This is a genomic window from Ferdinandcohnia jepli, assembly GCF_047246645.1.
GTDB lineage: Bacteria > Bacillota > Bacilli > Bacillales > Bacillaceae_L > Ferdinandcohnia.
The window spans coordinates 1-104024 of record NZ_JBFOKR010000018.1 but is presented as its reverse complement, the minus strand read 5'-3'; the positions used below and the strand labels follow the sequence as shown (position 1 = coordinate 104024).

At 35.2% G+C, this 104024-nt stretch carries 111 protein-coding genes and 3 riboswitches; of the genes, 85 read left to right on the top strand and 26 right to left on the bottom strand.

The window, feature by feature from the left end; translation table 11 throughout:
- Positions 1-247 precede the first annotated feature (247 nt).
- The 4 genes from AB3M96_RS18780 to AB3M96_RS18765 all read left to right on the top strand — a co-directional run bounded on the left by AB3M96_RS18780 (position 248) and on the right by AB3M96_RS18765 (position 3299).
- Positions 248-1018 carry a serine hydrolase gene (locus AB3M96_RS18780; protein WP_412969145.1) on the top strand — a complete coding sequence of 257 codons (771 nt, stop codon included), beginning with the start codon at positions 248-250 and terminating at the stop codon, positions 1016-1018.
- A gap of 341 nt (positions 1019-1359) precedes the next feature.
- Positions 1360-1845: a DinB family protein gene (locus AB3M96_RS18775; RefSeq protein WP_412969144.1), complete on the top strand. Its 486-nt coding sequence runs from the start codon at positions 1360-1362 to the stop codon at positions 1843-1845.
- Positions 1846-2155: 310 nt separating this feature from the next.
- Positions 2156-2632, top strand: coding sequence for a GyrI-like domain-containing protein (locus AB3M96_RS18770; RefSeq protein ID WP_412969143.1), 477 nt, complete (start codon positions 2156-2158; stop codon positions 2630-2632).
- Positions 2633-2924: 292 nt separating this feature from the next.
- Positions 2925-3299, top strand: a complete 375-nt coding sequence (locus AB3M96_RS18765) for a hypothetical protein (protein WP_412969142.1) — start codon at positions 2925-2927, stop codon at positions 3297-3299.
- Between the two features lie 264 nt (positions 3300-3563).
- On the opposite strand, the gene AB3M96_RS18760 is transcribed toward AB3M96_RS18765, so the two are convergent.
- On the bottom strand, positions 3564-4178 hold the full coding sequence (locus AB3M96_RS18760; protein ID WP_412969141.1) for a PH domain-containing protein: 615 nt from the start codon (positions 4176-4178) through the stop codon (positions 3564-3566).
- Between the two features lie 492 nt (positions 4179-4670).
- On the opposite strand from AB3M96_RS18760, the gene AB3M96_RS18755 reads away from it, so the two are divergent.
- From AB3M96_RS18755 to AB3M96_RS18730, 6 genes are all read left to right on the top strand, one after another.
- The gene (locus AB3M96_RS18755) at positions 4671-5129 is read left to right on the top strand and encodes an HIT family protein (protein WP_412969148.1); all 459 of its coding nucleotides are present in this window, start codon (positions 4671-4673) and stop codon (positions 5127-5129) included.
- Positions 5122-5943: a PP2C family serine/threonine-protein phosphatase gene (locus AB3M96_RS18750; RefSeq protein ID WP_412969140.1), complete on the top strand. Its 822-nt coding sequence runs from the start codon at positions 5122-5124 to the stop codon at positions 5941-5943. Before AB3M96_RS18755 ends, AB3M96_RS18750 begins: the two co-directional genes overlap by 8 nt.
- A 62-nt stretch (positions 5944-6005) precedes the next feature.
- Positions 6006-6581: a nucleotidyltransferase family protein gene (locus AB3M96_RS18745; protein ID WP_412969139.1), complete on the top strand. Its 576-nt coding sequence runs from the start codon at positions 6006-6008 to the stop codon at positions 6579-6581.
- 107 nt (positions 6582-6688) lie between these two features.
- Positions 6689-7210: a GNAT family N-acetyltransferase gene (locus AB3M96_RS18740; RefSeq protein ID WP_412969138.1), complete on the top strand. Its 522-nt coding sequence runs from the start codon at positions 6689-6691 to the stop codon at positions 7208-7210.
- Positions 7211-7242: 32 nt separating this feature from the next.
- Positions 7243-7644 carry a VOC family protein gene (locus AB3M96_RS18735; RefSeq protein WP_412969137.1) on the top strand — a complete coding sequence of 134 codons (402 nt, stop codon included), beginning with the start codon at positions 7243-7245 and terminating at the stop codon, positions 7642-7644.
- A 161-nt stretch (positions 7645-7805) separates the two neighbouring features.
- Positions 7806-8099, top strand: a complete 294-nt coding sequence (locus AB3M96_RS18730; RefSeq protein WP_412969136.1) for a hypothetical protein — start codon at positions 7806-7808, stop codon at positions 8097-8099.
- 116 nt (positions 8100-8215) lie between these two features.
- Here AB3M96_RS18730 and AB3M96_RS18725 read toward each other — a convergent pair whose 3' ends face one another.
- The gene (locus tag AB3M96_RS18725) at positions 8216-8713 is read right to left on the bottom strand and encodes a CBO0543 family protein (RefSeq protein WP_412969135.1); all 498 of its coding nucleotides are present in this window, start codon (positions 8711-8713) and stop codon (positions 8216-8218) included.
- 263 nt (positions 8714-8976) lie between these two features.
- Here AB3M96_RS18725 and AB3M96_RS18720 point away from each other — a divergent pair, with 263 nt between their 5' ends.
- From AB3M96_RS18720 to AB3M96_RS18615, 22 genes are all read left to right on the top strand, one after another.
- Positions 8977-10002 carry a serine hydrolase domain-containing protein gene (locus AB3M96_RS18720; protein WP_412969134.1) on the top strand — a complete coding sequence of 342 codons (1026 nt, stop codon included), beginning with the start codon at positions 8977-8979 and terminating at the stop codon, positions 10000-10002.
- 73 nt (positions 10003-10075) lie between these two features.
- On the top strand, positions 10076-10549 hold the full coding sequence (locus tag AB3M96_RS18715) for an AraC family transcriptional regulator (protein WP_412969133.1): 474 nt from the start codon (positions 10076-10078) through the stop codon (positions 10547-10549).
- Positions 10550-10709: 160 nt separating this feature from the next.
- A complete protein-coding gene (locus AB3M96_RS18710; protein ID WP_412969132.1) occupies positions 10710-11468 on the top strand; it encodes a GNAT family N-acetyltransferase in 759 nt (252 codons plus the stop codon).
- Between the two features lie 27 nt (positions 11469-11495).
- A complete protein-coding gene (locus tag AB3M96_RS18705) occupies positions 11496-12200 on the top strand; it encodes a DinB family protein (RefSeq protein WP_412969131.1) in 705 nt (234 codons plus the stop codon).
- Between the two features lie 45 nt (positions 12201-12245).
- Positions 12246-12623, top strand: coding sequence for a hypothetical protein (locus tag AB3M96_RS18700; RefSeq protein WP_412969130.1), 378 nt, complete (start codon positions 12246-12248; stop codon positions 12621-12623).
- A 17-nt stretch (positions 12624-12640) separates the two neighbouring features.
- Entirely contained in the window at positions 12641-13102 is a 462-nt protein-coding gene (locus AB3M96_RS18695) for a GNAT family N-acetyltransferase (RefSeq protein ID WP_412969129.1), read from the top strand.
- Positions 13103-13137: 35 nt separating this feature from the next.
- Positions 13138-13311 (top strand): hypothetical protein, encoded by a 174-nt coding sequence (locus tag AB3M96_RS18690; protein WP_412969128.1) that lies wholly within the window; start codon positions 13138-13140, stop codon positions 13309-13311.
- 43 nt (positions 13312-13354) lie between these two features.
- The gene (locus AB3M96_RS18685) at positions 13355-13504 is read left to right on the top strand and encodes a hypothetical protein (protein WP_412969127.1); all 150 of its coding nucleotides are present in this window, start codon (positions 13355-13357) and stop codon (positions 13502-13504) included.
- A gap of 24 nt (positions 13505-13528) precedes the next feature.
- Positions 13529-14005 (top strand): hypothetical protein, encoded by a 477-nt coding sequence (locus AB3M96_RS18680; RefSeq protein ID WP_412969126.1) that lies wholly within the window; start codon positions 13529-13531, stop codon positions 14003-14005.
- A 42-nt stretch (positions 14006-14047) separates the two neighbouring features.
- A complete protein-coding gene (locus AB3M96_RS18675; protein ID WP_412969125.1) occupies positions 14048-14326 on the top strand; it encodes a hypothetical protein in 279 nt (92 codons plus the stop codon).
- A 232-nt stretch (positions 14327-14558) separates the two neighbouring features.
- Positions 14559-15797 (top strand): serine/threonine transporter SstT, encoded by a 1239-nt coding sequence (sstT, locus tag AB3M96_RS18670; protein ID WP_412969124.1) that lies wholly within the window; start codon positions 14559-14561, stop codon positions 15795-15797.
- Positions 15798-15989: 192 nt separating this feature from the next.
- On the top strand, positions 15990-16358 hold the full coding sequence (locus AB3M96_RS18665) for a VOC family protein (RefSeq protein WP_412969123.1): 369 nt from the start codon (positions 15990-15992) through the stop codon (positions 16356-16358).
- A gap of 89 nt (positions 16359-16447) precedes the next feature.
- A complete protein-coding gene (locus AB3M96_RS18660) occupies positions 16448-16825 on the top strand; it encodes a VOC family protein (protein ID WP_412969122.1) in 378 nt (125 codons plus the stop codon).
- 154 nt (positions 16826-16979) lie between these two features.
- Positions 16980-17456 carry a DUF2975 domain-containing protein gene (locus AB3M96_RS18655; RefSeq protein WP_412969121.1) on the top strand — a complete coding sequence of 159 codons (477 nt, stop codon included), beginning with the start codon at positions 16980-16982 and terminating at the stop codon, positions 17454-17456.
- Between the two features lie 93 nt (positions 17457-17549).
- The gene (locus AB3M96_RS18650) at positions 17550-17702 is read left to right on the top strand and encodes a hypothetical protein (protein ID WP_412969120.1); all 153 of its coding nucleotides are present in this window, start codon (positions 17550-17552) and stop codon (positions 17700-17702) included.
- Positions 17703-17937: 235 nt separating this feature from the next.
- The gene (locus AB3M96_RS18645) at positions 17938-20427 is read left to right on the top strand and encodes a sensor domain-containing protein (RefSeq protein WP_412969119.1); all 2490 of its coding nucleotides are present in this window, start codon (positions 17938-17940) and stop codon (positions 20425-20427) included.
- 237 nt (positions 20428-20664) lie between these two features.
- Positions 20665-21336 carry an NUDIX hydrolase gene (locus tag AB3M96_RS18640; protein WP_412969118.1) on the top strand — a complete coding sequence of 224 codons (672 nt, stop codon included), beginning with the start codon at positions 20665-20667 and terminating at the stop codon, positions 21334-21336.
- Between the two features lie 51 nt (positions 21337-21387).
- Entirely contained in the window at positions 21388-21558 is a 171-nt protein-coding gene (locus tag AB3M96_RS18635; RefSeq protein ID WP_412969117.1) for a hypothetical protein, read from the top strand.
- Positions 21559-21597: 39 nt separating this feature from the next.
- Positions 21598-22257, top strand: coding sequence for a DUF4085 family protein (locus tag AB3M96_RS18630; protein ID WP_412969116.1), 660 nt, complete (start codon positions 21598-21600; stop codon positions 22255-22257).
- 372 nt (positions 22258-22629) lie between these two features.
- Positions 22630-23340, top strand: coding sequence for a class I SAM-dependent methyltransferase (locus AB3M96_RS18625; RefSeq protein ID WP_412969115.1), 711 nt, complete (start codon positions 22630-22632; stop codon positions 23338-23340).
- 213 nt (positions 23341-23553) lie between these two features.
- Complete coding sequence (locus AB3M96_RS18620; RefSeq protein ID WP_412969114.1) at positions 23554-25353, top strand: M3 family oligoendopeptidase; 1800 nt, start codon at positions 23554-23556, stop codon at positions 25351-25353.
- Between the two features lie 238 nt (positions 25354-25591).
- Complete coding sequence (locus AB3M96_RS18615; RefSeq protein WP_412969113.1) at positions 25592-26071, top strand: hypothetical protein; 480 nt, start codon at positions 25592-25594, stop codon at positions 26069-26071.
- A 72-nt stretch (positions 26072-26143) separates the two neighbouring features.
- Here the strand turns inward: AB3M96_RS18615 and AB3M96_RS18610 are convergent, their stop codons facing one another.
- Positions 26144-27796, bottom strand: coding sequence for an aspartate:alanine exchanger family transporter (locus AB3M96_RS18610; protein WP_412969112.1), 1653 nt, complete (start codon positions 27794-27796; stop codon positions 26144-26146).
- Between the two features lie 201 nt (positions 27797-27997).
- On the opposite strand from AB3M96_RS18610, the gene AB3M96_RS18605 reads away from it, so the two are divergent.
- From AB3M96_RS18605 to AB3M96_RS18595, 3 genes are all read left to right on the top strand, one after another.
- Complete coding sequence (locus AB3M96_RS18605; RefSeq protein ID WP_412969110.1) at positions 27998-28552, top strand: sigma-70 family RNA polymerase sigma factor; 555 nt, start codon at positions 27998-28000, stop codon at positions 28550-28552.
- Positions 28537-29649, top strand: coding sequence for a hypothetical protein (locus AB3M96_RS18600; protein WP_412969109.1), 1113 nt, complete (start codon positions 28537-28539; stop codon positions 29647-29649). The genes AB3M96_RS18605 and AB3M96_RS18600 overlap by 16 nt, the downstream gene beginning before the upstream one ends.
- Before the next feature lie 295 nt (positions 29650-29944).
- Positions 29945-31153 (top strand): MFS transporter, encoded by a 1209-nt coding sequence (locus AB3M96_RS18595; RefSeq protein ID WP_412969108.1) that lies wholly within the window; start codon positions 29945-29947, stop codon positions 31151-31153.
- Positions 31154-31215: 62 nt separating this feature from the next.
- Here the strand turns inward: AB3M96_RS18595 and hmpA (AB3M96_RS18590) are convergent, their stop codons facing one another.
- Positions 31216-32430, bottom strand: a complete 1215-nt coding sequence (gene hmpA / locus AB3M96_RS18590) for an NO-inducible flavohemoprotein (protein WP_412969107.1) — start codon at positions 32428-32430, stop codon at positions 31216-31218.
- 179 nt (positions 32431-32609) lie between these two features.
- Here hmpA (AB3M96_RS18590) and AB3M96_RS18585 point away from each other — a divergent pair, with 179 nt between their 5' ends.
- The gene (locus AB3M96_RS18585; RefSeq protein ID WP_412969106.1) at positions 32610-33041 is read left to right on the top strand and encodes an Rrf2 family transcriptional regulator; all 432 of its coding nucleotides are present in this window, start codon (positions 32610-32612) and stop codon (positions 33039-33041) included.
- Between the two features lie 369 nt (positions 33042-33410).
- Complete coding sequence (locus tag AB3M96_RS18580) at positions 33411-34889, top strand: protein adenylyltransferase SelO (protein ID WP_412969105.1); 1479 nt, start codon at positions 33411-33413, stop codon at positions 34887-34889.
- A gap of 41 nt (positions 34890-34930) precedes the next feature.
- Here AB3M96_RS18580 and AB3M96_RS18575 read toward each other — a convergent pair whose 3' ends face one another.
- On the bottom strand, positions 34931-35878 hold the full coding sequence (locus tag AB3M96_RS18575; RefSeq protein WP_412969104.1) for a glycoside hydrolase domain-containing protein: 948 nt from the start codon (positions 35876-35878) through the stop codon (positions 34931-34933).
- Positions 35879-36060: 182 nt separating this feature from the next.
- Complete coding sequence (locus AB3M96_RS18570) at positions 36061-36681, bottom strand: NAD(P)H-dependent oxidoreductase (RefSeq protein ID WP_412969103.1); 621 nt, start codon at positions 36679-36681, stop codon at positions 36061-36063.
- A gap of 625 nt (positions 36682-37306) precedes the next feature.
- On the opposite strand from AB3M96_RS18570, the gene AB3M96_RS18565 reads away from it, so the two are divergent.
- Positions 37307-37663: a hypothetical protein gene (locus AB3M96_RS18565; RefSeq protein ID WP_412969102.1), complete on the top strand. Its 357-nt coding sequence runs from the start codon at positions 37307-37309 to the stop codon at positions 37661-37663.
- 57 nt (positions 37664-37720) lie between these two features.
- Here the strand turns inward: AB3M96_RS18565 and AB3M96_RS18560 are convergent, their stop codons facing one another.
- Positions 37721-37894: a hypothetical protein gene (locus AB3M96_RS18560; RefSeq protein WP_412969101.1), complete on the bottom strand. Its 174-nt coding sequence runs from the start codon at positions 37892-37894 to the stop codon at positions 37721-37723.
- Between the two features lie 171 nt (positions 37895-38065).
- Here AB3M96_RS18560 and AB3M96_RS18555 point away from each other — a divergent pair, with 171 nt between their 5' ends.
- Positions 38066-40852 (top strand): EAL domain-containing protein, encoded by a 2787-nt coding sequence (locus tag AB3M96_RS18555; RefSeq protein ID WP_412969100.1) that lies wholly within the window; start codon positions 38066-38068, stop codon positions 40850-40852.
- A gap of 42 nt (positions 40853-40894) precedes the next feature.
- On the opposite strand, the gene AB3M96_RS18550 is transcribed toward AB3M96_RS18555, so the two are convergent.
- Positions 40895-41722 carry a formate/nitrite transporter family protein gene (locus AB3M96_RS18550; protein WP_412969099.1) on the bottom strand — a complete coding sequence of 276 codons (828 nt, stop codon included), beginning with the start codon at positions 41720-41722 and terminating at the stop codon, positions 40895-40897.
- Positions 41723-42135: 413 nt separating this feature from the next.
- On the opposite strand from AB3M96_RS18550, the gene AB3M96_RS18545 reads away from it, so the two are divergent.
- The 5 genes from AB3M96_RS18545 to AB3M96_RS18525 all read left to right on the top strand — a co-directional run bounded on the left by AB3M96_RS18545 (position 42136) and on the right by AB3M96_RS18525 (position 47651).
- Positions 42136-42738: a hypothetical protein gene (locus tag AB3M96_RS18545; RefSeq protein ID WP_412969098.1), complete on the top strand. Its 603-nt coding sequence runs from the start codon at positions 42136-42138 to the stop codon at positions 42736-42738.
- A gap of 75 nt (positions 42739-42813) precedes the next feature.
- Positions 42814-43416: a hypothetical protein gene (locus AB3M96_RS18540; protein ID WP_412969097.1), complete on the top strand. Its 603-nt coding sequence runs from the start codon at positions 42814-42816 to the stop codon at positions 43414-43416.
- Between the two features lie 117 nt (positions 43417-43533).
- Positions 43534-44481: an aldo/keto reductase family protein gene (locus AB3M96_RS18535; protein WP_412969096.1), complete on the top strand. Its 948-nt coding sequence runs from the start codon at positions 43534-43536 to the stop codon at positions 44479-44481.
- A 142-nt stretch (positions 44482-44623) separates the two neighbouring features.
- On the top strand, positions 44624-45280 hold the full coding sequence (locus AB3M96_RS18530) for a DNA alkylation repair protein (protein WP_412969095.1): 657 nt from the start codon (positions 44624-44626) through the stop codon (positions 45278-45280).
- Positions 45281-45713: 433 nt separating this feature from the next.
- Positions 45714-47651, top strand: a complete 1938-nt coding sequence (locus AB3M96_RS18525) for an endonuclease MutS2 (protein ID WP_412969094.1) — start codon at positions 45714-45716, stop codon at positions 47649-47651.
- Positions 47652-47656: 5 nt separating this feature from the next.
- On the opposite strand, the gene AB3M96_RS18520 is transcribed toward AB3M96_RS18525, so the two are convergent.
- A complete protein-coding gene (locus tag AB3M96_RS18520; protein ID WP_412969149.1) occupies positions 47657-47848 on the bottom strand; it encodes a hypothetical protein in 192 nt (63 codons plus the stop codon).
- Here AB3M96_RS18520 and AB3M96_RS18515 point away from each other — a divergent pair.
- Complete coding sequence (locus AB3M96_RS18515; protein ID WP_412969147.1) at positions 47772-48011, top strand: Parvovirus coat protein VP1-like protein; 240 nt, start codon at positions 47772-47774, stop codon at positions 48009-48011. The two genes, AB3M96_RS18520 and AB3M96_RS18515, sit on opposite strands and share 77 nt — an antisense overlap.
- On the opposite strand, the gene AB3M96_RS18510 is transcribed toward AB3M96_RS18515, so the two are convergent.
- Both AB3M96_RS18510 and AB3M96_RS18505 read right to left on the bottom strand, forming a co-directional pair.
- Positions 47998-48822 (bottom strand): S1C family serine protease, encoded by an 825-nt coding sequence (locus AB3M96_RS18510; protein ID WP_412969093.1) that lies wholly within the window; start codon positions 48820-48822, stop codon positions 47998-48000. The two genes, AB3M96_RS18515 and AB3M96_RS18510, sit on opposite strands and share 14 nt — an antisense overlap.
- 123 nt (positions 48823-48945) lie before the next feature.
- The gene (locus AB3M96_RS18505) at positions 48946-50022 is read right to left on the bottom strand and encodes a M42 family metallopeptidase (protein ID WP_412969092.1); all 1077 of its coding nucleotides are present in this window, start codon (positions 50020-50022) and stop codon (positions 48946-48948) included.
- Positions 50023-50263: 241 nt separating this feature from the next.
- A riboswitch (TPP riboswitch) is annotated at positions 50264-50370 on the top strand.
- Positions 50371-50460: 90 nt separating this feature from the next.
- Between AB3M96_RS18505 and AB3M96_RS18500 the strand changes: the two genes are divergently transcribed.
- The 5 genes from AB3M96_RS18500 (at position 50461) to AB3M96_RS18480 (ending at position 53909) form a co-directional block, all read left to right on the top strand.
- Positions 50461-51222, top strand: a complete 762-nt coding sequence (locus tag AB3M96_RS18500) for a 3-oxoacyl-ACP reductase (RefSeq protein WP_412969091.1) — start codon at positions 50461-50463, stop codon at positions 51220-51222.
- 14 nt (positions 51223-51236) lie between these two features.
- Complete coding sequence (gene thiW, locus AB3M96_RS18495) at positions 51237-51740, top strand: energy coupling factor transporter S component ThiW (RefSeq protein WP_412969090.1); 504 nt, start codon at positions 51237-51239, stop codon at positions 51738-51740.
- 331 nt (positions 51741-52071) lie between these two features.
- The gene (locus AB3M96_RS18490; protein ID WP_412969089.1) at positions 52072-52515 is read left to right on the top strand and encodes an RlpA-like double-psi beta-barrel domain-containing protein; all 444 of its coding nucleotides are present in this window, start codon (positions 52072-52074) and stop codon (positions 52513-52515) included.
- A gap of 156 nt (positions 52516-52671) precedes the next feature.
- The gene (locus AB3M96_RS18485) at positions 52672-53481 is read left to right on the top strand and encodes a glycerophosphodiester phosphodiesterase (RefSeq protein ID WP_412969088.1); all 810 of its coding nucleotides are present in this window, start codon (positions 52672-52674) and stop codon (positions 53479-53481) included.
- Between the two features lie 47 nt (positions 53482-53528).
- A complete protein-coding gene (locus tag AB3M96_RS18480) occupies positions 53529-53909 on the top strand; it encodes a DoxX family membrane protein (protein ID WP_412969087.1) in 381 nt (126 codons plus the stop codon).
- A gap of 21 nt (positions 53910-53930) precedes the next feature.
- On the opposite strand, the gene AB3M96_RS18475 is transcribed toward AB3M96_RS18480, so the two are convergent.
- Together AB3M96_RS18475 and AB3M96_RS18470 are read right to left on the bottom strand one after the other, a co-directional pair.
- A complete protein-coding gene (locus AB3M96_RS18475; protein WP_412969086.1) occupies positions 53931-54113 on the bottom strand; it encodes a hypothetical protein in 183 nt (60 codons plus the stop codon).
- Between the two features lie 50 nt (positions 54114-54163).
- A complete protein-coding gene (locus tag AB3M96_RS18470) occupies positions 54164-55582 on the bottom strand; it encodes a Na+/H+ antiporter NhaC family protein (RefSeq protein WP_412969146.1) in 1419 nt (472 codons plus the stop codon).
- Positions 55583-55730: 148 nt separating this feature from the next.
- Here AB3M96_RS18470 and AB3M96_RS18465 point away from each other — a divergent pair, with 148 nt between their 5' ends.
- Positions 55731-56600: a proline iminopeptidase-family hydrolase gene (locus tag AB3M96_RS18465; protein WP_412969085.1), complete on the top strand. Its 870-nt coding sequence runs from the start codon at positions 55731-55733 to the stop codon at positions 56598-56600.
- A 154-nt stretch (positions 56601-56754) separates the two neighbouring features.
- Here the strand turns inward: AB3M96_RS18465 and AB3M96_RS18460 are convergent, their stop codons facing one another.
- Positions 56755-58425: an aspartate:alanine exchanger family transporter gene (locus AB3M96_RS18460; protein ID WP_412969111.1), complete on the bottom strand. Its 1671-nt coding sequence runs from the start codon at positions 58423-58425 to the stop codon at positions 56755-56757.
- A 201-nt stretch (positions 58426-58626) separates the two neighbouring features.
- On the opposite strand from AB3M96_RS18460, the gene AB3M96_RS18455 reads away from it, so the two are divergent.
- From AB3M96_RS18455 to AB3M96_RS18445, 3 genes are all read left to right on the top strand, one after another.
- On the top strand, positions 58627-59181 hold the full coding sequence (locus AB3M96_RS18455) for a sigma-70 family RNA polymerase sigma factor (protein ID WP_412969110.1): 555 nt from the start codon (positions 58627-58629) through the stop codon (positions 59179-59181).
- Positions 59166-60278, top strand: coding sequence for a hypothetical protein (locus tag AB3M96_RS18450; protein ID WP_412969109.1), 1113 nt, complete (start codon positions 59166-59168; stop codon positions 60276-60278). The genes AB3M96_RS18455 and AB3M96_RS18450 overlap by 16 nt, the downstream gene beginning before the upstream one ends.
- Before the next feature lie 295 nt (positions 60279-60573).
- On the top strand, positions 60574-61782 hold the full coding sequence (locus AB3M96_RS18445) for an MFS transporter (protein WP_412969108.1): 1209 nt from the start codon (positions 60574-60576) through the stop codon (positions 61780-61782).
- Between the two features lie 62 nt (positions 61783-61844).
- Here AB3M96_RS18445 and hmpA (AB3M96_RS18440) read toward each other — a convergent pair whose 3' ends face one another.
- A complete protein-coding gene (gene hmpA, locus AB3M96_RS18440; RefSeq protein ID WP_412969107.1) occupies positions 61845-63059 on the bottom strand; it encodes an NO-inducible flavohemoprotein in 1215 nt (404 codons plus the stop codon).
- A 179-nt stretch (positions 63060-63238) separates the two neighbouring features.
- Here hmpA (AB3M96_RS18440) and AB3M96_RS18435 point away from each other — a divergent pair, with 179 nt between their 5' ends.
- On the top strand, positions 63239-63670 hold the full coding sequence (locus AB3M96_RS18435; protein WP_412969106.1) for an Rrf2 family transcriptional regulator: 432 nt from the start codon (positions 63239-63241) through the stop codon (positions 63668-63670).
- 369 nt (positions 63671-64039) lie between these two features.
- The gene (locus AB3M96_RS18430; protein WP_412969105.1) at positions 64040-65518 is read left to right on the top strand and encodes a protein adenylyltransferase SelO; all 1479 of its coding nucleotides are present in this window, start codon (positions 64040-64042) and stop codon (positions 65516-65518) included.
- A gap of 41 nt (positions 65519-65559) precedes the next feature.
- Here AB3M96_RS18430 and AB3M96_RS18425 read toward each other — a convergent pair whose 3' ends face one another.
- Positions 65560-66507, bottom strand: a complete 948-nt coding sequence (locus AB3M96_RS18425) for a glycoside hydrolase domain-containing protein (protein WP_412969104.1) — start codon at positions 66505-66507, stop codon at positions 65560-65562.
- A gap of 182 nt (positions 66508-66689) precedes the next feature.
- Positions 66690-67310: an NAD(P)H-dependent oxidoreductase gene (locus tag AB3M96_RS18420; RefSeq protein WP_412969103.1), complete on the bottom strand. Its 621-nt coding sequence runs from the start codon at positions 67308-67310 to the stop codon at positions 66690-66692.
- 625 nt (positions 67311-67935) lie between these two features.
- On the opposite strand from AB3M96_RS18420, the gene AB3M96_RS18415 reads away from it, so the two are divergent.
- Positions 67936-68292: a hypothetical protein gene (locus AB3M96_RS18415; RefSeq protein WP_412969102.1), complete on the top strand. Its 357-nt coding sequence runs from the start codon at positions 67936-67938 to the stop codon at positions 68290-68292.
- A gap of 57 nt (positions 68293-68349) precedes the next feature.
- On the opposite strand, the gene AB3M96_RS18410 is transcribed toward AB3M96_RS18415, so the two are convergent.
- A complete protein-coding gene (locus AB3M96_RS18410) occupies positions 68350-68523 on the bottom strand; it encodes a hypothetical protein (RefSeq protein WP_412969101.1) in 174 nt (57 codons plus the stop codon).
- Between the two features lie 171 nt (positions 68524-68694).
- On the opposite strand from AB3M96_RS18410, the gene AB3M96_RS18405 reads away from it, so the two are divergent.
- Entirely contained in the window at positions 68695-71481 is a 2787-nt protein-coding gene (locus AB3M96_RS18405; protein ID WP_412969100.1) for an EAL domain-containing protein, read from the top strand.
- 42 nt (positions 71482-71523) lie between these two features.
- Here AB3M96_RS18405 and AB3M96_RS18400 read toward each other — a convergent pair whose 3' ends face one another.
- Positions 71524-72351 (bottom strand): formate/nitrite transporter family protein, encoded by an 828-nt coding sequence (locus AB3M96_RS18400; protein ID WP_412969099.1) that lies wholly within the window; start codon positions 72349-72351, stop codon positions 71524-71526.
- Positions 72352-72764: 413 nt separating this feature from the next.
- Here AB3M96_RS18400 and AB3M96_RS18395 point away from each other — a divergent pair, with 413 nt between their 5' ends.
- From AB3M96_RS18395 to AB3M96_RS18375, 5 genes are all read left to right on the top strand, one after another.
- On the top strand, positions 72765-73367 hold the full coding sequence (locus AB3M96_RS18395; protein ID WP_412969098.1) for a hypothetical protein: 603 nt from the start codon (positions 72765-72767) through the stop codon (positions 73365-73367).
- 75 nt (positions 73368-73442) lie between these two features.
- The gene (locus AB3M96_RS18390) at positions 73443-74045 is read left to right on the top strand and encodes a hypothetical protein (RefSeq protein WP_412969097.1); all 603 of its coding nucleotides are present in this window, start codon (positions 73443-73445) and stop codon (positions 74043-74045) included.
- 117 nt (positions 74046-74162) lie between these two features.
- The gene (locus AB3M96_RS18385) at positions 74163-75110 is read left to right on the top strand and encodes an aldo/keto reductase family protein (protein WP_412969096.1); all 948 of its coding nucleotides are present in this window, start codon (positions 74163-74165) and stop codon (positions 75108-75110) included.
- A 142-nt stretch (positions 75111-75252) separates the two neighbouring features.
- A complete protein-coding gene (locus tag AB3M96_RS18380; protein ID WP_412969095.1) occupies positions 75253-75909 on the top strand; it encodes a DNA alkylation repair protein in 657 nt (218 codons plus the stop codon).
- 433 nt (positions 75910-76342) lie between these two features.
- Positions 76343-78280, top strand: coding sequence for an endonuclease MutS2 (locus AB3M96_RS18375; RefSeq protein ID WP_412969094.1), 1938 nt, complete (start codon positions 76343-76345; stop codon positions 78278-78280).
- A gap of 5 nt (positions 78281-78285) precedes the next feature.
- Here the strand turns inward: AB3M96_RS18375 and AB3M96_RS18370 are convergent, their stop codons facing one another.
- Complete coding sequence (locus tag AB3M96_RS18370) at positions 78286-78477, bottom strand: hypothetical protein (RefSeq protein WP_412969149.1); 192 nt, start codon at positions 78475-78477, stop codon at positions 78286-78288.
- Here AB3M96_RS18370 and AB3M96_RS18365 point away from each other — a divergent pair.
- The gene (locus AB3M96_RS18365) at positions 78401-78640 is read left to right on the top strand and encodes a Parvovirus coat protein VP1-like protein (protein WP_412969147.1); all 240 of its coding nucleotides are present in this window, start codon (positions 78401-78403) and stop codon (positions 78638-78640) included. The two genes, AB3M96_RS18370 and AB3M96_RS18365, sit on opposite strands and share 77 nt — an antisense overlap.
- Here the strand turns inward: AB3M96_RS18365 and AB3M96_RS18360 are convergent.
- Together AB3M96_RS18360 and AB3M96_RS18355 are read right to left on the bottom strand one after the other, a co-directional pair.
- Positions 78627-79451 carry a S1C family serine protease gene (locus tag AB3M96_RS18360; RefSeq protein WP_412969093.1) on the bottom strand — a complete coding sequence of 275 codons (825 nt, stop codon included), beginning with the start codon at positions 79449-79451 and terminating at the stop codon, positions 78627-78629. The genes AB3M96_RS18365 and AB3M96_RS18360 overlap by 14 nt on opposite strands.
- Before the next feature lie 123 nt (positions 79452-79574).
- Positions 79575-80651, bottom strand: a complete 1077-nt coding sequence (locus AB3M96_RS18355; protein ID WP_412969092.1) for a M42 family metallopeptidase — start codon at positions 80649-80651, stop codon at positions 79575-79577.
- A 241-nt stretch (positions 80652-80892) separates the two neighbouring features.
- A riboswitch (TPP riboswitch) is annotated at positions 80893-80999 on the top strand.
- A gap of 90 nt (positions 81000-81089) precedes the next feature.
- On the opposite strand from AB3M96_RS18355, the gene AB3M96_RS18350 reads away from it, so the two are divergent.
- The 5 genes from AB3M96_RS18350 (at position 81090) to AB3M96_RS18330 (ending at position 84538) form a co-directional block, all read left to right on the top strand.
- Positions 81090-81851, top strand: a complete 762-nt coding sequence (locus AB3M96_RS18350) for a 3-oxoacyl-ACP reductase (RefSeq protein WP_412969091.1) — start codon at positions 81090-81092, stop codon at positions 81849-81851.
- Positions 81852-81865: 14 nt separating this feature from the next.
- On the top strand, positions 81866-82369 hold the full coding sequence (gene thiW / locus AB3M96_RS18345) for an energy coupling factor transporter S component ThiW (RefSeq protein WP_412969090.1): 504 nt from the start codon (positions 81866-81868) through the stop codon (positions 82367-82369).
- A 331-nt stretch (positions 82370-82700) separates the two neighbouring features.
- On the top strand, positions 82701-83144 hold the full coding sequence (locus AB3M96_RS18340; RefSeq protein ID WP_412969089.1) for an RlpA-like double-psi beta-barrel domain-containing protein: 444 nt from the start codon (positions 82701-82703) through the stop codon (positions 83142-83144).
- A 156-nt stretch (positions 83145-83300) separates the two neighbouring features.
- Positions 83301-84110 carry a glycerophosphodiester phosphodiesterase gene (locus AB3M96_RS18335; RefSeq protein WP_412969088.1) on the top strand — a complete coding sequence of 270 codons (810 nt, stop codon included), beginning with the start codon at positions 83301-83303 and terminating at the stop codon, positions 84108-84110.
- 47 nt (positions 84111-84157) lie between these two features.
- On the top strand, positions 84158-84538 hold the full coding sequence (locus AB3M96_RS18330; protein WP_412969087.1) for a DoxX family membrane protein: 381 nt from the start codon (positions 84158-84160) through the stop codon (positions 84536-84538).
- Between the two features lie 21 nt (positions 84539-84559).
- Here the strand turns inward: AB3M96_RS18330 and AB3M96_RS18325 are convergent, their stop codons facing one another.
- A complete protein-coding gene (locus AB3M96_RS18325) occupies positions 84560-84742 on the bottom strand; it encodes a hypothetical protein (RefSeq protein WP_412969086.1) in 183 nt (60 codons plus the stop codon).
- A gap of 50 nt (positions 84743-84792) precedes the next feature.
- Positions 84793-86211, bottom strand: coding sequence for a Na+/H+ antiporter NhaC family protein (locus AB3M96_RS18320; protein ID WP_412969146.1), 1419 nt, complete (start codon positions 86209-86211; stop codon positions 84793-84795).
- Positions 86212-86359: 148 nt separating this feature from the next.
- Between AB3M96_RS18320 and AB3M96_RS18315 the strand changes: the two genes are divergently transcribed.
- A complete protein-coding gene (locus tag AB3M96_RS18315; RefSeq protein ID WP_412969085.1) occupies positions 86360-87229 on the top strand; it encodes a proline iminopeptidase-family hydrolase in 870 nt (289 codons plus the stop codon).
- 440 nt (positions 87230-87669) lie between these two features.
- The gene (locus AB3M96_RS18310; RefSeq protein WP_412969084.1) at positions 87670-88137 is read left to right on the top strand and encodes a GNAT family N-acetyltransferase; all 468 of its coding nucleotides are present in this window, start codon (positions 87670-87672) and stop codon (positions 88135-88137) included.
- Positions 88138-88192: 55 nt separating this feature from the next.
- Here AB3M96_RS18310 and AB3M96_RS18305 read toward each other — a convergent pair whose 3' ends face one another.
- Positions 88193-89257 (bottom strand): aromatic acid exporter family protein, encoded by a 1065-nt coding sequence (locus AB3M96_RS18305; protein WP_412969083.1) that lies wholly within the window; start codon positions 89255-89257, stop codon positions 88193-88195.
- 440 nt (positions 89258-89697) lie between these two features.
- Between AB3M96_RS18305 and AB3M96_RS18300 the strand changes: the two genes are divergently transcribed.
- From AB3M96_RS18300 to AB3M96_RS18265, 8 genes are all read left to right on the top strand, one after another.
- Positions 89698-90225 (top strand): hypothetical protein, encoded by a 528-nt coding sequence (locus AB3M96_RS18300; protein WP_412969082.1) that lies wholly within the window; start codon positions 89698-89700, stop codon positions 90223-90225.
- Between the two features lie 29 nt (positions 90226-90254).
- Entirely contained in the window at positions 90255-91466 is a 1212-nt protein-coding gene (locus AB3M96_RS18295; RefSeq protein ID WP_412969081.1) for an MFS transporter, read from the top strand.
- 233 nt (positions 91467-91699) lie between these two features.
- On the top strand, positions 91700-93955 hold the full coding sequence (locus tag AB3M96_RS18290; protein WP_412969080.1) for a sensor domain-containing protein: 2256 nt from the start codon (positions 91700-91702) through the stop codon (positions 93953-93955).
- Between the two features lie 228 nt (positions 93956-94183).
- Positions 94184-95377, top strand: a complete 1194-nt coding sequence (locus AB3M96_RS18285; RefSeq protein WP_412969079.1) for an MFS transporter — start codon at positions 94184-94186, stop codon at positions 95375-95377.
- A gap of 481 nt (positions 95378-95858) precedes the next feature.
- The gene (locus tag AB3M96_RS18280; RefSeq protein WP_412969078.1) at positions 95859-96860 is read left to right on the top strand and encodes an LLM class flavin-dependent oxidoreductase; all 1002 of its coding nucleotides are present in this window, start codon (positions 95859-95861) and stop codon (positions 96858-96860) included.
- 163 nt (positions 96861-97023) lie between these two features.
- Positions 97024-97153, top strand: a riboswitch (FMN riboswitch).
- Between the two features lie 161 nt (positions 97154-97314).
- Positions 97315-97890 (top strand): ECF transporter S component, encoded by a 576-nt coding sequence (locus tag AB3M96_RS18275; RefSeq protein ID WP_412969077.1) that lies wholly within the window; start codon positions 97315-97317, stop codon positions 97888-97890.
- A 152-nt stretch (positions 97891-98042) separates the two neighbouring features.
- Positions 98043-98246 (top strand): zinc ribbon domain-containing protein, encoded by a 204-nt coding sequence (locus AB3M96_RS18270; RefSeq protein ID WP_412969076.1) that lies wholly within the window; start codon positions 98043-98045, stop codon positions 98244-98246.
- 11 nt (positions 98247-98257) lie between these two features.
- Entirely contained in the window at positions 98258-98653 is a 396-nt protein-coding gene (locus tag AB3M96_RS18265) for a secondary thiamine-phosphate synthase enzyme YjbQ (protein ID WP_412969075.1), read from the top strand.
- Between the two features lie 90 nt (positions 98654-98743).
- Here the strand turns inward: AB3M96_RS18265 and AB3M96_RS18260 are convergent, their stop codons facing one another.
- Entirely contained in the window at positions 98744-99922 is a 1179-nt protein-coding gene (locus AB3M96_RS18260) for a TolB family protein (RefSeq protein ID WP_412969074.1), read from the bottom strand.
- Positions 99923-100064: 142 nt separating this feature from the next.
- On the opposite strand from AB3M96_RS18260, the gene AB3M96_RS18255 reads away from it, so the two are divergent.
- The 6 genes from AB3M96_RS18255 to ybaK all read left to right on the top strand — a co-directional run bounded on the left by AB3M96_RS18255 (position 100065) and on the right by ybaK (position 103729).
- A complete protein-coding gene (locus AB3M96_RS18255; protein WP_412969073.1) occupies positions 100065-100592 on the top strand; it encodes a GNAT family N-acetyltransferase in 528 nt (175 codons plus the stop codon).
- Between the two features lie 119 nt (positions 100593-100711).
- On the top strand, positions 100712-101728 hold the full coding sequence (locus AB3M96_RS18250; RefSeq protein ID WP_412969072.1) for a DUF3231 family protein: 1017 nt from the start codon (positions 100712-100714) through the stop codon (positions 101726-101728).
- 109 nt (positions 101729-101837) lie between these two features.
- A complete protein-coding gene (locus AB3M96_RS18245) occupies positions 101838-102362 on the top strand; it encodes a YfiT family bacillithiol transferase (protein WP_412969071.1) in 525 nt (174 codons plus the stop codon).
- Positions 102363-102379: 17 nt separating this feature from the next.
- Positions 102380-102829 (top strand): NUDIX domain-containing protein, encoded by a 450-nt coding sequence (locus AB3M96_RS18240; RefSeq protein WP_412969070.1) that lies wholly within the window; start codon positions 102380-102382, stop codon positions 102827-102829.
- Between the two features lie 18 nt (positions 102830-102847).
- Positions 102848-103225: a nuclear transport factor 2 family protein gene (locus tag AB3M96_RS18235; protein WP_412969069.1), complete on the top strand. Its 378-nt coding sequence runs from the start codon at positions 102848-102850 to the stop codon at positions 103223-103225.
- Positions 103226-103249: 24 nt separating this feature from the next.
- The gene (gene ybaK, locus AB3M96_RS18230) at positions 103250-103729 is read left to right on the top strand and encodes a Cys-tRNA(Pro) deacylase (RefSeq protein WP_412969068.1); all 480 of its coding nucleotides are present in this window, start codon (positions 103250-103252) and stop codon (positions 103727-103729) included.
- Positions 103730-104024: the final 295 nt, after the last annotated feature.

The following is a 104024-nucleotide window of genomic DNA, read 5'->3' as shown; positions in this document are numbered from 1 at the left end:
AATAGCGCAAGCACGGTTCTGTGAGGGGGGAGGAGTACAATTTACCGTAAGGTAGAAAGGCTCCCTTCTACTCGACTAGATCAATAAGAATTAGATGGATTAGATAAAAGTTAATGAGAGCATTGGTCCATGCAGGATTAATGCTCATTTTTGTTGAAGTTCTTAGGTACTATTAAATAAGGAAATCTATAAGTGTGAATTACTAATTGCGATAATGATTGACTAAAAATTGAAAGTAGGTGTTTCAGTGAACCACATAATTGAGAAATTAAAAGAAATAGAATCAGGAGAAGCAGGAATCCTTATTTATTCAATCCTAAATAGAGAAATAGAATGTTCTTACCAAAAAGACTTGTCCATACCACTTGCTTCTGCTGCAAAAGTGGTAATTGGTTACTGTGTTGCACGTCTTGTTGAAGAAAAATTATATAAATGGACTGATGAAATTAAGGATATAAGCTTTAATCCAAAAGAAGATAGCAAGGAATTGTACCCTCATTTTCAAAATAGACATAGTCTATCTTTAGAAGATGCGGTTGAGGTAATGATAGCGTGTCATGATAGTTATATTGCGAATCACATTGTTGAGTTTTGTGGTGGATGGGAAAATGTAAACCAAAGAATTAAGTCCCATTTTCCAAAAATCAATGTTACTAAGAATCCAAGAGACCTTAAAAATAAGGGTAAAGTTGATCAATTGCTCGAAGTTTTAAAGTTGATTTTCGAAGGATATGAGACCAAACCAGAGATATGGAATCCTATTATTAACGGATTAGTTAGACAGCGTGGAGAAGTAGAAGGGATACCACATTATCATTTGAACCATATGACTGGTGGATTGGATAATGTTTTAGTCGATATTGGTATTATGGGAGAGTTTTCACAAGACCCATTCTTATATGTATTAGGTGCTAAGGAATTACCCAATCGTTTTAGTGAACAGCATGCAGACGAAACAATCTTGGATGTGTTGAGGATATTATATGAAGAATACTGTAAACAGGGTTGGAGCAGTTGAAGGTTTTTAAGACTTATTATATTAGCTTATTTTGCTAATGATGTAGATTTGGTGAAGAAGGAATTATAAAAAACATAACGAACACTAATTGGTAAAAGGAGGTAATTTTATGAAACTTGAAATATTTATTTTCCTCGCTGGATTAGGTACTGTTGTTGTAATGTATACGCCCGTTATATATAAATTAAACAAACGAATATCGAACTTAGAAATGAGAATAGAACAAAATAAGGACATTTTTTCTTAATTTAGCGTTTCACTCTAAGTGGGACGCTTTTTACTAAAGGCGCTGGATAGTTGTATTTTTATAGTATTATATTAAGAAATTAGGAGGGGTATTTTTGCAAACTTTTTTTAGGTATAACTGGAAGGTAAGAGAAGACTGGTATTGTTGGTGTGAAGAGTTAAACGAAGAAGAACTACTGCGTCAAAGAACGGGTGGAATGGGAAGTATATTGCATACACTTTTCCATATTGTTGATGTCGAATGGAGCTGGATACGTCTCTTACAAGGTAAGACAGACTTTCAGGAGAGTTTCGATAGTTATAATAGCTTGAAAAAGGTTCGAAAATTGGACGCTGAATTTCATTTTGAAGTGGAAAACTTTGTGAATAATTGGGAAGCTAGTATGGAAAATCAATTGTTTTACGATACATTGCCAGATGGCAGAATTGTGACGGATACTTGGGGTGAAATCATGCGACATGCCATTGCACACGAAATTCACCATATAGGACAATTATCAATTTGGGCAAGGGAAATAGGGAAAAAACCTGTTTCTGCAAACCTTATAGGTCGTGGCTTTTCCTCTCATTCCAATAAATAACCTATTTATGTTTATTGTTTAGGAGTTAAATTTAATGAGAATAAAATTTCCTGGTTTTACTAGGGATTAAGTTTTGGAGAGCAATATGATTTTGTGAAAGGTTGTTCTTTAAGTTATGGGTGGTGTTGACTCATTCGTGGTTAACTCACATTTTTGTTGAGTTTTCTTATTAAGCGAACGGGTGAGTTTATCCAGGAAGTATTAACCGTCTTTTTGTTGAATTCCTTATTATGCTAAAGGTGCAGGTTAATGGAAAAAGAAGGCAAGTAAATATTTATGTAGAAATTGTAAGTTTAAAGGAGTAATTAAAATGCAAAAAACAACAAAAATAAAAAAGACTATTAAAGAACTTAATGAAATTAAATTAGTAGGTTTTAGAGTTTTGTGTTCTGGTGACAAATATATAGCAGAAATCCCAAAAGCCTCACTAAGTTTAAGTGAACGTATCAATGAAATTAAACAGGTGGTTAATCCGTTACTACAATATGGTGCATTTGTAGTCGAGAACCAAACTGCTGAAGAAGATGGCTATTGGGTTTGTGTTGAAGTAAAAGAGTATGAAGATATTCCATCTGATATGGTAACACTAACAGTCCCATCCCAAAGATATGCTGTATCAAGACATAAAGGGGCTAATTATCAGATTATGAACTGGTATGAAGAATTACATAAATGGATTCATGATAACAACTATTCAAGACTAAATGAAAAATGGCATTTAGAAAAATTTTATAGTTGGAATGATACTGAAAATTTAGATGTAGAGTTGTTTGATACGATTAAGTAATCAAGTAACTACTCAACTACCATTTAAGAAAGTGATTTTCTTACATTCCCTGTGATAAAAAACTGCTTCATGGATGGCTAACGGGGTGCTAGAGTTCAAGATTAGAAGCTGAAAAAGATGTTTTTTGCTCTGTTTAAGTATAATGGTGATTATTGATAACTCTTCGAAATCATACTTTCAGTTACTGTCAGAAGGTAAGAGATATAGGAATAGTAAATTACTGGATTAAATAATATTGAAACAGGAAGAATAATGAGGTGATTTTATTTTAGAAAAACTCAGGAAAATTAATATGAAAACTGCTGTATTTTTGGGAATTATTTTTTACTCTTTAACTCTCTTAATCCACTTTCTTATTATAAGCAAAAGTATTCCATTCACATGGGTTAATGGTGGAAGATCTGAGTCATTCGCTGAACAGCTACCAATATCTTTTTTAAATATCGTTATTGCTATTATTGGAGTAGTTTTTACGTTGATTGTTGGTAGAATTAAACTATATAAATACAAAAGAGGAATAACCGTTATATGTTGGTTTTTTGTTGTACTTTGGTCTTTTGGATTTATACAACAATTGTTTGGAACACCTTTTGAAAAAATGGTTTGTTCTTTAGTATTGCTTCTTGGAGTTATCTCGAACTTGCGTATGGCGATTGAAAAAAAATAGATATAACTATTTAATTAATTAGTTTGTGAACAATTACACTTAAACTAAAGGAGTGCGTTTTAACATACATTTTGCACATTTGGAGGTGTGATTTTTTATGTAGGTCTTGTGAATACAGAATTATCCAAGCTTGGTTTATTTAAACGGTTGACTATATATCAAAACTAAAAAAGCAGAGTAATTATGAAAATCACTCTGCTTTTCTTGCTTTCTAGTTTTGCTCAAAAGTGAAACTGGAACCAGGAAAACAATCCCTCTGTCCCATTAGTTATTTATATATTTCTCAAAGACAGCTCCGAAGTCTTTTGCATGGTATTGTTCGCGAGCGGATTGTAACCAAGAGAATCCGAATTCAGTTAGTTGTTTGTATTGATCAGATAGAGTTACGTCTGTTGGTCTAGAATTATGCAGGATGCTAGCTGCTTTTTCTAAGCTTTGGTTTGCCATGTCATACATTACGCTGTTTTCATGTGTAATTTCTGAGATATATACAAGAGCTTTATATAAATCATTTAATTTATCAATCTGCTTTTTGTCTACGTCAATACTGTATGCTTGGTTGCCTAGCGTAAACTTAATCTCAATGTCCAAGTCGACTCTTCCGGCAGTTTCAAGGAAAACATTTGATATTTTATATTGTGAATATGGATAACGTTTTAGTAAACGCTTAGAGGAAACAGCGCCTTCACCATCAACATGGATAAATGCAATATTAGTAAAGCAATATTCATCTGCTTTGGTTTTGATTAGGAAGTAGATCTTTTCATTATCCTCGTGTCTGATATAATCATCAGCGTCTGTTTTGTCGTAATCCTGAGGTCCTATAATCTTACCAATATCTGATAATCCCAATGCATCTGAAGCCAATTTTTTTAACATATGTATCCTCCCCGTATTTAAATAAATAAGTAACTCCTGAATAAGTATATCATTTGTAGATATTGAATATTACCCAAATTATGTATTTTATTAAACAATGGAAGTAACCTTACTCTATAAACAGGTAGTCCATTATGCATACACCTTACCTTCAGAATCTAAATTTCATATTTTCATTGACAGAAGGCAATCAGATTTGTATGATATTGTAAAAGTTTCCATATTGTTAAACACATAGAAAAGGAGTAGTAAGGAACCTCTATTGAAGAAGAGAGCTGCTGGTTGGTGAAAAGTGCCAATAGAATCCAGAACTCGCCTTGGAGTGGTTAGGCTAATTGTTTTAGGTCTAAACGGGTAACTCTCGTGATTGAGTCTAGAGATGTTTTTAGTGATGTTCGTAAAAACAAGAAGAGTGGTAACGTGATAGTCCAAGCCTATCGCCTCTTTATGAGGTGGTAGGCTTTTATTTTTTTACAAGAAAGGGAGATGAATATGGTGGAGGAAAATTGTTTTATCTGCAACAAGCATCAAAATAAAATTAGCACTTCAGGAGTAACTATTTATGAAGACGATTATGTATATGTAGGTCATATCGATAGTAACGGGGAACCAAATTATCTAGGCCATATTATGGTTGATGTCAAAAGACATATTCCAACATTGGCAGAAATGACTGTTCATGAAGCACAGGCTTTTGGAATGATTATCGCTAGAGTAAGTAAGGCACTTAAAGAAAGTGAAGGAGCCGAACATATCTATGCGGTTGTTTCTGGCAACTCCGTTCCACATCTTCATATGCATCTAGTAGCCAGATATCCGGACACTCCTGAGGAATTTTGGGGACCATTTGCGGTACATAATGCCCCGAATGCACGATACGGAGAAAACAATGATGTTATAGATGTTTGCAACAGAATCAAAACGCATCTTGAAATGAATCCCTATGGATAATTCTAAGAACAGTGGTGAATTCAGTTGGGTTGGCAGCCAGAAACACTTTATTGATAAACCGGATATTATCCAAATTAGGCACATCGTACTCGGTCGTTTCGGTGGCAATTCAAAAGCAGGACAATCTAAAAATGAAGATGGTTGTTTAATATGGGTTGATGAGGAAGACGATTTTGAATTTGTAATGATTCTAGACGCTCATAATACGGCAGAGAGTGCTGAGTTAATCATAGATACAATTGAAGATCAAAAAAATGCAATATACTCTATTTTACGAGATGCCGTTAATCCCGCATTTAAAAACTTACAAGAATACATTTTGTCTATCTTTCAAAATAGTAGTTTTAAAAATGCTTGTAAAAAAATTCAAGGTGAAACAGCTTGTCTTATTGCTGTAAGAAAGGCTAATTTCCTTTGGTGGTTCTCAATTGGTGACTGTCTTTTATATTTATATCATCCAGAATTAGTTGCGTTAAATGAATATCAGCAGAACCATCGAAGTTTCTATGAGTGGGTGGGACAGGTTAACACATTTGAATTACCAGTACCCTGTTACACTACTGGATGCAAGGAACTGAGAACAGGGAAAAACCATATTTTCCTTACGACTGATGGATTAGTCGAATGTCCAAATACAAATTTCGATAATCCGATAGAGATTTTCAGCTATTTTACCAGACAATCAAATGAAAATGCTGTGCAGGAGTTACTATCTTATATTCAACAAAAGGATGTTCGTGATAGCACTACCATACTTTCCTGGATCGTAGATAATAAGCTCCCTGCTTCTAAACCAAGTAATTCCTCAGATTAACCTGTATCTTACATTTCCTTCTTATATTATAATATAAGAAAATATGTTCGGTAGGTGGTTATATGTTAAAGAATGAGGAAGATGTAATAAAAATTATTCGTAACGACGATAAGATGATGGAAATCTTGAGGGTTGTAAATACCCTGAACTTACCAGATTGGTGGATTTGTGCAGGCTTTGTTCGAGCAAAAATTTGGGACACTCTTCACGGATATATAAATCGAACACAAACCCCGGATGTAGATGTTATTTATTTTGATGACAAAGAGATTGATGAATCTATAGAAAAGAGTTTAGAAGCTAGATTACATAGCGTTATGCCCGATATCCCTTGGTCTGTAAAAAACGAAGCAAGGATGCATGTTGTTAATCATATTGAGCCTTACTTTTCTTCAGTGGATGCAGTCTCTAAATTCCCGGAAACGGCAACAGCCCTTGGAGTCAAGATAGATGAAAATGATCAGCTAATTTTAACTGCTCCTTGTGGTATTGAAGATGTAATCAATATGGAAGTTAAACCAACAGGTTTCTTTACTGAAACAAAAGAGCGGGCAGCTATCTATGAAAAACGTTTAAAACAGAAAAATTGGAAGTCAATTTGGCCAAAAATTAAAGTTTATCATTTCGAGGATTTGTAAAGAGTTGCAGTTTGCAGCTCTCTTTTTTTACTTATTTTGTCATTTCCTGAAGGAGTACCCAAACATATATCGAATAGTAATAAAAACTAAGTAAAAGGGTGTACGAAATGGAACAATTGTACTTAATCAGACCATCAATTCACTATCAAAATGAATATCTTTCTTTTTATAAAGAGTGGAAAGAAAGTGGAGAAACGATGGTACCTTGGGTAATCAGTAAAGACCCATCAGATTTTCAAGCAATGCTTCAATCTTTGTTTGATTCGGAGAAAGGTGAAAATCTACCTGAAGGGTGGGTACCTGATTCAACGTATTGGTTAATAAATGAGAATAAAAAGGTGATTGGTGCTGTAAACATAAGACACAGTTTAACAGATAGCCTAACTAACAGTGGTGGGCATATCGGCTATGGTATTCGACCTTCTGAACGACGAAAAGGGTATGCAACAAAACTTTTATCTTTGTCGTTGGATAAGGCAAAGGAACTTGGTATTCGAAAAGTACTTGTGGTTTGTGATGCTGCGAATATAGGGTCTGAGAAAACAATTTTAAACAATGGTGGACTTCGAGATTCTGACTTTATCGAGGAAGACGGAAATGTTATTAAGAGATTTTGGATAGAATTATAGATTAATTAAATCTACTTTTAGGATGGGATAACATGATTTTCGAAATGACGATCCAAGTGCGTGTAAGAAACATGAAAGAGGGACAAAAGTGGTATACAGTTTTATTTAATCGAGAACCGGATATTGTGCCGCATGAAGGGTTTGCAGAATGGCAAATTATCCCTGGTTGCTGGGTACAAATTGCTGAAGGGATACCCGCAGAAAATAGCGGTTTTTTACGTTTAGGAGTGGTAGATATTGAAGCGGAAAAACTGAGGCTCATGAGAGAATTAGTAGTTGTTGACTTTGAGATACAATCGAGAGAGGAAGTACCTGTTAAATGGTGTACATTTTACGATCCTTGGGGAAATCGTATTGGATTCTTTGAATACTTCGATAAAGTTGAAGAGGAAAAAGTTGTTAAACGTATACTGGGAACGTCGTTTAGCGGTTGAAGTGAGAAATTGATATGAAAAAAATAATCTGTTTATGTATCGTATTACAGCTTATTTGTGTGTCTTCTATTAGCGCACTAACATGAGCATTCTTCTTTGTTGTACATGACGGGAAGGTTTATGAGGTAAAAGAAGAGATTACTATTGAGAAAAACGAGTTGGTGAAACAAATAGGAGAAGTTCAAACGAAAGCGGATGAATATTCCGGAGATTATTATGGAGAAGCCTCTAATGCTTACGATATAGGGACACCTTATTTTGAGATACAAGGTATTCCGATAAAGGAAGCGATTGCAGTAGAAATAAAAAAAAATCACTTTGTCAAGGCAGATTATGTTCACAAAGCGCAATTTGATATACGTAATGTTACAGGGAAAAGCACCATGTGGATTATTCTTAGTATTAGTTTTATTTTAGTAGTTGGAATGGTTGTTTATAAATCTAAACAAGCGTAGTGTATTACTCTTTCCGTTTATATAAATAAATCCACATAGCAATATATATTGCAAATAATAATAGTAAGAAAATCGGTGTTGATAATTGATTGGATGCCATTTCATCACCTGGAAGCTTATTTTAATTCTGAAAGTGAAGGGTGGAACAACAGTAATAGGACCACTATTAATGGTATTGATACGATTAAAGCTTTTAACGGACTTTTATAGTGTAGTCTTACCATAGTAAAAAGAATCAGATTAAATATTCCAGACCAAAAGAGATTCCAATTATTCTCGTATATAAAGAGCCCTTTTTTGTAGAATAGATACTCAATAATTGTAAAATATGCAATCCAAAGGGCTAGATATAAATATTGTTTTTTCCCTTTTGGGCAATACCTTAAAAAGATCATAATTACAACAGGAACAATAATAAATGAAAAAGCAATATCAATAAAAGTGTGGTTTAACCAATCTACTGTTACAGCCTTATATCTCCATAAGGTATGGTTATAAAAGATAAAATTATATAACAAATTACAAATAATAAAATACTGAATGGTAGGATAGTATGACTTCCAATTCTTCCAGTCAACAAAAAAGTAGGCAAATACCACGTAAACAACGATCACCAAAAGTAAGTACATAACGGTAGGCCTTTCCATTTTTTACTAAACAGTATGCTCTTATTCATAATCAGTTAAACACTCTACAATGTAAAACAGTATGTAAGCCCTAGTAAAATGATTTTTTAATCCGTTGGTAAAATCTATTAAGAACACATTAATAGTGTTAACCCCTAGCGCAATTTTTTAATGGGTTTAAAACACCTAAATATATTTAATAAAACATATGTCCTTGTTAAATTGTTACTTAAAAAAGTAAAGGGGAAAATATGAAAATAAGAAATATAGATATTCAAAAAAGTATGGAGGACTTTAATGTTCAAGGTTTAAGCGTTTCTGTTATTGAAGATAGACAAGTCATTTCAACCCAAAGTTTTGGAATACTTGAGAAAGATACTGAAAAAGGTGTTACGAATCAAACAATTTTCAGTGCATGTTCGATTAGCAAGTTTGTAACGGCAATGTTAGTAATGAAACTGACTGAGGAGGGAATTATTGATCTAGATGAGGACGTAAATAAGAGTTTATTTTCCTGGAAAGTGCCTGATAACCAGTTTACAAATCGTGTTACGTTACGACACTTGCTTAGTCACCAAGCGGGGATTATAGACCCTGAAGATAGTTTTGGTGAATGGAAGGTGAAAGATGGTGTACCTTCTATGATGGAAATACTAGGAGGAACAACACCTTATTGCAATTTACCTATCGAAGTAAAGTATGAACCAGGTAGTGAATTTCATTATTCAGATGCAGGATTTTGTATTATTCAACAAGTAATAGAAGATGTAATGAACACATCATTTCAACAAGTAATGTTTCAACATCTATTTAAGCCTTTAAAGATGGATAATAGTAGAGTTGATACAAAAATACCAGAACAGAAACTATTTTCCTCAGGTCATAACAAAAAGGGCCAAGTAGTAAAACCAAAATATCCAATCTATCCCTATCCAGCAGCATCTGGAGTATGGACAACTTCGTCTGATTTATCTCAAGTAGTCTTAGAGTTAATGAATGCTCTAAATGGTGAGAGTAAGTTAGGGATTTCTAAAACGTTAGCTAAGGATATGATTACTGGACAAGGTGGGAAAAGTTGGACAGGTCTTGGTCTATTTTTAGAAGGAGCTGGTAACGAACTTGAAATTACTTCACTTGGATGGGGAGTCGGTTTTCAAAGTATGCTGTTCGCAAATCCCTACATAGGAACGGGTGCTGTAATTATGACGAATACAGAATTAGGTGTACATCAAATGGATGGCATCATCGGGGATATATATGAATCTCTTACTTCTTAGAAATCTTACGTTAAATATAGATTCGAATCTTTAATCAATTACAAATAATTCCTAACACTAGGGGGCCATTGCAATGAAAATTGAAATTAAGGATTTACCTGAGTTTGAGGTTGCTTTTTTTAGAAGAATTGGAAGTTATTTTGAACCGCAAGACCATTGGGAAAAGCTGATGAAATGGGCTATTGGAAATAGCCTTTTCCCTCCGTATCATTCTTTTTTAGGTATATCCTTAGATAATCCTAATTTGGTTGAAGCACAGAATTGTCGACACGATGCTTGTGTTACACTTCCAGAGGGTTTTGATAAAGAGAAACACAATGATATTGGTTTCAAGAGGATTGAAGGTGGTTGTTATGCCGTATATCGATTCTATGATTCTCCCGATAAATTAAATCTTGTTTACCAATACGTGTTTGGTGAGTGGTTGCCTACTAGTAATTATGAGGCTGATTTCGATCGAGATAATCTTGAATTTAGCATGAATAACCCATCAGATGACCCAAAAGGAAAAGTAAAAGTTGATTTATACGTTCCCATTAAAAGGTAAATATCTTTAACAGTTATACGTTTTTTTGACAGATAGGAAAGAATAATATCCTTTCCTATCTGCATAAGTGCAACTACTACTCTGCTGTCGCCTTAAGGCTCGGCAATCGCAGAGTTTTCTAATTGAAATTATTAGTAATCAAACAATGCGAGGTGGAAATATGATAGAACAAGTCGAACTGGTAGAGTTACACGAGGAAAATGTCGAGGGTGGGTGTTATTGTCTTCGCAGTAAGCCAAAATCAGATGGCTATGTAAATAAAAATAACTGGCTTAAAACAAGGTTCAATGAAGGCTTAAAATATATAAACTTACTAGAGAATAACAAACCTGCGGGTTTTATTGAATACACGCCAATTGAAAGCTCTTCAAGGGTAGTCTATGGAGAAAATTATCTTGTGATTCATTGTCTTTGGGTACATATTACAGGAAAAGGATATGCATCAAAACTAATTGAAAAATGCATTCAAGACGCAAAAGAACAAAACAAGCCTGGCGTTATCGTTGTAACCAATCCGGATACTTCTTGGACACCTAGCAAAGACATATTTATTAAACATAATTTTATTGAAGTAGACCATGCACCTTACGGATTTGAATTACTCGTATACAAATTTGGAGATTCTCCAAATCCGTACTTTCCAAAGGATTGGGACACGCGCCTTACTAATTTTGATAATCTCACCATTCTCAGAACACAACAATGCCCATTTGTTGATATAGCTACTGAAAATGTCAAGGAAGCTGCAGCTAAATTAGGTATTCAAACTGAAATAATAGATATACAGAATAGAGATGAGTTAATGAGACTTTCACCAACTCCATACGGGATTTATGGCGTAATTTATAAGCATACATTAATTGCGTATCACAGACTAACAATTCACTCCGCGCATAAGCGATTAAAGCAATTAGTTTAAATTAGAATTTGAAATGAGTTGATTTCAATGGATATACACAAACGAAAGTTGTGGAATGAGAACCATAAGAAACTAACAAACATCATACATAAGACAGAAGAACACGAGCAAACATTACGTTTATTTCTCTCTCAACATGCACTACTACACTCATCATCTATCACGAATACAAATCAAATTACACTAGAAGATTCCGTATTTGATAATCTAGATGAATCTATTTTTAGAGCTTACCCTGTAGCCAATCCTGATACGAAAAACTCGATTGCTTGGCATATTTGGCACATTTCCCGAATTGAGGATATGACTATGAATATCTTGGTCGCCAATGGTCAACAAGTTCTGAATGAGGGAAGATGGCTTGAAAAGCTGCAGATTGATGTTCCGCACTCAGGTAATGATATGAGCGAATCAGAAATTGCTGATGTAAGTTCAAAAATCAGCTTTCATTCATTACTATCGTATCGTGCTGCTGTTGGAAGACAGACGAGACAAGTGATAACTTCACTAGAAGCTGGACAATTCAAAATGAAAGTTGATTCGATGAGAATCCAGAGGCTAATGGATGAAAATGCAGTATCACAAAGTTCTAAATGGTTGGCAGAATACTGGAGTAAAAAGACAGTCGGTGGCCTTATACTTATGCCGGCAACAAGACATAATTTTCTGCACTTAAATAAATGCAATCGTATAAAGGAAAGATTACATAAAAAAGCTTTTACAACTAAATGATTGTAGACAGATTTTACCATGCTAAAGAGAAATGGAGAATCAATATTGACTAAAAAAACACGAAATATTTTAGGACTATTTATACTAGTTCTTCTGCTTATTCTCGTAGCCTTATTTTGGGCATTCAATCACAGAATTATTGAGGGCAGTTATGATAAAGTAACGATTACAAAACTTGGAGAATCAAAGAGTGTAATAACAGATAAAACTGAGATTGAAAACATAATGAAAACTATTAATGATAGTCCAAGAACATATAACCCTCAGAATGGCTTTAGGTATGACTATGTTCCTCACGGCTTTTTACAATTTGAAAATGAAAATGAAGAAGTTATAGTGGAATTTATCATACCAAAAGGAAATGTCCTAACGAAGTATTGGGAGATCGAAACAGAGTTTGAATTTGGGAAAGACATGGAATAAAAAGGAGTAAACGAACGATGCAAATTAGACTTGCTGAAGTTAAGGACGTTAAGCAATTAACACAGATGAGATGGGATTTTACTGTTGAATTTGATGAAGAAAAAGGGAAGGCATCTTTTGATGAGTTTGAAAACAAACTTCAAACATTTTTAGAAAATGCACTTTCTGGTGATCAATGGTTTGTATGGGTAGCAGAGGAAGAACATAGAATTGTGTCTCATATATTTATAGAATTAATACAAAAAGTACCACGCCCAGGTAGAACGACATATCCATTTGCTTATATGACAAACGTATATACAATCCCGGAATATCGAAATAAAGGTGTTGGAGGAAAATTACTAGCTTCAGTAAATAATTGGATTAAAGAAAACAACTATGAATTTGTAATGGTTTGGCCAAGTGACGAAGCTGTAGACTTTTATAAGAAAAATGGGTACGTTCACAGTACAGAGCCAATGGAGTATTTTCCTTCATAAATAGGGCTAAACGAATATTTTTAGTAGGTGAGACTATGAAAAACGATTTAGTAAAAGCATTTTTTACTCTCTGGGGCTTACTTTTAGTTATTGAGATAGTGTGGTTAGGAATAATTGCCTCGAAGGTTACGTTTGTAATCACCTTAATTGCTGTAACTAGTGTATTTGGCTCAACTGGAATTTATTTATTTAAAAATACAAGTGAGTAAACATTTTGATAGAGGTGTGAAGTTTTAGGAGAAATCCCAAGTTATGGTTTATTTCAGACTATCCGCAGATGAATTTCCTATAGTAGATGTTACAGGATTATATTTAGATATTCCTGTCATTGAATTTGCGAACAGTATTAAAGCTGATTTTGATATAGACTATATGCTCATCCATATGTTGAAGAAGAGATAACTGTCTAAGGGGGTTCCTGTTCAGATGAAAAAAAGCACAGCAGTGCGTGTAACACTAGCTATCTTGATACTAGTGGGTATTTTCTTATTTCAGTTTCTAAGAACAACTACTTATCAAGAAGTTCTTTCAAATTTAATAGAAAAAGAGGAAACTGTCGAACAAATTACAGTTTATACTCAATTAGGTCTAACAAAGCAAACTGCTAAAGTTACTATAAAAAATGAAGAAATGATAAATAGTATTATAAATGAAAAAATAAAGCTCAAGAAGGAGATATCACTGTACAATCCACCACCACCTCCAATACTTGACAATACATTAGTAATAGAAACAACAACTAAGGACAAATATATAATAGGATTTGATGAGAATAGAATAAAAGTCAATAAAAAGCTATATTTTACCGAAAGTCCTGTAGTTAATCCTATTTATATGTTTATCTTAAAGAAAGACTTAAAATGGGAAATATCTCAATATTACGAACAACCAATAGATCATTAAGTAAAACGATAAACAAATAAATGGTTAGTATGGGGGACACCTATGAAAAAGTATTATATTGCAGTTACCTACGATGTTTGTGAACACAACAGTTTATATGAAGATATGAACTATTATCCCCTGGAATCATCAATAGGTATTGAAGATCAAATAAAGGTAATTGCCAAAAGTGATGTTGCTTCTTTGGTTAAAGTTTATGAATCTGATACAAGTGACTTTAAAGAAACAAGATTATTTCAGGAATATACATTTAAGGAATATGAGTGTAGTTGCAACAAAAGTAATTTACAGGAAACAGATTTGCCACATGAACTTTACTAGTACCGACTAAAATTGTATAGTAGCCATTTCCATAGTCCATTTAATCGGACTATTTTTTTATTCTCTAGATGAAGTGAAAACCCAAAGTGTATTTATAGAAAAAACAATTGTGTTTATAAGGCGGACACATTATAATCAAATAATAAATATATTGAACTTGCAGTTTACTAGAATAATTTAATTAACCAGGAACTAATTAATGTATTCAACATAAGTAGTGGAGGGAAGTCATATGAAAAGACTGCTGAGAAATTGGGGACAAGTAAGCTTAGTGAAACAAATATTTATTGGATTGTGTTTGGGAGTAATTCTTGCAATAACCATTCCTGATCTAGTAAAACCCATCGCACTATTAGGCTCACTATTTGTTGGTGCCTTAAAGGCTATTGCTCCTGTTTTAGTACTGGTATTGGTGATAGCGGCTATTGCTAAACACAAAAGCGGCCATAAAACAAACATGAAAACTGTCATTATTTTATATCTATTAGGCACTTTTTCAGCAGGTTTACTAGCAGTTTTAGCAAGCTTTGTGTTCCCTGTTACTTTAGTGCTTGGAACAGGAAATGAAGATTTATCAGCACCAGGTAGTATTGTAGAAGTACTACGAACATTGTTACTTAATATTGTAGATAACCCTGTAAAAGCGATTTATAATGCAAACTACATCGGAATATTAGCTTGGGCTGTACTTCTTGGTTTCGCATTAAAAAATGCTGCAGATACTACAAAAACAATGTTAACTAATCTCTCAGACGCCATTTCTAAAATTGTTACTTGGATCATTCGATTTGCTCCACTTGGAATCATGGGATTAGTCTTTGAATCTATTACGACAAATGGTCTTGAATCACTATTAGGCTATGGAAAGTTACTATTTGTTTTAATAGGTAGTATGCTATTTGTTGCACTTGTCGCTAATCCACTTATCGTTTACACAGCAATTCGTCAAAATCCCTATCCACTCGTTTTTAAATGTATTAGGGAAAGTGGTATTACAGCATTCTTTACTCGCAGCTCTGCGTCCAATATACCTGTAAACATGAAGCTGTGTGAAAATCTAGGATTGAATAAGGATACGTATTCCGTATCTATTCCGCTAGGTGCCACGATCAATATGGCAGGTGCCGCTGTAACAATAACTGTGTTAACACTTGCTGCTGTCCATACATTGGGTATTCAAGTAGACATACCTACTGCGTTACTTCTTTGTGTTGTAGCAACTTTAGCTGCTTGTGGCGCATCAGGTGTAGCTGGCGGTTCACTCTTACTAATTCCGCTAGCTTGTAGTTTGTTTGGAATTCCTGATGATGTTGCTATGCAAGTGGTTGGGGTTGGTTTTATCATAGGTGTTTTACAAGATTCATTTGAGACTGCACTAAACTCATCAACTGACGTACTCTTCACAGCTGCTGCTGAATATCATGAGTTACGAAAAGAAGGTAAGAAAATAGAAATAGAGAATGTCGTTTGAATTGACTAAGTGAAGCATTAATCCATGTAGGATTAATGCTTCTTTTTTTGAAAGGGAATGCAAAAGACTTATTCAACTAAGCTATATGAAAATGAGATAATATCTACTACTAATTTTCTGAGTTCTTTAAAAGGGTTTTACAGCTTTCTAGTGAATATATATAGTAAAAATCTTTTTAGGAGAGTGAATATAGTGGAAGAATCTTTAATTAATGATATTCATTATTTTAGGCTACCTGTTGTTGATCTAACTGAATCCGTAACTTGGTATACTGAGTGCTTAGGTTTTAAGTTGCGTCATAATAGAGGTGATTTGGCTGTAATAGAGTTACAATCAGGTCCCTTATTAGTTTTAGTTCAAGCAGATACACATTCCAGAGGCCATTTTACTATCAATGACCAACCTGAGTTTTCAGTAGGTTTCACCACTTCCAAAATTCAAGAATTACATAATTATTTGGCTGAGAAAGATGTAAAAGTAGATGAACTCCAAGAAGATAATGGGCATTATTTCTTTCATTTTTTTGATCCGAGTGGTAACAAACTTCAAGTTCATAATTAGCAATAAATGCTCAAATGTTAAATTATTACATAGTAGTGACTATACTAAATTTATGTAGGTAATTTTTCTTTTAAGGGAGTGGAAAATGTATGTTTAGTAAAGTTGGGCAAATTATGTTGTACGTGAATAACCAAGAAGCTTCAGTGAAATTTTGGACAGAAGAATTAGGATTTATCATTATATCTGAAGAAGATATGGGTCAAGGAATGAAATGGTATGAAATTGCTCCAAACGAGAGTGCGGAAACAAGCATTATACTACATAACAAGGAAATTGTTGCCAAAATGTCACCTGGTGTGAATCTTGATACACCGTCGCTAATGTTTTTTACAGAGGATCTTGATAAACTACACACTAACCTTAAAAATAAAAACATAACAGTTGGAGATATAGTAAATATGCCATCTGGCAGAGTATTTAACTTCGCAGATAACGAAGAGAATTATTTTGCGGTGATGGAGAAATAACAGTAAAATAATTCTTTAAATAACAAAGACTTGGAGACCAACAATCCTTCAAGTCTTTTTTTGATAAGATTAATCTAAAAAATAATATTTTTTTATTGATAAACAATAAATTTTGTATTAGAATTGATAAAAAAGTATATACGAGGTGTAATTCATGAAAAAAATCCCAACGCTGATTTTAAAATTTGCAATTATTATTTTTGGACTAACTGTTCTTGCTTTAAGTATTTATTGGTTGCCATGGCAGGCCAATGTCTTGGAACAGATGTATCCCGAATTTGCACATTTAAAATACCCACTGTTAATTGGGATATACCTGACTGCTCTTCCGTTTTTCTTCGCACTATATCAAGGATATAGACTGCTTCAGCTAATTGATAAAAACAGTGCCTTTTCTAACTTAGCTGTTCTTGCACTTAATCGAATTAATGTCTGTGCTATTTTAATTAGTTCATTGTATGTAGTAGGTTTTATCATCCTCAATATTGAAGGAGCTCAGAATCCCGGAATTTTACTTATCGGAATTATCATTACTTTTTTATCAATTGTAATCGCCACTTTTGCAATCGTTCTAAAGAACATTTGTAATAAAGCCATTGATATAAAAGCAGCAAATGATTTATTGGTTTAATCTGGGTAAAGCGCTCATTTACAATTATTTTTTTGAAATGATGCACAAACTAGAACTTCCTGCATATATTGATTCTTGTGTGAGGAAAAATGTATGGAAGGAAAGAGTAGAATGAATAACAACCAAGTGAATACAACAACTAAGATTAGTTCTTCAACAGTTGAAGGATATAAGGTTATTGAAGTGAACCTTAAAAACCAGTTCGAAAACACGTATGCAGTTGTCACGCCAGTAAAATTGAAATAACTTGATAATCAAAACCATCTCTTTTGTAAGTGTACATACAAGAGATGGTTTTTTTATATTTTATGAACCAATTGAACTTGTACATTAACTTCCAATCGGTTGATTGCGAGGACAACCCTTAGTGGAGTTGTTCTCTTTTTTTAGATAATTCATGATTTATATTGAGAAAACTGTATGTTATCGAGAATGCGGTAAAAAATAATGTAATCATATGTAGTTAATAGGGGGAAACGTTGTGCTTGATGATTCTACAAATCGAAACACAGATAATAACGAATTAAATATGTATTCCCACCTCTTTACTATTTATCCTGATGCCGTACTTATCGTTAACAAAGATGGGGCAATCATTAATGTAAATCAAAAGGCTGAAGAATTTATAGGCTTTCGACCAAAAACTGTAGAAGTAGCAATTAGAACGTTGGTACAAGAAGAAAATATTGAAAAAGTACTTTCTCATTTCAAACAGGCTATTGAAGGAGAAGAACAGAATTTCACATGTAAGTTTAAACAACATTCCGGAGGACCGGTTCATTTACGAATTAGAAACCTGCCTATTTTCTCAATTGGAAAAATAATCGGATGCTATATCATTGCTGAAAATTTAACAGAACATGATAACAAAGAAGCAGAACTATTAAGGATTACGAATAGTCTAAATCTGGCTCAAGAGGTAGCAAAAATTGGGAGCTGGGATTATGACATAACAACCGATAATGTGTATTGTTCAGATTCACTATTTACCCTGTTAGGATTAAAAAAGAATGAAAACTCTTTCGCTCGCTACAAAAACCTTATTGAAATGGTTCATCCTGATGACAGAATTAGAGTCGATGCTGCTTTTCAATTAGCAAAGACCACCGGAAATTTGATGGATATTGAATACCGTGTATATAAAGGAGATCATACAATTATTTCTGTTCATGTTCGAGCTGCCGCTCAAAAAAATACGGAGGGTAAGGTCATTCGATTAATAGGGGTACTTTATGATATTTCTGAACAAGTTATGACACTAAATAAGTTATATGAAAGTGAACGTAGATTTAAAACGATTGTAGAAAATGCAGAGGTAGGTTTGTATTCACTTAATTATGTTACAAATAGAGTTTTATATGGTTCCCCAGCCGTTGCGGATTTAATAGGCATTCATTTAGAGAAACTTTTTTCTGGTGAGCTGAAGTGGGTAGATTATATTCATCCTGATGATTTATCAACTTATAAAGCTAAATTCAAAGAAATTTTAAAAAGGGAAAAAGGGCAACTACAGTATCGAATCATAAATAACCATGGTGAGGTCAAATGGGTTGAGGATAAATTATTCCTTATCAAAAATTCAAATGGAGATATTGAACGGATTGATGGAATCATTCTTGATATTACCGAACGAGTGCACCGTGAAGAAGAAATCTATTTTAATGCATTCCATGATTATCTTACTGAACTGCCAAACAGAAGGCTATTCGATAAAAAACTCGACGAAATAATTTTAGATTATACAAATAAGGACAAGAAGTTTGCATTATTATATTTAGATATGGATCGGTTCAAATATATTAATGACACATTAGGACATGAGATTGGTGATTTATTACTATGTGAAGTTGCTAAAAGACTGTCTACGAAATCAGTACCTAATACTGTTTTTCGAATTGGCGGAGATGAATTCGCTATTTTGCAAATCGATATAGATGTAAATGATTCAAGTGAGTTTGGAAAGAAACTTATAAAAGAAATTGAACAACCATTCTATATTGATGGGTATGAATTGCATATCACAACAAGTATCGGTATTAGTATTTTCCCTGATGATGGACAAACGTTAAAAGAATTAAAAATGAAATCGGACATTGCCTTATTCCGTGCAAAAGAACTCGGAAAAAATAATGCACAGTATTTTACCAAGGCATTAAATAGTAATTCCTTTCAGAGATATACATTGGAGAACGAGTTAAGAAAAGCAATAAAAAACAAAGACTTTGTTCTACATTATCAACCAAGAGTTGATACATTTACAGGTGAAATTGTTGGTGCAGAAGCACTCATTCGTTGGAATCACAAACAATGGGGAATCGTTTCACCGAAAGAATTTATTCCCCTAGCCGAAGAAACTGGGTTAATCGATGATATAACCGAGTGGGTTTTTGAACAAGTATGTAGCCAACTAAGTGCATGGAAACAAACTGGATTAAAGCTTGTTCCAATATCCATAAATCTTTCAGCAAGTACGTTGATGAGGGCAGACTTAGTAAAAAATATAAGCGACAATTTAAATAAATATTCTATATCAGCAAGTCTCATTGAAATTGAAATCACTGAAAATGCGCTTTTCCAAAACGATGGCATCTGCCTACGATCTATAAACCAATTACGTAAAATAGGGGTATTAATTGCCATTGATGATTTCGGTACAGGTTATTCGTCAATTGGGTATTTAAAAAAATTCAAAGTGGATTTTATTAAGATTGACCGTTCTTTTATAAACCAAATTAATGAAAGCGAAAAAGACGCTGCGATAGTGAAATCAATTATCATGTTAGGAGAAGGCTTAGGTATCAAAATTGTTGCAGAGGGTGTTGAAACAGTCAAACAATGGGTTTGTTTAACATCATTAAAGTGCCATTATATACAAGGGTACTTGTTCAGCAAACCACTTCCAGAAGAAGAATATAGAAATCTTCTCCAAACAAACAATATGTTTCTTGATATGTTTTCGAATGAAAAGTAAACAAATAAGGGTTATAAAATATAGTGTGCATTAAAAGGCCAAATTCCCCAGTTAAAAGTGTGGAATTTGGCCATCTTTCTTGTGACTAAAATGCTTACTATCTAAAGTTTGTTTTTGTTTTTTAGTTAGAAGGAGAAACACCAATTAAAGAGAATTACATATTTATAGATTTTTAAATATAGATAAGATAAATAATACTAACTTTAGTTTTGATTTGTAGTCTTCTGCAATGACGTTATGAATAAGAAACAGGTAAATGACTATAATGGAGATGTTTGTGCAATGGGAGAACAAGAAACACTAAAAATTTTTGACGAAGCTAGAAATATGATCGGAGAAGCGACTCGCGCAGAGGTACACAAGTACGGATACTGGCATGAAACATTTCATTGCTGGTTTATAAGTAATGACCAGGGAATAGATTATATCTACTTTCAACTGAGAAGTGATGATAAAAAAGACTATCCTGGTTTACTAGATATTACATCCGCCGGACATTTAATGGCAGATGAAAATGTAAATGATGGTGTTAGAGAGATAAAAGAAGAAATCGGAATAGATGTAGCATTCGAGGAGTTAATTGTGTTGGGTATTATGGAATATTGCGCTGAGAAAGCAGATTTCATTGATAATGAATTGGCACATGTATTTTTATATAAGAGTGAAAATACATTCGACGACTTTACACTCCAAGCAGATGAAGTATCAGGTATTGTAAAAGCTAGATTTACAGATTTTACAGAGCTCTGGTTCGGTACAAAAGATAAAATTGAGGTGCAAGGCTTTGCGATAGATAAAAATAAAAATAAGCTAATGGTAGATCAAACGGTATCTAGGGAAAAATTTGTACCACATCAAGAAATTTTCTATCAAGAAGTGATTCGGAAAATTACGGAGTACATACGATAGCTTGGTATACTGTTATGAACTGGTTGTGATTAAGGCTAATGGAGAGTGTTTATGTATTTTAATTTCTTAGAACTACTGGGAGCCTTTACAGTATTTTATATATTTAGGTTTTTTTTAGATTCAAAATATGAGGTTCGGAAAAAGAAAATGATTGCTATTGACATACTTATAACTACTGTATTTGCATTTATCGTTCAATGGGTAATTGGTGTTATTTTTTAAGAATTGTCAACTAGATAGATACAGTTGGAGGAGATACAAATGAGGTTTTTTACAATCGATTGGTATAACGAGATGCAGGTAAATGGATTCATGGCATTTCCTGAAACAAGAGAAGAATGGGATGAGATGATTCAATATTATGAGGAAGAGGGTATTGATTATAAAGAGAATGCTAGACTAGACCTCGAATCACGAAAAAGTGACTTATTAAAGTACCTACCCGAATCACTTCATCCATACATACATGATGGAACAATTAATTCAGAATACCCAACACTAGAATTAAGGGAAAAGGTTAATCAATGGTTAAGAGAATATGATGAAAGAATGGAAAGAATCTATCAAGAATACAATAATCATTTTAAGTCGATTAAGAATAAACTTCCTAAAAATGTTGTTCAATTACATGAGAAATCACTACACGATGCATCTATAAAGTCAATAAAGTATGACTCTACTGATACATTGAGTATGATATTGGATTGTAGTGGAGGTTTTCACTATTTTACAGATATTCAACTAACCTTTACAGGTGTGAAGAAGGTAACAATGTCTCGTAATTTGGAGGGGGCATTTTGGCTTTATGATGAAGTATATGTTTGTGAAAACAAGCAATTTGAACTAGGCGTATTATTTGATAATCCACTTTCAGAGTTCTCAATAATTGCTGAAGATGTAATGATCAAACAATTGAAATAAGTAGTGATAACAGGATTAGAGGTGCTAACTATCATAATGGTGTAGCACCTTTTTTAATGTCTTGGTTAATTATTAGTCGATTTCCTTTGTAATAAAATTGAAATGTTTGTAATAATTAATTGCTAAAAATTAACAAGAGGATCTAATATTAACTGTTTTTCTGCTTCCTGAAACAATTTGTTATCTAAATAAGGTTGATACCCTCAAAAACTTTTTAAATGGTCAGATTCAATTATAAAGGCTATTTAAAAGCAAAAATTACCCCTTTTTACTTATATTTGAACAAACATAATTAATTTTCACTTAATGTTTCTGTTACAGAGTATTTTGTAATATTTTGTTAAAATTAGGTATAGGAAAGAGGGGATAATATTGAAGGAAATTATTTATAATTATGATGATTTATTAGAAATGTTGGATGAATTACTTCAAGAAGAATCTAGTTTTAATTGGGATGATTTTTATTCAGTTCGTGAACGGAAGGTACCTTTCTTTATAGATTCTCCAGATGAGAACTTAGTAAACTATTTTGATAAAAATCTCATCAACAAAGGAAAAGTCCTTGATCTTGGCTGTGGTCCGGGCAGAAACGCTATTTATTTTGCTGATAAAGGTTGCACAGTCGACGCAGTTGATATGTCACAAGAAGCACTTGATTGGGCGATTGAAAGGGCAAAGCAAAGGAACGTTATCGTGAATTTTATTACTAGAAATATCTTTAAGTTAGAAATTGCAGAAGGTACATATGACGTTGTTTATGACTCAGGCTGCTTTCATCATATAGCTCCCCATAGAAGGATGAGTTATATAGAGTTAGTATTGGAAGCTTTAAAACCTGGCGGCCACTTTGCTATTACTTGCTTCGTTGAAGGTGGAGAATTTGGGGGTGCTTCAATTTCTGACTTAGAAGTTTATAAGCTACGTAGTCTGAAAGGTGGTTTAGGGTTCACAGAAGAAAAATTGCGAAGCATTTTTCGTGATTTTGAAGTGATTGAAATAAGAAAAATGAAAGAACTAGAACCATCTAAAGGAGTTTTCGGTGTAAATGGATTATGGACTGCTCTATTTAAGAAAAATGAATAATAAGTGATTATTGACTTGAATAGTAAGATGTTAATAATTCATTGTAGTATATTTTGGGGAGTGTTTTATGGATTCAAAAATTAGTTCATTGTTAGATGTAAAATTATCGAGAGTTACAGTAAGATATATCGAAGAAAATACCCCAACTATTTCCATATTATGTTATTATAAGAATATACGTTCGATTGATAAAAAAGTACTCTGGGGGAACAAATGACTCAAACGCTATATTCAATGAACTGGAATCTTGATAATTTGTATCTAGAAGGAAGTAAGTCATCTCAATTTCATAGTCATATAAAACAACTTGAAACCTTGGTAATTGAATTAGAAGAAAAAGTGCATGATTTTCCTAATCTACTAGAAGAAAAGCATTCATTTACAGTTAAATCCATACTTAAACAGATAGGTGAGGTTTCTATTAGTCTATCTCAAGCCAACTCTTTTATAACCTGTCTTATTGCACAAAACCCAAAAGATCAAAAAGCTATTACTCTTCGAGGGCAAGTATCTTCAATTACTGCTCGATATGAGTCGACAGTAAAGAAATTGCAGAATGTTATTTTGAATACTAGTAAAAATGAATGGGATGAGGCATTAGAGACAAAGGCTTTAAGTAACTATAAGTTTTTACTTAAGGAATGGAGTAAAAAAGCAGATACATATCTACCTGGGGAAGAAGAAAGATTAATTTCAGTCCTGATGGTTGATGGTTACCATGCATGGGGACAACTTTATAACTCAACGGTAGGAAGTATAAAGGTTAAAGTAAATATAGAAGGAGAAACCAAAGAGTTATCCGTAGGTCAAACCATCCAATTGCGTTCTCATCCAAGCGAAGAAGTTCGTAAAACAGCTCATTTTGCATTAGAAGAAATATGGAAAGAGCAAGAAGAACTTTTTGCATTAATTTTAAATTCTATTGCGGGTTTTCGTTTACAAGTGTACAAAAAAAGAGGGTTGGAGAATGTATTAATCGAACCTTTACATGATAATCGTTTGACAGAGGAAACATTACATTCAATGTGGACTGCTGTAAGCAATTATAAAAAAACATTTATCAATTACTTGAATAAAAAAGCAGCGATGAATGGCGATAGTAAGATGCAGTCATACAATTTTTGGGCATCTATAGGAAAAGGTAATCAAAAAATAGAGTATCCAGAAGCGGTTGACTTTATTTTGAAGCATTATAGTTTTTTCGGAAATGAATTAGAAAGTTTCGCTAGACAGGCTTTTGAAAATGGCTGGATAGAGGCTGAAAATCGGCCGAATAAGTCTGCTGTTGCATTTTGTGCAAATTTTCCTCTTTCAGGGGAATCAAGAATATTTATGACCTACAGTGAGAGTATCACGAATGTTCTAACTTTAGCACATGAATTAGGTCATGCTTTTCACAATTACGCCATGAAACACGTTGATGGATTGAATAGGCAATATCCATTAAGTATTGCAGAAACTGCTTCTACTTTTTCAGAACAAATTATATTAGATGCAGCATTAAATGAGGCGAAATCCACCGAAGAGAAATTGTTTGTACTTGATGAAAAGATAAAGCGCAGTGTCATGAATTTTATGAATATGCATGCTAGATTCTTGTTTGAAAAGACCTTTTATAAAGAACGTAAATCGGGATTCGTACCTTCGAAACGTTTAAATGAACTTATGCAAGAATCTTTTGATACCGCCTATGAAGGGTCATTTGAAAACGCTTCTTTACACTCGTGGATTTGGACACCACATTACTATTTAACCAAATCGCCATTCTATAACTTTCCATATACTTTCGGATACCTATTTTCCCTAAGCCTTTATTCAAAATCAAAAGAAAGTGGCAAAGAGTTTGAAAAGAAATATATAGAATTGCTCCGGGATTCAGGCAGTATGTCCATAGAAGATTTAGTGAAGAAACATCTAAATGAGGACATTACTTCAGTAGATTTCTGGGAAAAAGGAATAAAGTTATGTGTAAAGGATATAGAAGAGTTTTTGACATTAACTTCTTCAGAATAAAGAGGTGCAGAGATGAAAAACGTAATAAAATGGATTATTTTAATCATAGCAGCAATATTTGGAGCTGTAGCGTGGAATACAAATAAAACTGATAACTAACCAATCGGAAGTGATAATCATAGAAGGATTATCGCTTTTTTGATGAAGAAGGGAATTGAAAAGTTTTCCAGAATATATGTATATATACTTTTGTTTTTAATAAGAATTATGGAAAGTCTGAAAAGGAGAAGTATCCAAATTGAAAAAGTCAATAATCGCTCTATTATTAGTTATCCTAGTAATCGTTACAACGCTATTCTATTTTTCTTTTCCCTTATCATCAAAAAGTGTACTACCACATTCGACTCAAATAGAACATATTTATTTTAGTAACTTTAATGGTGATTGGCCAAATTTTTACTTGATTGAATTTAACGACAAAGACATATCCCCTCAGCAAATGATTCAGATATTCGACTCTGTTTCGTATACAAGATCATTTGGAAGTAAAAACATTCGAAATGATGGAAATACTTTTAGCATGCATGTGTTCTATCGAAATCAAAACGGAGAAATACTTAATTATGATTTAGATATTAATGAAAAAGGATACATTGTAAGTGATAAGAAGAGATATAAAATGGTTGAAAATGAACAAGAAGTTTTTCAGCAACTGTCAGACTGGCTATTAGAAAAAGGTGTAGAACAACCAATCGAACAAGTACCCAATGGCAATTGATTAAGGAAATGAAAAAGCATTGCAATTCAGTTGTAACTAGAATTGCAATACTTTTTACTTTTTTACTAGACCTCAAAAGAAAAATATCAACAACTGCGACATGACCGCTACTAATATTAGTGCAAAAGGATAAGCTGCTGCATAAGCAATTGCCGGGTCCTCTGAGTCAATCAATTGGTTAACAGAACCAAGTCCTGGTGTACTTGTCATCCCGCCACATAGTGCTCCTAATGAATGAACAATACTCAGGTGGAAGAATTTACGCGCTATAAAAAATCCAACAATCATTGGAAGGAGCGTAATAATTGCGCCACCAAGTACCAATCGAAGTCCTTCTTCTTGAATGACATCTACTAAGCCTGAACCGGCAGTAGTTCCAGCTCCTGCTAAAAATAAGGCAAGCCCAATATCGCGTATTACTTGATTAGATGGCTGAAAATATCTTGCTTGAATAGGTCCTAATTTCCCAAAGTGACCAATGATTAGAGCAACAAAAAGCGGACCACCAGCAACGCCAAGAGTTATTGTTCCAAGTCCGGGAAGGTGGATCGGGACCATTCCTAATAAAATTCCAAGTAAAAGAATAATACTTAACGAAAAAATATGAACATTGGTAACCAATAGCTTTTTTCTTGTAAAAAGCTTTTCAACATCGTTTAAGCGATCCTCACTACTTACAATTGTTAGCACATCGCCACGTTCTAAACGCATTTTTGCATTTTGACTGAACTCGATACCGCTTCGTTCAATACGTGTAACGGTCACTCCGTACTCCTTACGTAAATTCAATTCCTTGATCGTTTTACCGATAACTTCCTCAGAATCAACAACTACCTTTCGAAGCTTTATATGATCAACGTTCTGAAGTGACGTGGGAACTTCAATTCCTACGAATTTACAAAACTTATTCAGTTCTAAGCGTTCGCCAACTGTTACAAGGCGATCTCCTTTTAAGATTACTGTATCATTTAACGCTATAATGCTCCTATGACCACGGATTACACGGCTTATTACGATTGAGTTCCGCTTTTGAAATTTAAGCTCACTTAATGTCTTTCTATTGATAGATTGATTCGTAACTTCTATCGTCATTACTTCCGGAGATTCTTCATTTCTCACCGGGTTGTTTTTCAGTTGTAAATCTTTCTCCAAATCAACGCGTAGTATTCTTGGCAGTAATTGTACAAAAAGAACGACTGCAACAACTCCAAATGGGTAGGCTATACCATAACCTACTGATGCGAGCGGGTCATTTGTAGCCTGAAGAGCCGCTGCAAGTCCTGGTGTACTTGTCAACGCTCCAGTCATGATACCAATACTAAGGGCTGCTGATAAATCGAATACCTTAGCTACAATAATCGTTGTTATAGCTGCAACGATCACGATGATGATTGATATGATTCCAAATATAATTCCACTAGAGCGAATCATTCGGAAAAAGCGTGGTCCGGCTTGCAAGCCTACTGCCACAATGAACAAACTAAGTCCAAAGTTCTGTACAATAGGGGATACTTGATAGCCAAAGTGTCCAAATGTCATTGCAATAAGAAGGATACCGGCTGAACCTAAACTCAATCCTTTAATCTTTGTTTGTCCAATCCACGACCCCAAAAATAATATTAAAAATAATAATAATAACGGCTGTTCTAGTAATTCTTCAATAAACCCCATTTTACTGTTGCCTCCGACATTCTGATGTTTCCAAGTTGTAAGTACAACAATCATAATATAACTTTTTGAAAAACAAAAATAGGGGGTTCACGATATTGGCACATCTGTAATAATGATACTTGAAATAAGATACATACCTAACGGAAAATAGTAAATGGACAAACTACTCGCTTACTAAATAGAAGAAAATTAAGTTGACTTAGGGGAACCTCTAATTAAGGTGTGTCGTCTATTGTAGTGAAAGGGGGGAATACAGTGGAGGATTACATAAATGAATTATCAATATCTGATGATAAAGTCCTTATCATTGAAAGGCTTTTAGATGATTATGGGACTGAGATTAAGAGATTAGCGTATCTCTATGTTAAGGACCATTCCTTAGCAGAAGACATTGTGCAAGAAGTGTTTATTTCATGTTATCGCAATCTGGAAGGATTCAGATATGAAAGCAGCTATAAAACGTGGCTTGTCAAAATAACAATTAATAAATGTAAAGATGCTTTGAAGAGATGGAGTTTTCGAAACCTAATTTATAAAGAGAAAATAGATGATAGTCAATATGAAATAGATACTCCCGAAGATAAAATGATTTCAAAATTAGAAGATATCTACATAAGTAAACAGGTCTTACAATTACCATTAAAATTTCGTGAGGTTATTATTCTATATTATTATCAAGAACTAAGTATTGAAGAGATAAGCCAAGTAATGAACATAAAGGTGAACACTGTAAAAACGAGATTATATAGGGCTCGCGTAAAATTAAAGGAGAGTATGGAAGGGAGTGAGTACGAATGGAAAGAGGATTAAAGGATCTGAAAAACACCTTTAATAAGACTGTACTTAAGAATATTCAAGTATCACAAACGGAAAAGGAAAAAATACTAGTATCATTGAATCAAGAAAGAAAACAAAAGACTCCTTATAAATACTATTTCTCATTCGTTGCTGCTGCAGTCGTAGTGCTCCTTTTATTTAGCCCAAAGTTAGTAGATTTTATGGGGAAACCACAGCAACATGGGTATGATCCGAGTATAGTTCAGGAGGAAGAACCGGTTGATGACCAATTCAAAGTCCCTTTAGATCCAGCAATAAGTGTTATAAATGAAAAAACGAAATCAATCTATGGTTATGAAGTGTTTTATCCTTCTTTTGCAGACTACACAATATCGGCTGTAACTTTGATGGAAGGACCAGGTGGCCATAAACGTGATATAAGCGTAGAGTATTCCAGAAATATTGGTGAATTAGTCGAAGAAAGTACTGAAGAAACTAATCTTGAATTGGTTTATGGTCGTTTTGATGGAAAAATAGACTTCCGTATAACCTATTCTAATTTTAGTAACCAAAACCAATTTAAAGACAATAAACTTATTAATGGAGTACCGGTCTGGTATTCAATTGTTGAAAATACGAATGGAAAGTACCTTCTAGCATCATTTGACTTTATAGATGGTGGTTATCTGTTCGAATTCTTTTTATCTAGTGAATTTACTGAAGAAACGGCTTTTCAAATTCTTGATACGATAACAAAGGAAGTTTATGAAATTAAAACCGCATTACGTTCAAATCCCAAGAGTGAAATGTATCAAATTTCTGTAACTGAATATGCAACACTAGAAGTTTATTTAAAAGAAACATATCGACATCTTCAACCTAATTCAGAATACTGTAAAACATTTGCGAATCAAACCGAATGTGTTTCCCATATCGCCTTTGCCAGCATTGGTTACATTAATTATTTTGAGGAAGCAATAGCCAAGTTAGGTATGTCAGAAGAATTTGATGAGTTGCAGAAAATAGCTTTTGACCTAAACATGAAATTCTTTGATGGGGAAGATATTAGTGAATTTTCTAATGAATTCGGGAAAAAATTTGAGTTGATTTACAACCAGATTGGATACTAGAGCTCAGCAGAAACATCGGAATTTTTAATAAAAGACATTCCACTAAGAGCATGGATTTTACAATTCCATGCTTTTAATTATGTAGAAAATTGTAAAAAAATCTAACTGTCAAAAATAATCTTATATGATAAAATTTGGTTATTAATTTAGAGGAGGAATAGAACATGTCAAAAAACAATAAAACATTTTTAGTCCAAATAGGAGGAGTGAACGTTTAACGTTCCTATAGAACAATTAATCGGTTACTCCTACTTTACTATATTTAAAAACTTTTTAAGAGTAGGAGATAATAAATATGAAAGAATTAAAAGGCACTCTCGCCGGACATAACATTAAAGTGATGTATTGGATTCATTTTTTTGGAGCGATAAGCTTTTTAGCGCCCGTTTTGACTTTATTTTATACATCGCGGGGGTTATCAGCATCAGAAATTCTCATTGTGCTAATGTTTTGGAGTGGTGCGGTTTTAATAGGGGAGGTTCCTACCGGTGTGTTTGCGGATCGGTACGGAGCAAAGATATCTTTCTTAGTTAGCACCGTAATTAAAATCGTAAGTATTTTATTATTAGTAGTGGCATATCAACCATGGATTTTCTTCTTGTATAGCTTTATCAATGGTTTTTCGGTAACTTTCTTTTCAGGTGCGGATGAAGCATTAATCTATGATTCATTGAAGGAAAGTGACAATGAAAACAAAATGGATAAAGCAATGGGGCACATCCAATCAGCCGGGTTTATCTCTATGGTTTTTGCTGTTTTATTTGGTGCTTACTTAGCGAAAGATTTAAAAAATGAACAGTTTATTATGTTAATAGTTTTGGGTGTATTGTTTTATCTGGTTGAGTTGATTCTGGTTTTACGTGTAAAACAACCACCAAATGCGTCTACATATCGAGAGAACCCTTTTACTCAAGTTAAAAATGGGTTACAAGTTATTCGAAGCGCTCCATATCTACTAATTATGTTCTTAAACGTTACTTTGGTATTTATTCCAGCTGGCGCGGTGTATGAATATTTTGATCAGCCATTAATGAAGAATGCTGGCCTTCCTGTTATGTACATAGGAATCATTTATGCATGTGCGTCGATACTAGGGTATTTTGCATCAAATTCAATTGGATGGTTAACGAATAAGTTCTCCAGGATATTTCTGATGAATGCTACTGGACTCTTGGCAGTAGCAGGACTATTTGTGTCTGCTATATTTGAGCAGTCACTTTTAACGATTTTAGGTGCATTCTTTGTGTTAAAACTTGTTAGAGCAATTCGGTACCCAATCTATTCACAATTAAGCAACGATATCATTCCTTCTGAGGTACGGGCTACCACGATATCATTGCTTTCGATTATTGATTCTGTCATGGATCTACTTGTTTTTGCTATGCTATCGACAGTAGCATTAACTGGTACTTCTAATGTATTATTGGTTGGTGCAGCCATTGCATTAATTGGAACTTTACTGCCGATTCGAAGGCCACATGTAGCTATTGAAGTTGCTAAATAAAAAAGGAAAACCTGACCGTTAACCAGTAAAAGTTTACTAAGTTGGCAGTCAGGTTTCTTTATTTATGCAGTTACAAGTTCTTCTTCGAGTTCACTAGCTGGTCCAAAGAATTCAAAGTGAATGTTTTCTATAGAAACACCTAATTCTGTGAGGTTACGGTACATCATCTTCATGAACGGCGTTGGTCCACAGAAGTAGAAGTCTGCTTGTTTATCATCAATAACTGATTTTAGAAGGTCTAGATCAATAAATCCTTCTTTATCAAAGTTTTTAGTTTCCTTATCGGAGTCAGTTGGATTTGAATATACTACCAGGTTCTTTACATTAGAATGTTCAGATGCCACTTGTGCAACATGGTCCTTCATTGCATGGACCTGACTATTAAGGGCACCGTGAATAAATACTACTTCACGAGCAGGCTGTTGTTCAATAATGGTATTTAACATGCTTACCATTGGAGTTAAACCAACTCCACCGCTAATTAATACTGCCGTATTTTCCTTTTGTTCAAGTACAAAGTCGCCAGCAGGAGCACTCAGAGTGATAATATCGCCTTCGTTTACATCTTGATGCAGGTATGTAGACACTACACCATATTCTTCACGCTTTACACTTATTCGATAATATTCTTTTCCAGGAGCATCAGATAAACTATAGTGACGCATATGTGTATACATTTGGTCATCTGGTTTTACTTTTACTGTAATATATTGACCTGCTTGATAAGATGCAATTTCTTTTCCATCTTCAGGTTTTAAATAGAAGGAAGTGATTACATCGCTTTCTTGTACTTTACGATCAACTACGAAGTTTCTAAATCCTTCCCAACCACCTGGCTGAGCTTTTGCTTCATCATACATTTCTTTTTCAATTCCAATGAATGCATCTGCGATAACTCCATAAGCTTCTGCCCATGCATTAATAATATCGTCAGATGCAGCATCGCCTAATACGTCTTTAATCGCTGCTAACAAGTTTTCACCAACAATTGGATAATGCTCAGCTTTAATACCGAGCGCACGGTGTTTTTGGCCAATTTGTTTTACAACTGGGATAATAGCCCCTAGGTTATCAATATTTGCAGCAGCTGCATATACAGTATTTGCTAGGGCAGTTTGCTGACGTCCTTGTCTTTGATTTGCATGATTAAAAATATTTAATAATTCAGGATGGTTACTAAACATAATTTTGTAAAAACGGCTTGTAATATCTGTTCCATGCTTTTCAAGTACTGGAACGGTACTCTTGATAATATCGATTGTCTTTTGATTTAACATGATGTCATCACCTTCACTTAAAGATATATTTAATTTACATGTTTAATAATATAACGATAGTGTTAATAAAAGAAACACTTCAAATACATCTTTTGAAAAGTTGTCACATTTTAAAAGAGAAATAGAATAATATGCTATAATACCTACAGATAATCGTAAAATAAGGAGTATTGTATAAGATGAGATTAACAAACTACACGGATTATTCTCTACGTGTATTAATTTACTTATCACTTAAAAGCCCGCAGGAATTGAGTACCATCCAAGAAATAGCGGATGCATATACTATTTCAAAAAACCATTTAATGAAAATTATTCATCACTTAGGACAACTTGGTTATATAGAAACGATTAGAGGCCGTAGTGGGGGAATAAGACTTGCCAAAAGCCCAGGAGAAATTAATATCGGAAAGGTCGTTTCTCAAACTGAAGAGGATTTTCAAATCGTCGATTGTTTTAAACATGGAGGCAGTTATTGTGCCATCTCGCCCACTTGTAAATTAAAACACGCTCTATATGAAGCATTGCAAGCTTTTATTGGAGTTTTAAATGGATATACGTTAGAAGACCTTGTAAATAACAAAGATGAATTGAGAGAACTACTAAAATAAAGCGCCTGTATTCGTTAACTTTGCGGAGACAGGTGTTTTTTTAATTAGGCTGTTTTTAACCTAGAGATTATATTTTTCAGAAGAGTGATTGGAACGGATGGCACGAGACTCCAGCGGGAAAAGCGTGGCCAGGTGAGACCCGCAGGAGCCTGCGACGAGGAGGCCCACGGACCGCCCGCGGAAAGCGAGTGCCAGGAGTGGAAATCACTTATCTTTGTAAACAATACAATGATAAATAATAAAGAAACAACCTTATAAAAAATATTTTTAACCACAAATGTTATATGTTCCTTTAAAAAACTATGGCAAAAATAACCACAAAACAACATACGTAGTGTTACTATAAAGATACATAATAAGTATATCTCTATGAATTTAAAGGAGTTTATAATGAATAAAACAGGTTGGAATTTTGATAATAGTTATATCCGCTTGCCGGATGCATTTTATAGTAAGATGAACCCCAATCCCGTACGTGATCCAAAGATCATTAAACTAAATAAGGAATTAACGCAACAGCTAGGTCTAAACGTGGAGGCACTTGAAAGTGATGAAGGAGTGGAGGTTCTTGCAGGGAACTCTTTTCCAGAAGGAGCTTCACCTCTTGCACAAGCTTATGCTGGTCATCAATTCGGACATTTTACAATGCTGGGGGATGGGCGTGCATTACTAATAGGTGAACAAATTACTCCAGATCTTGAGCGATTCGATATCCAATTGAAAGGCTCTGGCCGAACTCCTTATTCTCGCGGTGGAGATGGTCGTGCTGCACTTGGTCCTATGCTGCGTGAGTATATCATCAGTGAAGCGATGCATGGCCTCGGAATTCCTACCACTCGAAGTTTAGCCGTCGTTGAAACAGGTGAACCTGTCTACCGGGAAAATCAGTTACAAGGCGCTATTTTAACTCGAGTAGCAGCAAGTCATTTGCGAGTTGGAACATTTGAATATGCTGCTGGAAAGGGTAATGTAGAGGACCTTCGAGCTCTTGCAGATTATGCAATTGACCGTCATTATCCAGAGAGTAAAAACGATGAAAATCCGTATTTATCTCTTTTAATAGAAGTCATAAAACGTCAGGCATCACTTATTGCAAAGTGGCAATTGGTAGGCTTTATACATGGTGTTATGAACACTGATAACATGACAATTAGTGGCGAGACAATTGACTATGGTCCTTGTGCATTCATGGATACTTACGATCCAGGAACCGTATTTAGTTCGATTGATTCACAAGGACGCTATGCTTATGGCAACCAGCCCTATATTGGTTCATGGAATCTGGCTCGATTTGCTGAGAGTCTTTTACCGTTATTACATGATGAACAAGAACAAGCTGTTAAAATCGCTGAGACTGCGATTAATGATTATTCAAAGCAATATTTTAAAAATTGGTTTGCAGGGATGAGAGCAAAACTTGGAATCTTTACTGAGAATAGTGAAGATGAAACCCTTATTAAAGATTTACTTGAGATTATGAAAAATCATCAAGCAGATTATACAAATACATTCAGAGCACTTACATTTGATAATGCGCAGGAGACACCGATGTATGGAACACAGGAGTTTTCCAAATGGTATGAGCAATGGCAGGCAAGATTAAATCAACAAGATAAAACAAGAGAAGAGTCTTTTCAGCTAATGCAACAGTCTAACCCTGGTGTTATTCCTCGTAACCATAGAGTCGAAGAAGCAATTGAGGCAGCAGTAAATAGAGGGGATTACAGTGTAATAGATCAACTGCTTACCGTTCTTTCGTATCCATTTGCTCATACACCTGAACAAGAAGAGTATTGCAAATTACCCGATTCAACTAATAAGCCATATCGAACATTTTGCGGAACTTAATAGTAATGCCCAACACCATTTACGTGTTGGGCATTTTGCTATCAATTTTTAGGTCCCCAGAGAACGTTAACTAGCTCACTTTTAAATAAGTTTGTATCTATATTACAAGTGTCTGCGTCTAAACCATATTGCCATCCCCATGCAAGTGAACCTTCAGGAGCAGCTGGTTTAAATTCAGGTGCTTCACTTTCAACAGTAATGCCAACACTCGGTGCAGCAGTCCAAATATAATTATTTTCCAAAATGGATTTGTTACTTTCTACTGCAGCATTATACGCTTCAAATAAAGCGTGTTCAGGATCAAAAACGCCATAAATACCTGATTTGTACTGTGATTCACTAATGGTATCGAACCATCCCTTGATAAACTCTGAATCTACTGGATAATCAGGTTCGATGTCTGCAAATAATGCGACACCCTCAAGTATTCCCAGATCTGAAGCAATTTTGATGGCTTCTTTTGCATGTGCCACGCCGTTATCATAACCTGTAGCATCATTAAAGTGATTATAAATAGGAAGGATAAAATCACCTTCACCGTGAATAATCTCTATTTGCTCAGACGTTAACCCTTTGGAAATATCTTCACGATCCCCCAAATAACGTCCAATAATACCCGGGTCACCAAAGTTATCCTTTACACATGCATAAAAATCTCCCGATGTTTCACTGGCCGAATCAATTCCCCATACAATTTCCGGCATATCCTTACTTTTATCATTTTTGTTTTGACTTTTTTCTTCATTTTCATTGTTATTGTTTCCTTCAGGTTCTTCATTCTTCGGTTGGTTTTCGTTTTCATCAGAAGCAGGTGGACTGGTATCTTTATTATCCGTTGGGGTAGAAGGAGGAGGTGTTGAATCAATAACATTTTCAGGCTGAGATGCAACAGGTTTGGCTTTGTCTTCGGTCACATAAAAGAATACTGCGCAGCCTAACAGAAATGTGATAACTGAAGCTAAGATGATATTGAACATTCTTTCTGTCATTTTCTCACCTCTCTAATATACAATTAAGTAAAATACCCTTTATTTTATGAGAGGTTGGTAATCAATGTGTGGGATGCAGGTAGTACAAAGGTTGTGAGTATCGTAGTGCCATCGTATGGAAATGAATTATCAATATAGAAAAAGCACATGAATGTTGGTTCATGCGCCACATTTTCACTATTTTAAAAAGCTGTCGCTAGTTCTTTTGCTTTATCAATTGCTGCGCTAACAATTTCTGGTGCCTTGTCAGGGGCATGATCCATACCTTCAACAAACAGTTGATGATAATCTGTAATGCCTAAAAACATTAATAGGGTTTTTACATACTGGCTTGCTGGATCAGCACCATTATAAAAACCACCATTCGCTTGAATATGTAATGCTTTTTTCCCTTGAAGTAGGCCGACAGATCCAGTTTCTGTATAGCCAAATGTTTTTCCCGCAACAGTAATTGTATCGAACCATGCCTTTAATCGAGTAGGGATGCTTAAATTCCATAGCGGATTGGCGATAACAATTTTATCTTGTTGAAGGAATCCTTCTGTAAACGAATTAAACAAGGTAACTTTGTGCTGCTGTGATTCAGTTAGTGTATAGAAAGGTTTTCCTTTTCCTAAATCTGCCCAGGCATTTAATAAATCCTTATCAATTTCAGGTACATTCATTTCATACAGATTAATGTCTTCAATTAAATCTTCTGGATGGTGTAGTTTATATGCTTCAACAAAAGCATCTGTTACAAGCATCGATCTTGATACACTTTCATTTAAAGGGTGTGCACGTACTATTAAAATATTAGCCATTTTACATCACTACTTTCTGTTTTTATAGTAAGACTACATATACAGTGTTAAGTTTGTGAAATGAAGCACAAACTTTATATTTCTATTGTAGTTTAAAAGAATTGAAATTCAATAGATAAACAGAGTGTAAATGGTAAAAATATGTGTCTAAACTTCAGAGAAAAAGGGCGTTATTTATTTATTCCACATAAAAAAACATCTAACTTTTACTCTTCTCTTAAAAATTGTTCATTATATCCTATTTAAATCTCTCATTATGTGATGAAGTTCTACATATATTTATAACAAAAAGAAAGTTTTACAAATTGGGTGGTACTAGTGTCGGTTTTTTTGAGATGGAAGTGCTATGGGAATGAAGCAGGCTTGAGCGAAAAGTAGAAGAGCGTGTATGGCAAAAAGGTGGATTTGATACACGCTTGACTGAAAAGTAGAAAAGCGTGTATCGCAAAAGGTGGATTCGATACACGCTTGAACGAAAAGTAGAAGAGCGTGTATCGCAAGAGCCAGATTCAATACACGCTTAATCAAAAAGTAGAAGAGCGTGTATCGCAAGAACCAAATCCAATACACACCCAAAGAATACTCATATATATGAGTCTGTTTTTATTATTGAGGAGATGATAGCATGAATGTCGAGATGAAAATAGCGATAATGCTAGCAGAAAATATTGATAGTTTTATAAAATTTGTTCATTCAAATTATCAAAATAGAAATAAAAGCTATATTGAATCTCCCGATAAGTTATATCAATTAAAATTACTTGTAGAAGAATATAAGTTTCAGTTGATTGCTGACGAACTCTTAAGGATCAATCAATATAGATGGAATGAAAGATATACTTTTATATTGGTGGATAGGTTTGTCCAAGGGATGAATGTTATTTCTGAGTATGTAGACAGAAATTACAATGACTTATTTATTTTTACCGCTAGACTTCATACATTAAAAAGCCTTTGTTCATCTTTTGATGTGGAGTATTAAACTTAATATGAAACGCAAAAGTGCTTGGTCCTATGGATCAAGCACTTCCTTTTGTCATTATCTCTTATTTAAATCTGCCTTTAAGCTCTCATCTCTAGCTTCTTCTTCTAGAGTATTACCTGCATCTGTGTGATTATCTCCTGAGTGAAGTTCTTCGTATGCGGTATTTGTTATGTACATTACCTGATTTTTTAAGTGTCCATTTTCATCTTTCTCCATTATTGTGTCCATCCTTTCTATCAATTTATTTCTTACTATTTCTTCCCATAATGGAAATTATTCAATACAATAAAATAGGAGAACATTCCTATTGAATTAGTACTATACAGATTGTGATTTTTGATAGAAAATGTGGATTAGTAATTAAAAATGAAATTGGCACAACACTCACGGGGGATTTACATGCAAAAACACATAACACAGCCGGTAGAAAAACTTGAAGCTTTTATCGATTTATTTGAGAACATAAGTGATTCACTATTAGTTGTTAATATAATTGGCCAAATTATTTATCTTAATCCAAAAGCAAGGAATTTGTTTCAATACAAAAACAGTTCATTTGATGATAACCTTCAAACATTACTTCCTGGCTTTCAGTATAGAGATGGAGAGATTATGAGAACAATCCACGGGTTAAGATTTAACAATACTCTTATTCCTGTTGAGATCTCCACCAATATAATTCATGTAGATAATGAAGAATTCAATGTAATTCTTGTAAAAGAGATTCTAGAAGAGAAGAATCTGACTGAACAATTAAGAATGTTAAACCAGGAAGTAGCAGATATCAAATTTGCTCTTGATGAATCAACCATTATTGCGATAACTGATGCAAAAGGAACAATCACCCTTGTTAATCAAAAGTTTTGCGAATTGTCAAAGTACAGCGAAGAAGAACTCATTGGTCAAAATCATCGAATATTAAATTCGGGTTACCATTCAAAAGAATTTTTTCAAAATATGTGGAAAACTATTGGAAACGGCAAGATTTGGAAGGGTGAAATCCAAAACAAAGCGAAGGATGGCAGCTTATACTGGGTTGGGACAACGATCGTACCTTTCATGGGTGATAATGGAAAACCCTATCAATATGTTAGCGTCCGAACAGATATAACTGATAAAGTAAAAATGGAAGTAGAGCTTAAAGAAGCTATGAAAAATGATTTTATCAGTACAATAAAAAACCTCCAAAATGGTATTTTTAAAATGAGCAAAACAGAGGATGGTCGGATCGTTTATACGATAGCTGAAGGAAAATTAATGGATGAAATTGGTGCAAATACAATTTCGATGTTTAATAAGACCCCGCAGGAAATATTTCCTTGCGAAATGGCTAAAATTAAAAACTATCATTACACTCGTGCGTTTGAAGGAAATCGAGTTAACTATGAAATCGAGTTGCGCGGAAAGCTTGTATATGTTGATGTATCTCCGATTTTTGAAGGAGACGATGTAATTGAAATTGTAGGGTCTGTACATGACATTACAGAATTACGATCTACTCAAAATGAGCTTAAGCTTAACCTCCAACATTACCAATCACTATTTGAGCATAGTCAGGATACTGTTATTACCTATAATGCAAATGGTGAAATAGTTGACATGAATCCAAGAGCCTGTGAAATATTTGGTTATTCAATAGAAACGATTCCTAATGGAAGTACAGTTGATCTTATCGTCGAAAAATATGTAGAAAGTAGAAACGAGTATTTTGAAAAAGCTATAAAAGGTAATCCTCAAAATTTCGAAATTGAAATAATCAATCAACAAGGGGAGCGGTTATTCCTTAATATTACGTTTCTTCCGATCATAATTGAGAATGAGATTAACGGAGTCTATTCGATTGGTAAAGATATTACAAATCAGAAAAAGAACCAAGAACTAAATGCATATTTAGCTCACCATGATGAATTAACGAAACTTCCAAATAGAAGATGGATTGAACAAAAATTACAGGATTCATTGCTTTCAGCTGACGAAAATGACCAATTAGCTGTAATGTTTATTGATTTAGACCGCTTTAAAAAAATAAATGATACCCTAGGCCATTTAATCGGAGACAGACTTTTAGAATTAATTTCAAAACGACTAGAAAATAGCCTTCAAAAAGGCAAACAATTTGTAGCTCGTATGGGTGGGGATGAGTTTATGCTTGTATACCCGACAGTAACAAAACAGCAAGAAGTCATCAATCTGGCAAACATCATTTTACAAAATCTAACATCTCCATTTTATATTGAAGACCATGAACTTTTAGTCTCTGCTAGTATCGGAATCAGTTTTTACCCTTCAGCGGGAACTTCTGTTGTTGACCTGATGAAAAAAGCCGATATTGCTTTATACCGGGCAAAGGATTTAGGTCGAAATATGTACCAAATATATACAAACTCTATGGATGAAAGAAACTATCAGTCTTTCTTACTGGAACGAGATTTGCGTAAAGCTATATTAAACAAAGAGTTCGTAGCCTATTTTCAACCTCGAGTTAATACAGTTACGGGAGAAACTGTCGGTGCAGAAGCGTTAATTCGTTGGAACCATCCAAAATTCGGACTTATCTCTCCAGCCGAATTTATTCCATTAGCTGAGGAAACAGGTCTAATTGTACATTTAGGTAAATGGATGAAGAGGAAAGTGTGTGAGCAGCTAATAGCTTGGCGGGAAGAGGGCATTCCACTAATACCCATAAGCGTTAATATTAGCTCACAACGTTTTTTACAAACTGATTTTGCAAAAGATGTAAGAAATTTACTTGAAGAATATGAGTTAGAAGGTAAATGGCTAGAGCTTGAAATTACCGAAAACTCGTTAATGAAGAATGAAGAATATATACTTGAGACACTAGTAGAATTAAAAAACTTGGGGATTAAAATTTTTATTGATGATTTTGGGACAGGCTATTCGTCCTTCAATTACTTAAAAACATTTAATCTTGATGGAATTAAAATTGACCGGATGTTTATTCAAAACATTTCATCCCATTCTGAAAATGCTGGAATTACAATTGCCATGATAAAAATGGCACAACATCTAAAAATGGAAGTGATAGCAGAAGGTGTTGAAACAAAAGAAGAGCTTTCATTTTTGAGTGACCAGGATTGTCAATATGTCCAAGGATATTACTTTGGAAAGCCTTGTAGTATTGAAGAATTCGAAAAGAATTTTAAAAAGATAGAAGTAATTGTATAAGACGAACGAACTCCATGGATAATCCCATGGAGTTTTTCTATATTAAACACTCATTTTTTTCTCAACAAGTTCTGTCTGTTTTGTTCCTTCGATAACTCTATAATCCTGCTTCTTATATGCGTACCAGTATGCCGTTCCAATGAATAGTGCTCCACCAACGGCATTTCCTAAAAATACAGGAATGAAATTACCAATATAATCGGCCCAACTGAAGTGTCCAGCGAAGATTGCTGCCGGTATAACAAACATATTTGCAACAACGTGTTGAAAGCCAATCGCAACAAATGCCATTGTTGGGAACCATATTCCAGCAATTTTCCCTATCATATCGTTACTTCCATATGCCAACCAAACCGCAGCAGCAACAAGCCAGTTGCAGCCGATTCCTGATACAAATGCCTGCAGGAAGCTAGCATTTATTTTATGTTCGGCGATATGAACCGTACTTTCTAAATACGCGCCAGTTTCGGTTAAACCAACAACATGACCAAAGAAATATGCAACAAAAATCGCACCTAAAAAGTTACTAAGTGTAATCAAAAACCAATTATGGATGAGCTGTTTTGTTTGAATTTTTTGTGCCAAGCGTGCAAGGGGAACAACCATCATATTACCGGTTAATAGCTCTCCACCTGCAATTAATGTAAGAATAAGGCCAAGTGGAAAGACGGAAGCTCCAAGTATTGAACTAATACTAGCAAGACTCTCAGGTAAAGGGGCAGTCACCCTTATATAAAGTAAAAAGCCTAAGGAGATAAATGCTCCAGCTTGAAAGCCTAAAATAAGTGTAGTCCAAATGGGATAACTAGTCTTTTTAATTCCGTTCTTAACCGTAATATCTACGATCTGATCTGGTGTATGCAGAGACATGTTGGAATGGTCCTTTCTAAAGAAGTTTTTGTGAAAACCTTCACATTATTATGTTACCATTTTAACTTATTTTAGAAGGTATTGATGTGAACATTTCGTAAACGTTACTTCTCACGCCATTATCACTATATAAGAAGGAAAAACTCAATTTTTGTTGAATTATAGTAGAACACGTAACAATTTTCGTCTTGGAGCGTCTAATCATGTAGAACACAGAATAAATATATGACTGGATATATGACTGAAGTAACTATTAAATATGACATTTCTCCTATAATCTTTTCTTAGGGGAAAAGGACCTAACGTACATCGCAGGTCCTAGTTAAAAATATATCTCTAGCTTATTCAACTAGTTACCTGCTTTTACTATGATGGTATAAGAATAAGTCATATAAGATTGTTGGGGGATTAAAATGAAGGTTTATATAATACTTTCTGATACAGGTACATTATTTACTAGAATGATAAAAATGTTTACGAAAGAGCAATTAAATCATGCGTCTATTTCTTTTACAGATAATCTCGATACAACTTATAGTTTCGGGAGAAAAAGACCTCACAACCCATTTATTGGTGGGTTTGTGCAAGAAGATTTAAAGGGGAAGCTCTTCCAAAATGCAACTTGTGCTATTTATAGTTTCACTGTGTCAGAGGAAGAATATTCTAACATGATCGGTTTTATTAAGGAGATTGAAGAAACACGCGAGAAGTACAAATACAATCTGATTGGACTTTTTGGAATCTTGTTAAAAACAAAGATACAAAATAAAAATGCCTTTTTCTGCTCTCAGTTTGTAGCAACTGTATTAATGCGCGGAGGATTTTCCATAAATGATAAGCCGGCATGTTTTGCTCGTCCTAGCGATATCATAAATTATGAAACTATGAAGTTAGAATACGCTGGGCCAATTCAGGCGTATTTATCTGGAGAAGAAAAAGAAGTACCTACATCTAAAAAATCATATATTAATCGAAAGCTGCAATTAGCTTATAACTCTCTGCTTTCTTTATTATAATGATGTCTGGACTTGAAGTCTTACACGCAAGGGAATGAGTGCGCAATAAGATTCACAGTTTGAAAGGAGTATACTATGCATGAACTTATTAATAAAACCTTTTCATTTTTACTTGCAGTATTTTTGTTTGTGATTTACCTAAAAAATGAACACTATTTAGACTTTCTTTATTTCCACTACATTATTGATTACATTTTTCTAATTTTAGCAATTATCCTTATAGTTTTGGGAGTTAATAAAGTAAATAAGAGGATATCGACATTTCGCTTTACATTACATATTCAACTTATTTCCAGCTTTCTTCTTCTCCTTTTCTTTACACATGAGCTTTTCACACCTTATTTTTATACCGACAACTATTTAAAAAAAGTAGGGGTGGAAAAGATCGAGCTTTATCATCAACTTTCGGATACTGAAATAGACAGCGAAGAACGTGACAAGCTTGCGAAAGATGCTGTGGTAAAGGATATGGCCGCCTCGTATTCTATAATTAATCAATACCCAACTGTTGAACCGTTAGAAAAAATCGAAGTCCTTGAATTTAAAAGAAATTTTGACGAATATGAGATGACTATCAAAGGAAAACATCCTGAACAGGATTTAGTACATACATATGAATACACTTTTGAAAAAGAGGGTTTAGACTTTAAAATAATTGGATTTGCAAATCTAAATTAGATTTTATGTACTTTCTATGAATCTATTAAGTTTTTAATACTTTAAAAATGAGAAAAATTCCTTTAAGTGGTAAAATAAAAGATGATTTTAAATACATACATAAAGGAGCTCATGACTATGGAATATCGTCGTCTTGGAGATACTGGTCTTAAGGTAAGTGAAATTAGCCTTGGAAGCTGGTTAACATATGGTGGGTATGTTGAAGAGCAAAATGCAGCTTCATCTATTGATAAAGCATATGAACTAGGAATTAACTTCTTCGACACAGCAAACGTGTATATGCGCGGTGAGGCTGAAAAGGTTGTTGGTAAAGCATTAAGCAAATATGATAGAAGTTCTTATGTTCTGGCAACAAAGGTCTTTGGAAAGATGGGGGATGGACCAAATGATTCTGGGTTGTCTCGTAAGCATATCATGGAACAATGTCATGCAAGTTTAAAAAGACTTGGAACTGACTATATTGATATCTATTATTGTCATCGCTTCCATACAGAAACACCTCTTGAAGAAACATTACGTGCTCTTGATGACCTTGTACGACAAGGAAAAGTGTTGTATGTAGGTGTTAGTGAATGGACTCCGGAACAAATCTCGGAAGCAGTGCATCTTGCTGATAAAAAGCTATTAGATCGTATCGTCGTAAATCAGCCGAACTACAGTATGCTTCACCGTTATATTGAAAAAGAAATTATTCCTGTTAGTGAGAAGCATGGGATTGGACAAGTTGTATTTTCACCACTAGCACAAGGTGTGCTGACTGGAAAGTATAAAAAAGGTGAGGCAGTTCCTGCTGGTAGCCGTGCTTCACAAGAGAAGTTAGGTGACTTATTTGGTGTTCTAAATGATGCGAACCTCGATAAGGTTGAATTATTGAAGGGTATTGCAGAAAATGAGAATCTTTCTTTATCACAACTTGCGATAGCATGGATTCTACGTCAACCAAATGTAGCAAGTGCATTAGTAGGTGCAAGTCGACCAGAGCAATTGGAAGAAAACGTGAAAGCATCTGGTGTTGTTTTAAGTGAAGACACACTTCAACAAATTGAAGAAATTCTATCTGTATAACCAGTTATGGGACAGCTTGTCTGTCCCATTTTTTATACTTTAAGAAAGGTTAACTTCCTTGAAAGGATTAAATTATAAGAAAAGACATCGATTTCTGCCGTCATGGGCGGGAAATCGTGTTTTTCTAATAAGGAGTTTAAAAATGATTGACTTAATCGTTCGTTTATTTGAAGAACATCGTAATCAGGAAAACGCCATCCCTATGCAGAACTATATGAAAAACAAGTTCCTATTTCTTGGTATTAAGACGCCATTACGAAGAGAGTTAATGAAGAGGTTTTATACAGAAACTGGTGTCTTAAAACAGGATTTCCAACCCTCTTTTGTAGAGCTTTTATGGGAAAAAGATGAGCGAGAATATCAAAATGCAGCCCTCGATTATATGCAAAAATCGATAAAAAAGATTAATAAAGAACACTTACCATTTCTAGAAAACCTTATTACAACCAAATCTTGGTGGGATACAGTGGATGTGCTTGCACCACATTTAGTAGGTAAGGTTGCAAAAGAAACACCTGAAGTAATTGCGGAATATATTGAAGGGTGGGCATACGGTGACCATATATGGTTATCCCGTTCATCAATACTTTTTCAACTTAAGTATAAAGTACGTACAGACGCAGAGCTTTTATATCGTTACATACTTGCAAATGCAGCAAGTAAAGAATTCTTTATTCAAAAGGCCATTGGCTGGGCGTTAAGAGAGTATTCGAAAACTAATCCAGAATCAGTCCGCAGCTTCATTCAACTAAACAATTTACCGAAATTGAGTATAAGAGAAGGAAGTAAATACATTTAGAGTAAAAAAATAGAAAATTGTCTATATACATTTGATTTTTTGGTGCTATAATAATGGTATCTTCCAAGTAAAGGGGTTTATTTTATGAAGGGTGCAGTTCTTAACTAAAACGTAACTTTATACGTGCGAGTCTGAAAAAATTGCTTTATAGCAGATGTTTATTTGTTATACCCAATTTTCGGATCGTGAAATGTTAAGAACAAAGGTTTGCGCCGACTCCTTCTACGAATGAAGTATGTTTGTACGGATTTATCCTTACGAATGTTTCATTGTATATGATGACTTTTTGACCGCAACAGAACCAATGTGTTCTCTTGCGGTTTTTATTTTATACAAGGTTTTTAGAGAAACCTTCTTAAAAATGAGTATGTACTCCTGTTCTTACGTTTCCTCGCACGTGTGTAAAACCAAAAACACATTAGGAGGAATTCCATTGAATTCACAAACCATCGAAGTTCTACAATTTACTGATATTAAAGACGAAATCGCAACATATTGCATTTCAGAACTAGGAAAAGAAAAAATTGAATCTATAACACCTTCTCGTACGAAGAGGCAAATTGTTGCTTGGTTAAATGAGGTAAGTGAAGCGAAAAAGGTATTGGAAATTAGCACAAGTGTACCGATTCATACGTTAAAGGATATTAAATATCTATTAACTAGCATGCATAAAGCAGTGACATTACGGCCAGATCATTTAATGAATCTATGTGATTTCTTAGTTTGTATCGAAAGACTTAAAAGATTTATGAGTGATAAGGAATATGCAGCACCTATTATCTCAACCTATGTATATTCTCTTTTTGACTTAAAAGATTTGGCAGATGAGATTGCGCGTTGTATCCGCCATGGAAGAGTTGACGACTACGCAAGTAAAGAATTATTGAAAACGAGAAAACAAATCAGTATCCAAGAAGAACGATTAAAAGCAAAAATAGAGCAATTTGTTAAATCATCCAAGAACAGCAAGTATCTCCAAGACAATCTTGTCAGTGAACGAAACGGGAGATACGTTATCTCTGTAAAGAAAGAATATCGAAAACAAATCAAAGGAACTGTACTTGATACATCTGCTTCAGGTGCGACTCTATTTATGGAGCCAGAAGAGATAGGTTATCTACAGGAAGACATTAATTTGTTAAAAATGCAAGAGGAGGCAGAGGAGCATCGTATCTTAACACAATTAACTGGTTTGGTCGAAAAACACGAGCATGAAATAAAAATAGCTGTTGAAACGATGATTCAATATGATGTTATTTTTGCCAAAGCTAAATACAGCCAAATAATAGGAGGGATTGCTCCACAAATAAATGAGCATCATACTATTCGTCTAAAGAATGTAAGACACCCACTATTAGGTGCACCGGCAGTTCCACTGAATTTTACGATTGGGGAAGACTATGATGCCTTAGTCATCACAGGTCCAAATACAGGAGGAAAAACGGTAACGGTAAAAACGGTAGGGTTACTGACTCTAATGGCACAATCAGGTATGCATATTCCAGCAGATGAAGGTAGTGAAATTGCAATCTATGATAAAATTCTCGTTGATATTGGGGATGGCCAGAGTATTGAGCAATCTCTTAGTACGTTTTCATCACGAATTAAAAACATTATTGAGATATTAAAAGAAACGACGCCACATTCACTTGTATTATTAGATGAACTAGGGGCAGGTACAGATCCTGCAGAAGGAATGGGACTTGCAACTTCAATTCTTGAAGAACTGTATCAAAAAGGGGCAACGCTTCTTGCGACAACTCATTATAGTGAAATTAAAACATATGCTGAAAACAGAGAAGGCTTTGAGAACGGCTCTATGGAGTTTGATGCGAGCACATTAAAACCGACATACCGCCTTATCATTGGTAAAGGTGGCGATAGCCAAGCATTTACGATTGCATTGAAATTGGGAATGCATCCATTCCTAATTGAACGCGCACATCAAATCACCTATGGAGAAACGAAGGAATATCGAGACGCTAGTCCATTTACTATCAATGAATTAAGCTCTCAGCTTGCGATGAATGCTAAGTATGTACAGAAGCAAAAGCATGGAAAGATTGAAAAGAAACCAAACGAGGCGTCTATTTTTAAAAGAGGAGATAATGTAAATATCCCTTCTTTGGATCAATATGGCATAGTCTCCAAACCAGCTAATGATAAAGGTGAAGTAGAAGTGGTGGTAAAAGGCGAGAGGTTACTCTTTAATCATAAAAGGCTTTCTCTATATATAAAAGCCGAGGATCTGTATCCCGAAGATTACGATTTTGATATTCTTTTCGAATCGAAAGAAAACAGGAAGATACGAAAAGAAATGTCTAAGCATCATGTAGAAGGGTTAGTTATTGAAGATATAGACCGTATTTAAAACAATTACCCAGATTTTACAATAGCCCTATCTTTCTCGACTTGTGTTTCATATTTTAGTAAAAACAAACCGAGAAGGAAGGGTTTTTCTATGTATAAAAGAAGGAGAGTTGGTTTTTGTATGCCTGGATACCGTTGGTGCGGACCAGGATGTGGGGGAAGTGGTCCACCAACGAATGCCGTTGATAACTGCTGCATGCAACATGATTTTTGTTACCAAAGATTTGGACCGTCAAGAATATGCGACGAGGCATTTTTACATTGTTTAGAAACAAAAAGTAATCCCTTTACCAAGGAAGGCAGGGACGCAAACTTCTTTTCGAAGATGATAAAATTAAAAAGCATTTTTACTCCGTTTTAAATTCAACTTCTTCGAGTAATTTTAGAATGTGGCTGGAAGGTACAGCAAGACCTACAATTTCTTCCGTTTCAATAGTCGGATTAGGAAGTGTCGCAAAAATTACACCAATTACCTTTCCGTCCTTGTTAATCACTGGACTACCACTATTTCCGCGATAAATCGGTGCTTCAATCATCATAACAGGAACTTCCCAATCACGTAAGACAACATTTCCTTTTATTTCACCCTCATTTGCAATTTGAGTAAAAGACAGAGGATTACCTATAAACATGATTTTTTCATTACTCCAATCCTTATCAGCATTATCAAGTTCAAGAGTAGGGAGGTTAGTAGCTTCAATATCGACAATGGCTATATCGAGGTTTGCATCCTTTGCAATAACTTTGCCAGTGTATGAATCACCAGATCGATATTGAACAGTTACAGTGTTTGTATGGTTAACAACATGTTCATTTGTTACTATTAGTCCACTTGAATCCACTGTAAAACCAGTTCCTTTAACACCGGCCCACTCAATCGTTACAACTGCTTTCCTGTATTCTTTTACCTCATGTTGATTTGATAGTCGATTTGAAACCTCAACAAAGCGGATTGCAGGGAGGTTGAATACATTGAACCAAACCTGTAACCCTGTAACGGTCATAGAAACTACAAGTAACAAACTAACTAATTTAACAATAAGACTTCTACGTTTTTTCTTTTTTGCTTTTTCTTTTTCCCATTCTTCATCATCGTCACTTTTAAAAAAAGCATCCCAGTCCATCTCATCATTACTATTTTCTTGTGTTTGTTCCTCACGATCTTTGTCCACTAGGTTAGCTCCTAACTTTGCTTCTATTTCTATAGTAGTATGTGAAATGATAGGTTGGTATAAGCATTTTTTTGGCCTGAACCTCTGCACTAAAATATATCTGCATGGCCAGGCCGTATATTACTATATAAAGCTCATTTCTCCCCAGTTTCCGAGGTCTTTTACTAGTGAGTTGAGTAATGTTAGCGTTTGTTCATAATCATTAAGATCTGCCATTTCAACAGGTGAGTGGGAATAACGGCGAGCTACGGTAATGGCCCCAGCACGAATTCCTTCACGCTCAATGTGAACAGCTGCTACATCAGTTGTTGCTCCTGTCATTACGGCAAGTTGATAAGGAATCTCTAGCTTCTTCGCATGAGACGTTATTAGTTTTTTCATTTGTGGTGACATAATGTTACCACGTACAGAACCTCCAGCTAAAGCAGGAATAACAGGTCCTTTACCGATACCAACCGGATAACCACTACCAAGACTGTCTGGAGTATCTGCACAAGGTATCGTATCAAGGACGATTGCATAATCTGGATTTAGTTTGTAGGTTGCCACTTTTGCCCCACGTAATCCAACTTCTTCTTGAACAGCCACAACACCAACTAATGTTCCGCTAAAGTCACGGCTTTGTAACGTTTTAAATAGCTCCACTAATAGGACACAACAGCTACGGTTATCAATGGCTTTTCCGCAAATTAAATCTTTATTCGTAAATTGCTCAATTTCACTTATGTATGTAATTGGGTCGCCGATTTCAATTCCCATTTCAAGAACTTCAGCTTTTGAAGATGCACCAACATCGACATATAATTCATAAATACTAGGTGCTTTTTTACGTTCCTCGGGAGTTTGTAAATGTCCAGCCTTCACACCAATTACGCCAAAGTGCCCATTTACATTTACTTTACGTCCGATAAGAAGTGTCTCAAGAACTCCACCTGTACGTTCAACTCGAATGAATCCTCGGTCGTCAATATCTCGAACAACACAGCCTATTTCGTCAGAGTGAGCGGAAATCATTAATTTTGGACCAGGCTGATTTCCTTCAAGGTAGGCATATAAATTACCCATATGGTCAACTTCTACCTTATCGGCAAAAGGCTTGAACATCTCTACTAAAGCTCTAACTACATTCATTTCTTGACCAGGTGTTCCTTGGATACTAGCAAGTTCCTTTAATTCTTCTAAGAAAGTTGTTTTAAACATGAAGTGTTCCCCCTAGATAAATTTAATAAAAACACGAATTTCCGCCTATAACGACAGAAATTTCTCAAAAGATCGAATAGAGTAATCTTTTAATCTATTTTTACATAGCTTGTCTCTTTGTGCAACTAAAGGGGTAAAGTGACTACTAACTTTACTATTACTCAGTTTTACTTACCGCACCTTACCAAATTATTACTTTACATCTTTGTGTAACCACGTTATACTTAAAAAAAGAATATTCGCAAACTACTAGGGGTGCCCGGTTGGGCTGAGAGAAAAACAGTTGTTTTTTAACCCTTTGGACCTGATCCGGGTAATACCGGCGTAGGAAAGTAGAGTTAGAGTTAGCAATTTTATCTCGCTACTTAAGCCAGGTCTATTTTACATGGACCTGGCTTTTTTGCGTTGTTCTTTACACTAGTTTAGGGGGTTTTGACTATGAATCTACATAATCAGGTTGTCCTGGTAACAGGAGGAGCACGTGGTTTAGGAAGGGAAATTGTACGGGGTTTTGCACAAGAGGGAGCAAAGGTAGTAATAAATTATTTTCAAAGTGAAGACAAAGCACTATCTTTGAAGGAAGAAATAGGAGAAAACGCTATTGCCATTCAAGCAGATATTCGAAATCGAGAACAAGTCCAACAAATGTTTGGTGAAGCTAAGCGATACTTTGATAAACCCGTAACAACTGTTATTAATAATGCATTAGTTCAGTTTAAATTTGATCCAATATCTAAGAAAAACGCTGATGATATCTCATGGGAGGATTATCAAGCACAGCTTGAGGGTGCTGTAAGGGGTGCATTACATACTACTCAAGCCGCTTTACCTGATATGAGAGAAGAAAAGTTTGGTCGTATCATCACAATTGGAACAAATCTATTTCAAAACCCTGTAGTAGCCTACCATGATTACAATACAAGCAAGGCCGCATTATTAGGGTTTACTCGTAGCATGGCAAAAGAATTAGGAGCGTATGGGATTACAGTTAATATGGTCTCGGGTGGGCTACTCAAAACAACAGATGCAAGTTCAGCAACATCAGAGGAAGTTTTTCAATTAATCAAATCGTCGACACCATTGCAACAGGTGACAACACCTTCCGATGTAGCAAATGCAGTACTCTTCTTTGCCTCTCCATGGGGAAAGGGAGTAACAGGACAAAATCTAGTCGTTGATGGCGGCTTAGTAATGGACTAAAAGGAGGATTTCTAATGAATAAAACGTTAAAAATGACTGTTACAGCAATGCTAGTAGCAGTTGGAACGATTACAAGTCATTTGTTCTCAATACCAATTGGTTTTACAAAGGTATTTCCTATGCAGCATTTTATTAATGTATTATCTGCTGTTATCCTTGGTCCTGGGTATGCAGTATTACAGGCTTTTTCAGTATCACTATTACGAAATATGTTAGGAACCGGGTCATTATTTGCATTTCCAGGTAGTATGATTGGTGCCTTTTTAGCAGCATATCTATTTTCAAAGACTAAGAAACTATCAATGGCTTTAACAGGTGAGATAATAGGTACTGGCATACTAGGGGCTATTGCGTGCTATCCATTAGCTACACTCATCATGGGCAAGGAAGCCGCACTGTTTGGATTCGTACCATCGTTTATCTTTAGCTCAATTGCTGGGGCAATTTTTGGATTTGTAATTTTAAATATCGTTATGAAGAGCTCAGCGATTAAAATGTTTCAGGAGAAGAATTTTTAAGTTGGTTGAATTTTAAAGGACAAAAGTAAATTAAATTCGCGTTGGTGTATTTGCACCCGATTTTTTTCGAGCTTGCTCGAAAGACTTCCTTTTAAAAATCGAGGCATCCGCCGGAGACTATAACTTTATTCAGTCGGAGTTTTAACACTGACTGAATTGTATACTCCTTTTGCATTCATCCCCCACTTATAGAAGTAGGGGACTTCTGCTGAATAAAGTTAAATAGCTTTTTCTTATTTCCTCCTCAACTGTAACCAGAACTGTGTCTATAACATAATTTAATTAGACGAAGTAATTAGTAAAATACGGCTTTTGGGGGAGAAGAAGAGGAATGAGTAATCAAATGTCTGGTCACTACTGTCCTTATTGTCACGGATATATTGATGGAAGAACTACCTATTATCCTACTTATCCGCAGCAATCCTATAATTACGTCCCATATCCAACAGGATATTGGTATCAGCCAAGGGACACTGATTCAATCATTGGTAAGGCATCTTGGACTTGGGGTGGAGTACCAACCAAATGTGAAATTGGTTGGAAATATGATAATAATATGACAGTTGCAGTTGCTGAAGGAAGTCCGTTCAAATGCGGTCAACGTTTAAAAGTAAGAAATCTTTCTTTTGTTCCTTCTCATGAAGTTATTGTCACGGTTGTTGATACGGTGAAGAACTTCCCGTTAAACAAAATTAATCTTCATAGAATGGCCTTTGAGGCACTAGGTGCACAACCAAGTGTTGGAGTTTTAGATGTAGAAATCACTCCAATTTAATAACACATGCAACCAATATGCAATTATCATCACATGAAAACAGCCTAATCTCTTTGAACAACAGGAGAAAAGGCTGTTTATTGTTTTCTCCCAAGCATAGATATCTGTCAGATACAAAGAATAGGAAAGATAACTTTGATATAGGAAAGGTTGCATATGATCAAACGAACTACTCTATTACTACTTATGTTTTGTTTGTCACTTACATCTATAGTTCTCGCTAAACCAGATGATGAGGAACCAATAATAATAGCCCACAGAGGCGCGAATAATAGGTTTAACGAGCACACACTAACAGCCTATAAACTTGCTTCAAAAGATGGTGTTGATTATTTAGAGATTGATTTACGTATGACAAAAGATCACGAGCTTATTGCAATGCATGACGCAACACTCGATCGAACGACAGATGGGAAGGGGAAAGTATCTGATTACACCCTCAATGAAATAAAGTCTTTTAAAACAATCGGTACTTTTCATAATAAAACTGTAAGTGAAGAAATACCTAGTTTAAAAGAAATTCTAAAAACCTTTGCAAAAAATGAAAACTTTTATATTGAAACAAGGAAGGTAAATAATCAACTTGTGATGGAAGAGCCCTTAGTGAAACTCTTACGTAAGTATGACGTTTTAAAAACGAAGAGGGTTGTTCTTCAGTCGTTTTCTAAGGAGAGTCTTGAGAAATTATGGGCTTTAGCTCCTACTATTCCGCTTACCCTTTTATATCGAAAAGGAGAGTTCGATCTAAAGCAGGCAATGTCAACTCCGTACCCTATTATTGGTATTGAATCTTCAGATGTTACGAAAGATGTTGTTGAAGAATTACATAAGGCTGGTAAGAAAGTACATGTTTATTTCACGAATAAACAAACACAAATAGCTGAACAAAAAAGAATCATAAAATACGGTGTAGACGGATATTTCACTGATTTTATAAAAGAAACGCAGCAACTTTTACAAAAATAGCAAATTAATTCGCGTTCCCTTGTATACTTATATAAGGGGGTGTTCGTTTGAAAAAGGTAGCATTGCATGTACCTAGAGTATTCTTAGGTGTGTTATTTTTAGTTGCAGGCGTAAATGGATTTTTTGTAATCTTTGGTTTAGACCCGTTCATTGCGACAAGTCCAGAAGCGATGTCTTTATTTGATTTTTCCTATTTGTTAGTAGCAGAAAAATCGTTAGAGGTGTTTTGTGGGCTACTCTTACTAAGTAATCGATATGTCCCGTTAGCACTGGCCATTCTAGCTCCACTGGTAGTAAACATCTTCTTGCTTCATTTGTTTGAGGATCAATCTTTATTACTTTTAGCAGTTGTTATCATAATCGCACATGGAATATTATTAGTATTTTACCGAAATAACTTTAAAAGTATATTCGAAAAAAGACCATAAAAAAACGCCAAGAGGCGTTTTTTATTCATTATCGTTATCCATTCTTTCCCTTACATTGTTTACTGCATTCTTTGTTGCATCAACAGCACTCATTGCAGCATCTTCAGTAGTTTCTAATGCATTATGAACTGTTTCAAATGCTGAGCCTGCAGTATTCTTAAGATTTTCCGCAAAATTTCTATCGTTCTGTTTTTCATTTGACATATGTATATTCACCTCCTAAATAGAGATAGCTTATGGACTTTTGACCAATCCTATACAAGAAACAGTGCACTTATTACATATAAAATTATTGCAATCCCTCCGCCAATAGCTGATAGTTTCAATTTATAGCGGGCATAATCAACTAAATCCAGGTCTAGTATTGCTGCAGTAGTGATTGTTGTATCACCTAAAGGTGAGGTTATCGCTCCGAATGCACCACTTGCGAATACAGCACCAACTGTTAATGGGATCGATGCTCCAGTCGATAAAGCTAAAGCTATACCAAGTGGCATAAATAATCCCCATGTCCCCCAAGAGGATCCAATAAAATAACCAACAATTGAACCTATTAAAAAGATTGTTGCAGGCGTTAAAAAAGCTGGTAAAAAAGAGCCTAAGGTTGAACTGATAAACTCAGAAAAACCTAATTCCTCGGCCGCCAATGTTAAAGACCAAATGAGTACTAAAAGGCTAATCGCCTGCATCATTTGATTTCCACCATCATAAAAGTGATACAAGACCTCGTTTAGCGGTTGCTTCCGCATCATGTAAAAAATAAACGTTATAATTAGCGTAATAAAAACGGCCAATAACATGACAAATATAGCATCTGCCATTGAAAAAGCTTCAAAAACAGTTTGTGCTCCTAGTGACGTCCCATTCTGCCATAGAAGATATAAAGATAATCCCAGCAATAAGAAGACAGGAATAATCAAATGCCAAGGCTGAGCTTTCACCATTGATAATTCACGTTTAATTCCTGCTCGGTGGTATTCATGCTCTTTTTCCTCTAGGTCTATTCTCATATGGGGATTATTGGGTTTTTTCGAGGGCAAAAATGTTTGAATAATCCCTATAATCAGCATGACAATCGCGTAAAAGTTAAACAATATACTAAGCAAAAATACCTGATAAGGAGACATTCCCAGATCAAGTCCACGGATCCCACCTTCAACTAATGAAACCATAAAGCCTACAAATGCCGTTGCAACTGGCAATAGAACGATAACAGATTCAGTTGAAATATCTAATGTCATCCCAACTTTTTGCTTTGAGAGATTCATTTTCTTTATAAGAGAATTAATAATCGGTCCAATCATCATGATCCGAAACATTGGCATCATAAATGTAAAAGGGAGAGTAAACCAAATAAGTCCTAGTAAACCACGTTCACTTTTTATTTTAGTTCCAATCCATTCGGTAAATCCTTTAATACCTCCGGCTATGTTCATCATTCCAACTAAACCACCAAAAACATATAGGAAACTAATGATTTTTATATTTGTTTCATCTGACAGTGTTGTAACAACATATTCTACAGCTTTCTGAGTTCCATCTAATAAACTTGCTGTAACAAGAATGGAGCCCACAAGAAGTCCTAACACAAGCCCGGGGAATATATCTTTTAACCAAATAGACATTGCGATTACAATCAGAAATGGTAAAAGAGAAAGCCATGCTTGATCCATTATTTCTTTCATCCTCCATTTCATTTTTCTAAGCTATTTAGTTAGTATTACCTTACATATATGAACATTATTTATTTCAAGGTATCTTCCAATTTCAGAAGTTTTGCAAGATAATAAAGGGAGGTTGAAGTATTGAGGAGGGTCACGTATGTCTATGAAGGAAGGTTTTGTTGAAGTAACAGGAGGGAAGGTCTGGTATCAGATACATGATATAGGCGCCAAGAATACACCAGTTATTGTTTTACATGGTGGTCCTGGTTCTTCACATTTTTCATTACAAGGTTTGAGAATATTAGCGGAAGATCGTCCCGTAATTTTTTATGATCAGTTAGGCTGCGGAAAATCAGACCGCCCAACTGACACATCATTATGGACAATCGACCGTTTCGTTGAGGAACTTGAACAATTGAAGAACGCACTTGGCCTTGAGGAATTCCATATCCTCGGACATTCATGGGGGACAACCCTAGCCGCGGCATATTACTTAGCAAAACCAGCGGGTGTTAAAAGTATACTATTTTCAAGTCCATGTTTAAGTGCACCACAATGGGCTGCGGATCAAGAAGAAAACCGCAAGAAACTACCAAAAGATGTTCAAGAGACATTAAAGATACATGAAAAAAATGGAACGACAGACTCTGAAGAATATAAGGAAGCGACCGAGATTTTCAACAAACATTTTGTTTGCCGACTTGACCCATATCCGGAGTTTCTAAAAGAGGGGAGAAAGTATAAAAACCCTGAGATATACAATATAATGTGGGGACCATCAGAATTTCATGTAACAGGTAACTTAAAAGACTTTGATTGTACATCTCAGTTAAAGGACTTTAACATTCCAACATTATATACATGTGGCCGATATGACGAAGCAACGCCAAACTCAACTGAGTATTTTAGCTCTTTGACTCCAGGAAGCAAGTTCCATGTATTTGAGCAAAGTGCTCACATGCCATATTTAGAGGAACAAGAGGAATATGTCAGAGTGGTACGCAGCTTTTTGAAGAGTGTTGATTGAAATTTGCTTAAATAAGTGAATAAAATAACAGTTATTAAACTATAAGGTTACATATGAAAGGCTATGATTACTGAGATATTTTAAAAAAATGGGATTTCCGGAACCATGAACGCTCCATAGTTGCCGAGATTTTGGATAAACCGGGATTTGGTCACTATGAAAGGCTTATAGTGACCGAGATTTCGAAAGCATTGGGATTCGGGTAACCATGAAAGGCTAAATTACAAAGATACTCTGAGGCATAAGCAATTGCCGGGTCCTCTGAGTCAATCAATTGGTTAACAGAACCAAGTCCTGGTGTACTTGTCATCCCGCCACATAGTGCTCCTAATGAATGAACAATACTCAGGTGGAAGAATTTACGCGCTATAAAAAATCCAACAATCATTGGAAGGAGCGTAATAATTGCGCCACCAAGTACCAATCGAAGTCCTTCTTCTTGAATGACATCTACTAAGCCTGAACCGGCAGTAGTTCCAGCTCCTGCTAAAAATAAGGCAAGCCCAATATCGCGTATTACTTGATTAGATGGCTGAAAATATCTTGCTTGAATAGGTCCTAATTTCCCAAAGTGACCAATGATTAGAGCAACAAAAAGCGGACCACCAGCAACGCCAAGAGTTATTGTTCCAAGTCCGGGAAGGTGGATCGGGACCATTCCTAATAAAATTCCAAGTAAAAGAATAATACTTAACGAAAAAATATGAACATTGGTAACCAATAGCTTTTTTCTTGTAAAAAGCTTTTCAACATCGTTTAAGCGATCCTCACTACTTACAATTGTTAGCACATCGCCACGTTCTAAACGCATTTTTGCATTTTGACTGAACTCGATACCGCTTCGTTCAATACGTGTAACGGTCACTCCGTACTCCTTACGTAAATTCAATTCCTTGATCGTTTTACCGATAACTTCCTCAGAATCAACAACTACCTTTCGAAGCTTTATATGATCAACGTTCTGAAGTGACGTGGGAACTTCAATTCCTACGAATTTACAAAACTTATTCAGTTCTAAGCGTTCGCCAACTGTTACAAGGCGATCTCCTTTTAAGATTACTGTATCATTTAACGCTATAATGCTCCTATGACCACGGATTACACGGCTTATTACGATTGAGTTCCGCTTTTGAAATTTAAGCTCACTTAATGTCTTTCTATTGATAGATTGATTCGTAACTTCTATCGTCATTACTTCCGGAGATTCTTCATTTCTCACCGGGTTGTTTTTCAGTTGTAAATCTTTCTCCAAATCAACGCGTAGTATTCTTGGCAGTAATTGTACAAAAAGAACGACTGCAACAACTCCAAATGGGTAGGCTATACCATAACCTACTGATGCGAGCGGGTCATTTGTAGCCTGAAGAGCCGCTGCAAGTCCTGGTGTACTTGTCAACGCTCCAGTCATGATACCAATACTAAGGGCTGCTGATAAATCGAATACCTTAGCTACAATAATCGTTGTTATAGCTGCAACGATCACGATGATGATTGATATGATTCCAAATATAATTCCACTAGAGCGAATCATTCGGAAAAAGCGTGGTCCGGCTTGCAAGCCTACTGCCACAATGAACAAACTAAGTCCAAAGTTCTGTACAATAGGGGATACTTGATAGCCAAAGTGTCCAAATGTCATTGCAATAAGAAGGATACCGGCTGAACCTAAACTCAATCCTTTAATCTTTGTTTGTCCAATCCACGACCCCAAAAATAATATTAAAAATAATAATAATAACGGCTGTTCTAGTAATTCTTCAATAAACCCCATTTTACTGTTGCCTCCGACATTCTGATGTTTCCAAGTTGTAAGTACAACAATCATAATATAACTTTTTGAAAAACAAAAATAGGGGGTTCACGATATTGGCACATCTGTAATAATGATACTTGAAATAAGATACATACCTAACGGAAAATAGTAAATGGACAAACTACTCGCTTACTAAATAGAAGAAAATTAAGTTGACTTAGGGGAACCTCTAATTAAGGTGTGTCGTCTATTGTAGTGAAAGGGGGGAATACAGTGGAGGATTACATAAATGAATTATCAATATCTGATGATAAAGTCCTTATCATTGAAAGGCTTTTAGATGATTATGGGACTGAGATTAAGAGATTAGCGTATCTCTATGTTAAGGACCATTCCTTAGCAGAAGACATTGTGCAAGAAGTGTTTATTTCATGTTATCGCAATCTGGAAGGATTCAGATATGAAAGCAGCTATAAAACGTGGCTTGTCAAAATAACAATTAATAAATGTAAAGATGCTTTGAAGAGATGGAGTTTTCGAAACCTAATTTATAAAGAGAAAATAGATGATAGTCAATATGAAATAGATACTCCCGAAGATAAAATGATTTCAAAATTAGAAGATATCTACATAAGTAAACAGGTCTTACAATTACCATTAAAATTTCGTGAGGTTATTATTCTATATTATTATCAAGAACTAAGTATTGAAGAGATAAGCCAAGTAATGAACATAAAGGTGAACACTGTAAAAACGAGATTATATAGGGCTCGCGTAAAATTAAAGGAGAGTATGGAAGGGAGTGAGTACGAATGGAAAGAGGATTAAAGGATCTGAAAAACACCTTTAATAAGACTGTACTTAAGAATATTCAAGTATCACAAACGGAAAAGGAAAAAATACTAGTATCATTGAATCAAGAAAGAAAACAAAAGACTCCTTATAAATACTATTTCTCATTCGTTGCTGCTGCAGTCGTAGTGCTCCTTTTATTTAGCCCAAAGTTAGTAGATTTTATGGGGAAACCACAGCAACATGGGTATGATCCGAGTATAGTTCAGGAGGAAGAACCGGTTGATGACCAATTCAAAGTCCCTTTAGATCCAGCAATAAGTGTTATAAATGAAAAAACGAAATCAATCTATGGTTATGAAGTGTTTTATCCTTCTTTTGCAGACTACACAATATCGGCTGTAACTTTGATGGAAGGACCAGGTGGCCATAAACGTGATATAAGCGTAGAGTATTCCAGAAATATTGGTGAATTAGTCGAAGAAAGTACTGAAGAAACTAATCTTGAATTGGTTTATGGTCGTTTTGATGGAAAAATAGACTTCCGTATAACCTATTCTAATTTTAGTAACCAAAACCAATTTAAAGACAATAAACTTATTAATGGAGTACCGGTCTGGTATTCAATTGTTGAAAATACGAATGGAAAGTACCTTCTAGCATCATTTGACTTTATAGATGGTGGTTATCTGTTCGAATTCTTTTTATCTAGTGAATTTACTGAAGAAACGGCTTTTCAAATTCTTGATACGATAACAAAGGAAGTTTATGAAATTAAAACCGCATTACGTTCAAATCCCAAGAGTGAAATGTATCAAATTTCTGTAACTGAATATGCAACACTAGAAGTTTATTTAAAAGAAACATATCGACATCTTCAACCTAATTCAGAATACTGTAAAACATTTGCGAATCAAACCGAATGTGTTTCCCATATCGCCTTTGCCAGCATTGGTTACATTAATTATTTTGAGGAAGCAATAGCCAAGTTAGGTATGTCAGAAGAATTTGATGAGTTGCAGAAAATAGCTTTTGACCTAAACATGAAATTCTTTGATGGGGAAGATATTAGTGAATTTTCTAATGAATTCGGGAAAAAATTTGAGTTGATTTACAACCAGATTGGATACTAGAGCTCAGCAGAAACATCGGAATTTTTAATAAAAGACATTCCACTAAGAGCATGGATTTTACAATTCCATGCTTTTAATTATGTAGAAAATTGTAAAAAAATCTAACTGTCAAAAATAATCTTATATGATAAAATTTGGTTATTAATTTAGAGGAGGAATAGAACATGTCAAAAAACAATAAAACATTTTTAGTCCAAATAGGAGGAGTGAACGTTTAACGTTCCTATAGAACAATTAATCGGTTACTCCTACTTTACTATATTTAAAAACTTTTTAAGAGTAGGAGATAATAAATATGAAAGAATTAAAAGGCACTCTCGCCGGACATAACATTAAAGTGATGTATTGGATTCATTTTTTTGGAGCGATAAGCTTTTTAGCGCCCGTTTTGACTTTATTTTATACATCGCGGGGGTTATCAGCATCAGAAATTCTCATTGTGCTAATGTTTTGGAGTGGTGCGGTTTTAATAGGGGAGGTTCCTACCGGTGTGTTTGCGGATCGGTACGGAGCAAAGATATCTTTCTTAGTTAGCACCGTAATTAAAATCGTAAGTATTTTATTATTAGTAGTGGCATATCAACCATGGATTTTCTTCTTGTATAGCTTTATCAATGGTTTTTCGGTAACTTTCTTTTCAGGTGCGGATGAAGCATTAATCTATGATTCATTGAAGGAAAGTGACAATGAAAACAAAATGGATAAAGCAATGGGGCACATCCAATCAGCCGGGTTTATCTCTATGGTTTTTGCTGTTTTATTTGGTGCTTACTTAGCGAAAGATTTAAAAAATGAACAGTTTATTATGTTAATAGTTTTGGGTGTATTGTTTTATCTGGTTGAGTTGATTCTGGTTTTACGTGTAAAACAACCACCAAATGCGTCTACATATCGAGAGAACCCTTTTACTCAAGTTAAAAATGGGTTACAAGTTATTCGAAGCGCTCCATATCTACTAATTATGTTCTTAAACGTTACTTTGGTATTTATTCCAGCTGGCGCGGTGTATGAATATTTTGATCAGCCATTAATGAAGAATGCTGGCCTTCCTGTTATGTACATAGGAATCATTTATGCATGTGCGTCGATACTAGGGTATTTTGCATCAAATTCAATTGGATGGTTAACGAATAAGTTCTCCAGGATATTTCTGATGAATGCTACTGGACTCTTGGCAGTAGCAGGACTATTTGTGTCTGCTATATTTGAGCAGTCACTTTTAACGATTTTAGGTGCATTCTTTGTGTTAAAACTTGTTAGAGCAATTCGGTACCCAATCTATTCACAATTAAGCAACGATATCATTCCTTCTGAGGTACGGGCTACCACGATATCATTGCTTTCGATTATTGATTCTGTCATGGATCTACTTGTTTTTGCTATGCTATCGACAGTAGCATTAACTGGTACTTCTAATGTATTATTGGTTGGTGCAGCCATTGCATTAATTGGAACTTTACTGCCGATTCGAAGGCCACATGTAGCTATTGAAGTTGCTAAATAAAAAAGGAAAACCTGACCGTTAACCAGTAAAAGTTTACTAAGTTGGCAGTCAGGTTTCTTTATTTATGCAGTTACAAGTTCTTCTTCGAGTTCACTAGCTGGTCCAAAGAATTCAAAGTGAATGTTTTCTATAGAAACACCTAATTCTGTGAGGTTACGGTACATCATCTTCATGAACGGCGTTGGTCCACAGAAGTAGAAGTCTGCTTGTTTATCATCAATAACTGATTTTAGAAGGTCTAGATCAATAAATCCTTCTTTATCAAAGTTTTTAGTTTCCTTATCGGAGTCAGTTGGATTTGAATATACTACCAGGTTCTTTACATTAGAATGTTCAGATGCCACTTGTGCAACATGGTCCTTCATTGCATGGACCTGACTATTAAGGGCACCGTGAATAAATACTACTTCACGAGCAGGCTGTTGTTCAATAATGGTATTTAACATGCTTACCATTGGAGTTAAACCAACTCCACCGCTAATTAATACTGCCGTATTTTCCTTTTGTTCAAGTACAAAGTCGCCAGCAGGAGCACTCAGAGTGATAATATCGCCTTCGTTTACATCTTGATGCAGGTATGTAGACACTACACCATATTCTTCACGCTTTACACTTATTCGATAATATTCTTTTCCAGGAGCATCAGATAAACTATAGTGACGCATATGTGTATACATTTGGTCATCTGGTTTTACTTTTACTGTAATATATTGACCTGCTTGATAAGATGCAATTTCTTTTCCATCTTCAGGTTTTAAATAGAAGGAAGTGATTACATCGCTTTCTTGTACTTTACGATCAACTACGAAGTTTCTAAATCCTTCCCAACCACCTGGCTGAGCTTTTGCTTCATCATACATTTCTTTTTCAATTCCAATGAATGCATCTGCGATAACTCCATAAGCTTCTGCCCATGCATTAATAATATCGTCAGATGCAGCATCGCCTAATACGTCTTTAATCGCTGCTAACAAGTTTTCACCAACAATTGGATAATGCTCAGCTTTAATACCGAGCGCACGGTGTTTTTGGCCAATTTGTTTTACAACTGGGATAATAGCCCCTAGGTTATCAATATTTGCAGCAGCTGCATATACAGTATTTGCTAGGGCAGTTTGCTGACGTCCTTGTCTTTGATTTGCATGATTAAAAATATTTAATAATTCAGGATGGTTACTAAACATAATTTTGTAAAAACGGCTTGTAATATCTGTTCCATGCTTTTCAAGTACTGGAACGGTACTCTTGATAATATCGATTGTCTTTTGATTTAACATGATGTCATCACCTTCACTTAAAGATATATTTAATTTACATGTTTAATAATATAACGATAGTGTTAATAAAAGAAACACTTCAAATACATCTTTTGAAAAGTTGTCACATTTTAAAAGAGAAATAGAATAATATGCTATAATACCTACAGATAATCGTAAAATAAGGAGTATTGTATAAGATGAGATTAACAAACTACACGGATTATTCTCTACGTGTATTAATTTACTTATCACTTAAAAGCCCGCAGGAATTGAGTACCATCCAAGAAATAGCGGATGCATATACTATTTCAAAAAACCATTTAATGAAAATTATTCATCACTTAGGACAACTTGGTTATATAGAAACGATTAGAGGCCGTAGTGGGGGAATAAGACTTGCCAAAAGCCCAGGAGAAATTAATATCGGAAAGGTCGTTTCTCAAACTGAAGAGGATTTTCAAATCGTCGATTGTTTTAAACATGGAGGCAGTTATTGTGCCATCTCGCCCACTTGTAAATTAAAACACGCTCTATATGAAGCATTGCAAGCTTTTATTGGAGTTTTAAATGGATATACGTTAGAAGACCTTGTAAATAACAAAGATGAATTGAGAGAACTACTAAAATAAAGCGCCTGTATTCGTTAACTTTGCGGAGACAGGTGTTTTTTTAATTAGGCTGTTTTTAACCTAGAGATTATATTTTTCAGAAGAGTGATTGGAACGGATGGCACGAGACTCCAGCGGGAAAAGCGTGGCCAGGTGAGACCCGCAGGAGCCTGCGACGAGGAGGCCCACGGACCGCCCGCGGAAAGCGAGTGCCAGGAGTGGAAATCACTTATCTTTGTAAACAATACAATGATAAATAATAAAGAAACAACCTTATAAAAAATATTTTTAACCACAAATGTTATATGTTCCTTTAAAAAACTATGGCAAAAATAACCACAAAACAACATACGTAGTGTTACTATAAAGATACATAATAAGTATATCTCTATGAATTTAAAGGAGTTTATAATGAATAAAACAGGTTGGAATTTTGATAATAGTTATATCCGCTTGCCGGATGCATTTTATAGTAAGATGAACCCCAATCCCGTACGTGATCCAAAGATCATTAAACTAAATAAGGAATTAACGCAACAGCTAGGTCTAAACGTGGAGGCACTTGAAAGTGATGAAGGAGTGGAGGTTCTTGCAGGGAACTCTTTTCCAGAAGGAGCTTCACCTCTTGCACAAGCTTATGCTGGTCATCAATTCGGACATTTTACAATGCTGGGGGATGGGCGTGCATTACTAATAGGTGAACAAATTACTCCAGATCTTGAGCGATTCGATATCCAATTGAAAGGCTCTGGCCGAACTCCTTATTCTCGCGGTGGAGATGGTCGTGCTGCACTTGGTCCTATGCTGCGTGAGTATATCATCAGTGAAGCGATGCATGGCCTCGGAATTCCTACCACTCGAAGTTTAGCCGTCGTTGAAACAGGTGAACCTGTCTACCGGGAAAATCAGTTACAAGGCGCTATTTTAACTCGAGTAGCAGCAAGTCATTTGCGAGTTGGAACATTTGAATATGCTGCTGGAAAGGGTAATGTAGAGGACCTTCGAGCTCTTGCAGATTATGCAATTGACCGTCATTATCCAGAGAGTAAAAACGATGAAAATCCGTATTTATCTCTTTTAATAGAAGTCATAAAACGTCAGGCATCACTTATTGCAAAGTGGCAATTGGTAGGCTTTATACATGGTGTTATGAACACTGATAACATGACAATTAGTGGCGAGACAATTGACTATGGTCCTTGTGCATTCATGGATACTTACGATCCAGGAACCGTATTTAGTTCGATTGATTCACAAGGACGCTATGCTTATGGCAACCAGCCCTATATTGGTTCATGGAATCTGGCTCGATTTGCTGAGAGTCTTTTACCGTTATTACATGATGAACAAGAACAAGCTGTTAAAATCGCTGAGACTGCGATTAATGATTATTCAAAGCAATATTTTAAAAATTGGTTTGCAGGGATGAGAGCAAAACTTGGAATCTTTACTGAGAATAGTGAAGATGAAACCCTTATTAAAGATTTACTTGAGATTATGAAAAATCATCAAGCAGATTATACAAATACATTCAGAGCACTTACATTTGATAATGCGCAGGAGACACCGATGTATGGAACACAGGAGTTTTCCAAATGGTATGAGCAATGGCAGGCAAGATTAAATCAACAAGATAAAACAAGAGAAGAGTCTTTTCAGCTAATGCAACAGTCTAACCCTGGTGTTATTCCTCGTAACCATAGAGTCGAAGAAGCAATTGAGGCAGCAGTAAATAGAGGGGATTACAGTGTAATAGATCAACTGCTTACCGTTCTTTCGTATCCATTTGCTCATACACCTGAACAAGAAGAGTATTGCAAATTACCCGATTCAACTAATAAGCCATATCGAACATTTTGCGGAACTTAATAGTAATGCCCAACACCATTTACGTGTTGGGCATTTTGCTATCAATTTTTAGGTCCCCAGAGAACGTTAACTAGCTCACTTTTAAATAAGTTTGTATCTATATTACAAGTGTCTGCGTCTAAACCATATTGCCATCCCCATGCAAGTGAACCTTCAGGAGCAGCTGGTTTAAATTCAGGTGCTTCACTTTCAACAGTAATGCCAACACTCGGTGCAGCAGTCCAAATATAATTATTTTCCAAAATGGATTTGTTACTTTCTACTGCAGCATTATACGCTTCAAATAAAGCGTGTTCAGGATCAAAAACGCCATAAATACCTGATTTGTACTGTGATTCACTAATGGTATCGAACCATCCCTTGATAAACTCTGAATCTACTGGATAATCAGGTTCGATGTCTGCAAATAATGCGACACCCTCAAGTATTCCCAGATCTGAAGCAATTTTGATGGCTTCTTTTGCATGTGCCACGCCGTTATCATAACCTGTAGCATCATTAAAGTGATTATAAATAGGAAGGATAAAATCACCTTCACCGTGAATAATCTCTATTTGCTCAGACGTTAACCCTTTGGAAATATCTTCACGATCCCCCAAATAACGTCCAATAATACCCGGGTCACCAAAGTTATCCTTTACACATGCATAAAAATCTCCCGATGTTTCACTGGCCGAATCAATTCCCCATACAATTTCCGGCATATCCTTACTTTTATCATTTTTGTTTTGACTTTTTTCTTCATTTTCATTGTTATTGTTTCCTTCAGGTTCTTCATTCTTCGGTTGGTTTTCGTTTTCATCAGAAGCAGGTGGACTGGTATCTTTATTATCCGTTGGGGTAGAAGGAGGAGGTGTTGAATCAATAACATTTTCAGGCTGAGATGCAACAGGTTTGGCTTTGTCTTCGGTCACATAAAAGAATACTGCGCAGCCTAACAGAAATGTGATAACTGAAGCTAAGATGATATTGAACATTCTTTCTGTCATTTTCTCACCTCTCTAATATACAATTAAGTAAAATACCCTTTATTTTATGAGAGGTTGGTAATCAATGTGTGGGATGCAGGTAGTACAAAGGTTGTGAGTATCGTAGTGCCATCGTATGGAAATGAATTATCAATATAGAAAAAGCACATGAATGTTGGTTCATGCGCCACATTTTCACTATTTTAAAAAGCTGTCGCTAGTTCTTTTGCTTTATCAATTGCTGCGCTAACAATTTCTGGTGCCTTGTCAGGGGCATGATCCATACCTTCAACAAACAGTTGATGATAATCTGTAATGCCTAAAAACATTAATAGGGTTTTTACATACTGGCTTGCTGGATCAGCACCATTATAAAAACCACCATTCGCTTGAATATGTAATGCTTTTTTCCCTTGAAGTAGGCCGACAGATCCAGTTTCTGTATAGCCAAATGTTTTTCCCGCAACAGTAATTGTATCGAACCATGCCTTTAATCGAGTAGGGATGCTTAAATTCCATAGCGGATTGGCGATAACAATTTTATCTTGTTGAAGGAATCCTTCTGTAAACGAATTAAACAAGGTAACTTTGTGCTGCTGTGATTCAGTTAGTGTATAGAAAGGTTTTCCTTTTCCTAAATCTGCCCAGGCATTTAATAAATCCTTATCAATTTCAGGTACATTCATTTCATACAGATTAATGTCTTCAATTAAATCTTCTGGATGGTGTAGTTTATATGCTTCAACAAAAGCATCTGTTACAAGCATCGATCTTGATACACTTTCATTTAAAGGGTGTGCACGTACTATTAAAATATTAGCCATTTTACATCACTACTTTCTGTTTTTATAGTAAGACTACATATACAGTGTTAAGTTTGTGAAATGAAGCACAAACTTTATATTTCTATTGTAGTTTAAAAGAATTGAAATTCAATAGATAAACAGAGTGTAAATGGTAAAAATATGTGTCTAAACTTCAGAGAAAAAGGGCGTTATTTATTTATTCCACATAAAAAAACATCTAACTTTTACTCTTCTCTTAAAAATTGTTCATTATATCCTATTTAAATCTCTCATTATGTGATGAAGTTCTACATATATTTATAACAAAAAGAAAGTTTTACAAATTGGGTGGTACTAGTGTCGGTTTTTTTGAGATGGAAGTGCTATGGGAATGAAGCAGGCTTGAGCGAAAAGTAGAAGAGCGTGTATGGCAAAAAGGTGGATTTGATACACGCTTGACTGAAAAGTAGAAAAGCGTGTATCGCAAAAGGTGGATTCGATACACGCTTGAACGAAAAGTAGAAGAGCGTGTATCGCAAGAGCCAGATTCAATACACGCTTAATCAAAAAGTAGAAGAGCGTGTATCGCAAGAACCAAATCCAATACACACCCAAAGAATACTCATATATATGAGTCTGTTTTTATTATTGAGGAGATGATAGCATGAATGTCGAGATGAAAATAGCGATAATGCTAGCAGAAAATATTGATAGTTTTATAAAATTTGTTCATTCAAATTATCAAAATAGAAATAAAAGCTATATTGAATCTCCCGATAAGTTATATCAATTAAAATTACTTGTAGAAGAATATAAGTTTCAGTTGATTGCTGACGAACTCTTAAGGATCAATCAATATAGATGGAATGAAAGATATACTTTTATATTGGTGGATAGGTTTGTCCAAGGGATGAATGTTATTTCTGAGTATGTAGACAGAAATTACAATGACTTATTTATTTTTACCGCTAGACTTCATACATTAAAAAGCCTTTGTTCATCTTTTGATGTGGAGTATTAAACTTAATATGAAACGCAAAAGTGCTTGGTCCTATGGATCAAGCACTTCCTTTTGTCATTATCTCTTATTTAAATCTGCCTTTAAGCTCTCATCTCTAGCTTCTTCTTCTAGAGTATTACCTGCATCTGTGTGATTATCTCCTGAGTGAAGTTCTTCGTATGCGGTATTTGTTATGTACATTACCTGATTTTTTAAGTGTCCATTTTCATCTTTCTCCATTATTGTGTCCATCCTTTCTATCAATTTATTTCTTACTATTTCTTCCCATAATGGAAATTATTCAATACAATAAAATAGGAGAACATTCCTATTGAATTAGTACTATACAGATTGTGATTTTTGATAGAAAATGTGGATTAGTAATTAAAAATGAAATTGGCACAACACTCACGGGGGATTTACATGCAAAAACACATAACACAGCCGGTAGAAAAACTTGAAGCTTTTATCGATTTATTTGAGAACATAAGTGATTCACTATTAGTTGTTAATATAATTGGCCAAATTATTTATCTTAATCCAAAAGCAAGGAATTTGTTTCAATACAAAAACAGTTCATTTGATGATAACCTTCAAACATTACTTCCTGGCTTTCAGTATAGAGATGGAGAGATTATGAGAACAATCCACGGGTTAAGATTTAACAATACTCTTATTCCTGTTGAGATCTCCACCAATATAATTCATGTAGATAATGAAGAATTCAATGTAATTCTTGTAAAAGAGATTCTAGAAGAGAAGAATCTGACTGAACAATTAAGAATGTTAAACCAGGAAGTAGCAGATATCAAATTTGCTCTTGATGAATCAACCATTATTGCGATAACTGATGCAAAAGGAACAATCACCCTTGTTAATCAAAAGTTTTGCGAATTGTCAAAGTACAGCGAAGAAGAACTCATTGGTCAAAATCATCGAATATTAAATTCGGGTTACCATTCAAAAGAATTTTTTCAAAATATGTGGAAAACTATTGGAAACGGCAAGATTTGGAAGGGTGAAATCCAAAACAAAGCGAAGGATGGCAGCTTATACTGGGTTGGGACAACGATCGTACCTTTCATGGGTGATAATGGAAAACCCTATCAATATGTTAGCGTCCGAACAGATATAACTGATAAAGTAAAAATGGAAGTAGAGCTTAAAGAAGCTATGAAAAATGATTTTATCAGTACAATAAAAAACCTCCAAAATGGTATTTTTAAAATGAGCAAAACAGAGGATGGTCGGATCGTTTATACGATAGCTGAAGGAAAATTAATGGATGAAATTGGTGCAAATACAATTTCGATGTTTAATAAGACCCCGCAGGAAATATTTCCTTGCGAAATGGCTAAAATTAAAAACTATCATTACACTCGTGCGTTTGAAGGAAATCGAGTTAACTATGAAATCGAGTTGCGCGGAAAGCTTGTATATGTTGATGTATCTCCGATTTTTGAAGGAGACGATGTAATTGAAATTGTAGGGTCTGTACATGACATTACAGAATTACGATCTACTCAAAATGAGCTTAAGCTTAACCTCCAACATTACCAATCACTATTTGAGCATAGTCAGGATACTGTTATTACCTATAATGCAAATGGTGAAATAGTTGACATGAATCCAAGAGCCTGTGAAATATTTGGTTATTCAATAGAAACGATTCCTAATGGAAGTACAGTTGATCTTATCGTCGAAAAATATGTAGAAAGTAGAAACGAGTATTTTGAAAAAGCTATAAAAGGTAATCCTCAAAATTTCGAAATTGAAATAATCAATCAACAAGGGGAGCGGTTATTCCTTAATATTACGTTTCTTCCGATCATAATTGAGAATGAGATTAACGGAGTCTATTCGATTGGTAAAGATATTACAAATCAGAAAAAGAACCAAGAACTAAATGCATATTTAGCTCACCATGATGAATTAACGAAACTTCCAAATAGAAGATGGATTGAACAAAAATTACAGGATTCATTGCTTTCAGCTGACGAAAATGACCAATTAGCTGTAATGTTTATTGATTTAGACCGCTTTAAAAAAATAAATGATACCCTAGGCCATTTAATCGGAGACAGACTTTTAGAATTAATTTCAAAACGACTAGAAAATAGCCTTCAAAAAGGCAAACAATTTGTAGCTCGTATGGGTGGGGATGAGTTTATGCTTGTATACCCGACAGTAACAAAACAGCAAGAAGTCATCAATCTGGCAAACATCATTTTACAAAATCTAACATCTCCATTTTATATTGAAGACCATGAACTTTTAGTCTCTGCTAGTATCGGAATCAGTTTTTACCCTTCAGCGGGAACTTCTGTTGTTGACCTGATGAAAAAAGCCGATATTGCTTTATACCGGGCAAAGGATTTAGGTCGAAATATGTACCAAATATATACAAACTCTATGGATGAAAGAAACTATCAGTCTTTCTTACTGGAACGAGATTTGCGTAAAGCTATATTAAACAAAGAGTTCGTAGCCTATTTTCAACCTCGAGTTAATACAGTTACGGGAGAAACTGTCGGTGCAGAAGCGTTAATTCGTTGGAACCATCCAAAATTCGGACTTATCTCTCCAGCCGAATTTATTCCATTAGCTGAGGAAACAGGTCTAATTGTACATTTAGGTAAATGGATGAAGAGGAAAGTGTGTGAGCAGCTAATAGCTTGGCGGGAAGAGGGCATTCCACTAATACCCATAAGCGTTAATATTAGCTCACAACGTTTTTTACAAACTGATTTTGCAAAAGATGTAAGAAATTTACTTGAAGAATATGAGTTAGAAGGTAAATGGCTAGAGCTTGAAATTACCGAAAACTCGTTAATGAAGAATGAAGAATATATACTTGAGACACTAGTAGAATTAAAAAACTTGGGGATTAAAATTTTTATTGATGATTTTGGGACAGGCTATTCGTCCTTCAATTACTTAAAAACATTTAATCTTGATGGAATTAAAATTGACCGGATGTTTATTCAAAACATTTCATCCCATTCTGAAAATGCTGGAATTACAATTGCCATGATAAAAATGGCACAACATCTAAAAATGGAAGTGATAGCAGAAGGTGTTGAAACAAAAGAAGAGCTTTCATTTTTGAGTGACCAGGATTGTCAATATGTCCAAGGATATTACTTTGGAAAGCCTTGTAGTATTGAAGAATTCGAAAAGAATTTTAAAAAGATAGAAGTAATTGTATAAGACGAACGAACTCCATGGATAATCCCATGGAGTTTTTCTATATTAAACACTCATTTTTTTCTCAACAAGTTCTGTCTGTTTTGTTCCTTCGATAACTCTATAATCCTGCTTCTTATATGCGTACCAGTATGCCGTTCCAATGAATAGTGCTCCACCAACGGCATTTCCTAAAAATACAGGAATGAAATTACCAATATAATCGGCCCAACTGAAGTGTCCAGCGAAGATTGCTGCCGGTATAACAAACATATTTGCAACAACGTGTTGAAAGCCAATCGCAACAAATGCCATTGTTGGGAACCATATTCCAGCAATTTTCCCTATCATATCGTTACTTCCATATGCCAACCAAACCGCAGCAGCAACAAGCCAGTTGCAGCCGATTCCTGATACAAATGCCTGCAGGAAGCTAGCATTTATTTTATGTTCGGCGATATGAACCGTACTTTCTAAATACGCGCCAGTTTCGGTTAAACCAACAACATGACCAAAGAAATATGCAACAAAAATCGCACCTAAAAAGTTACTAAGTGTAATCAAAAACCAATTATGGATGAGCTGTTTTGTTTGAATTTTTTGTGCCAAGCGTGCAAGGGGAACAACCATCATATTACCGGTTAATAGCTCTCCACCTGCAATTAATGTAAGAATAAGGCCAAGTGGAAAGACGGAAGCTCCAAGTATTGAACTAATACTAGCAAGACTCTCAGGTAAAGGGGCAGTCACCCTTATATAAAGTAAAAAGCCTAAGGAGATAAATGCTCCAGCTTGAAAGCCTAAAATAAGTGTAGTCCAAATGGGATAACTAGTCTTTTTAATTCCGTTCTTAACCGTAATATCTACGATCTGATCTGGTGTATGCAGAGACATGTTGGAATGGTCCTTTCTAAAGAAGTTTTTGTGAAAACCTTCACATTATTATGTTACCATTTTAACTTATTTTAGAAGGTATTGATGTGAACATTTCGTAAACGTTACTTCTCACGCCATTATCACTATATAAGAAGGAAAAACTCAATTTTTGTTGAATTATAGTAGAACACGTAACAATTTTCGTCTTGGAGCGTCTAATCATGTAGAACACAGAATAAATATATGACTGGATATATGACTGAAGTAACTATTAAATATGACATTTCTCCTATAATCTTTTCTTAGGGGAAAAGGACCTAACGTACATCGCAGGTCCTAGTTAAAAATATATCTCTAGCTTATTCAACTAGTTACCTGCTTTTACTATGATGGTATAAGAATAAGTCATATAAGATTGTTGGGGGATTAAAATGAAGGTTTATATAATACTTTCTGATACAGGTACATTATTTACTAGAATGATAAAAATGTTTACGAAAGAGCAATTAAATCATGCGTCTATTTCTTTTACAGATAATCTCGATACAACTTATAGTTTCGGGAGAAAAAGACCTCACAACCCATTTATTGGTGGGTTTGTGCAAGAAGATTTAAAGGGGAAGCTCTTCCAAAATGCAACTTGTGCTATTTATAGTTTCACTGTGTCAGAGGAAGAATATTCTAACATGATCGGTTTTATTAAGGAGATTGAAGAAACACGCGAGAAGTACAAATACAATCTGATTGGACTTTTTGGAATCTTGTTAAAAACAAAGATACAAAATAAAAATGCCTTTTTCTGCTCTCAGTTTGTAGCAACTGTATTAATGCGCGGAGGATTTTCCATAAATGATAAGCCGGCATGTTTTGCTCGTCCTAGCGATATCATAAATTATGAAACTATGAAGTTAGAATACGCTGGGCCAATTCAGGCGTATTTATCTGGAGAAGAAAAAGAAGTACCTACATCTAAAAAATCATATATTAATCGAAAGCTGCAATTAGCTTATAACTCTCTGCTTTCTTTATTATAATGATGTCTGGACTTGAAGTCTTACACGCAAGGGAATGAGTGCGCAATAAGATTCACAGTTTGAAAGGAGTATACTATGCATGAACTTATTAATAAAACCTTTTCATTTTTACTTGCAGTATTTTTGTTTGTGATTTACCTAAAAAATGAACACTATTTAGACTTTCTTTATTTCCACTACATTATTGATTACATTTTTCTAATTTTAGCAATTATCCTTATAGTTTTGGGAGTTAATAAAGTAAATAAGAGGATATCGACATTTCGCTTTACATTACATATTCAACTTATTTCCAGCTTTCTTCTTCTCCTTTTCTTTACACATGAGCTTTTCACACCTTATTTTTATACCGACAACTATTTAAAAAAAGTAGGGGTGGAAAAGATCGAGCTTTATCATCAACTTTCGGATACTGAAATAGACAGCGAAGAACGTGACAAGCTTGCGAAAGATGCTGTGGTAAAGGATATGGCCGCCTCGTATTCTATAATTAATCAATACCCAACTGTTGAACCGTTAGAAAAAATCGAAGTCCTTGAATTTAAAAGAAATTTTGACGAATATGAGATGACTATCAAAGGAAAACATCCTGAACAGGATTTAGTACATACATATGAATACACTTTTGAAAAAGAGGGTTTAGACTTTAAAATAATTGGATTTGCAAATCTAAATTAGATTTTATGTACTTTCTATGAATCTATTAAGTTTTTAATACTTTAAAAATGAGAAAAATTCCTTTAAGTGGTAAAATAAAAGATGATTTTAAATACATACATAAAGGAGCTCATGACTATGGAATATCGTCGTCTTGGAGATACTGGTCTTAAGGTAAGTGAAATTAGCCTTGGAAGCTGGTTAACATATGGTGGGTATGTTGAAGAGCAAAATGCAGCTTCATCTATTGATAAAGCATATGAACTAGGAATTAACTTCTTCGACACAGCAAACGTGTATATGCGCGGTGAGGCTGAAAAGGTTGTTGGTAAAGCATTAAGCAAATATGATAGAAGTTCTTATGTTCTGGCAACAAAGGTCTTTGGAAAGATGGGGGATGGACCAAATGATTCTGGGTTGTCTCGTAAGCATATCATGGAACAATGTCATGCAAGTTTAAAAAGACTTGGAACTGACTATATTGATATCTATTATTGTCATCGCTTCCATACAGAAACACCTCTTGAAGAAACATTACGTGCTCTTGATGACCTTGTACGACAAGGAAAAGTGTTGTATGTAGGTGTTAGTGAATGGACTCCGGAACAAATCTCGGAAGCAGTGCATCTTGCTGATAAAAAGCTATTAGATCGTATCGTCGTAAATCAGCCGAACTACAGTATGCTTCACCGTTATATTGAAAAAGAAATTATTCCTGTTAGTGAGAAGCATGGGATTGGACAAGTTGTATTTTCACCACTAGCACAAGGTGTGCTGACTGGAAAGTATAAAAAAGGTGAGGCAGTTCCTGCTGGTAGCCGTGCTTCACAAGAGAAGTTAGGTGACTTATTTGGTGTTCTAAATGATGCGAACCTCGATAAGGTTGAATTATTGAAGGGTATTGCAGAAAATGAGAATCTTTCTTTATCACAACTTGCGATAGCATGGATTCTACGTCAACCAAATGTAGCAAGTGCATTAGTAGGTGCAAGTCGACCAGAGCAATTGGAAGAAAACGTGAAAGCATCTGGTGTTGTTTTAAGTGAAGACACACTTCAACAAATTGAAGAAATTCTATCTGTATAACCAGTTATGGGACAGCTTGTCTGTCCCATTTTTTATACTTTAAGAAAGGTTAACTTCCTTGAAAGGATTAAATTATAAGAAAAGACATCGATTTCTGCCGTCATGGGCGGGAAATCGTGTTTTTCTAATAAGGAGTTTAAAAATGATTGACTTAATCGTTCGTTTATTTGAAGAACATCGTAATCAGGAAAACGCCATCCCTATGCAGAACTATATGAAAAACAAGTTCCTATTTCTTGGTATTAAGACGCCATTACGAAGAGAGTTAATGAAGAGGTTTTATACAGAAACTGGTGTCTTAAAACAGGATTTCCAACCCTCTTTTGTAGAGCTTTTATGGGAAAAAGATGAGCGAGAATATCAAAATGCAGCCCTCGATTATATGCAAAAATCGATAAAAAAGATTAATAAAGAACACTTACCATTTCTAGAAAACCTTATTACAACCAAATCTTGGTGGGATACAGTGGATGTGCTTGCACCACATTTAGTAGGTAAGGTTGCAAAAGAAACACCTGAAGTAATTGCGGAATATATTGAAGGGTGGGCATACGGTGACCATATATGGTTATCCCGTTCATCAATACTTTTTCAACTTAAGTATAAAGTACGTACAGACGCAGAGCTTTTATATCGTTACATACTTGCAAATGCAGCAAGTAAAGAATTCTTTATTCAAAAGGCCATTGGCTGGGCGTTAAGAGAGTATTCGAAAACTAATCCAGAATCAGTCCGCAGCTTCATTCAACTAAACAATTTACCGAAATTGAGTATAAGAGAAGGAAGTAAATACATTTAGAGTAAAAAAATAGAAAATTGTCTATATACATTTGATTTTTTGGTGCTATAATAATGGTATCTTCCAAGTAAAGGGGTTTATTTTATGAAGGGTGCAGTTCTTAACTAAAACGTAACTTTATACGTGCGAGTCTGAAAAAATTGCTTTATAGCAGATGTTTATTTGTTATACCCAATTTTCGGATCGTGAAATGTTAAGAACAAAGGTTTGCGCCGACTCCTTCTACGAATGAAGTATGTTTGTACGGATTTATCCTTACGAATGTTTCATTGTATATGATGACTTTTTGACCGCAACAGAACCAATGTGTTCTCTTGCGGTTTTTATTTTATACAAGGTTTTTAGAGAAACCTTCTTAAAAATGAGTATGTACTCCTGTTCTTACGTTTCCTCGCACGTGTGTAAAACCAAAAACACATTAGGAGGAATTCCATTGAATTCACAAACCATCGAAGTTCTACAATTTACTGATATTAAAGACGAAATCGCAACATATTGCATTTCAGAACTAGGAAAAGAAAAAATTGAATCTATAACACCTTCTCGTACGAAGAGGCAAATTGTTGCTTGGTTAAATGAGGTAAGTGAAGCGAAAAAGGTATTGGAAATTAGCACAAGTGTACCGATTCATACGTTAAAGGATATTAAATATCTATTAACTAGCATGCATAAAGCAGTGACATTACGGCCAGATCATTTAATGAATCTATGTGATTTCTTAGTTTGTATCGAAAGACTTAAAAGATTTATGAGTGATAAGGAATATGCAGCACCTATTATCTCAACCTATGTATATTCTCTTTTTGACTTAAAAGATTTGGCAGATGAGATTGCGCGTTGTATCCGCCATGGAAGAGTTGACGACTACGCAAGTAAAGAATTATTGAAAACGAGAAAACAAATCAGTATCCAAGAAGAACGATTAAAAGCAAAAATAGAGCAATTTGTTAAATCATCCAAGAACAGCAAGTATCTCCAAGACAATCTTGTCAGTGAACGAAACGGGAGATACGTTATCTCTGTAAAGAAAGAATATCGAAAACAAATCAAAGGAACTGTACTTGATACATCTGCTTCAGGTGCGACTCTATTTATGGAGCCAGAAGAGATAGGTTATCTACAGGAAGACATTAATTTGTTAAAAATGCAAGAGGAGGCAGAGGAGCATCGTATCTTAACACAATTAACTGGTTTGGTCGAAAAACACGAGCATGAAATAAAAATAGCTGTTGAAACGATGATTCAATATGATGTTATTTTTGCCAAAGCTAAATACAGCCAAATAATAGGAGGGATTGCTCCACAAATAAATGAGCATCATACTATTCGTCTAAAGAATGTAAGACACCCACTATTAGGTGCACCGGCAGTTCCACTGAATTTTACGATTGGGGAAGACTATGATGCCTTAGTCATCACAGGTCCAAATACAGGAGGAAAAACGGTAACGGTAAAAACGGTAGGGTTACTGACTCTAATGGCACAATCAGGTATGCATATTCCAGCAGATGAAGGTAGTGAAATTGCAATCTATGATAAAATTCTCGTTGATATTGGGGATGGCCAGAGTATTGAGCAATCTCTTAGTACGTTTTCATCACGAATTAAAAACATTATTGAGATATTAAAAGAAACGACGCCACATTCACTTGTATTATTAGATGAACTAGGGGCAGGTACAGATCCTGCAGAAGGAATGGGACTTGCAACTTCAATTCTTGAAGAACTGTATCAAAAAGGGGCAACGCTTCTTGCGACAACTCATTATAGTGAAATTAAAACATATGCTGAAAACAGAGAAGGCTTTGAGAACGGCTCTATGGAGTTTGATGCGAGCACATTAAAACCGACATACCGCCTTATCATTGGTAAAGGTGGCGATAGCCAAGCATTTACGATTGCATTGAAATTGGGAATGCATCCATTCCTAATTGAACGCGCACATCAAATCACCTATGGAGAAACGAAGGAATATCGAGACGCTAGTCCATTTACTATCAATGAATTAAGCTCTCAGCTTGCGATGAATGCTAAGTATGTACAGAAGCAAAAGCATGGAAAGATTGAAAAGAAACCAAACGAGGCGTCTATTTTTAAAAGAGGAGATAATGTAAATATCCCTTCTTTGGATCAATATGGCATAGTCTCCAAACCAGCTAATGATAAAGGTGAAGTAGAAGTGGTGGTAAAAGGCGAGAGGTTACTCTTTAATCATAAAAGGCTTTCTCTATATATAAAAGCCGAGGATCTGTATCCCGAAGATTACGATTTTGATATTCTTTTCGAATCGAAAGAAAACAGGAAGATACGAAAAGAAATGTCTAAGCATCATGTAGAAGGGTTAGTTATTGAAGATATAGACCGTATTTAAAACAATTACCCAGATTTTACAATAGCCCTATCTTTCTCGACTTGTGTTTCATATTTTAGTAAAAACAAACCGAGAAGGAAGGGTTTTTCTATGTATAAAAGAAGGAGAGTTGGTTTTTGTATGCCTGGATACCGTTGGTGCGGACCAGGATGTGGGGGAAGTGGTCCACCAACGAATGCCGTTGATAACTGCTGCATGCAACATGATTTTTGTTACCAAAGATTTGGACCGTCAAGAATATGCGACGAGGCATTTTTACATTGTTTAGAAACAAAAAGTAATCCCTTTACCAAGGAAGGCAGGGACGCAAACTTCTTTTCGAAGATGATAAAATTAAAAAGCATTTTTACTCCGTTTTAAATTCAACTTCTTCGAGTAATTTTAGAATGTGGCTGGAAGGTACAGCAAGACCTACAATTTCTTCCGTTTCAATAGTCGGATTAGGAAGTGTCGCAAAAATTACACCAATTACCTTTCCGTCCTTGTTAATCACTGGACTACCACTATTTCCGCGATAAATCGGTGCTTCAATCATCATAACAGGAACTTCCCAATCACGTAAGACAACATTTCCTTTTATTTCACCCTCATTTGCAATTTGAGTAAAAGACAGAGGATTACCTATAAACATGATTTTTTCATTACTCCAATCCTTATCAGCATTATCAAGTTCAAGAGTAGGGAGGTTAGTAGCTTCAATATCGACAATGGCTATATCGAGGTTTGCATCCTTTGCAATAACTTTGCCAGTGTATGAATCACCAGATCGATATTGAACAGTTACAGTGTTTGTATGGTTAACAACATGTTCATTTGTTACTATTAGTCCACTTGAATCCACTGTAAAACCAGTTCCTTTAACACCGGCCCACTCAATCGTTACAACTGCTTTCCTGTATTCTTTTACCTCATGTTGATTTGATAGTCGATTTGAAACCTCAACAAAGCGGATTGCAGGGAGGTTGAATACATTGAACCAAACCTGTAACCCTGTAACGGTCATAGAAACTACAAGTAACAAACTAACTAATTTAACAATAAGACTTCTACGTTTTTTCTTTTTTGCTTTTTCTTTTTCCCATTCTTCATCATCGTCACTTTTAAAAAAAGCATCCCAGTCCATCTCATCATTACTATTTTCTTGTGTTTGTTCCTCACGATCTTTGTCCACTAGGTTAGCTCCTAACTTTGCTTCTATTTCTATAGTAGTATGTGAAATGATAGGTTGGTATAAGCATTTTTTTGGCCTGAACCTCTGCACTAAAATATATCTGCATGGCCAGGCCGTATATTACTATATAAAGCTCATTTCTCCCCAGTTTCCGAGGTCTTTTACTAGTGAGTTGAGTAATGTTAGCGTTTGTTCATAATCATTAAGATCTGCCATTTCAACAGGTGAGTGGGAATAACGGCGAGCTACGGTAATGGCCCCAGCACGAATTCCTTCACGCTCAATGTGAACAGCTGCTACATCAGTTGTTGCTCCTGTCATTACGGCAAGTTGATAAGGAATCTCTAGCTTCTTCGCATGAGACGTTATTAGTTTTTTCATTTGTGGTGACATAATGTTACCACGTACAGAACCTCCAGCTAAAGCAGGAATAACAGGTCCTTTACCGATACCAACCGGATAACCACTACCAAGACTGTCTGGAGTATCTGCACAAGGTATCGTATCAAGGACGATTGCATAATCTGGATTTAGTTTGTAGGTTGCCACTTTTGCCCCACGTAATCCAACTTCTTCTTGAACAGCCACAACACCAACTAATGTTCCGCTAAAGTCACGGCTTTGTAACGTTTTAAATAGCTCCACTAATAGGACACAACAGCTACGGTTATCAATGGCTTTTCCGCAAATTAAATCTTTATTCGTAAATTGCTCAATTTCACTTATGTATGTAATTGGGTCGCCGATTTCAATTCCCATTTCAAGAACTTCAGCTTTTGAAGATGCACCAACATCGACATATAATTCATAAATACTAGGTGCTTTTTTACGTTCCTCGGGAGTTTGTAAATGTCCAGCCTTCACACCAATTACGCCAAAGTGCCCATTTACATTTACTTTACGTCCGATAAGAAGTGTCTCAAGAACTCCACCTGTACGTTCAACTCGAATGAATCCTCGGTCGTCAATATCTCGAACAACACAGCCTATTTCGTCAGAGTGAGCGGAAATCATTAATTTTGGACCAGGCTGATTTCCTTCAAGGTAGGCATATAAATTACCCATATGGTCAACTTCTACCTTATCGGCAAAAGGCTTGAACATCTCTACTAAAGCTCTAACTACATTCATTTCTTGACCAGGTGTTCCTTGGATACTAGCAAGTTCCTTTAATTCTTCTAAGAAAGTTGTTTTAAACATGAAGTGTTCCCCCTAGATAAATTTAATAAAAACACGAATTTCCGCCTATAACGACAGAAATTTCTCAAAAGATCGAATAGAGTAATCTTTTAATCTATTTTTACATAGCTTGTCTCTTTGTGCAACTAAAGGGGTAAAGTGACTACTAACTTTACTATTACTCAGTTTTACTTACCGCACCTTACCAAATTATTACTTTACATCTTTGTGTAACCACGTTATACTTAAAAAAAGAATATTCGCAAACTACTAGGGGTGCCCGGTTGGGCTGAGAGAAAAACAGTTGTTTTTTAACCCTTTGGACCTGATCCGGGTAATACCGGCGTAGGAAAGTAGAGTTAGAGTTAGCAATTTTATCTCGCTACTTAAGCCAGGTCTATTTTACATGGACCTGGCTTTTTTGCGTTGTTCTTTACACTAGTTTAGGGGGTTTTGACTATGAATCTACATAATCAGGTTGTCCTGGTAACAGGAGGAGCACGTGGTTTAGGAAGGGAAATTGTACGGGGTTTTGCACAAGAGGGAGCAAAGGTAGTAATAAATTATTTTCAAAGTGAAGACAAAGCACTATCTTTGAAGGAAGAAATAGGAGAAAACGCTATTGCCATTCAAGCAGATATTCGAAATCGAGAACAAGTCCAACAAATGTTTGGTGAAGCTAAGCGATACTTTGATAAACCCGTAACAACTGTTATTAATAATGCATTAGTTCAGTTTAAATTTGATCCAATATCTAAGAAAAACGCTGATGATATCTCATGGGAGGATTATCAAGCACAGCTTGAGGGTGCTGTAAGGGGTGCATTACATACTACTCAAGCCGCTTTACCTGATATGAGAGAAGAAAAGTTTGGTCGTATCATCACAATTGGAACAAATCTATTTCAAAACCCTGTAGTAGCCTACCATGATTACAATACAAGCAAGGCCGCATTATTAGGGTTTACTCGTAGCATGGCAAAAGAATTAGGAGCGTATGGGATTACAGTTAATATGGTCTCGGGTGGGCTACTCAAAACAACAGATGCAAGTTCAGCAACATCAGAGGAAGTTTTTCAATTAATCAAATCGTCGACACCATTGCAACAGGTGACAACACCTTCCGATGTAGCAAATGCAGTACTCTTCTTTGCCTCTCCATGGGGAAAGGGAGTAACAGGACAAAATCTAGTCGTTGATGGCGGCTTAGTAATGGACTAAAAGGAGGATTTCTAATGAATAAAACGTTAAAAATGACTGTTACAGCAATGCTAGTAGCAGTTGGAACGATTACAAGTCATTTGTTCTCAATACCAATTGGTTTTACAAAGGTATTTCCTATGCAGCATTTTATTAATGTATTATCTGCTGTTATCCTTGGTCCTGGGTATGCAGTATTACAGGCTTTTTCAGTATCACTATTACGAAATATGTTAGGAACCGGGTCATTATTTGCATTTCCAGGTAGTATGATTGGTGCCTTTTTAGCAGCATATCTATTTTCAAAGACTAAGAAACTATCAATGGCTTTAACAGGTGAGATAATAGGTACTGGCATACTAGGGGCTATTGCGTGCTATCCATTAGCTACACTCATCATGGGCAAGGAAGCCGCACTGTTTGGATTCGTACCATCGTTTATCTTTAGCTCAATTGCTGGGGCAATTTTTGGATTTGTAATTTTAAATATCGTTATGAAGAGCTCAGCGATTAAAATGTTTCAGGAGAAGAATTTTTAAGTTGGTTGAATTTTAAAGGACAAAAGTAAATTAAATTCGCGTTGGTGTATTTGCACCCGATTTTTTTCGAGCTTGCTCGAAAGACTTCCTTTTAAAAATCGAGGCATCCGCCGGAGACTATAACTTTATTCAGTCGGAGTTTTAACACTGACTGAATTGTATACTCCTTTTGCATTCATCCCCCACTTATAGAAGTAGGGGACTTCTGCTGAATAAAGTTAAATAGCTTTTTCTTATTTCCTCCTCAACTGTAACCAGAACTGTGTCTATAACATAATTTAATTAGACGAAGTAATTAGTAAAATACGGCTTTTGGGGGAGAAGAAGAGGAATGAGTAATCAAATGTCTGGTCACTACTGTCCTTATTGTCACGGATATATTGATGGAAGAACTACCTATTATCCTACTTATCCGCAGCAATCCTATAATTACGTCCCATATCCAACAGGATATTGGTATCAGCCAAGGGACACTGATTCAATCATTGGTAAGGCATCTTGGACTTGGGGTGGAGTACCAACCAAATGTGAAATTGGTTGGAAATATGATAATAATATGACAGTTGCAGTTGCTGAAGGAAGTCCGTTCAAATGCGGTCAACGTTTAAAAGTAAGAAATCTTTCTTTTGTTCCTTCTCATGAAGTTATTGTCACGGTTGTTGATACGGTGAAGAACTTCCCGTTAAACAAAATTAATCTTCATAGAATGGCCTTTGAGGCACTAGGTGCACAACCAAGTGTTGGAGTTTTAGATGTAGAAATCACTCCAATTTAATAACACATGCAACCAATATGCAATTATCATCACATGAAAACAGCCTAATCTCTTTGAACAACAGGAGAAAAGGCTGTTTATTGTTTTCTCCCAAGCATAGATATCTGTCAGATACAAAGAATAGGAAAGATAACTTTGATATAGGAAAGGTTGCATATGATCAAACGAACTACTCTATTACTACTTATGTTTTGTTTGTCACTTACATCTATAGTTCTCGCTAAACCAGATGATGAGGAACCAATAATAATAGCCCACAGAGGCGCGAATAATAGGTTTAACGAGCACACACTAACAGCCTATAAACTTGCTTCAAAAGATGGTGTTGATTATTTAGAGATTGATTTACGTATGACAAAAGATCACGAGCTTATTGCAATGCATGACGCAACACTCGATCGAACGACAGATGGGAAGGGGAAAGTATCTGATTACACCCTCAATGAAATAAAGTCTTTTAAAACAATCGGTACTTTTCATAATAAAACTGTAAGTGAAGAAATACCTAGTTTAAAAGAAATTCTAAAAACCTTTGCAAAAAATGAAAACTTTTATATTGAAACAAGGAAGGTAAATAATCAACTTGTGATGGAAGAGCCCTTAGTGAAACTCTTACGTAAGTATGACGTTTTAAAAACGAAGAGGGTTGTTCTTCAGTCGTTTTCTAAGGAGAGTCTTGAGAAATTATGGGCTTTAGCTCCTACTATTCCGCTTACCCTTTTATATCGAAAAGGAGAGTTCGATCTAAAGCAGGCAATGTCAACTCCGTACCCTATTATTGGTATTGAATCTTCAGATGTTACGAAAGATGTTGTTGAAGAATTACATAAGGCTGGTAAGAAAGTACATGTTTATTTCACGAATAAACAAACACAAATAGCTGAACAAAAAAGAATCATAAAATACGGTGTAGACGGATATTTCACTGATTTTATAAAAGAAACGCAGCAACTTTTACAAAAATAGCAAATTAATTCGCGTTCCCTTGTATACTTATATAAGGGGGTGTTCGTTTGAAAAAGGTAGCATTGCATGTACCTAGAGTATTCTTAGGTGTGTTATTTTTAGTTGCAGGCGTAAATGGATTTTTTGTAATCTTTGGTTTAGACCCGTTCATTGCGACAAGTCCAGAAGCGATGTCTTTATTTGATTTTTCCTATTTGTTAGTAGCAGAAAAATCGTTAGAGGTGTTTTGTGGGCTACTCTTACTAAGTAATCGATATGTCCCGTTAGCACTGGCCATTCTAGCTCCACTGGTAGTAAACATCTTCTTGCTTCATTTGTTTGAGGATCAATCTTTATTACTTTTAGCAGTTGTTATCATAATCGCACATGGAATATTATTAGTATTTTACCGAAATAACTTTAAAAGTATATTCGAAAAAAGACCATAAAAAAACGCCAAGAGGCGTTTTTTATTCATTATCGTTATCCATTCTTTCCCTTACATTGTTTACTGCATTCTTTGTTGCATCAACAGCACTCATTGCAGCATCTTCAGTAGTTTCTAATGCATTATGAACTGTTTCAAATGCTGAGCCTGCAGTATTCTTAAGATTTTCCGCAAAATTTCTATCGTTCTGTTTTTCATTTGACATATGTATATTCACCTCCTAAATAGAGATAGCTTATGGACTTTTGACCAATCCTATACAAGAAACAGTGCACTTATTACATATAAAATTATTGCAATCCCTCCGCCAATAGCTGATAGTTTCAATTTATAGCGGGCATAATCAACTAAATCCAGGTCTAGTATTGCTGCAGTAGTGATTGTTGTATCACCTAAAGGTGAGGTTATCGCTCCGAATGCACCACTTGCGAATACAGCACCAACTGTTAATGGGATCGATGCTCCAGTCGATAAAGCTAAAGCTATACCAAGTGGCATAAATAATCCCCATGTCCCCCAAGAGGATCCAATAAAATAACCAACAATTGAACCTATTAAAAAGATTGTTGCAGGCGTTAAAAAAGCTGGTAAAAAAGAGCCTAAGGTTGAACTGATAAACTCAGAAAAACCTAATTCCTCGGCCGCCAATGTTAAAGACCAAATGAGTACTAAAAGGCTAATCGCCTGCATCATTTGATTTCCACCATCATAAAAGTGATACAAGACCTCGTTTAGCGGTTGCTTCCGCATCATGTAAAAAATAAACGTTATAATTAGCGTAATAAAAACGGCCAATAACATGACAAATATAGCATCTGCCATTGAAAAAGCTTCAAAAACAGTTTGTGCTCCTAGTGACGTCCCATTCTGCCATAGAAGATATAAAGATAATCCCAGCAATAAGAAGACAGGAATAATCAAATGCCAAGGCTGAGCTTTCACCATTGATAATTCACGTTTAATTCCTGCTCGGTGGTATTCATGCTCTTTTTCCTCTAGGTCTATTCTCATATGGGGATTATTGGGTTTTTTCGAGGGCAAAAATGTTTGAATAATCCCTATAATCAGCATGACAATCGCGTAAAAGTTAAACAATATACTAAGCAAAAATACCTGATAAGGAGACATTCCCAGATCAAGTCCACGGATCCCACCTTCAACTAATGAAACCATAAAGCCTACAAATGCCGTTGCAACTGGCAATAGAACGATAACAGATTCAGTTGAAATATCTAATGTCATCCCAACTTTTTGCTTTGAGAGATTCATTTTCTTTATAAGAGAATTAATAATCGGTCCAATCATCATGATCCGAAACATTGGCATCATAAATGTAAAAGGGAGAGTAAACCAAATAAGTCCTAGTAAACCACGTTCACTTTTTATTTTAGTTCCAATCCATTCGGTAAATCCTTTAATACCTCCGGCTATGTTCATCATTCCAACTAAACCACCAAAAACATATAGGAAACTAATGATTTTTATATTTGTTTCATCTGACAGTGTTGTAACAACATATTCTACAGCTTTCTGAGTTCCATCTAATAAACTTGCTGTAACAAGAATGGAGCCCACAAGAAGTCCTAACACAAGCCCGGGGAATATATCTTTTAACCAAATAGACATTGCGATTACAATCAGAAATGGTAAAAGAGAAAGCCATGCTTGATCCATTATTTCTTTCATCCTCCATTTCATTTTTCTAAGCTATTTAGTTAGTATTACCTTACATATATGAACATTATTTATTTCAAGGTATCTTCCAATTTCAGAAGTTTTGCAAGATAATAAAGGGAGGTTGAAGTATTGAGGAGGGTCACGTATGTCTATGAAGGAAGGTTTTGTTGAAGTAACAGGAGGGAAGGTCTGGTATCAGATACATGATATAGGCGCCAAGAATACACCAGTTATTGTTTTACATGGTGGTCCTGGTTCTTCACATTTTTCATTACAAGGTTTGAGAATATTAGCGGAAGATCGTCCCGTAATTTTTTATGATCAGTTAGGCTGCGGAAAATCAGACCGCCCAACTGACACATCATTATGGACAATCGACCGTTTCGTTGAGGAACTTGAACAATTGAAGAACGCACTTGGCCTTGAGGAATTCCATATCCTCGGACATTCATGGGGGACAACCCTAGCCGCGGCATATTACTTAGCAAAACCAGCGGGTGTTAAAAGTATACTATTTTCAAGTCCATGTTTAAGTGCACCACAATGGGCTGCGGATCAAGAAGAAAACCGCAAGAAACTACCAAAAGATGTTCAAGAGACATTAAAGATACATGAAAAAAATGGAACGACAGACTCTGAAGAATATAAGGAAGCGACCGAGATTTTCAACAAACATTTTGTTTGCCGACTTGACCCATATCCGGAGTTTCTAAAAGAGGGGAGAAAGTATAAAAACCCTGAGATATACAATATAATGTGGGGACCATCAGAATTTCATGTAACAGGTAACTTAAAAGACTTTGATTGTACATCTCAGTTAAAGGACTTTAACATTCCAACATTATATACATGTGGCCGATATGACGAAGCAACGCCAAACTCAACTGAGTATTTTAGCTCTTTGACTCCAGGAAGCAAGTTCCATGTATTTGAGCAAAGTGCTCACATGCCATATTTAGAGGAACAAGAGGAATATGTCAGAGTGGTACGCAGCTTTTTGAAGAGTGTTGATTGAAATTTGCTTAAATAAGTGAATAAAATAACAGTTATTAAACTATAAGGTTACATATGAAAGGCTATGATTACTGAGATATTTTAAAAAAATGGGATTTCCGGAACCATGAACGCTCCATAGTTGCCGAGATTTTGGATAAACCGGGATTTGGTCACTATGAAAGGCTTATAGTGACCGAGATTTCGAAAGCATTGGGATTCGGGTAACCATGAAAGGCTAAATTACAAAGATACTCTGAGTTGGCCACTATGAAAGTCAACTGAAGAAGCTAGCGGGGAACATATAATAACACAATATAATAATACGCTTTACATATCAAAAGATTATAAAAACTAAAGTCTATTAATCTAGGGAAAATTTTTCAAAACAACTCTCTATTAACCATAATTTAATTATGTAAACCATCAATCAAATCCAAAAGTAAGAAAGAGGAATTCTTCATGGAACTGATACGATACAATAAATCGTTTGAAAGTAAAATAGAACAATATCAGTTAACGGAAGAGCAACTACGTTATACTTGCACTCCAAAAGATGCAGTCCTCCTAGAAAAAGAAGATCCTAGTCGTTATTCTATACTCGCAATGGAAAACAATACACTTGTTACATTTTTTGTACTACATAGAAATGAAGGGGTAAAGCCTTATTCAAACAATGAGAAAGCAATCTTAGTAAGAGCTTTTTCAACTGATTTTCGTCATCTAGGAAAAGCTCATGCGAAAAAATCATTAGAACTCTTACCTACCTTTGTGAGAGAACATTTTAGTGATATCAATGAAATTGTACTAGCAGTCAATTTGAAAAACTTTGCAGCGCAAAGCCTGTACAAGAAGTGTGGGTATATTGATGAGGGCGAACGAAGGATGGGTCCAAAAGGTGAATTAATTATTATGAGTTACTATTTATAGGAAACAGTTAACTCGATAATAATAGACGCTAGTACATATCTAGCGTCTTACTCACTTATATCGAAGAACTAGTGTTAATCTTCACTTTATCTTTATATCCTCTAAACTCTTTTTTCTGAACCTCTTTTAATTCATCAATTAAATCAAAAATTGACAGTAGCTCATACATAATCGCTGTTTCCGGTGTAATGTGGTGGTTGTTACCTCCATTATTATTTTCTTCTCTTTGATCAGAGAACCATTCCGTTAACTTGCGAATATCTTCGTTATTTATCTCATCGATTGAAAAAGTTTCACTACACAAAGACGTTTTAAGCGACTGCATACTAGAAAGGATATAGTTGCCCTTTTCACAATCTAACGAAAAATGGTGGGTCGGAAGATAAATGAGATTTCCTAGATGATTGGAAATTTGCCGCAAAATCGTAAACTTTTTATATTCATAATAAAGCTTTCGTGCTTCGTTTCTTTTGAACCGATGGAATTTCCATTCCTCTTTTTGATACGTAAATAGCGTTTCCGTTTTCTCTATATCCTTTAGAACGGTTTGAAACTCCTGTCGAAGTTCGTTACTATCCTTATGTGTATCAACGATCTCACAAATCCTTTTATAAAGGAGTGTGACCGCATCTTTATAAATCGCAAAAATTTTATTTTTAATGCTGTCTAAGTAGTTTGGCGGCATGACAACTATATTGACCAAGGAAGAAACAATAAGTCCCGTAGTGGTCGTCCCTAATCTAATGAAGAAAGATGATGTGTAATGATCATTGACGGTTGAGATCATTGCTACCCCAGTTAGAGTTGCAACAAGCATGCCGTCGTGAAACTTAAGCTTATGACAAATGATAATTGTGAAGAGCGACACGAGAGCATACGAATAGGGACTGTCCCCAAACAAAAATGTAAAAAGAACAGCAAAGCCTGCTCCAATAGCAGAGGCAGGGAAACGGACAAATGCCTTTCGTATAGAATCTGATGCAGTCGGCTCAATTGTTACAATGGCAGTAATTACAGCAAACATAGCTGGCCAATTTAGAAGATGGCATATAAATGCTGTTACAAAGACTGATATACCAGTCTTAATAATTCTCCCGCCAACAAAATTTTTAATACTCATTATAAAACCTCATTACTTACTTAATTTCATTAGTATATCCAGTGTACCTGTTTACTAAATCTCAGAAAGACATTGAATCATTTATGAAAATGTCTATAGAATAACGAATTTCTCCTGTATCTTGGTCAACTACAGATGTAATTTTTGTTGTATGTATATGCTTATAGCGCCTATTGGCCTATATACCGTCCGAATGGAAACCAAATTTTTGAGTCTTGGTCTAGTGTTTGAAGATATTGTTGACTTTCATATGGAAAATCTCCTCCGTAAATTCGTTTCTCTAATTATAATACTATTAATTAGTTGATTGTGTTTTTGCAGAATGCATCTAGCAAAAAAAGAAGGAAAATAGATATTGATATTGAATGTTAAATTAGACATTATCTTTTAATTACCAATTAAACTTTACATAAACTCTATACTCAGGAAGAGGGAAACAAATGAAAAAACTAAAATACACACTGATTGGTGTTGTCGTTGCAGTTGTCGTCGTAATCATATATTTGGAGAATTATAAAATGGAAAATTCCTATTCTACGGTAGAAGAAGCGTTACAAAACTCGGAATTTACTTCTTTGGAAGTACAAGAGGTCATTAAAATTATCGAAGAACAGGAATACTCATATGTCGTTTATTATACACAACTGGAAAATCCAAAAGATTATATAGCAATGGCCCGGTTTCAAAAAAATCGACATGGATGGTTATCACTTGATCAAGTTGGAGTTGCCCCAATTGAAGGAAGTGAAACCGGAGATTTTACTGGTAATGATAATGAATATTTTATCGGAATTGCTAAAGGGGACATTGCAGGTGTAAAACTAGGGTCGAAAGATGCTATTTTAATCCCTCTTAACGAGAAGGGAATCAAAATTTGGTTCTTTCATCAACCAAGTGTAGAGGTGTTCGACGAAAAAGGAATACAGTTTCTTGATAAAGAAGGAAATATTGTTGATAGCAGAAATTAAACTATAATTTAGCACATTTAGGAGCAGCCATGAACAAACAGATTTCTATCCATAATATCCGAGTCATGTTTTGGATTAGATTTTTTGGCACAATGAATTTCATAGCACCTGTATTGACTCTGTTTTATTTAGAGAGGGGACTCGAACCTACTCATATCTTAGTTCTACAGCTTTTCTGGAGTGGGGCAGTACTGCTCGGTGAAGTTCCGGGTGGTGTTGTTGCAGATCGATTTGGTGCAAAAACATCATTTTTCATTGGTGTTATTATAAAAATACTCAGCATCACTTTACTAATCTTCGCTTACGACAAATGGATGTTCTTTCTATTTAGTGCGTTAAATGGATTTTCTGTTACTTTTTTCTCTGGAGCAGACGAGGCTCTCATTTACGAATCACTTAAGGAAGACAATGACCACCATAGAATGGACCGTGCAATGGGGAAGATACAATCTGCTGGTTTTGTATCTATGATTCTTGCAGTTCTAGTAGGAGCCTATCTTGCTGGAGACTTACAAAATGAACAATTTATTTTCCTTATTATCATTGGTCTTGTATTTCAATTAGTGGAGTTATTCTTAATATTCCTTATAAAAAGCCCAGCAAATAGCGGTGCATATCGGGATAATCCTTTTACACAAGTGGTATCTGGAATAACAGCTATTCGAAAAGCTCCAATTCTACTACTTTTATTTGTCAATTTTACACTTGTTTTTATAGCCGCCGACTCGGTATACGAAGCTTTTAATCAACCGATTTTTACGAATGCAGGCCTGCCTGTTGTAATGATAGGAGTTCTTTATGCTCTTGCTGCGTTACTTGGCTTTTTTACATCCCAATCTGTTGGTTGGTTTACAGAACATTTTTCTCGCAAGTTTTTGATGAGTGTAACTGGTGGTCTCGCTGCACTTGGCCTATTTTTATCAGCCATTTACGGTGAATCTATCTGGATTGTAATTGGTGCCTTTTTTGTCCTAAGGCTAGGTCAATCAATAAGGGGACCCATTTATTCGCAACTGAAAAACGACTTAATACCTTCTGACATTCGAGCAACAACATTATCTTTATTATCTGTGCTTGATTCAGCATTTGACTTGATTGTATTTGGATTACTAACAGCTGCAGCGTTTAACGGATTAACCGGTTTATTAATAGCGAGTAGTATCGTCGCGTTACTGGGGACGATAACTCCGATAAAATGGAGAAGTAAGGCTTCTGGAAGCGAAAAAGATCTTACGGCTTAGAATAATCTTTTACTAACATTTTAATAGTTTATTTCTAAATCAAACCGATATCGGTTTGGTTTTTTATATATTAAGCTAAAACATTGTTCATTAAATCAGTTTTATTTTTTAGGAATAAACTCCTATTGTAATAGGAATCAAAGGCGATATCTAATCTTATATTTAATAGCTACAATGGGGAAGGTAAGAAAATAGCTAGATGAATTTTTTATAATTAGTTTATAGGAGAAAATATGAAATTTATTAGAAGAATTAGTGTTACATTACCTTTATTTATTATATGCATGTGGCTAATCATCCATATTTATAGCGAAGGACGTAATTTGTATTTTTTAGTAAGCTTAGTAATTGGAATACTTTCCATTATTCTTTCGTGGTTTTTAGCAGGCCAATTTCAAAAATCAAGGTTTTACTATAATGAACTTAAAGCAAGTAAAAAGGAATTAGAAGTACAAAAAGAAAATTTACAAGAAATTTTTGATTCCGTCGATGCTACGATTTGGTCGAATGATATTGTTAACCAAAGGATTTTCGTCTCAAAGGGAATTGAAAAATTGATTGGTTATACAACAGTGGAGTTTTATGAAAATTACTCATTTTGGATCAGTATTATACACCCAGACGATCGTCAAAAATCCTTAGAGTTTTACGAAGATGCTCTTTCCGGAAAGCCCTATAATACTGAGATACGGTTCGTTTCAAAATATGGGAAAATTGTATGGGTATATTTTTCAGGAACCCCCGTTTCTAACGCTAAAAATGAAGTTGTTAAAATAAATGGTGTTGTCGTTGATATTACTGAACGAAAAAAAGCAGAGTCTATGTTAGAGGAAAGTGAAAACCGATATCGAAATGTTGTAGAATTATCACCGAATTTAATTCTAATACATCAACATGAAAAAATAGTTTATGCAAACCCTGCTACAATAAAAGCTCTTGGTCTGGTAAATCCAGATGAATTAGTTGGGCAATCGATTTATAATTTTGTTCATCCATCTTCGAAAGAAAAAGTAGTTGTTCGAAGTAATGAAATTTACAAGAACAAGACAGTGGACAACTATACTGAATATAAAATTGTCCGGACAGATGGGAAAATCATTCATCTAGAGATAGCAGGTAATGAAATAATGTACAATGGTGAGCCTGCCATCATGGTTGTAGCAAATGACATAAGTGCCAAAAAGGAATATGAGAAAAGCATAAAATTTATGGCGTATCATGATGCCTTAACAAGTTTACCAAACCGTCATATGTTTAATGAATACCTTGAAAAAGCTATAGCACGCTCTAGTCGTGATAAACAAGAACTTGCAATAATGTATATTGATTTAGATCGTTTTAAGTTTATTAATGATTCAATGGGGCATGAGGCGGGTGATCAATTATTAAAACAAGTTTCAGGGAGATTGTCAGGAAGTGTACGTAAGGGTGACCTTGTTTCAAGACAAGGTGGCGATGAATTTGCAATTTTATTAGAAAATGTTGATGAAACAATTATCCGAGAGATTTCCGAGCGTATCCTAGAGTCTTTTTCACATCCGTTTTCCATACAAAACCAACAACAGTATACAACCCCAAGTATCGGAATAAGTATTTTTCCGATGGACGGCAATGATAAAGAAACACTTTTATCAAAGGCTGATACAGCTATGTACTTAGCAAAGAAAAGGGGAAAAAATAATTATCAATTCTTTTTACATGAACAAGGGGATATACTCAACCGAAAAATAAAATTGGAACAAGACTTACGAAATGCTCTAGATAATCGTGAATTTTATCTTGAATACCAACCAAAAGTAATATTAGAAACCTCAGTCATATATGAAGTGGAAGCTTTAGTTAGATGGAAACACCCTGAGTTAGGAATGGTCTCTCCTGCAGAATTTATTCCGATTGTTGAAGAGTGTGGTTTAATTATTACTTTAGGCGAATGGATCTTAAATGAAGCATGTATACAAAATCGGATTTGGCTAGAAGCAGGTATACAAATTAAAGTTGCTGTGAACGTATCTCCTATTCAATTTGAGGATCGACATTTTGTTGATTTAGTTGAGCATACCTTAAATAAACATTGCCTACCTGCAGAATACCTTGGGCTAGAAATAACAGAAAGTGTTATGCAAAATAGAATAAAATCCGCTATGACCATTAAACAACTGAAAGACCTAGGGGTTACCATATCAATAGATGATTTTGGTACAGGTTATTCTTCTTTAAGTTTGTTAAGTAATTTACCAATTGATTTTGTGAAAATTGACCGCTATTTCATTAGTGATCTTTTTATAAATGCCAATACAACTTCACTTGTTAAGAGCATGATAGAAATTGGAGAAAACCTTAACGTTGAACTCGTCGCAGAAGGAATAGAAAATAAGCATCAGATAGAATTTTTAGCTGATAATGGTTGCAAATTCGGACAAGGCTTTTATTATAGCCCACCTTTGTCAGCAGTTGAAATTGAGAAGCTTTTGACAGGAAGAATTAGTTAAAGCAGAATTTTTCATAGTAAAGGTATAGAGAAATCTCGCCTTATTTTGTCTGGCGAGATTTTAGTACTCTAAAAATTAAATAAATGGTATTATTTACATAATAAAATCAAAAAAAGGGAGAGACCCATTATGAACTGTGTAAGACCTCCTTGTTAATATGCGGTTTATACGATACGTCCGCCACCTTTACCTCTTTCTAATCGAAGTAGAATAAAGGAGTAAGATAAAATGGACGTTCGTAAAAATGTTATGATACTTTATCTAATTGTTTTTTTTCACAACTTAATTCCAGCTTATGTTATTGAAAGGCTTTTTTGGCAGGACAGGGGAATGACAGTCTTAATGGTTGTTTACTGTGAAATCATTTATGCTGCAGTCATTGTCTTATCAGAAATTCCTACAGGTGTGCTTGCAGATCGATTTGGAAGGAAAATACTAATCGTTATTGGCGGTTTGTTTTCCTTGCTTGAGATGATTATTTTACTGTTTGCGCATTCTTTCTGGTCCTTTGCACTTGCGGTCGGACTTGCTGGTATAGCTGGAGCTTGTGTAAGTGGTGCTTTGAATGCATTACTATACGATTCTCTATTAGAAAGAAAAGAAGAGAAATCTTTTGAGAAGATAGTTGGACGAATGAACGCTATCGATTTGATTGGGTCTATTATAGCTGCACTTTCAGGAAGCGTGATAGCCAGATGGTTTGGTCTCGAATTTAACTATATATTATCGGCAAGTAGTCTATTTCTGGCGTTTTTATTTACATTGAGATTGCGTGAACCTCAAAGTAAACAAAGGGACCTTCTAGTTAGTTCTAATCATATTGGGGTAAAAGCTTACCTAATTAGTTCATTTGCATTTTTTAAAAGTCATCCTAAACTAATTTTAATTGTCATTCAGGCAATGGGTATCTCAGCATGTATTACGTATCTTGATGAGTTTTGGCAGCTATATTTAGATGAAATTGGTTTTTCACTGTTATTCTTTGGTGTTTTTTCTGCCATACTTTCTTTAGTCAAAATACCAGGGAACTTACTAGCTTCCCGATTCTTAGAGAAATACAGTGCTGGTCAGATTATTATAGGTGTATTATTCATTATTACTGCCGGTCTTTTCCTTACAGCCATGTTCCCCGGTCCATTAGGGATGATTGTAATTGTTATTATTTTCTTAGCTAGTGGAGTGATTGATCCAGTTATCACTGGGTATGTACATCATCGAACCGATTCTACGATAAGAGCAACTGTTGAATCTGTTCAATCTCTACTTGAAAGAGGGATTACATTAAGCATCGGTCTTGGCTTTGGATTAATTGCAACAAGAGTTTCTGTAACGATTGGCTTTGCCTATTTAGGAGCAGTATCACTGGCTTTCCTGGTTTGGATGCTGGTTAAAAGTAATAAATTCCGAGTTCTTCATCAATAAACAAAGCCTACCTTTTGGGTAGGCTTTTTGCTTATAATCCATTTGGTTTGTGGTAGCGTTTAAATGTACCTTTTTGTATGGATTGATTTACGACCAGTACACCAATACCCACTTCAACCAATCCTAAAATAACGCAGACTATCTGCACATCACTTGTGGCTGTAACCCAATAGGGTAAGATCAAGTGCACGTTGTTTGAGCTCCATAGTACTTCTTTTTCGGAACCATAATCCCCCCTAAGGGATCTTGTTCAATACGATATTGATCAGACGACGCCATTGTACTCTCCATTGTATACGATATTCTTGCACTTAGTGTTTTCTATAATTGTGTTTAGTAAACAATATAATGGGGAGGAGTACAATTTGTCAGAGCCAATTAAATATTAATACTAACAAATCAGGCCCTAAGCATTTCAGTTTGTTTTCTAGTTTGCAATTGATACTATAGTAATAACTCTTTTTTAGAAAGGACAAATAAAATGGCAAATATAAATATACCAGTTTCAGTCTTAAACCTCGCACCAATTCGTGAGGGAGAGGATGCAAAAGGTGCCATTGATTCAATGGTAGAACTTGCACAAGCAACAGAGAAAATGGGATACACTCGTTACTGGATTGCAGAACATCACAATTCACCAACACTTGTGAGTTCAGCTACATCCATTTTAATTAAACATACATTAGAGAATACAGAATCAATTAGAGTAGGTTCAGGTGGGGTGATGCTTCCAAATCATTCACCACTAGTTGTAGCTGAACAGTTTGGGACAATGGCAACTATTTATCCGAATCGACTAGACTTAGGACTTGGTCGTGCACCCGGAACTGATATGATGACTGCTAGTGCATTACGACGAGCACAAAACGATTCAGTATACACATTCCCTGATGACGTAAACGCATTGCTTACTTATTTCGGGCCGCTTGAACGTCAAAGCTATGTAAAGGCATATCCTGGTGTTGATACAAATGTTCCAATTTACATTCTTGGTTCTTCAACAGACTCAGCTTACTTGGCAGCTAAACTAGGTTTACCATATGTTTTTGCTTCTCATTTTGCACCACGTTATATGTCTGAAGCAATTTCAATTTATCGTAGCAGATTCCAACCATCTGAGTACCTAAGTTCTCCGTATATGATGGTATGTCTAAATGTAATAGCAACCGATACTGATGAAGAAGCTCAAAAAGAAATTACCACCATGCAACAATTCTTCTTGAATGTCGTGCGGGGTACACAATCTCCATTACGTCCACCTGTTGAAACAATGGACGGAATTTGGAACGCCGCCGAAAAAGAAATGGCAAGTTCCATGTCCAGTGTTACATTACTAGGAAGTAAAGATTCGATTCGTGAACAATTAACAAACTTCCAAGAAAAATATAACGTGGATGAATTAATGGCTGTGTCTTATATTTTTGATCCTGAAAAGCAAAAACGATCTTATCAAATATTAAAAGATGTCGTTGATGGTAAATAAACTTAAAGGTCCTTTCCAAATGTGGATGGACCTTTTTTGGTCCATCAATCTCTATCGCATCAGCTAGTTTGTTAATTATTTCACAAATCGTTCGAACTTTAGATGTGCATAATGATTCACAGATGGATGCAATACTGATATAATGTAACTGTAATTAAATATGATCTATCTTCGGGGCGTGGTGAAATTCCCGACCGGCGGTGATGAGAGTAATCTCTAAGCCCGCGAGCCGCAAGGCAGGATTTGGTGCGATTCCAAAGCCGACAGTAAAGTCTGGATGGGAGAAGATGGAGGTTCTGCGACGTTCAAAATTAGCAGTGTCGAACGTTTATTAAGCGTGCCTTTTAATCTCCCTCAGGAATAGTATTCTTGGGGGATTATTTATTGTCGGCATGTCTTATTGCTGAACCTTTCTTCTTTTGAGGTGGATCGACAAAAGAGGAGAGGAACAAACATGAAGAAAATATCTTTACGAGCTTTTGTAACAATCGGGATGCTAAGTAGTATATCCTACATATTGATGCTACTAAATTTCCCAATACCGCCATTTCCAAACTTTTTAATGATTGATTTTAGTGATGTTCCAGCATTGCTAGCGGCATTAATTTTCGGACCTTTGGCTGGAGTATTAGTCGAGTTGTTTAAGAATCTGATTGATTATGCATTTACAGGAAGTGAAACAGGGGTACCAATTGGTCATATGGCCAATTTTATTGCTGGGTCAATCTTTGTACTAACAACCTATTACATTTACAAACTATTTAAAACGAAAAAAGGCATGACACTCGGTTTAATTAGCGGAACAGTTGTTATGGCAGTTACTATGAGTATCTTAAACTATTACGTGGTTTTACCTGCATTCAACTTTTTCCTAGAACTTCCTGCGATGTCTGCAGTTGAAACTCGTCAAATAGTTGTTAGTGCCATTTTGCCTTTTAATCTATTAAAAGGAATTATCGTAGCAGTACTGTTTATGCTTTTATATATAAGATTACAAACATGGATAACAAAACAAGCAACTGCACAATAAATTACAGAAGGGTACGGTCGAAACTCGACCTGCCCTTTTTGTATGTCTTACAACAGACGAATCAGCGTGCAATTATATAAAAACATTGAAACATTTTATTATTTCATTCGTATGTAAATACTAGAAAGAAAACAAACTGGAGGGGTTATTTTATGAATGAAAAGGGCTGTGTGAAATGTGGGAGTAGAGACGCTGGTACAAAGGATGTTGCAATGACTGGTTCAGGAATTTCTAAAATGCTTGACCTACAACATAATAAGTTCACGGTCGTATTTTGTAAAAAATGTGGTTACTCTGAGTTTTATAACAAGAACTCTTCAACAGCGTCAAATATTTTAGACCTGTTTTTCGGATAAGGATAAGTACGATGTTAAAGAAATTTGCACTTCAAACAAATAAACGGGATGAAATGATTGATATTACTGAAATTGTGCAGAGATTTGTAGATGAGTCAGGCATTGTTAGCGGTGGAGTTATTGTATATTGCCCACATACAACGGCTGGTATCACAATAAATGAAAATGCAGATCCAGATGTTAAACGCGATATGTTACGCCGCTTTGATGAGGTGTATCCGTGGTCACATAAATTAGATCGACATATGGAAGGAAACACTGCTGCTCACATGAAAGCAAGTACCGTTGGAGCTTCTCAACACGTGATCATTTCAGATCGAAAATTACTCCTGGGCACATGGCAAGGAATCTATTTTTGCGAGTTTGATGGACCAAGAAACCGTTCGTTTTATATAAAAATGATATAAGGCGACTCCACTTAATGGAATCGCCTTTTCAGTTCTCATAAAACACGATTGCTTCTACATCTTTAATCCATTCTTTCGCCCTCGACCCATCTAGGTTCGCCACCCATAAATCTCTGTTTTCATTAAGAATTGATGTCCCCGTAACCAAATGATCTTATTCAATGATTTTATATATTGAGGACTATAGTCTCCATACTTTATTGGTGGTTCTGTTATTTTCATTTGTTTATTATTTTTTATATCGATGGAAAAAAGAGAAGGTAACGGATGTTTCTTAAAGTCGTTATTCCATTCTTGTTCCTTAATGCGTGATGAAACAAATACATTGTCATTCACCCAGTCAAAGTCTAAGTCAGCATACTCTTCAGGTGTAAGCGTTCCAGATGCAGGCATATCGCGAATCTTTAAATCCTTATTTTTGAATCCAAAAACAATCCGCCCATGTCCTGCAATAAAGGCAATTGTATCAGAGGTAGGTGCCCACTTAGGTTCACCCACTTCAAATACAATTTCATCTACAACTTCAAACTGCTTGCCGTCACTCGAGATCACACAAAGCATATTGCTGTCCATTGACCAAGAAGCAGTTGGGGATACAACAAATGAAATCCATTTCTTACTAGGGGAGTATGCGAATTGTTCCGCATATACAGCGATTAATTGATTATCTTTTGTTGTGCCAATCTCTCTTGGGAGTGTAAAAAAATGATCCACCCCTCCATATAATTGAACATCCTTATAATTACTGCTTACTTTCTTCGTATAAATGATAGCACTGGACCATCCGTCTGGACGTATTACACCCGAGGTTGATAATAAAAATCCACTACCATCAGGTAACCAGGTATATGAATGAACACCTGTTGCTATGTTATAAAATCTTGAAGAGTCCGAGATATTTAAGATTCCACTAGCATTAAAAGCTACAATATTTTTTACCGGTGACCACGAAGGAGCATAACCATCATAAAATATCTTCTTTTTTTCACCAGACTCCACTTCATACACCCACAATTCAACTTGCTGTTTATTCGCTTCAAACTCAGAAGGTGTCATAACCTGATATAAAAGCCATTTACCATCGTGAGACCAAGTCGGCTTTGAATACACATTTTTAGTTGATGTAATTTGAATCTCCTTATTATTTTGGAGAAGCCACAAATCACTTTTTCGAATAAAGCTTGCCAACACATCCTCCTGCTCTGCTGCACCTGTCTGAAAAGGGAAAATTACACATAATAAGCTTATAACAAGTAAAATTCGTAACAAGCAAAACCCCTCCATTTTGATGTTATTATCTATAATGTCTTTCTTAAATTCTAGAATATGTGTACATAACCTAATGTTTTTACTAATATTGTGAAAATTCATGGTAAAATGTGACGTAAAGAATCAATAAGGGGGAGAATCATTGTTTCCAATTTTAGAAACTGAAAGGCTAATTTTACGAGAGATTACGAAAGAGGATGCAGGTAATATCTTTGCCTGTTTTTCAAATCCAGATGTTACAAAATACTACGGACAAGACCCATTCACTAGCATCTCCCAGGCAGAACAACTAGTTAGCTTATTTGAAAAAAATTATCAAGAAAAACGAGGAATAAGATGGGGGATAGAGCTAAGAGGGAATAGTGGAATAATAGGTACAATCGGTTTTAATTTATTGTCACTACAGCATAGAAGATCCGAGCTTGGATATGAATTACATCCCTCTTTTTGGGGAAATGGATATGCAACAGAGGCCATACATAAAGTTGTTCAATATGGATTTTCTAACCTAGGGTTGAACCGTATTGGTGCTGTTGTATATATCGAGAATTCAAATTCCAACCATGTTTTAGAAAAGATAGGTTTTCAAAAGGAAGGCATACTCCGCAGTTACATGATGCAAGGTGGAGCATCACATGACGTGAATGTATACTCCTTACTGAGAGAATAATGGAGATTTAATCTGATGACTCGGTGAACTCCGAGTTTTTTCTATTTTATTAGTAAGCATAAGAGAATATCTGTAAGAAAAATGGTAAATCTAATGATATCATCGACAGGAGGACTGTAATGGATAGGGAAAGTATTAAATTATGCGCTTCAGAAATGTCGTCGCTTTGGACTCAATATATGTTTGATACGATGAGTATTTGCTTTATTAAATATGCACTGGAACATATCGAAGATCGAGATATTATCGACGTTTATGAAAAGGCTTTGAAATACTCAGAAGGACATGTGAAAGCGATTGAAGACTTCTTCAAAGGAGAAGAGTATCCAATCCCACATGGTTTTACAGAAAAAGACTACGACCCAAAAGCACCACGCTTGTTTCAAGATACTTTTTATCTATACTATATGTACATAATGACCTTGCAAGGGTTAACAGGATATTCACTTTCTCTAAGTACATCGATTCGTTCAGACCTTAGAAAGTACTACATTCGCTGTAACCAAGAAACAACAAATCTATTTGAGTTAACACTAGACACATTACTTACAAAAGGACTTTTTACTCGTCCACCAATTTTAACACCACCAATAAAATCTGATTTTGTAAAAGAACAAAGTTTTCTAACCGGTTGGTTTGGTGAGAGACGGCCCTTAACTGCTATTGAAGTCGGAGATATCACATTTAATATGAATAAAATGAATCTCCACGTAGCATTAAAAGTTGGGTTTTGTCAGGTTGCTAAGTCAAGAAAGGTTCGACAATACATAAATCGTGGGATGGAAATATCAAATAAACATATTGAGGTATTTGATACAATCTTTCGTGAAGAAAAATTAATTTCTCCAATTTCATGGCAATCTTTAGTGACCAATTCAACTACTTCTCCATTTTCTGATAAATTTTTGATGTATCAAGTACAACTTTCAACTCAAATTGCGATTGCATTTTATGGTACTGCATTAAGCGTAACCTCAAGACGAGATATTGGAAAACATTATGTAACTCTTACAGGTGAATTATTAAAATTTGCTGAAGATGGAGCGAATTTAATGATAGAAAAAGGCTGGTTGGAGCAGCCACCATTATCTAGTGATCGCAGGACCTTAAGTAAAGGGAAAGATGCTCCGTATTAACCAAGTAACGCTAGTTTAGTGTAGCGTTACTTTTTTATTTTTAAAGGGAATATTAATGTGTTTGAAGAATGTATAATATATCCAAATTTTAGAAAAAGGGGGAAATAAGATGGATGAAAGATATCCAATCGGTACTTTTCAATTTGAAGGTGAATTAAGTAATATAATAATTGGGCAATGGATCAATGATATTGAAGCTTTACCCGCATCCATTAGAACCGCTGTTAAAAATTTAACTGACAAGCAGTTGGATACTCCTTACCGGAACGGTGGCTGGACTATTCGCCAGGTTGTACATCATGTACCTGATAGCCATATGAATGCATATATTCGTTTCAAATGGGCATTAACTGAAGATAACCCACTTATAAAACCATACGATGAATCGAAATGGGCAGAGTTATCAGATTACATACTTCCAATCGAAGTTTCTCTTACGATGTTAGAAACTGTTCATACACGTTTTGTAAAACTCTTACGAAACCTAACAAATGAAGAACTACAAAAAACATTTATCCATCCTGAATCTGGCCAAACAACATTAGCTAAAAATATCGGAATGTATGCATGGCATGGAAATCACCATCTTGCTCAAATCACGAGTCTTTGTAAACGGATGGGATGGGACAAATAGCACCAAGAGGAGCAAACATGATGAAGCACTATGTTGTCGGGTTAGTTTTTGATATAGAAATGAAGAATGTCTTATTACTACACAGAAAAAAGGAACCGTACCAAGGATTATACAATGGAGTTGGCGGAAAGGTTGAACAAGGTGAGAATTCCTATCAAGCTATGATAAGGGAATTAGAAGAAGAAACCGGCTTTCTTCCTATTAATATAAAATCTTCTGGATATGTTATAACTATTTCTTACGATTTGGAAAAGAAAATAGATGTCTACTATTTTGTCTTGAATGAGAGTGAACATCGGCTTCCTATTGGGAACGTAACAAATGAGGGTGTTTTGGTATGGCTAAACATAAGTGAAAATCACTTGCTTGATGCATCTCATCCGGAAATGGCAGGGGATGGGAATATAGCTTATTTTATTCAATATGCTCATAAATTAGAAAAAGACAAAAATGTCGGGAAACCTTAGATTGAAAGGAAGAAAATAATGGAACAATTACAAAACTTTTTAGATACATATTTTGAAGCGTGGAACAGAGCGTTTCACACTAAAAATGGGGATGAAATTCGAAATCTAATGTCAAAAGATTTTATAGGTTATTGGGCACATTCTAGTTTAATAAAACCTGACCAATATGATTACTCATATGATTTAGACGGTGTACTTAGTCAGTATGAAGAAGCACATAAAAGTTTCGAATTAGAAACTTATTCTCCTCGTATGAATGGAAAAGAATACGTGGTACTAGGAACAGAAAAGAATATAGTTAATGGTGAACCACATCCAGCTAAATGTATGTTTATTATCCGTAATGAACAAGATGGATGGAAGTTACTAAGAGAATATATAGAATTAGAGAAATAGGCTTTTATTAAGCAGGAGGTTACAATGGCACAAGGTAAAACAAATGCGATGCGGATACTAGATTCAAAAAAGATATCATATCAGATATTTTCCTATGAAAGTAAAGATGGAAAAATAGATGGAGTATCTGTTGCTCAAAAAATTAACAAAGATCCAAAAACAGTATACAAAACATTGGTGGCTCAAGGAGCTACCAATGAAATATTTGTATTTGTAGTTCCTGTAGAAGCTGAGCTGGATCTCAAAAAAGCAGCAAAAGCTGCTAACGTTAAAAAAGTTGAACTTATCCCAGTTAAGGATATTCAAAAACATACTGGCTACATTAGAGGTGGTTGTTCACCAATAGGTATGAAAAAAACATATCCAACTTTTATTAACCAAGGTGTTCTAGAATTAAGTAGTTTTCTTGTAAGTGGTGGGAAAATAGGAGTACAAATAGAAATAAGTATTGATGACTTCATTGAAGTTACTCGTGCAAATATTAATGACTTATTAAAAAGATAAGCACATATAACTGAATCTTATTCGTTATACTAAAATAATAATGATGAGTATATATTTACCATTTGAATAATAGATTTATAGATGCTATTATAGTCAATGTCGCTTCTTAAGGAGTGGACAAAACAGATTTTAAATTGAGTTGTTCGGCATTAATAAATAATGTTGACAACGAAATGAATATTATGTTACTATAAAAAAGTCGACAAAATTCGACATCGAAAAAGTTCTTTGAAAACTGAACACAATACAAGCGTCAACGTTTAATTCAAGTAACAAACTATTGAGCAATCAATAC

Excerpts from the sequence above, each read along its gene's own strand:
- AB3M96_RS18770 (WP_412969143.1), top strand. The coding sequence starts at position 2,156 with ATGCAAAAAACAACAAAAATAAAAAAGACTATTAAAGAACTTAATGAA.
- AB3M96_RS18765 (WP_412969142.1), top strand. The coding sequence starts at position 2,925 with ATGAAAACTGCTGTATTTTTGGGAATTATTTTTTACTCTTTAACTCTC.
- AB3M96_RS18760 (WP_412969141.1), bottom strand. The coding sequence starts at position 4,178 with ATGTTAAAAAAATTGGCTTCAGATGCATTGGGATTATCAGATATTGGT.
- AB3M96_RS18755 (WP_412969148.1), top strand. The coding sequence starts at position 4,671 with ATGGTGGAGGAAAATTGTTTTATCTGCAACAAGCATCAAAATAAAATT.
- AB3M96_RS18750 (WP_412969140.1), top strand. The coding sequence starts at position 5,122 with ATGGATAATTCTAAGAACAGTGGTGAATTCAGTTGGGTTGGCAGCCAG.
- AB3M96_RS18745 (WP_412969139.1), top strand. The coding sequence starts at position 6,006 with ATGTTAAAGAATGAGGAAGATGTAATAAAAATTATTCGTAACGACGAT.
- AB3M96_RS18740 (WP_412969138.1), top strand. The coding sequence starts at position 6,689 with ATGGAACAATTGTACTTAATCAGACCATCAATTCACTATCAAAATGAA.
- AB3M96_RS18735 (WP_412969137.1), top strand. The coding sequence starts at position 7,243 with ATGATTTTCGAAATGACGATCCAAGTGCGTGTAAGAAACATGAAAGAG.
- AB3M96_RS18720 (WP_412969134.1), top strand. The coding sequence starts at position 8,977 with ATGAAAATAAGAAATATAGATATTCAAAAAAGTATGGAGGACTTTAAT.
- AB3M96_RS18715 (WP_412969133.1), top strand. The coding sequence starts at position 10,076 with ATGAAAATTGAAATTAAGGATTTACCTGAGTTTGAGGTTGCTTTTTTT.
- AB3M96_RS18710 (WP_412969132.1), top strand. The coding sequence starts at position 10,710 with ATGATAGAACAAGTCGAACTGGTAGAGTTACACGAGGAAAATGTCGAG.
- AB3M96_RS18705 (WP_412969131.1), top strand. The coding sequence starts at position 11,496 with ATGGATATACACAAACGAAAGTTGTGGAATGAGAACCATAAGAAACTA.
- AB3M96_RS18695 (WP_412969129.1), top strand. The coding sequence starts at position 12,641 with ATGCAAATTAGACTTGCTGAAGTTAAGGACGTTAAGCAATTAACACAG.
- AB3M96_RS18690 (WP_412969128.1), top strand. The coding sequence starts at position 13,138 with ATGAAAAACGATTTAGTAAAAGCATTTTTTACTCTCTGGGGCTTACTT.
- AB3M96_RS18685 (WP_412969127.1), top strand. The coding sequence starts at position 13,355 with ATGGTTTATTTCAGACTATCCGCAGATGAATTTCCTATAGTAGATGTT.
- AB3M96_RS18680 (WP_412969126.1), top strand. The coding sequence starts at position 13,529 with ATGAAAAAAAGCACAGCAGTGCGTGTAACACTAGCTATCTTGATACTA.
- AB3M96_RS18675 (WP_412969125.1), top strand. The coding sequence starts at position 14,048 with ATGAAAAAGTATTATATTGCAGTTACCTACGATGTTTGTGAACACAAC.
- sstT (WP_412969124.1), top strand. The coding sequence starts at position 14,559 with ATGAAAAGACTGCTGAGAAATTGGGGACAAGTAAGCTTAGTGAAACAA.
- AB3M96_RS18660 (WP_412969122.1), top strand. The coding sequence starts at position 16,448 with ATGTTTAGTAAAGTTGGGCAAATTATGTTGTACGTGAATAACCAAGAA.
- AB3M96_RS18655 (WP_412969121.1), top strand. The coding sequence starts at position 16,980 with ATGAAAAAAATCCCAACGCTGATTTTAAAATTTGCAATTATTATTTTT.
- AB3M96_RS18650 (WP_412969120.1), top strand. The coding sequence starts at position 17,550 with ATGGAAGGAAAGAGTAGAATGAATAACAACCAAGTGAATACAACAACT.
- AB3M96_RS18640 (WP_412969118.1), top strand. The coding sequence starts at position 20,665 with ATGAATAAGAAACAGGTAAATGACTATAATGGAGATGTTTGTGCAATG.
- AB3M96_RS18635 (WP_412969117.1), top strand. The coding sequence starts at position 21,388 with ATGTATTTTAATTTCTTAGAACTACTGGGAGCCTTTACAGTATTTTAT.
- AB3M96_RS18630 (WP_412969116.1), top strand. The coding sequence starts at position 21,598 with ATGAGGTTTTTTACAATCGATTGGTATAACGAGATGCAGGTAAATGGA.
- AB3M96_RS18620 (WP_412969114.1), top strand. The coding sequence starts at position 23,554 with ATGACTCAAACGCTATATTCAATGAACTGGAATCTTGATAATTTGTAT.
- AB3M96_RS18610 (WP_412969112.1), bottom strand. The coding sequence starts at position 27,796 with ATGATTGTTGTACTTACAACTTGGAAACATCAGAATGTCGGAGGCAAC.
- AB3M96_RS18600 (WP_412969109.1), top strand. The coding sequence starts at position 28,537 with ATGGAAAGAGGATTAAAGGATCTGAAAAACACCTTTAATAAGACTGTA.
- AB3M96_RS18595 (WP_412969108.1), top strand. The coding sequence starts at position 29,945 with ATGAAAGAATTAAAAGGCACTCTCGCCGGACATAACATTAAAGTGATG.
- hmpA (WP_412969107.1), bottom strand. The coding sequence starts at position 32,430 with ATGTTAAATCAAAAGACAATCGATATTATCAAGAGTACCGTTCCAGTA.
- AB3M96_RS18585 (WP_412969106.1), top strand. The coding sequence starts at position 32,610 with ATGAGATTAACAAACTACACGGATTATTCTCTACGTGTATTAATTTAC.
- AB3M96_RS18580 (WP_412969105.1), top strand. The coding sequence starts at position 33,411 with ATGAATTTAAAGGAGTTTATAATGAATAAAACAGGTTGGAATTTTGAT.
- AB3M96_RS18575 (WP_412969104.1), bottom strand. The coding sequence starts at position 35,878 with ATGACAGAAAGAATGTTCAATATCATCTTAGCTTCAGTTATCACATTT.
- AB3M96_RS18570 (WP_412969103.1), bottom strand. The coding sequence starts at position 36,681 with ATGGCTAATATTTTAATAGTACGTGCACACCCTTTAAATGAAAGTGTA.
- AB3M96_RS18565 (WP_412969102.1), top strand. The coding sequence starts at position 37,307 with ATGAATGTCGAGATGAAAATAGCGATAATGCTAGCAGAAAATATTGAT.
- AB3M96_RS18560 (WP_412969101.1), bottom strand. The coding sequence starts at position 37,894 with ATGGACACAATAATGGAGAAAGATGAAAATGGACACTTAAAAAATCAG.
- AB3M96_RS18555 (WP_412969100.1), top strand. The coding sequence starts at position 38,066 with ATGCAAAAACACATAACACAGCCGGTAGAAAAACTTGAAGCTTTTATC.
- AB3M96_RS18550 (WP_412969099.1), bottom strand. The coding sequence starts at position 41,722 with ATGTCTCTGCATACACCAGATCAGATCGTAGATATTACGGTTAAGAAC.
- AB3M96_RS18545 (WP_412969098.1), top strand. The coding sequence starts at position 42,136 with ATGAAGGTTTATATAATACTTTCTGATACAGGTACATTATTTACTAGA.
- AB3M96_RS18540 (WP_412969097.1), top strand. The coding sequence starts at position 42,814 with ATGCATGAACTTATTAATAAAACCTTTTCATTTTTACTTGCAGTATTT.
- AB3M96_RS18535 (WP_412969096.1), top strand. The coding sequence starts at position 43,534 with ATGGAATATCGTCGTCTTGGAGATACTGGTCTTAAGGTAAGTGAAATT.
- AB3M96_RS18530 (WP_412969095.1), top strand. The coding sequence starts at position 44,624 with ATGATTGACTTAATCGTTCGTTTATTTGAAGAACATCGTAATCAGGAA.
- AB3M96_RS18515 (WP_412969147.1), top strand. The coding sequence starts at position 47,772 with ATGCCTGGATACCGTTGGTGCGGACCAGGATGTGGGGGAAGTGGTCCA.
- AB3M96_RS18520 (WP_412969149.1), bottom strand. The coding sequence starts at position 47,848 with ATGCAGCAGTTATCAACGGCATTCGTTGGTGGACCACTTCCCCCACAT.
- AB3M96_RS18505 (WP_412969092.1), bottom strand. The coding sequence starts at position 50,022 with ATGTTTAAAACAACTTTCTTAGAAGAATTAAAGGAACTTGCTAGTATC.
- AB3M96_RS18500 (WP_412969091.1), top strand. The coding sequence starts at position 50,461 with ATGAATCTACATAATCAGGTTGTCCTGGTAACAGGAGGAGCACGTGGT.
- thiW (WP_412969090.1), top strand. The coding sequence starts at position 51,237 with ATGAATAAAACGTTAAAAATGACTGTTACAGCAATGCTAGTAGCAGTT.
- AB3M96_RS18490 (WP_412969089.1), top strand. The coding sequence starts at position 52,072 with ATGAGTAATCAAATGTCTGGTCACTACTGTCCTTATTGTCACGGATAT.
- AB3M96_RS18485 (WP_412969088.1), top strand. The coding sequence starts at position 52,672 with ATGATCAAACGAACTACTCTATTACTACTTATGTTTTGTTTGTCACTT.
- AB3M96_RS18475 (WP_412969086.1), bottom strand. The coding sequence starts at position 54,113 with ATGTCAAATGAAAAACAGAACGATAGAAATTTTGCGGAAAATCTTAAG.
- AB3M96_RS18470 (WP_412969146.1), bottom strand. The coding sequence starts at position 55,582 with ATGGATCAAGCATGGCTTTCTCTTTTACCATTTCTGATTGTAATCGCA.
- AB3M96_RS18465 (WP_412969085.1), top strand. The coding sequence starts at position 55,731 with ATGTCTATGAAGGAAGGTTTTGTTGAAGTAACAGGAGGGAAGGTCTGG.
- AB3M96_RS18460 (WP_412969111.1), bottom strand. The coding sequence starts at position 58,425 with ATGATTGTTGTACTTACAACTTGGAAACATCAGAATGTCGGAGGCAAC.
- AB3M96_RS18450 (WP_412969109.1), top strand. The coding sequence starts at position 59,166 with ATGGAAAGAGGATTAAAGGATCTGAAAAACACCTTTAATAAGACTGTA.
- AB3M96_RS18445 (WP_412969108.1), top strand. The coding sequence starts at position 60,574 with ATGAAAGAATTAAAAGGCACTCTCGCCGGACATAACATTAAAGTGATG.
- hmpA (WP_412969107.1), bottom strand. The coding sequence starts at position 63,059 with ATGTTAAATCAAAAGACAATCGATATTATCAAGAGTACCGTTCCAGTA.
- AB3M96_RS18435 (WP_412969106.1), top strand. The coding sequence starts at position 63,239 with ATGAGATTAACAAACTACACGGATTATTCTCTACGTGTATTAATTTAC.
- AB3M96_RS18430 (WP_412969105.1), top strand. The coding sequence starts at position 64,040 with ATGAATTTAAAGGAGTTTATAATGAATAAAACAGGTTGGAATTTTGAT.
- AB3M96_RS18425 (WP_412969104.1), bottom strand. The coding sequence starts at position 66,507 with ATGACAGAAAGAATGTTCAATATCATCTTAGCTTCAGTTATCACATTT.
- AB3M96_RS18420 (WP_412969103.1), bottom strand. The coding sequence starts at position 67,310 with ATGGCTAATATTTTAATAGTACGTGCACACCCTTTAAATGAAAGTGTA.
- AB3M96_RS18415 (WP_412969102.1), top strand. The coding sequence starts at position 67,936 with ATGAATGTCGAGATGAAAATAGCGATAATGCTAGCAGAAAATATTGAT.
- AB3M96_RS18410 (WP_412969101.1), bottom strand. The coding sequence starts at position 68,523 with ATGGACACAATAATGGAGAAAGATGAAAATGGACACTTAAAAAATCAG.
- AB3M96_RS18405 (WP_412969100.1), top strand. The coding sequence starts at position 68,695 with ATGCAAAAACACATAACACAGCCGGTAGAAAAACTTGAAGCTTTTATC.
- AB3M96_RS18400 (WP_412969099.1), bottom strand. The coding sequence starts at position 72,351 with ATGTCTCTGCATACACCAGATCAGATCGTAGATATTACGGTTAAGAAC.
- AB3M96_RS18395 (WP_412969098.1), top strand. The coding sequence starts at position 72,765 with ATGAAGGTTTATATAATACTTTCTGATACAGGTACATTATTTACTAGA.
- AB3M96_RS18390 (WP_412969097.1), top strand. The coding sequence starts at position 73,443 with ATGCATGAACTTATTAATAAAACCTTTTCATTTTTACTTGCAGTATTT.
- AB3M96_RS18385 (WP_412969096.1), top strand. The coding sequence starts at position 74,163 with ATGGAATATCGTCGTCTTGGAGATACTGGTCTTAAGGTAAGTGAAATT.
- AB3M96_RS18380 (WP_412969095.1), top strand. The coding sequence starts at position 75,253 with ATGATTGACTTAATCGTTCGTTTATTTGAAGAACATCGTAATCAGGAA.
- AB3M96_RS18365 (WP_412969147.1), top strand. The coding sequence starts at position 78,401 with ATGCCTGGATACCGTTGGTGCGGACCAGGATGTGGGGGAAGTGGTCCA.
- AB3M96_RS18370 (WP_412969149.1), bottom strand. The coding sequence starts at position 78,477 with ATGCAGCAGTTATCAACGGCATTCGTTGGTGGACCACTTCCCCCACAT.
- AB3M96_RS18355 (WP_412969092.1), bottom strand. The coding sequence starts at position 80,651 with ATGTTTAAAACAACTTTCTTAGAAGAATTAAAGGAACTTGCTAGTATC.
- AB3M96_RS18350 (WP_412969091.1), top strand. The coding sequence starts at position 81,090 with ATGAATCTACATAATCAGGTTGTCCTGGTAACAGGAGGAGCACGTGGT.
- thiW (WP_412969090.1), top strand. The coding sequence starts at position 81,866 with ATGAATAAAACGTTAAAAATGACTGTTACAGCAATGCTAGTAGCAGTT.
- AB3M96_RS18340 (WP_412969089.1), top strand. The coding sequence starts at position 82,701 with ATGAGTAATCAAATGTCTGGTCACTACTGTCCTTATTGTCACGGATAT.
- AB3M96_RS18335 (WP_412969088.1), top strand. The coding sequence starts at position 83,301 with ATGATCAAACGAACTACTCTATTACTACTTATGTTTTGTTTGTCACTT.
- AB3M96_RS18325 (WP_412969086.1), bottom strand. The coding sequence starts at position 84,742 with ATGTCAAATGAAAAACAGAACGATAGAAATTTTGCGGAAAATCTTAAG.
- AB3M96_RS18320 (WP_412969146.1), bottom strand. The coding sequence starts at position 86,211 with ATGGATCAAGCATGGCTTTCTCTTTTACCATTTCTGATTGTAATCGCA.
- AB3M96_RS18315 (WP_412969085.1), top strand. The coding sequence starts at position 86,360 with ATGTCTATGAAGGAAGGTTTTGTTGAAGTAACAGGAGGGAAGGTCTGG.
- AB3M96_RS18310 (WP_412969084.1), top strand. The coding sequence starts at position 87,670 with ATGGAACTGATACGATACAATAAATCGTTTGAAAGTAAAATAGAACAA.
- AB3M96_RS18305 (WP_412969083.1), bottom strand. The coding sequence starts at position 89,257 with ATGAGTATTAAAAATTTTGTTGGCGGGAGAATTATTAAGACTGGTATA.
- AB3M96_RS18300 (WP_412969082.1), top strand. The coding sequence starts at position 89,698 with ATGAAAAAACTAAAATACACACTGATTGGTGTTGTCGTTGCAGTTGTC.
- AB3M96_RS18295 (WP_412969081.1), top strand. The coding sequence starts at position 90,255 with ATGAACAAACAGATTTCTATCCATAATATCCGAGTCATGTTTTGGATT.
- AB3M96_RS18290 (WP_412969080.1), top strand. The coding sequence starts at position 91,700 with ATGAAATTTATTAGAAGAATTAGTGTTACATTACCTTTATTTATTATA.
- AB3M96_RS18285 (WP_412969079.1), top strand. The coding sequence starts at position 94,184 with ATGGACGTTCGTAAAAATGTTATGATACTTTATCTAATTGTTTTTTTT.
- AB3M96_RS18280 (WP_412969078.1), top strand. The coding sequence starts at position 95,859 with ATGGCAAATATAAATATACCAGTTTCAGTCTTAAACCTCGCACCAATT.
- AB3M96_RS18275 (WP_412969077.1), top strand. The coding sequence starts at position 97,315 with ATGAAGAAAATATCTTTACGAGCTTTTGTAACAATCGGGATGCTAAGT.
- AB3M96_RS18270 (WP_412969076.1), top strand. The coding sequence starts at position 98,043 with ATGAATGAAAAGGGCTGTGTGAAATGTGGGAGTAGAGACGCTGGTACA.
- AB3M96_RS18265 (WP_412969075.1), top strand. The coding sequence starts at position 98,258 with ATGTTAAAGAAATTTGCACTTCAAACAAATAAACGGGATGAAATGATT.
- AB3M96_RS18250 (WP_412969072.1), top strand. The coding sequence starts at position 100,712 with ATGGATAGGGAAAGTATTAAATTATGCGCTTCAGAAATGTCGTCGCTT.
- AB3M96_RS18245 (WP_412969071.1), top strand. The coding sequence starts at position 101,838 with ATGGATGAAAGATATCCAATCGGTACTTTTCAATTTGAAGGTGAATTA.
- AB3M96_RS18240 (WP_412969070.1), top strand. The coding sequence starts at position 102,380 with ATGATGAAGCACTATGTTGTCGGGTTAGTTTTTGATATAGAAATGAAG.
- AB3M96_RS18235 (WP_412969069.1), top strand. The coding sequence starts at position 102,848 with ATGGAACAATTACAAAACTTTTTAGATACATATTTTGAAGCGTGGAAC.
- ybaK (WP_412969068.1), top strand. The coding sequence starts at position 103,250 with ATGGCACAAGGTAAAACAAATGCGATGCGGATACTAGATTCAAAAAAG.